The sequence below is a fragment of the Haliea alexandrii genome, assembly GCF_003719295.1.
GTDB classification, from domain to species: Bacteria; Pseudomonadota; Gammaproteobacteria; order Pseudomonadales; family Halieaceae; genus Haliea; species Haliea alexandrii.
Genome location: NZ_RFLW01000003.1, coordinates 169,927 through 285,269, shown reverse-complemented (window position 1 = coordinate 285,269; position 115,343 = coordinate 169,927). Strand labels below are relative to the sequence as shown.

Genomic DNA, 115,343 nt, shown 5'->3' with positions numbered 1-115,343 from the left:
ATCCGCGACCTGCACGTGTTGATGGCGGGGATTCTGTTTTACCCATTGCAGTCGCGGGTGGCAGGTCGTCTGCTGGACTTTGCGCGCGACCACGGTAAACAGGTCGACAATGGCGTGCTGCTGGATATCAAGGTCAGCCAGAATGAATTTGCCCGCCTATCCCTGGGTTCCCGGCAGCGGGTCAATAAGATATTTCGTGATTGGACCGAGCGCGGTGTCGTGGTTAGTCATGAAGACCGTCTGCTGATTCCCAATATCGAAGACCTGCAACGGGAATTAAGCCTGTTCGAGTGACCAGTCACCTAAGTGACAGGGTACTTTCAAGGTCGCCTGCTAGTCTCTGCGCCTGATCGTTTTGTAACGTACACGGGTTCCAGTCTGCATGCCTTTGGAACCTGTCTTGATAAAAACAGGACTGGCAATGTTTGAACTGGATCCAGCGGCGAGTTACATGATGCCCGCGCATTTCGGCGCGCGGCCGTTTTCCCCCAGGGCTTCTGGCTGGTACAGAGACGTCACCAGTATGGTGGTATCTTTCGTGACCGATCGAGACAAATTGGCCAAATACCTCCCTGCGCCTTTTTCTGTGGCAGAGGATGCCGTGGTCACGATTACGTATGCCTGCAACCGCGAGGTAGACTGGCTCGCAGGGCATGGCTACAACCTGGTCGCGGTAAGCGCAGCGGCTGAGTTCGAGGGCGATGATGACACGCTGTCGGGCGACTATACCCTGGTCATGTGGGAGAACCTCGCTGATCCCATCCTCACGGGCAGGGAGTTACAGGGAATACCCAAAGTCTTCGCCGACATTCAGGATCACAGTGTCATTGCCGGGGCGTGGCACACCAACGCCAGTCACTTTGGCCACAAGTTTCTTGATATCGATATTGCACACTTGCGCGAACCTACTGCAGCTGAGATTGCCGCCAATGAAGAGGTAACCCGGGGCAGGGATAACCCCATGGCCTGGCGCTTTTTTCCCGGCGTCGGTGGCTTCAACGAGGGCACGAACGAGTTCACCACGTTTCCGTCTGAAAACGTGATCAAGGAAGCCTGGGTGGGAGAAGGTGCTGCGAAATGGCAACAGCTGTCCTGGGAGCAAAACCCCACCCAGTACCATATAGTCAACGCGCTGGCCGACCTGCCGGTAGTCGCCTGGCGTCCGGCACTGGTGGTGCGCGGCAGTACAAACCTGATTGTCCCCGACAGGTTGCCGCGAGTGATCCGCTAATGCCGCTCAATGAGATCAAACGCGTCTGTTACGTTGGAGCCGGGACCATGGGTTGCTATAACGCCTTGGCCGCGGCCATCTGCGGCTATGAGGTCGCCTTGTATGATGTGGATGAGGCGACGCTGGATCAGGTAGCGCAGCGGCAAAGTGAATTTGCAGCGATGTTCGTAGGCGGGGGATATTGTGCCCAGGAGGACATAGCCCCGGCGTTGGCGCGCGTGCGTATTTGCGCGGACCTGGGCGACGCGACTGCAGCTGCCGACCTGGTCAGCGAATCGGTTTATGAGCGACTGGACGTGAAGCGCGCCATCCACCGGCGGCTGGATGAAGTCTGCCCCCCCGGGACCATTCTCACCACCAATTCCTCCGTATTACTGGTTTCCCAGATTGAGGACGTGGTTTCACGGGGTGACCGCTTTGCCGCGCTGCACTCCCATTTGGGGTCGCCTTTGGTGGATGTTGTACCTGGGCCGAGGACAGATGCAGCGGTTATCGACTTGTTGCGGCGTTACGTCCTCAGTATCAACGGGGTTCCCCTGGTACTGCAAAAAGAATATCCCGGTTACGTGCTGAATGCGCTGTTGGGGCCCGCTTTGAGCACCGCACAGGCGCTGATGCTGGACGGTGCTGCTGGTATTGAGGATGTTGACCGTACCTGGATGATTGACCGGAATGCGGCCATGGGTCCCTTCGGAATGATTGATCTCTTTGGGCTGGGCGTCATTTTGGACAGCTGGGAAGATGCGGGAAGGAAGCACCATTTGCCCGCACTTCGGGAACGCGCCATTCAGTTCCTGAGAAGCTATACAGAGAAGGGGAAGCTGGGTATGAAGGCGGGTGAGGGCTTTTACCAGTACCCGCAACCGGCCTATCAGCACCCGGACTTTTTACACTCTGCTAATCCCGGTAGCCCGTCCGAAGTGGTTTCCGGCGCTTTAAATGTGGCCCTGATTGGCAATGCTGTCCTGATCGCGATGGCCGGGGTAGCGCAGCCCGGGGAGATAGATCGGGCATGGAAGGTAGGTACTTATCTTGATGCAGGCCCATTTGAGATACTCGCCAAACTGGGGCACGAGTCGTTCCAGGCCGCGGTGGAACAAGAGGTGGGCGCATCGCGCATAGACCGCCGGAAGGCCGCGCTTGTCCTGACCTATTTGAACGCTGAAGAAATAGGTGAATGAGCTCTCAACCGGGTAAAAACGATGCGTTGCGCTCGCGCATCGGCAAGGCAGCGGAAATTCCTCTGCGTGTTCGCCTCTACTATGGCGTAGGTCAGCTCTCGGACGGGATTAAACAATCCGCCTTCAGCACATTTCTTTTCTTTTACTACAACCAGGTGCTGGGTCTGCCGGGGAGCCTGGCCGGCCTGGCCGCATTGCTGGCGCTGATGGTCGACGCCATCACAGATCCGATGGTGGGGCAGGTATCCGACCGCTTCCGCTCGCGCTGGGGCAGGCGGCACCCTTTCATGCTCGCCGGCGCGATACCCTTTGGCCTGGCCATGGCGATGCTGTTCAATCCGCCGGGTGCGCTGGGAGAGATGGGGCTGTTCAGCTGGATGTTGGGCGGCGCCATCGCGGTGAGGCTTATGTTGACGCTGTTCTTCGTTCCCCACCTGTCCCTGGGGGCTGAACTGGCCACGGACTATCATGGGCGCACTTCGTTGATCGGTTACCGCGTGTTTTTTACCTACGCCGGTATTCTGGTAACCAGCGTTATTGGCTTTGCGGTTTTTTTTCCCCCCTCTGAGAGCTTCGCAAACGGTATGCTCAACCCTGCCAGCTATCCAGCCTTCGGCCTGTTTTGCGGAGTACTGGGTACGGTAGCGATGCTTTTGTCAGTCTTTGGGACGCGTAAATCGATTCCTTATCTGAGCAAGCCGGTAACAATGGCATCAGACCGCACGCCACTGCTGGCGCTGCTGGACGTATTCAGCACATTGAAACAGCATTCCTTTCGCATCCTGTTCGCCTCGGTGCTGATTTTCAGCACGCTCGCCGGCGTCACCCAGACACTGTTGGTGTATGTGGCGACTTATGTCTTCGAGTTCCAGCCCGAACACCTGGCGGGCCTGGCGAGTTCTGTGCTGGTAGGTATTATCTTTGCCTCGCTGGTGGCACAGTCGCTGTCGCGCCGGTTCGACAAGAAAAAGGCGTTGGCGATCTGTGCGATTACCGGGGGCGTCTTCGCCTTCTCGCCACAGATTCTCTACTTTGGCGGCTTGCTTCCGCTGATGAGCACGACCACCAAGTTCCTGTTGATTTTTGTCGTCAATGGCGTCTCACAGGTGTTTTTCATCGCTTATATCATTCTCCTGGACTCCATGCTTTCAGACAGTATCGACGAGCATGAGCTGGACAGCGGCAAGCGCGAAGAAGGGCTGTTTTTTGCCGCACGCTCGTTTGCCACCAAGGCCAGCTACGGGCTGGGCAGTTTCTTTGCCGGCGTGGGCCTGGACATTATTCGCTTCCCTCGCAGTGCCACGCCAGACACGGTGTCACAGGAGGCTGTACTCAGCCTTGCGGTATTCTCTGGCCCGGTGATGCTGATACTCTTTGTCGCCACGGTGCTGGTTTCCAATCGTTACCCGATGACCGGGCGGCGTCATCAGGAGATTATGGCGGGCATTGCCGCGGGTAAGAGCGGCTAAGCCAGGCTGTCTTGCAACTTTTTGTATGGGTTGTTGTGTGCAGGCGATTTTGGCGCGGTTGCAGACCTTCAGCGATATGTTCGCACCCGTCGGGCGTCAAGATAAAGAAAAGGGCAGGTTGAGTGCTGTGCGAAAAAAACTGTTAAAACTATTGGCCGGGCTTGTCTTGCTCGCTGCTGCGGTTGTCGCGGCCGGGGCCTGGTGGTTGTTCTCTTCTCCTGCATACCAAGGGCCTGAACCTGAGGGGCGTCTGGAACACGGGTCGCTGGAGCACCGGGGCAAGGTGCGGACGTGGCAAACGTATGCGCCATCTTCCCTGGCGGGTCAGCCGCCGGTGCTTTTCGTTTTGCATGGGTCCATGGGCAGTGCCACCCAGATGCGCAAAGCCAGCTATCGCGCGTTTGAACTGCTGGCTGACCGTGAGGGTCTGGTGATTGTCTATGCAGATGGTTATGAGAACCACTGGAATGATTGCCGGGGCGGCGCCTCATACAGCGCTAACCTTGAAAATATTGATGACGTGGGTTTCTTCCGCGCCCTGGTCGCGGTGCTCGAAGAGCGCTACAACGCCGACCCGCGCCATGTCTACGCGACAGGGCTCTCCAACGGCGGGCATATGGCCTTCCGTCTCGCGCTGGAGGCGCCTGATTTGATTGCTGGCATTGCGCCCATCGCGGCCAATCTGCCTGTGCCGGACAACATGGACTGTGAGCCGTCTGGCAAGGCGGTCGCGACACTGATCATCAATGGCACAGAGGACCCCGTCAATCCGTATGCAGGAGGCCTGGTTGATGTGTTCGGCGAGACCAGTCGCGGGCATGTCCTGTCGAGTTTTGATACCGCGCGCTACTGGGCGGCATTAGCGGGCTACAGTGGGGCCGCACAGCAGCAGGCCTGGGATGACCGGGCGCCGGATGACGGCACCACCATCACCAGCGCCAAGTGGTCCTCACCTACTGGTGTGTCGGTCGGGCTAATCACCGTGAAAGGGGGAGGCCACTCGGTGCCGAACGAAAAATACCGGTTGCCACGAATACTGGGTAGAACCAGCCACGAGTTCACAACCGCAGAGGTCATCTGGGCGTTTTTCTCCGGCGACACCGACCTGCGGTAAAAGGGCGACCTCGTCCGGACAGGATGACCGACTCAATTACGCTCTACAATCGCTCCACCTGGGGAGCAAATCAAGAGATTCACGAATCTGCCACCCCCTGTCACCTGTGTGACAGTGCGCTGTTTCTTTTTGCGTTTACATTGACTGTATCCGAAGTGCCACATCGCCAGATTGCGCTTAAGTATAAATAAGTGATTGGCGATGAAATGCGTAAACACCGGCAAGTACATACCCGCGATAGCTATCCAGGAAGCCTTTGGTCCTCCACTTGTTGACGGCTATACGCGCAAGGGATGTCCGCGCTAATAAATAATCAGTATGAGGGGTTCTCATGAGTTTTAACCGCAAGAAAATATTGGTACGAGCATTGGCGGCCGCAGGGGTGGGTTTGACCGCGTCTACCGCCAGTGCGCAAATGGTGCTGGAAGAAATAGTCGTCGTGGCCAACCGAGTGGAATCCAACCTCATGGAAACCGCCACAGCGGTCACCGCGTTTGATGCCGAAATGCGCGATCAGTTGGGCATCGAGAATGCCCAGGATATTGCGGTGCGCACACCCTCTCTCACCGTCGCCCCCAGCCGTATCAGCATCCGTGGAGTCGGGCGCGCAACCGTTGCATTGGGATCTGACCCGGGTGTCGGGCTCTATTGGGATGGCGTGTACAACACGGAAAGTGATGTGTTCAGCTACTCGAACTTCCTCGATATCGACCGTATTGAAGTGCTGCGCGGCCCACAGGGCACGCTCTACGGGCGCAACTCCATCGGCGGCGCAATCAACTTTATCAGCAAACAGCCGACGCAAGCGTGGGAAGGTAAAGTCGTTGCGGAACTCGGCAATTACGACTCCTATATTCTCCAGGGTATTGTTAGCGGGCCTGTCACCGACAAGTTATCCGTGCTCGCCGCTCTGTCGCAAATTGAACGCAAAGAGGGGTTTCAGGAGGATGTAGACAGTGGTCGGGATTACGATCTGGCGGAGAGTACCTACGGCACTATCGCGTTCAACCACGACACCACTGAGGGCTGGAGTAACTCTTTAAAGGTCTTTACTCGCGATGGCAGTACCACGCCAGAAAACCCCTATGTGCTTGATGCGTTCTCGACTGACTTTATTCAGCCTGTAAACGATGTGGACACCGGAGCCCAGTTGAACTTTGGCGGCTTTTTTCCGGGCGAAAGTTTTGTTAACACCCTGCAGGGGATGGCGCGGGACAACCCCGCCCTGCGAGATGATAAGGATGTTTCAATCGATCGTAAGCCCTTCGTTGATAATGAGCGTGATACCGCTATTTTCATCAGCGACTACGATGCTGACAGTTTCGCGCTGAAGTACACCTTCGGTTATTCCAAATTCGAATACGCGTCTGATTACGACGCAGACCTGATCCGTGCCCAGGATTCCGGTCTCGACTGGAGTCAGTTGTTTCTGACGCCCGGCCTACCCATATCTGCGCTCACGGGTTACACATTGACACCCGCCGATACCACTCGCCCGTTTTCCCAGGACGCGAGGTTCACCTCCCATGAACTGCAGTTCATTAGCGATCTTGGTGGCGCTATAAACTTTATTGGTGGCCTCTATTACTACGAAAGTGAAGAAGATCAGGCACTTGCGTTTATCGAGCATAACCAGGAGTTGCGGGAGACCTATGCAGTGCTGGCAAACTTTGTAGGTGGCGGGCCGGTGCCGGTCGATGTGGAGAATGGCTACCTGTTTAACGGTGCCGCCACCGTCGATACCACCTCCTACGCGGCTTATGGCCAGGTGAACTGGGATCTCACCCAGGACACGGTGCTGACCGTGGGGCTGCGCTATACCTACGATGAAAAAGATGCCAGTGACAATTATTTCGTGCAATGGGTAGGAGACCCGGACGATCCAACGGTTTATCGGGATATCAAGGATGACTGGAACAAAGTGACTTGGCGCATTGGGCTGGACCACTTCTTCAATGACGATCACTTTGTCTATGGATTTGCCGCAACGGGGTATCGTTCAGGTGGATTTAACCTGATGACTCCCACTGGTGGTGACGAGGTCGGTTCTGTAGACCCCGAGGATCTGCTGTCCTTTGAAATTGGCTACAAGGGTAGCTTTTGGGATCAGCGCCTGAACCTGACAACCGCTGCTTACTTCTACGACTACAGCGATCTGCAGGTACTCAAGTCGGATATCATCGAAGGCGTCCCTCTTACTGTTTATGAAAACGCTGAAGAAGCCGAGGCATGGGGGCTAGAGGCGGAACTGATTGCGCTTCTCACTGAGGGCCTGACCTTCAGTATGGCAGCGTCTTATAACGACACTGAGTACAAGGATTTCGAGTCGGTAGACAACAACGCCTGCAGCCTCGGTCCACTCAGGGAGGGTAACGGTCTGGACCCGCTGTGCACCGGCACACAGGACCTTTCTGGCAACAGCTTCCCTTTGGCACCGGAAACCAGTTTCTCTGCCAACCTGATTTATAACTGGGAAATGCTGTCACTGGACTGGACGGCTACCACCAGCTACATGTTTACCGACGAGCAATACACCTCGGTGTTTAACAACGATGATTATGATCTGCTCGACAGTTACGATCGCTGGGACGCGCGACTCACTGCCGGTTCAACTGACCTGACCTGGGAAGTCACGGCCTATGTCAAAAATATCGGCGACGACCGCGAAGTCTTCTTTAAAGAGCGCCCTAGCACCATCAATGACACCACTGCTTACAGCCTGACAGCGCCGCGTACCTATGGGCTCAGGTTGACTTACAACTTCTAGACGCGTGGAAGACACCAGGGCACTGCCATGAGAGCACGCGCGGGATACTACCTGCTCAGCATGCTGGTGTTAGCAAGCAGTGGGCTTTCGCTGATCACTTTCGCCGGGGAGACTGCAGGGGTTGATCGTGAGGCTGTAGTAATCTGGAGCCAGGGCGTCCGCCTGGCTGGAGATATTTACAAGCCTGGCAATATGGCAGCAGATCAGAAGCTGCCCGGCATCCTGCTGGTTCCGGGCTGGGGTGGCAGTAAAGCGAATGTGGGGAAGAATTATGCCGTCCATTTCGCAGCAGCCGGGTTTATTGTGCTGGCCTTTGATTTCAAAAGTTGGGGCGAAAGTGACGGGCCCTTGATGGCTTCCGCGAAGTTGGCCCCTGCCGAAGAAGCGGTTGAAGGCGAGGTGAGAGCCGTTCACATACGCAAGGTAGTGAACCCTTTCTCAATGTCGGCAGACGTGCGCGCAGCGCTGCATTACCTTGGTGGTGAACCACAGGTTGTGCCCGACAGTCTGGGTTTATTTGGGACGTCCATGGGTGGGGCATTGGCATTGGTCACCGCCACAAGTGACGATCGTATCAAGGCCTATGTCAACCAAATGGGGCCGGTCAACTATGCCTATAACCTGAGGGACTTACCCTCTGGGCTGATGAGGCTGGCCGAAACCAGGGCCGCGCGAGGCGATATTCCGCCTTACCCGCGGCCAGAAGGAAATAGCGATGCAAAACTCAAAGGCTACCCTGATTGGGTTGCGCTAAAGCACTTTAATCCGCTGGCCAGCCTTGATCGACTCACTGCACCCACCCTGATCATAGAAGCCGAGGGAGAGACACTCTACGACCCGGCCTATAACGGAGAGCAGATGTACAATGCCATTAAAGACCGTCTGCCTTCGCGTTATATCACCTTTCCCGGCGGGCATTATGATATGTACACAGGTGACAACCTGAGTTCCGCACGCAAGGAAGCCATGAATTGGTTTATCCAACACCTGCTTTAATCTGATTTTTACAAGCAAGCAGGTTCAATAAATCGGCACTATTGAAAGTCAAAGAGTGTTGTTTGACGGTAAAAACCAGGGTGCTTTGCCTTACAAAGCAAATACCACTATAGAACAGCTATTCATTTCACAAGGTGAAGGTTACGTGGCCCTGTTTAATCACTTTAGTCGCTCAGCAATGCGGGGAGACCTGCTCTGGTTGATGGCGCTCGTAGGCAGTGTTTGCTGAGGCCATCGCTGCCTTGTGCCAACATGGTGGTTCCGCCTTGGGTCCCCATGGTGCGGAACGAACCAGATTGGGGCAGTAGCTTGAGTAATGCCACGTCCAAGGCGTGCAGTAAAACTGCTGTTGGAGATCAGATCTGCTGGGTGTGTTCCTGCGTGCGTCTCTTCCTTGCGTCTTCGCAGTCCTAATCGGTTGCTGTCGGAAAGCAGAGTCAGCGCAACACTACCAATATTGTGGTCAGCGAGAGGGGGCGTGAATGATTTAATAGAATGACGATTGAGCGCTTCCCTGGAATTCGGATTGGACATTCTTGGGACCACCATGGGACCACCTTCACGCCTTTAGATGCCCTCAAATGCCAGGCACATTTTTTAACTCTCTGATTTAAAGGGCATTAGGAGGCATTGCGAGGCGGAAAATGGCATAGCTCAGGGTTCGAATCCCTCGTACCCAAAGGGTTTAGCAGAACATCCAGAGGAATATATTCAAGAAATTTCTGAGCATGGTATTTTTCATGGTATTGTCGATTTACAGGAAAATAAGCCTTTGATAGTAAGAGAGAAAAAAGTCTTATTTATAATCGAGTGGGAGTGACGGGCACTGTTGCGCATCGACATTTGGTCGGGGCGCGGCGCGCAGTCTGGCAGAGTATGTGGAGGGTCGGGGATTCTTCAGTCATGCGCGCGCACAGCCTGCTCTAGCATTTCGCGACCGCCATCCGAGGATCAGCCCGCCGATCAGGATTGGACCCGTGCCAATGGCCATCCAGAGAAGCATGCGCTCAACGGCCATGATAAACATAAGGCTGTCGATATTGCCCGTCTTCCAGAAGACCCATTCCCCAGCCATTCGGGTTGCCAGACTGTCGCTCCCAGTCGAGAGGATAACGATTCCGTTGCCATTGGCTGGGTCGAAACGAGCGACTGTGTTGATGGCAGGGCCGTTATTGCCGTCATGGCCTATGATGTATCCCGCCTCATTGTTGGGAGCATAGAGCATCAATCCCAATCCCCAGATATCGGCACCCATCTGTGAGGCATGAGGCGTCCGCATCAGCTGAAGTGCGTCGTCTGACAAGACAGATTGCCCATCCTCCTCCATCTGCGCGGTAATGAAGGTGGAAAGATCCTCTGCTGATGTGAACAGCGATGTGGCCGCAAGCGCGGTATACCACCGAAAAGGTTCGGTCTGTCCTGCCAGGTCATAATTTTCAGCGAGCCCATTCTCTATGGCCATTTTATGATCGAAGGTCGTTTGCTCCATGCCGAGCGGCTCGAAGATGCGCGTTGTCATGAAGTCGTTAAACGGCATGCCAGAAACGTCTTCAATTAATAGTTGGAGAAGCGTATAGCCCCCTCCGGAATAGCTCCATCCGGATCCTGGTTCGCCTCCAAGTTTCACGATTCCAGTGTTTCCGGACGAAGCGTCAAGGGCCCGGGTTAGGGATGCTTCCAGAGTCTGAACATCCTCAGGCTTGTCAAAGCCATCGTAGCCAAGACCATCATCCAGTCCGGCAGTGTGGCTCAGAAGGTTGCGTACAGTGATGGCAGAGTTGTCGAATTCGCTCGGCGGCAACTGCCAGCGTTTGAGGTAGTTTGAGACAGGTAAGTCGAGGCTGATCTGCCCGTCCTCTACGAGCACCATAACGCCCCAGCTCGTGAGCCACTTTCCGAGGGACGCGACTTGAAAGACTGAGGACTTATCAACGGGCGCGCCGGAAGACATGAAGTAGCTTGCAGCCACCTCATTCTCCTCAATCAGGATCATTGCGAAATTACCAATGTGAGTTTGCGCCACCGTACGTTCTACGGCATCGAGAAAGGATGTAGCTGAGGCCTTCCCTACAATAGGTGATTTGAACCAACCCTCGCTGGCGGCAAGAAATATCGACGCGTTCCAGACGATGAGCGTGATGAGTGTCGTGAAAAACAGAATGAGAAATTTAGCCACTGGAAATATCCTTCTGGTCAGGCGCCGCGTAGACAGATAGAGACATCTCGCAGGGCGCGTCGCGCAAAGGGAGCAGTGCCTGATAGGCAGCACTGGCATGCCAGGCTATTGCGGCATCCGGGTCTGTAAATGCGAATATGGCCGTGATACTGCTACCGGGCGTGCCCGTGAGCGTGGCTTTTAGTTTGCCTTTCTGGACCAGTGTGCCGCCATAGGGCGCGAAGGTTGGTGCGGCTTGAGCGCCGTAGACGGCAAATTTCTCAGCATCTTTGATGGAGCCGCTTGCAATCAAGTAAGTAGACATTTCATTTCCTTTTCTAATGTGTGAAGTTTCGATGTGCGAACGGCGATGGGTATCAAACCTGACCAGTTTTGATGAGCATGACGGCTGTAATGATGTAAATGCCGGCTGTCAGGATACTCCCGACCGATCGGACGTGGTTGAGCCTGGTCCAAACGCGGCCGTATTCCACCCAGTAGGCCGCCGCCTCAGCGGAAGTGTGAGCAAGGCCTTCGAGCTTGTTATTCATTGGTACGTTGCCGAACATCGTCATAAGAAAAACGGTTGGAAGGTAAACAAGTGGCGCAAGGATAATCATGATGAGCGCTGTGCCGTTGAAAACGGTCATGGCGTAAATGGCGAACAGGACGGATAGGGCCGGGATTAACAGAATTCCGGCAACGAACTGGCTTTTGAGAGCTGTTCTGTTGATATTCTGCATCGCCTCAATGCCGCCTGCGTGTGCTGTTCTCAGCAATCCGGACATGACGAATTCGGAGAAGGCTGAAAATACACCTCCAATCACAGCGCTCCAAAGCGCCAGAAAAAGGCAGAAGTAGAGTGTCCATTCATAGTTCATGATTTCTTTTCCAGACCGCTAATCCGGTCAGCAACAGTGTGGCTGTGACAGCACAGAGAGCGCAAAATTGCTTGCGAGTCATACGATCACCCCTCTTCCCGATACGCGCATTGGCCGGGACACTTGGGATCGTCGTTGCAGCAAGATCAAAAGCCCCACAGACGCCATAGATAATTCAAGCACCGTGGCGCCGAGCAACGAGGCGGACGGTATGCCGTCCAAGACGATGCTGACCAGACGTGCGACACCAAATGTGCCGAAGACGAGCAAGCTGAGTTGTGCTGCCTGGGCACGTCTCGCTTGTCGGAACGCGCCCATCAGGACAAGAATGCCACTTCCTGCCAGCAGAGCGCCCGGTGCCCGAATTTCCGAAAGTAGATTCGGATGACTACCTAGCGCAACTCCATTCGCCGCGTGGAATGCAGTTGGCGCGAACAAGATCGCTGTGCCAATCGCAAACAATAGTAGCCCTGCGATAACAAAGTAGACTCGGAATATTGTCTTCTTCATGCAAGCTTCCTCGCGGGATCAGTTTCCCATACGCCCCGTTCGGCGATTCGATTTGCGAAGGCAGAGAAGTCGGCCGGCTCGCGTCCCAATGCACGTTGCACACCATCGGCGAGGTAGGCATTGCGACCATCAAGTACGGTGTCGAACAAGTAGTTTAGTAGCCACGCGATTTCGCCGGGTGCAGCCGACTGGGCAATAGCGTTGGCGAATGACTCGCTGGGTATCTGGACAAAAGCTACGGGACGCTTCGCCGCGAAAGAAATTTCACTCGCGAGGTCCGTAAAGGTCATCAGCCGTGGTCCGGTTACCTCATAGATTTCATGCGTATGGCCCTCTTCGGTTAGTGCGGCGACTGCGACATCGGCTATGTCGTTGATATCAATGAACGGCTCCGGAATGTCTGCTGCGGGAAGCGTGATGGCGCCATCGAGGACCATGCCAGTGAACTCTCCTTCTGAGAAGTTCTGCATGAACCAGCTTGCACGCACGATCGTCCACTCAAGATCGGTTTCCTGAACAATGCGTTCACACGCCTGGGCTTCTTCTTCGCCACGGCCGGACAACAATACAAAGCGTTTCACGCCCGTCGCTATGGCTTGGCTTACAAACTCGCGAATCGTGTCTGTCGCCCCGGGTACGGCAAGATCGGGGGCGTAACTCAGGTAGACGCTGGCAACATTGTCGAGTGCAGCTTTCCACGTACTGGTGTCGCTCCAATCGAATGGAGTCGAAGCAGCACGTGATCCGATACGCACAGGTATACCTTTATTGCGTAGTTGGTCAGCGACGCGCCGTCCGGTTTTCCCGGTTCCTCCGAGAACTAGGATTTCTTTGTGCATGAGAATCTCCTGGTGGTTGTTGGTGGCCGCGATAGCGGGTTTGGATCTCGGCAGAAACTGTAGCTGGGGGCGCGCCACGTGCCCATTCGAGAAACGATCAAAGTCATACGAAATCGTCTAGAATTGCTGAATGGACAATCTTGGTGGACTCTTGGATGCACCGCGCGCTCGGGGTGCCTTCGCGCTACGCACGGTTATGAGCGAACCGTGGTCTATGCGTATTCTCGCGGAATCGCCGCTAACGCTGATCGCTGGTATCTCCGGACGCTGTTGGGTGATTCCGGACGAAGGCGATCCGATTCAGGTTCATCCCGGCGACATCGTGGTTACACGTTCGCCGGACCATTACAACGTAGCGGATTCACCGACGACATCACCAACGATTCTGATCCATCCTGGCCAGAATTGTTGTGATCTGGATGGCAACTCGATGCTCGAGTCGATGACCCAAGGCACGCGCACTTGGGGCAACAGCGCGCAAGGAAAAACGGTATTTTTGGTTGGTGCTTACGAGCACCTCAGTGACATCAGCGACCGATTGTTGCGCGCGCTGCCGCCAGTGATCTACGTGCCGGTGGATGATTGGGATTCTCCTTTGGTGCCTATGTTGTGTGATGAGGTAGTGAAGGATGAGCCGGGACAGGCCGCAGTGCTGGACCGGCTACTCGACCTGCTCGTCACGGCAGTACTTAAAGCATGGTTCGCAAAAAATGAAGCTAACCGGCCGGAATGGTGGCGTTTTCAGGGCGACCGAGTCGTGGAGCGTGCTTTGCGTCTCATGCACGATTATCCCGCTCGGCAATGGACCATGGCAGCGCTCGCCGCAGAGACAGGTGCATCTCGCGCATCACTGGCTCGAAAATTCAGCGATCTGGTTGGGGAGCCGCCCATGACCTTTCTGAAGAATTGGCGCATGGCGTTGGCGGCGGACTTACTGTGCTTGCCCAATGAATCTGTTGGCACTGTTGCGGAGAAGGTGGGCTACTCTTCCGCCTACGCATTCAGCGCGGCATTTAAACGTGTTCGGGGAATTAGTCCGCAGGCGCACCGTAGGCAAAGTGCGTTCTAAGCGCCACGAGTACTGCGCCAGGCAAGTTCAACCAGGCTCGGCACTGACTGACTCTGAAGCCAGGAATTCACTCTGAGCCCTCTGTTCAAAGGGCCTGAAAGCAGCACTCGTTTTTTCGGGATAATACGGGGCCACCCAATACCGCCGACAGCGCTGAGTAGGCTCCCTTTCACTGATGTGCATTGAAGTCTCATGCTATTTCAGTTCTGTCATGCGTCCACTGTTACGAAGTCGCTTAGTATCAACCTGATTGTTTCACTTTCCCTACGCGTCAAAGCGCGCTTTTCCCGCGCGCATTGCGGGAAACGCCGCGCAGACGTTTAAGCAAAGTCCCGCCAGGCTGGGTTTGCTGCGGAAGGTTGCTCATATCGCTGCTTGTAATTCCGGAATGGCCAGATCCCACAGCGTTGCCGAAGGCGTGGTCGTGCTCGTGATAGGAGTTGCCACAGGCAAAAACCGTTGGTCTCCCAGCAAAGTATTTATTTTTCCGCATATGCTGGCAGAGCAAGGTATCGGGTTGGCGGATCTCAGTACAGAAGTTCTGGCATTATTCTTAGCTATTGCTGTGTTGTATCAGAGAGCCCGACAACCCAACTATCGTTTTGGAATATTGTATACCTCAGGGCACCACCAAGACTTCATGTGGCAAACTTATTTATGAAACCCCGCTTCCCAAAATTCCACCGAAGCACAGATTTTATTCGGAACAAAAGGTGGTTGGGCAGATCGCGCGATTAAATCGAGCTGATATTTACGCCTGAGACTTACCGGCCCGCCAGGATACGTTCTTCGCGTGCCGTGTAAAACAAGACGGCGTATGCCGAGCAGCGTCGTCACGTGCTGCAGAAGTGGGCGAACATGAATGATGCCTGTACCTATACGACAATTATGCTGACAGAGGGGGCACAGGCGATGTGCCTTTGCATCGGGTGCATTATGGCAGTGGCATGGTGGTCATCAGTATTGTGGGGGCGAAGTGACAGAGGCGCGATAGGAGCCGGCAGTTCGACCTGTCCACTGCTTAAAGCTGCGGTAAAACGACCGCGGCTCGGTATACCCTAATTTTCCAGCGATGTTCTCCAGTGAAAGGAGGGTATTTCTTAAATAATACAGAGCCAATTCCAGGCGCAGTTCGTTAAGGATTACCTTGTAGTGAGAACCCTCGTCCTGCAATTTTCGCTGCAGCGTCCTGCCACTCATGCCGAGTTTATCAGCTATCAGAGTGCTGGAAGGTGTACTGTCCTTCAACATTAATCGAAGCATGTCCTTGACTTGCTCCGTTACCGTTTTGTTGCAGTCCATGTCCACCACCATTTGTGCGGCATGGTCCAGAAGCGTCTTCAAGAGCTTTTCATTCGCCTGTGGTAGCGGTCGATCCAGCATATCGCGACGGACCAGGATTCCGCTGGCTTGTTGGTTGAATAGAACCTCGCAATTAAATATGTCAGCGTATTCTGCTAGCAGGGCGGGGTCGTCAGGCGGTGCGTGTTCCAGCCAAATACAATCGGCGAATGAAGCCTCCACATGTAAAAAATTGCGGGCGTACTGGTACCAAGACGCTATAACCGTCTCGACTTCGTGTCGACGCGCCATTTTGTCTGTAAATTGGCAAGTCCAACTCAGTAGAACATGATCCGGTAGGTTGAGAGTAGAAGACACACCCATGTCGCCCACTATTTTTTCGTAAATGGGTATTTTGACGATAACCTCGGCCAGGTTGGCGCAACTCATCGTGATATAGCCCAGTACACTGTAAGAGGCGGGCTCTACATAGCGTGCAGCATGCAGGCCCAGACAGGCATCGCCGCTGGCTTGTGCCAATAAAATTACCAGCCGTTGCATCGCGCTGCTGGAAATGCTGCGGTTATTGTCCTTAAGTATCGCACTGTCAACCCCGACCATCTCAAGCAGGGGTAAATAATCAACACCCTGCGCTTGCGCGCAATACAGGTATTGTTTTAAAGCTGGCACAGATGCCTGACCCGGTACTTCCACGGTAGCGTGTTTCCCTAACATGTTCTCATTGGCAGAAAGTGAGACTCCGGTGTCGCTTTCGGACAGTGCAGCCTTATTTCCAGCCTTTAGTATAAACCAGGCCGACGTTGAGTCACATAACGGTGGGTGCGGTTGCACTGTAAGTGGGATGTCCCTGAATCGCCAAGCGCCAGCGTTATTCCGACCTGGTGCCTTGAAAAATACAATAAATAGTCTCATGAGGACCCCATAATGAAGAGTGACAAGAAGCCCAATTCAGCTCATACGATTCTAGCTATCGCGGTGGCTATAACGTCACCAATCGCAAGCGCACAACCTATGCTTGAGGAGGTGCTGGTCACTGCCACAAAGCGTCCCTCGGGCCTGCAGGATGTCCCTGTCGCTTTATCTGTCATGAGTGGTGAAAAGATCACCGAGCAGGGCTTAGACTCGCTTGAAGACCTGGCTATTTTTATGCCCAATGTACACATCGCCGAAGCGGGAGGTGGTGACCAGCTCTTCATCAGAGGCATCGGTTCGGGCGTAAACTATGGCTTTGAGCAGTCGGTGGGCACCTTTATTGATGGCGTCTACTTTGGTCGTGGGCAGGCTTCCCGTTCCACTTTTCTTGATGTTGCCAGAGTTGAGATTCTTAAAGGACCGCAGAGTGCCCTGTTTGGCAAGAATACGATAGCGGGAGCGATTAATATAACGACGGCGGCGCCGGGAGACGAATTCGAAGGATTGATTGAGGCAGGTCTAGAGCCGGAATTTGGCCACTGGAATATAACAACGATGTTGTCTGGCCCGGTCACTGACACATTGGGCGCGCGTTTCGTCATCAAGCGTGATGAAACCGATGGCTATATGGATAATACCCTGCTCGGCCAGGATGAAGTCCAGGGTAAGGATACCGTGGCGCGCCTTGTACTACGTTGGACACCTTCCGATGACCTTGATGTTCGCTTCAAATACGAGATAGGTGAGTCCGAGCGCGTCGGACGGCAGAATATGATTTCTATCGCCTCTGATACGGCCATTTCCCTGTATCAGACCGCAGACCCAAACTTCTCACCCGCGTTTTCATATAACAAGTCCATGGCAAATGTCGGCGACATTCGGTCGGATACCGATGTTCATGACAGTGAGTGGGCTATAGCGGCATTGACCATTGATTGGATGTTGGGCGAGCACACCCTGAACTCGATTACCGGCTATGTCGACTACAGTTTTGATAACTACCTTGATGTAGATTACGGGCCCCTTGCATTCCTGGGCCGTGGACGAGATGAGGCTCACGAGCAGTTCTCACAGGAATTTTTACTTTCTTCGCCAACCGGCGGAGCATTGGAATACCTGGCCGGTTTGTATTATCAGCAGGAAGATCTTCAACACGACAGTTTTACTGACGCGATACTGTCCGCGGCCGGTATTGGCAACGGGAACCTGGATGCCACTGGTGTGGGGTCATTCCAGCAGGATGCAGAGACCTGGTCAACCTTCGTTCAGCTGACCTGGAATGCGAGTGACAATATCCGGGTTATTGGTGGGCTGCGCTACAGTGATGACCAGAAGGAATTTGAGAAAGCGCTTTATGCGAGTGATCCCTTTACGTCAGAGAGAAACCAGCAATTGGCGGGGATTTATGACCAGATACTCAATTTCCAGACAGATCATGAATTTAATTCCAGTGGCGCGGTCGTCTGTAAAACCCTTGCCTATGTGTGTTCTGAGTTTCCGGACTTCACGAACAAACGTGATGAAACCCATTGGACCGGTGACTTTACAGTGCAATGGGACATAACAGATCAGCTCATGAGTTATGTGAAAATCGGCAATGGCTATAAGGCTGGCGGCTTTGACGAGAATAACGTGCGCGGACGAGTCGATCAGGCTGCGTTTGAAGACGAGCGTGTCGAGGGTGTAGAAGTCGGTGCCAAGATGGATCTCTGGGATGGTCGTGCCCGGATGAATATGGCGGCCTTCTCCAGTCAATTTGAAGATGTTCAGGTTAGTACATTTGATGGTAACTCAGGGTTCACTGTGGGTAATGCCGCCAAGGCAGAAACCAGGGGCGTAGAGATAGACGGTACTATTGCGGTCACAGACGCGTTGACGTTGAGTGGGGGTCTTGCCTATCTGAAAGCCGATTACAAGTCGTTTGAAGATGCCGCCTGTAGCGAAGCACAGGTAGTCGACTGGATAGCCGACGGTGGCACTCGGCCTACCTGCACCCAGGATTTGTCCGGGGCGCCATTGCAATTCGCCCCGGAATGGTCTGCCAACCTGGCGGCGGTATATTACGTAAGGGTGACTGATACTCTGGAGATGAAGTTTGGCTTGGACGCCATGTATTCAGATGAATATGTTGTCGCCAACGACCAGGATGACAAACTCAACCAGGATGCCTACTGGAAGTTTAATGCGCGTATCCAGCTCGCTAATATCGGCGATACCTGGAGCCTTGCCCTGGTAGGTAAGAATCTCACCGATGAGAAGACGACGGTTTGGGGTAACGATGTACCGTTAGCGGCGCAGGGATTTTCCGGAACCTACTTCCAGCACATAGATGCACCCCGGAGCTTCCTGTTGCAGGCCAGATACAATTTCTAGCGCGATAAAAAACAGTCGTGGAAAGTCTGGCGAATTCGTATAGAGGCTCATCGCAGGCGCTAGCAGGTGCATGAGCCGATACGGCATGATTTCTCTTAATGCTGACTAATTGACCCAGTGAGCATTAGCTCCTTTACGGAAACGATTATGACAACGCGACGATGGAATAGCTGGGGAAACGAGGGCAGTGAATACACCTCGGAATTGACAGATAATTTGAGGCAAGTCCTGGAAAACCTGGTGGGTCCCGGCAACCCACTGCCGGAATCGACGTTGGAAGATGTACTGGCAAGAGTGCCCCCATCTCGCATGCCTGCGCACTCCCTGATAGATACATCCGCAGAATCCCGGTTGCGTCATGCCCGAGGTCAAAGCCTGCCGGACTGGTTGGCCGTGCGCAGTGGAGAGATCGGCGAGTTTCCAGATGGTGTTGCGACCCCTGAAACTTCTGCTGCGGTGGCGCAGTTGCTGCGGTTCGCAATCGAGCAGGGCATAACCGTTATTCCCTACGGAGGCGGTACGTCTGTTGCGGGTCATATCAACCCTGAATCAGGAGTTCGCCCGGTATTAACGCTGAGTCTTGCACGCCTGGATACACTGATTGCGCTGGATGAGGATAGCCAACTGGCGACTTTCGGCGCCGGTACCCCGGGCCCCAAAATAGAAGCACAGTTGCAGGCCAGGGGTTACACGCTTGGCCACTACCCACAGTCCTGGGAACTGTCAACGGTGGGTGGTTGGGTTGCCAGCCGCTCCAGTGGTCAGCAATCACTGCACTACGGGCGTATTGAGCAAATGTTCGCTGGCTGCAAAATGGAGTCCCCGGCAGGCACACTTGATGTTCCTACCATTCCTGCCTCCTCAGCAGGCCCAGACCTGCGTGAGATGGTGATGGGGTCAGAGGGCCGCATGGGCGTTATCACAGAAGTGGTTGTTCGTGTTACTCCGCTACCAGAGCATGAAAGCTTCCACGTGATCTTTTTTCCTGACTGGGATAGTGGCATGGCTGCAGCGAAACAATTGGTGCAGCAGAAGGTGCCTCTTTCTATGGTGCGTCTGAGCAATGCACTGGAGACTATCAGTTTATTGCACATGGGTAGTGACTCAGAGGCAGTCGCGGCGCTCGAAGAATCCTTGCTTGTTCAAGGCGTTGGCGACCTTAAAGTGATGATGACGGTGGGTATCACCGGTACCCATCGTCAGTGCCAGAGCTCACGGGATCAACTTGATGACTGTTGCTCGGCACTGGGCGGTGTCTATGCCGCGCCCGAACTGGGGCAACGCTGGCAGCATGGCCGGTTTCGCGCGCCATACCTGCGTGAACCGCTGGGAATGGCTGGTTATGCCGTAGATACCATGGAAACGGCGGTGGACTGGGTGCGCTTGCCCCGGATGATGTACGGTGTTGAGAAGGCAATCCGTGAAGCCCTCGAGAGCGAGGGTGTTGCTGTTCATGTGTATTCTCACTTGTCCCATGTGTATGGTCAGGGCTCCAGTGTTTACACCACCTATATATTTCCCTATGGCCCCAGCTATGTGGAAACCATGGCACGTTGGCGCAAGCTGAAAGCGGCCGGGGCAGAGCAGATTGTTGCCTGCGGTGGCACCATAAGTCATCAACATGGCGTGGGGGCTGATCACCGCAATTATTTAGCGGCTGAGAAGGGTGTGCTGGGCATCGCCGCAATTCGAAGCCTGTGTGACCTGTTCGATCCAGATGAGCATATGAATCCGGGTAAGCTGCTTCCAGAGAGCAGGTGCTGACCTATGGCGCTTGGTGATTTTTCATTTCCCGATCGTCAGACCGTGCTCGGGCAGCTCCGCGACGGTGATGCTCCGCCATGGGACCTGATTGTTGTGGGGGGTGGTATTACCGGGGCCGGAGTTTTGCGAGAAGCGGCGCGACGTGGATACCGTGCCCTGCTGCTTGAACAGCAGGATTATAGCTGGGGCACTTCGAGCCGCTCCTCAAAGATGGTACACGGGGGCTTACGCTATCTGGCATCGGGAGACTACAAGCTGACCAGAGACTCCCTGAGGGAGCGGGAGAGGCTCTTGCGTGAGGCCCCCGGACTGGTTGACCGCATGGGTTACTACTTTACTGTGCGCAAAAAAACCTTCCCCAATCGTTTGGTGATGTCACTCGTTCTGGCGGTTTATGATTGGATCGCGGGTGTGCGTGATCACCGTGCGTGTAATAACGATGAACTGGTGGAAAACTATCCGGGTTTGTCCTGCAGTGATCTCAAAGGTGCCTGTTATTACACCGATGCAGTTACAGATGATTCACGCCTTGTTTTACGCGTGCTGCAGGAAGCATTTCTGGCGGGTGGGAAGGCACTGAATTACTTGCCGGTGAAGCAGCTGCTGAAGGAAGGCGGCGACGTTAGAGGCGTGCTGGTTGAAGACCCGGCTAGTGGCGCAATACTTCCCATCAGGGCCTCCGTTGTTATTAATGCAACGGGCGCCTGGGCTGACAATCTGCGTAATGAGGTGAATCCGGAGAAACGAATACGGCCGCTACGTGGAAGCCATCTGGTTATTCCGCAATCCCGTTTACACGTGTCGCAAGCACTTGCTCTACTACATCCACAGGACAAGCGTGCTGTGTTTATCTTTCCCTGGGAGGGAACCACTGTTATCGGTACTACCGACCTCGATCACACGGGCGACCCGAACACAGAGGCAAGTATTACAGAACAGGAAGTACACTATCTGTTGTCGATGGTAGACCATCAATTTCCCGATGCACAGATTGGTCTGGCCGATATTATTTCGACATGGTCAGGGGTTCGCCCGGTGATTGGTGCCGAGCATGCAACGGATCCCTCGAAGGAACGACGGGATCACGCAGTCTGGTGTGATAGTGGGCTGGTGAGTGTGAGTGGAGGTAAACTTACGACATTCCGGCTTATAGCTCTCGATGCTCTCAAAGCCGCCGCCGCGCGATTGCCGGTGGTAGAAGAGTGCTTGCAAGAGCAGATTTTTACCCCACCTGATAGATTGGCCTGCGAGCTTATGCCTTCAGATCCTGAATGGGGTCAGCGGTTGCTCGGTCGTTACGGCTCTCTTGCGACGATACTACTCGCGATAGCTCCGGCCGCCGAGCACAGGCGAATAGTCGGTACCGATTTTTGCATGGCGGAATGTCGCTGGGCCTTACAACGTGAGTCTGTTCTTCATCTAGACGATTTATTGCTTCGACGCACCCGTCTGGGTCAACTGTTACCGGCGGGCGGCGAAGCGCTGTTTGAGCAGCTCAGGTTACTCTTTGCAGAAGAGCGTGGGTGGAATGATCTGCAGTGGCAGGTTGAGCTGGATCGCTATAAACATATTTGGCAGTTATATTACAGTCTCCCGGCGCAGTTGATCGCTGCCGTCGAGCGTTAGTCTTATGGCTGATCCGGAGCTTCAGTATTTTCTCGCGATTGATAACGGGACCCAAAGTGTCCGGGCAATGTTGTTTGATCAATTCGGTGAATTACACGCCAAGTCCCAGATTGATATTGAGCCCTACCAGTCCCCAAAGGTGGGTTGGGCTGAGCAGCAGGCCAGTTACTATTGGCAGGTGCTTTGCCGCGCCTGTGAACGACTCTGGTGCGAAACGGATATACCCCGGGCCGCTATCAAGGCGGTATCGGTTACCACGCAAAGAGCGACGGTGGTGCCGCTAGACCAGCACGGTCAGCCTGTCCGTCCGGCCATTACCTGGCTTGACCAGCGCCGGGTGGATACCCGTCCCAGCCTGAGGTGGTGGGAGTCACTGGCAGTTCGGGTTACGGGAGACAGGGATACCATTGACGAATTTCATGCGCGGGCACAAGCCAACTGGATCGCACAGAACGAACCTGACCTATGGAGTAAAACAGATAAGCTCCTGCTGCTGTCCGGTTATCATATCTATCGATTGACCGGTAAATTCAAGGATGCCATTGCCAGCCAGGTCGGGTATGTACCCTTCGACTTCAAGCAATTGCAATGGGCGGCTGCAAATAACTGGCAGTGGCGCGCCCTGCCTGTAACGCTCGGTATGCTGCCTGAGCTGGTTCCCGCGGGCGGTATACTGGGCCACATCTCGGGTGTGGCTTCAGAGGAGACCGGCATCCCCCAGGGGCTGCCGCTGGTGGCGTCCGGTTCTGACAAGGCGTGTGAGTTACTCGGTTCAGGCTGCGTGAACACCACTATTGGTAGCTTGAGCTATGGTACAACAGCCACGTTCAATCTTTTTAGCGAACGCTATGTTGAGGGTCTGCCGCCTTATCCTCCTTATCCCGGTGTGATTCCGGGAACCTACAATATTGAGGTCGCAGTTCCACGTGGCTATTGGATGGTGAGTTGGTTCAGAAGAGAGTTCGGCTTGCTGGAGGAGCAGCTTGCAGCAGTTCAGGGTCTGGCGCCCGAGGTATTGTTTGATGACTTGTTATCCTTGGTGCCCCCAGGGTCAATGGGGTTGACACTGCAGCCTTATTGGTCCGGTGGACCCGGTGCGACTGGCCCGGAAGCCAAGGGGGCTATCGTCGGCTTCGGTGACATACACACCCGGGCGCATATTTATCGAGCGTTGATAGAGGGGCTTACCTATGCGTTGCGTGAAGGAATGGAAACCGTTGTAAAACGAGCCGGTGCACAGTTGACGACCCTGCGTGTATCCGGCGGTGGTTCCCAAAGTGACCAGATTATGCAAATGACCGCTGATATCTTTGGATTGCCTGTCGAGCGGTCCCATACTTTTGAAACGTCTGGTCTCGGCGCGGCGATGGCCGCAGCATTAGGGGCGGGAGTTTATCCGGATTTCAGGTCAGCGACCGCTGCAATGGTTCACCCTGGCAAGCGCTTCATGCCCATACCTGCTCACCAGAAGCTGTATGACCAGCTCTTTCGGGAGGTATATCAGAAGATTTACCCCAGCTTGCGGCCACGCTACAGGGCAATTCAGGAAATAACCGGCTATCCGCAATGACCCAGCATATGCATGCGGGTCAGCCAGCAAACTACCCGGATGCCGTTACCGGCGGCACGAGTTGGGTGGCTATGTTAGTTCAATGATATGGGACCAGAAGCGGTAATGAAGAGACGATCCAGGCTATATAATGTGCTCATTCCGGTTGTATGCGCCGTGCTGCATGCTAGCCCTTTGTTTGCTGTGGACAGCGCGCAGCCACAGCAGGTGTTCTGGGGGGATACTCATCTGCACACGAGTCTTTCCGGTGATGCGATCGCTTTTGGCCTGTTGCGTACCCCCGCTGATGCTTACGATCTGGCACTGGGTAAGGAGATTGCTGCAGGTAACGGCAAAACCATAAAACTAATGCGGCCGCTGGATTTTCTGGTAATTGCTGACCACGCGGAGGGTTATGGCATGGTCACGGCGATTATGGCGGGCAACATGGCCCTGCTTGCCGACACTACCGTGCAACGATGGGCAAGGTTGATCGCTGAGGGCGAGAATGTGCGCGCGGGGAGAGAGATGATCGCGGCCCAGGCAAACGGTAGAGTGCCTGATGTCGTGTTTGAACAAGGCCCCGCCATCGCTCGCAGTACCTGGCTCGACGCGTTGCGTACCGCTGAAGCCTATAACGAACCGGGAACATTCTCGGCGATGCTGGGTTTCGAATGGTCATCCCTGGTTCGTGGCAATAATCTTCACCGGGTGGTCATATTTCGCGACGACAGTAAAACAGTGGAGAATATTGTTCCTCTTGACAGTAATGTCAGTGGTATGAACCCCGAGAAGCTCTGGGCCTGGATGGGTGATTATGAGAATAAAACCGGGGGGAGGGTTCTCGCTATCCCCCATAATCCCAACCTCTCAAATGGAATGATGTTTCCACTGCTTGACTGGGACGGCGCGCCGCTGACTGCGGCACATGCCGCAGCGCGATCGCGCTGGGAGCCACTGCTGGAAGTCTCACAGATTAAGGGAGATAGCGAGGCTCATCCGCTTTTGTCGCGCAATGACGAGTTTGCGGATTTCGACACATGGGATAACGGCAATCTCGACGGCTCACAAGCCAAGACAGCGTCGATGCTGGCAGGTGAATATGCTCGGGAAGCGTTGAAAAGTGGACTGGGTATTGAACAGTTAACGGGCGTTAATCCATACAAATTCGGGATGGTGGGTGCCACCGATTCGCACACCTCGGTAACGGCGTCGGAGGAGTCGAACTTCTGGGGTAAATTCGTGAATACTGAGCCGCGCGAAGGGCGCTGGAAGAAGCATCGCAAGGCGACACTGCAGGACGGCTGGGAATACGCCGCCGCTGGATTAACTGCGGTTTGGGCCAGCGAAAACACCAGGGCGTCGTTATTTGACGCGATGAATCGGCGCGAGGCCTATGCCACTACAGGGTCGCGTATTGTGCTCAGGGTATTTGCAGGCTGGGATTTCACCAGCCACGATCTTGAGGCCTTTGATAGTGTCCAGCGCGGTTATGCCGGGGGTGTACCCATGGGGGGCGATCTGTCGGCGGCACCCAAGGGTAAAGCCCCGGCCTTAATGGTGATGGCGCAGAAGGACCCGCTGGGCGGGAATCTCGATCGGGTACAGGTCATAAAGGGTTGGCTGGACACAGATAATCAAACCCATGAAAGGGTCTACGATGTTGTCTGGAGTGGTGCACGGGTGCCCGATAAGCGTGGCAAATTACCGTCCGTTGGCAACACGGTTAACGTTGCCGAAGCTACCTGGGTTAACAGTATTGGTGAGTCGCAATTAAGTGCACTCTGGCACGACCCTGATTTTGATCCTGACCAGAGCGCCTTCTACTATGTGCGTATACTGGAGATACCGACTCCGAGGTGGACAGCCTATGATGCCAAACGCTTTGCTCAGAAAATGGACGAAGACGTGCCAATGACTCTGCAGGAGCGGGCCTATAGCTCACCCATTTGGTACAGCCCGGGGCGGGAATAACAGGCCCTGCGCCCATTTCAGAAGCTTTCGGCGCAGCCGGATAAAATAGCCTCTGCAGTACATTAGGCGTCACATCACGATGAATCTTCCGATAGCCATACACACAGCACAGACTCGATACAGAACTGCGTGATCAGGCCAGATAGCCGCTTGTCCTCACAACGCCTGGCAGTAACCGGAATTTGGCGCATAGGCTGAATACATTCGAAGAGGCGTTATTATGGATTCCAGCGCAATGGGTTCACAGGGCAGCAGCACTGCTCTTTTTCGTCTTCGGACTCGTTGCGATGGGTCACTGACCCAGCGAACCGTGTAATAATCGCCCGTATCCGTTTGCCGCTGTGCCATGTCGCTGAAGCCATCAAGTGCTTTCTGCCCCGAATCCTTACCCATGGACCGGCAGCCAGTGGCGTGACGTGGAGAGAGAAGTCATGATCGACCGGTTGCCAATCACTTCCGTATGCGTCCTGCTCGCGCTCGTGGGCTGGTCTGCGACCGTCCCTGCCGAGTCTGTCACCTATGCCGACCTGGCGCCAATTTTCAACACCCGCTGCACCCTTTGCCATGCGGGCCCCAGTGCGCCACTGGGCCTTGCTTTGGATAGCTATGCCAATGTTATCAAGGGCAGCACGAAAGGCCCTGTAGTGCGCCGGGGAGATCCGGCGGTAAGTGAGCTGATCCGTCGCCTGAAAGGGAGCAGCCAGCCGCGCATGCCGATGACGGGGCCGCCTTTCCTCAGTGATGAGGAGATAGCGAAGTTCGATGCATGGATCCAGGCCGGGATGCCGGAGGGCGGTGTCTCGGTAGCCGCAGCGGAGCCTGCGCCAACTGCGCTGCCCCGCGCCGACGGCCCGGTGATCTACACGCATGTCGCTCCGATCCTCGCCCGCCATTGCGCGAAATGTCACAGCGACAAGGGACTGATGGGCGCGCCACCGGAGGGGTATCGGCTCACTTCCCTGGAGCACACGCTGTCGTCGGTCGATCGTGCGCGGGTGGTACCGGGTAATGCCGCGGCCAGCGAGCTGGTGCGACGGATCCGCGGGGATGCGAGGCCACGCATGCCTTTCGACGGGCCGCCTTACCTGAGCGACGATGAGATTGATCTGATCGTGCGCTGGGTTGATGAGGGCGCTCGCGACGCACAGGGCAATCCATCGCCGTTGCCAGTGGGTGCGACGTTGCGCGTGCACGGCCGGCTCAGCGGTCGTTGGGCGGTGGACGGTCTCCAGCTGCAGCCGGCTGCGCGCCTGCGGGTCGACAAGTCCCCGGTTTCCGGCGACTACGTTGAAGTGCGCGGTCGGGTATTGAGCGACGGTACTGTCGAGGCCGAGCGCATTCGGCGCCGCTAGCGGTTGCATCAGTTGTCCACTGCGTGCATATGGCGTGGACTGAAAACCGTGAGAGCCAGCCTCCAGGAGTTGAATGCTGGTATCGGCTTCGGTTGTCGGACTTATTTGGCAAGGTTGGCGAACGGTTGATGCTATTGCTCGCCGGTGATACCAAGAAGTGTCAGGCCGCCAACATCCCTGCTGGACATCAGAGCTTGTGCTACCGTTCGTATTGTTCTTCCTGAGTGTGTTGTGGCGCACTGCCATTTCCTGATAGCGCCTCGATAATACGGCAATTGCGGATGACGCCCTCTCCTTTGCAGCAGGCGCTCAGGCGCTGCAGTTCTGCTTCCAGAGCGCCTAACTGCGCCAGTCGCTCTCGCACTTCGCTGAGATGCTGCGCGACCTGGATATCCACATTGGCGCACGGCGCATCTTGGCGATCCGCGATCTCGAGCAACTTTTTCACGCTGTCCAGACTGAAGCCCAAACACCTGCTGCGACGAATGAACAGTAACCGATCCAGGTGAGCGTCACTGTACAGCCGATATCCCCCGCGCGTGCGAGGCGGGCTGGGCATCAGGCCCTCGCGCTCGTAGTAGCGGATCGTCACTGTTTTGGTGTCTGATGCCTGAGCCAATTTACCAACGGTGTATGCCAGGTTACTCACTACGGGTTTATCTCCTGAACAGCCTTGACCTTATAGTAAGTATAAGGTGTAGGGTGCCGAGGTATGAATCAATACCGCAACTATAAAGTCGTCAATCCGGGGTCCTCACGAGCCGGGCAAGGCAGCCTACGGATTCTTGTAACGCTCTTGCTCGGCATGATGGCGTTACCTTCTGCAGCCCGCAGCCAGGCGAATGAACACGCGCATGAGCACCATACTGGAGAGTTGGAGGAAGTCATCGTTCAGGCGACGCGTTCAAGGCGCCGTGTGCAGGACGAACCGATCCGCGTCGAGGTGCTATCGCAGGAAGAAATCGAGGAAAAGCTGCTCATGCGGCCGGGCAACATCTCGATGATGCTAAACGAAACGGGAGGCCTGCGAGTGCAGGTGACTTCGCCAGCCCTCGGGTCTGCCAACGTCCGGATTCACGGCATGCGCGGACGCTACACCCAGTTGCTGGCTGACGGTTTGCCGCTGTATGGAGGTCAGGCGTCCTCCCTGGGTTTGCTCCAGGTACCGCCCAGCGACCTCGGTCAGGTCGAGATCATCAAGGGGGCTTCGTCGGCCTTGTATGGCGGCCAGGCGTTGGGCGGCGTGATCAACCTGGTGTCGAAGCGACCGGGACCGGACGCGGAGGGTGAGATGATCCTGAACGCCACCACACGTGACGCACAGGACCTTTCCGCCTACGGGGCCACACCGCTCTCATCCAACTGGAGCGCATCGCTGCTGTCGAACTATAACCGCCAATCGACACAGGATCTTGATGACGACGACTGGATCGATATGCCGGGCTACGAGCGCATCGCTATTCGTCCCCGACTATTCTATGACGGGCCAGATGGCTCGAGCGCCTATCTAACCCTCGGTGCCATGGCAGAGGATCGGCGGGGCGGCACGGAAGGCGGAGGGGTGGTGCCCGACGGGCAACCCTTCCCGCAGAACCAGGACACGCGGCGCTTTGATGTGGGCATTGTGCTCGAACGTCCCGTTTCGAATTGGGGGGTAGCTCAGCTGCGCTCATCTGCGACGCGACAATCCCACGACCACCGCTTCGGCGATTTGCTCGAGGAAGACCAGCACGAAACGATGTTGATCGAGGCCTCTATAGCGGGCGAGGCAACGACCACCTCCTGGGTTGGTGGCCTCGCCTATCAGGCAGACGATTACGAGTCCGCTACGTTCCCTGTGTTCAACTACCACTATGAGGCGCCGGCGCTCTTCGCGCAGCTGGACCACGATCTGGCGGAGGATATCAGCTTTGCCGCGAGTGCCCGCTGGGATGAACACAGCGAGTACGGAGGCCAGTTCAGTCCACGGCTTTCAATGCTCTATCGGCCCGGGCCCTGGACAGTCCGCGCGTCCTGGGGCCGCGGTTTCTATGCGCCGACGCCCTTCGTCGAGGAGACCGAGGCTGCCGGGCTTTCACGGCTCGAGCCCTTGAAAGGTATGGATGTCGAGAGCGCAGAGACCCTGTCACTCGACTTTGGTCATACAGTGGGCGCGTTTGAGAGCGGGCTGACTTTGTTCGCTTCAGACATTGACGAAGCGGTGCGCTTGCAAACTGCGGCCTCGGACCGAGTGCGGCTCATTAATCAGGAGGGTGTCACCCGCACGCGCGGCGTCGAAGCGTTGCTGCGTTGGCGTCAGACACCGTATGTCGTTACAGCCAGCTATCTTTATCTCGATGCCAGCGAAGCGACGGACGATGCGTCCGGTCGGCGGAGTGTTCCACTGACGCCTCGCCATTCATGGGGGGTGGTAGCGATGTGGGAGGACCACGACCGTGGTCGCATCGGCCTTGAGCTGTACTACACAGGTGAGCAGGCACTGGAGAATAATCCGTATCGGAACACCAGTGATTCTTATCTTCACATCGGCCTCCTCGGCGAGATCGTACTGGGTCGCTTCAGTCTCTTTCTAAATCTCGAGAATCTGCTGGATGTTCGTCAGACTCGGGAGGACTCGCTGGTTTTGCCCAACCGAGCTCCGGATGGCCGCTGGACTGTGGACGCTTGGGCGCCACTTGAAGGGTTTATTGCCAACGCCGGCGTTCGCATGAAATTCGGGCGTTGAGTCGTAAATTTCGTCGCCAGGAGGTTCGGTAGACGAGTTCGAGAGAGCTTGTTGAGTATCGTTTGCGCTTGGTAATTCGCATGGTTATACCAATCAGCTTATGGAATAAGCGATTGCAACCATGAACTGCTGTTCCCAGCGCGGGGGTAAGTCACGGCTAAATTTTTTGCCAGAGAAAGCCATGATATCCTGAAGACATTCTGCATACTGGGGAGTTGGATCTTGCTTGATTGTGAAATATTGGAACCCAATGGGCCGGCGGACGCCTCGGTAATTTGGCTGCATGGTTTAGGGGCGAGCGGCCACGATTTTGTGCCGGTCGTTCCACATCTGGGATTGCCCAAGGGTCATTGTGTGCGTTTCATTTTTCCCCATGCCCCTGAGATCCCCATCACTATTAATAGCGGTAGGGTGATGCCGGCGTGGTACGACATACTTGCCATGTCGATTGAGCGAGAGATTGACCTGGAGCAAATAGAATCGTCCTCAGCCTCCGTTCGGGAACTGATCCTGCGTGAATTGGAAGCCGGTATAGCGAGTGAGCGGATCGTGATTGCCGGGTTCAGTCAGGGAGGTGCGGTTGCCTACCATACGGCGTTGTCCTACCCAAAGCCCCTGGCAGGCTTGTTGGCGCTTTCTACCTATTTCGCTACCGCCAGGGAAGTGAGCCTGTCGGACGCAAACAAGGCGCTGCCTATCGATATTTTTCATGGCACTCAAGATCCCATGGTTCCGGAAACAATGGGCCATACTGCGAGCCAGATACTACAAAGCATGGGCTTTGCGCCAAAGTACCGCACGTACCCCATGCAACACGAAGTGTGCATGGAGGAAATTGAGGAAATTGGGCGTAGCCTCAGGAAATGGTTGAAGCTGGATTAAAGCAGCGTCGAGGTGGCTTTGAAAGGATAAAGCATTGACTTGCGTGCGTGCTTTGAGCCTTTTCTTTATCGACTCAAGGCCAGCTGGTTGCCATTGATCGATACCGCCTTTTCGCATAAATCATCACGCATCGCTCGATCCATGACATCTTGCTCTTCATTGACGGCTACCACGCGTTGTCGAGTTGGGGTATCGCAAATCGCTACCAACCGCGATGGCGTTCCCTGTTCATAAAGAACGGTGTAACTCGCTATTTTTGCATTGCCTACATAACTCTCCAGTACCTCCAAAGGCGGATTCTCTTGAGCGACCTGTTTGGTCACATCGTCAAAGATGAATCCTGACTCCGGTGGAAGAGTGGAAAATATTCCAAACCCCTGTTTTGTCAGCATTCCTGATACGGCACTGATCAAGCCGTGAGACTTGGTTTTCGTGCGTAGCAGCTCCACGAGCCGACACGTAGTTTGCAAAACGTAGTTGTTCAGTGGGCCGCCGGCGAATGGCATGCCGCCCGTGAAGGTGTATTCCTGTGTAGACGCAACTTGCAAAGCGGTAGCGTAAGACTGGACCGCAATCGGGAAACAACTATACAGGTCGATATAGTCCAAATCCGCGGCGTTCATGCTTGCCACTTCAAGTGTGCGTTGCGCTGCGATATCAGCGCCAATCGATCGTGATAGGTCAGCGTTTTGGGAGACACAATTCATGTGGTTGGATTCGACAATGGCTCTGGGGAATATCCACTGTGAGCGCGGTATGTTCAGGGCTTCGGCTTTTTCAACTGAGCAAAAAATAAGGGCTGACGATTGGTCAACGTTCCAGGACGTGTTGTGCTTCTTGGTGTACGGAAAGGCAAGCATGCTATTTTTCCCCGACGGGTTGCGAATCTCATCTGCGGTCACCGCCTCTTGCTTCCATGCATGTGGATTCTTCATCGCAATATCGGCGAAATGACTATACAGCTTGCCGAGGTAATCCCTGTGTTCTTCAACGTTCTGATGTAAAGCGTGTCTCCGTGCAATCTCCAGTATCGCGTAGTAGCCAACGGGCATTCCCAGACCGGCATTGCTTTCAGCCTTTAGCCACATGTCTGCCTTTGGTTTCAATAGCTCATCTGGCGCCTCGTTTTCCTGCACAGTATCGTCCAGCTCCAAGCCATTGATTTCACCCATCAAGCCGCGGTACCGAGCCTCCCCACCCGTGACAACCACCACCTCCGCTTCCTTGTTGGCGATGCGCTTTGCCGCTTCACCCAAGAGTGTTGTCTGTAATACGCCAACCTCTGCCAGCAGTGTTGTGCTCTTGTGTGCGCCCACTGCGCGAGCAATCAGTCGCGCGGGATCACTGTAGCTCCACAACCCGTGGGGAACCATGATGGTGTCGCATTCCTCGAGTAGCTTGTTGGTCCCTGCATCTTCCGCAGCCGCATTGACAGAGGCAATCATGAGTTCAATGGCATTGGCCGCTAATGTGGGATCTGATTCTTTTTGGTTTCTAATACCGATACCAACAATAACAGGTGTAGATTTTGGCAGGTCTTTCATCCTAAATTCCTTGCAGTGTTGTTGGTGAGTGACGATCACTTTCAAGAGAAACCAGCCTTTTTTGCACATCAAGAATGGCGCTGTCGGCATAGCCGGTAAAAGATTCAGCCGCCCAGGCTCTGATGAGCGTCCAAAGATGGTATCTGTAGGTTAGATCGTACCTCTCCAAATCAATCAGCTTTGTTGCCCATAATTCGAGCAGCATTGCTTCGGCATATAGCATTTGCTCCGCCAACAGTTCTATGTTGACCGTTGATCGGAGGTAGCCTTGATCTCGAAAAAGACGGATTCCTTTCGCAATGAACTTGAACTGACCGCTAGCAGAGGGCGTATGGCGGTATGATCGACCGCTCGCGATATTGCTATACAGGATGGCCGTGAGTGCCGCGCGGTACCTTTTTTCATCGCTCTGCAGGAACAGCTTACTCTTCTCGACGAATTCGTCGAAATACCGTTTTGGATCCTCGGCGTTATCGATGGCTTGAAGCTGGTCTTTCAAACTGCTGAACAGTGCGCCTGACATTTCATCGAGAATCTCAGGCAGTGATCCCACCAGGTTATAGAGTGTCTTGACGCTAACTTCCGCTCTCTCGCTAACCCGAGATACTGTCAGGCCAGCTATGCCCTCATCGTCCACGATCTCGACAACTGCATCGAGGATACGTTGCTTGCGTCTTGTTTTGCCTCTTTCGTGCAAGTTCATTGTCTACCCTCTGAGAGCGTAAAATTCTACGCGCTAACAAATATAATGCCAATAGATAATAAAAATACAAATAGATTGTAAAAAAGAGGTCCGCGTGTATTATTTGTGCAGACAAGGCCGTTTCACTGGTCGAGCGCATCCGTGTGGTGTCTCTGCAGCGGGATCGGTGCTGTGTACACGACGTGGTTTGAGGAGTTTTATGTGAGCAGAGTGCACCCTTTGGATTATGACATTGACGAAGTACGCGACAACTGGATCAATCGCCTGATCAGCACCAGCCAGGGTCGCTACCCCGTAGAACTCGACCCCATACGCAGACATTGCCATATGGTTGGAGATCGCAATCCCGCTTTTCTGGATCCCGCTATTGCAAAGAGAGGCCCCTACGGCGCGGTGATTGTGCCGCCTTCAATGCTGCTGACCTACTTTGCTTCCAACGGCCCCTGGCCTCCCGAGCAGGGTGATGTCGAGATGACTGAGGGGGGGGTAACATTCGGGGTTCCGGTGCCCGGTGATCGCGGCATGAACATGGAGGTGCAGTGGGACTTCCTGGAACCTGTTCGCGTTGGCGATACTCTGCGCCTTGAGTTACGAATAGCGGATGTCATTGTGAAGCCCATAAAATACGATCCCTATGCGGTCTGGATTACTACGGAAACGTCGTTTTTCAATCAAGATGATGCAGTGGTTGCGAGGTGGCGAAATACGTTGTTGATTCATCGTTCGCCGGCGCAAATAGCGGAAGACGATGAGCGGAAAGCGAGCTGAGAAAGGGGGAGAGAAGCAATGAGCGACACAGACTTTGTAGCGGAAAGATACTGGGATGACGTGCAGGTCGGAGATTGTCTGCCTGAAATTACTCTCGCTCTCGATAGCACTGCGATGGTCCTTCAGGTGAGCGGTTCCCAGGACTGGAGCCGGATACACCACGATATTGACTACGCCAAGGACAGTGGCATTCCCAATATTTTCTATAACACGGGGTGGACGACAGCCTTACTCGGGAGGTTGATGACTGACTGGATTGGGCCTTCCGGCTGGGTCGAGAACATGGGGTTTCAGATGCGCGGCATGAACCCTCAGGGTTCTGAGGTGACGGCCAGCGGAAAGGTGGTTGAAAAGAGATTCGAAGACGGCAGGGCGCTTGTCGATCTCGAGATCAATCTTGTAAACAGCGAGTATGGGCCGACCACACCCGGCAAAGCAACCATCAGGCTGCCTCGAAAATGATAGACATAGATCCGATTCATGCGGCGCAAACCTATGAATTCGCGGGGCAGGATGTGCCTTCGTTACTTAGGCAGCGTGCTGCAAATCAAGCGGAACGTCCGGCACTGATATGGGAGCCCAAGAGCGGCATTGAAGCGGTCTGGACTTATCGGCAGCTGGATGAAGAGTCCGACGAAATTGCGGCGGGCTTGTGCGCCAGGGGTGTGCAGAAGGGCGATAGGGTTCTGATTCACGCTGACAATTGTCCTGAAACGATACTCGTTTTCTATGCCTGCGCAAAAATAGGCGCGGTTAGTGTAGTAACAAATACACGTTGCGTTGCTGCTGATATTCGGTATTTCGCTGAGCATACCAACGCGGTGCTCGCCATTACGCAGCCAAAATACGCTCCACTGGTGCTATCCAACGCGCAAACATGCCGGTCAGTCTTTGTTACCAGCACAGATTCTGGTGTGACACCCGAACTCGATCGCATTCCTGATGCCTGTGAATCGTTCGAGGCGCTTTATGGCGACGCTTCCATGGCGCCAGCGCGAGATCCCGAGCCGATGTTGCCGGTCGGAATTATGTACACATCAGGAACGACCAGCAGGCCCAAGGCTGTTGTGCACACGCATGCCAATGCACTTTGGGCAGGCAGGATGAGCACCGCTTCGATGGACTATCGCAGTAGCGACAAGTTCCTGGCGTTTCTTCCATTGTTCCACGTTAACGCGATGGGCTGGGGCGTTTGGGGCTCTCTGGGGGTTGGCGCCGCGTTGGTGCTGCAGCCGAAATTCTCGTCGAGTCGTTTCTGGGAGGTTATTCAGAAACACCAGGTCACCCATTGTTCTGTCGTCTCTTTTGTGTTCAAGGCCATTGCGGCGTATCCGGTGCCAGAGCAACACAGTCTGCGCGTACTGGCCATGGGCGTAATTGTGCCGGAAATTGGCGAATGGCTGAAAGTCAGGCCCTATGCATGTTGGGGTATGACCGAAATGGTAAGCAACGCAACCCGATCCTGTGAATTTCAAGAATATCCCAGAAACTCTATCGGCAAACCTGTGCCAGGCTACAATCTGGCGATAGTCAACCCTGAGACGGGCGAGCTTTGTGGAGAGGGAGAAACAGGAGAGCTATGGGTCCACGGCACACGAGGCGTGACGATCTTTCTGGAATACTTCGACAACGAAGAAGCTAACGAGAAAGCCTTCACGAAAAACGGCTGGTTCAAAACAGGCGACTGGGTGCGTTTGGGGCCCGAAGGCAACTTTTTCTTTTGCGATCGTGACAAAGACGTCCTGAAAGTCGGCGGAGAAAATGTTTCTGCTTTGGAGGTGGAAAATTGCGTTCGAGAGGTGCCGGGTGTGTCAGATGTGGCTGTGGTTGCCAAGCATCATTCGATGCTGGATATGGTATCCGTCGCATTCATAGAGGCAAGTGTGGATTCGGAAGCACAACAAGAAGAATTGAAATCCAGGATTCTTGAGCACTGTAAAGAGAAGTTGGCAGATTTCAAGGCACCGCGCGCGGTCTACCTTATCGATGCTTTACCGAGAGGAACAATGGACAAGGTCACGAAAACCGAGCTTCGACAAATGGCAGAGAGTATGCCCTCTATAGATTAGATGCACTGACGGAGAACCCGGATAAACATGCAGATTTCGCTGCACATAACTCTGCCGGGAGATGTTGTTAGCGGCCGTTCTTTCCTCGCAGAATCGTTATATTTCCATCACTCGTTCTCCTGAGGGCGAGCCGTCTTCCCAAAGGGAATGGGCATCCGCATCCACCTGTTAGTCTTCTCGTGGTGCGATGGCGGGTTTGCAAAGGGTGCAGTTGGCGTCACGTTCTCCGCCACCCGATTCCACATAACGCAGCTTGTGCGTGGCCGAACCGCGGTTGCTTGATACCTGATAGCGTCGCAGGGGATTCACCGCGATCGCCTGAACCACGGCGCCGCGTCCCGTGTGGTGGCTTCCTTCGATGACGTCCCGTTCAAGTTCTTCAAGATAATCGAACTGCAGCCCTGCTAGTTCTTGTTCCAGGGCTGCCTTACTCATCATCAGTTCCGCAACGGGCGGGCCTCCAGTGCCGTAGTCCAGTTGCTTTGCTGTGTAAGCCTCGAGCAGAAAAATGCCACCGCGCTTCAGTGCTTTAGTTACATTGCGGTGCAGGCTTTCGCGAAGCTGGCGTGGTACATGGCAGAAAAAGGAAACTATTCCATCCCATTGGTTAGTGCCAAGATCAAAATGTTCCAGGTCGGCGTGGATGCAGTGAATGTGCACGCCGTGTTTAGTAGCCAATCTTTTCGCCTTTTCAAGGCCAACATCGGACTGGTCCACAGCGGTGACCTCGTAGCCCTGCCGGGCGAGGAACACTGCATTCCGGCCCTCGCCCTCAGCGAGGCATAATACTTTGCCTTTGGGGATTATCTGAAAATTTGCCGCCAGGAAGGTGTTAGGCTCCTCACCGTAAATATAGTCTTGGGTGTTGTATCGCTCGTTCCACATGGTGGCCTACCTACTTATGCTCAAACGGTGACTTCAGTCTAGCGCAGTGCAACATCGGCAGCACCCGTTTACCGGCTTTGAGCTATAGGACATTGATGCGTACGTTGTGGTTTATGAGGTTTATCACTCAGTGCGATGCAAGCGAATTACAAGTTGCCAGATTCAAGGCTGAATTATAGCAATCAACAGTTTGTCCCCTACTACGCTGACGTAAGCGTGGGCGTGGCAGTTTGGTGCCTTGCCCCATGGAGGCAATGACCTCTTCGCCACGGGCGAAGCGGTAGGCATCTGCTGGTGTCAGCCTGGCGCTTAAAGCGCGCGCAGTCATGGAGAGCGAGGTGTGTAGATGTGGATCCTCAAAAAAAGGGAATGTTTGGAAATTGCGGCCAACGTAAGGTGAGTAACCGGACTGGTGGCTGAAGACATTGTCGACCGTCTTCCTTTCGGGGCCCCCAAACACAGAGTGCCAGACGAATCAGCGGCGTAGGCTATGGGAGAGGCAAGGCATGCAACCATTCCCTGCGAAAGTGATAAAAGTGCGCTTTATGCGTTATCCTCTGGGTGAAACGTTCGGAAATACTGGTTTAGTCTTTACTGCTGGTTCAGGCTGCATTAGCAAGTGACTTTGACTTCATCATAGGCACGGGGCGCGATGCTTCAATAGGCAGGATTACCAAGAATAGCCTTGAACGGGTGAGTTGACTAAAAAGACGCCAGGTAGGTCTACAACGCTTGTCAATATTTGTGTTGTCAGGGCCAGACACAAACGCGCTGTGTGACGAGCTGGGTTTATAGCGTCAAATAAATGATCCTGCTTTTTAGCCACGAAGACAGTCAGAGCCTGTAAAATCAAAAACAGGAGGGATATGCGAGTGAACTCAGAGAAAGAAAAAAAACGTCTTGGCGATTTGCTCTTGTATCGGATTATGGACACTGCTTCGGAAAAAGCGTTTGATAGCTTAACGGAGGTAGCCGCAACGATCTGCGAGGCGCCTATCAGTCTGATTAGTTTGGTGGATGACTCTCGTCAATGGTTCAAGTCTCGAGTCGGGCTCACGGCAACTGAAACGCCGCGTGAGCAGGCTTTTTGCGCTCATGCCTTCGATAGGAGCGATTTACTGATCGTTGAGGATGCGACCAAAGATGAACGTTTTCAGGATAACCCGCTTGTAGTCAACAACCCGGGTATTCGCTTTTATGCTGGAGCGCCACTGGAGATGTCAACGGGCTCCACGCTTGGTACGCTGTGCGTCATTGATCGTGTCCCACGCACGCTGACCGATGCGCAGCGTTGTGCTCTCGCGGTGTTGCGTGATGCTGTGGTGGCACAACTGGAAGTTCGTCGTTTTCGATTGGAGATGGAATCAGTGCAGTCTCTATTACCCATTTGTGCCTGGTGTCGAAAGGTGAGGGTAGGAGCATCTGAATCGACGCAACCTGAAAGCTGGGTGCCGCTTCACGATTTTGTGGCGGATGCAGCACCAGTCACCCACAGCATTTGCCCCTCATGTTGCCAACACGAGTCATTGAGCTGACGGGTTTTTGCTACAGTCAAGAGTGTGGCGAAGTTGAGGCCTGAAAACCGGCTTACATGCTCGCTGACCGCGACGCTACTGTGGTCTGGAGGATTTGAGGCGGGCCAGATCAGGCTTCAAGTCGCACAACGACGTCGCTCGAAATCAGCCCTTCGTCCGCAAAATTGCGGAGCCGCTTTAGCAGATACTCCGAAATGACCACGCCTTCCCGGACGACCAGCACGCTATCGGTATTATATATGTCCTGCGCGAGTGTATAGCCTTCCTCCAGCGAACGGAGACTGACTTTCACTATGGTCTTGTCAATTCCATCCGGACCTGCAAACTTTTCAAGTGCTGCAAGTACGCCTTTATCAAAAAAGCGTATTCTTTCTCGGAGTGTCTCCCAAACTCTATCCGTCGCATAACCTAATGTAACAAGATTCTCATACTCATTGATAACTCGAAGCACTCTCGCGCCGAAGGGAATAGCATCGCCAGCTATGCGATGTTCGTCAGGATCTCCGGAACCATCATAATTCTTGTATTGAAGCGCTATCGCCTCGGCTACGGGCTCGAGCCGGGGTATTTGGTTCACAAGCCTCGCCCCAACGTTTACCTGGCTTCGTACATGCCCCATATCACTTTCAGAAAGGGCAATGCCCTGCGTGACCCGGTTAATCACTTCCTGAGGCATGGATAACATGCCAATATTCCCAAGTAGGGCCGCGGTTTCGGTGGGCCATCTATCGCTCACGCCGAGCTCTTCGCAGATCTGGGCTGCCATTCTATGTCGCTCCGCCGCCCGACCAAAGACCACCGGATTGGCCATCCCCAGAATGTCCACCAGCATTCCAACGCTCCCACGCATAGTCTGTTCCAGAAGAAGCTCTTCAGCTTTCTTGATTTGAAACTTCTGGATTGCCTGCTGCATTACACGCTTCAATTCCACGAGCGTGATAGGTTTGGTGAGAATCCTGAACACATCTCCTTCATTGACCGCTGCGATTGTGGTGTCTTTGCTTGCAAAGCCTGTTAGCAAGATGCGGACCGAATTCGGCGCAAGCTGCTTCACCTGTTTCAGGAAGGAGATTCCGTCCAGTCCGGGCATTCTCAGGTCAGTGATAACGACAGAAAAAGTATTGTCGCGACTGAGTAACTCCAGTGCTGCCGCCGCGCTGGACGACGTGAAGACCTCGTGCTCAGATGCAAACACATTCCGATGGAACGCGAGTATGCTTTCCTCGTCGTCTACAAAGAGTAGCTTTCCTTTCATGGTATCCGCATCCTGAATATTTTATTTCCAAATCATGTTTGGCGGTGGGTCTTTTCTTGCCTACGTGTGACAGGCGGCTTCAGCGGGGTGAAGAACATGGCGCAATTTTCGCTCCAGCTCACGACGACCGTACGGCTTTGCCAGTACGTGAAACGCCGATGTAGAAGGACCGGGGGAGTTGTGTCCGGCGCCAAGATATCCAGACGTCAAAAGCACCTTGATCGTCGGTTTCTGGCGCAGCGCAATTTCAGCAAGTCGGTCGCCCTGAATCCCGCCGGGGAGTATCAGATCCGTGAATAGCAGGTCAATATCAGATCGCATGGCAAGCGCCTCAAGAGCCTCGTTCACTGATTTCGCGGTATGCACGCTGTATCCCATCGAGGAGATAACGCTTACGGCGTGCGTCCTGACGAGATCGTCATCCTCGACAACCAGAATATGTTCATGAGAGGCGGAAACGGGTAGCGTGGTTTCCTGAATTGACTTCTGCGCGGTATAGGTTTTCGGCGCGATGGGCAGATACAGGTTTACTGTTGTGCCTCTTCCTTTTTGCGAGAGGATACGAATGTGACCACCTGACTGCTTGATGAATCCATACACCATGCTCAGGCCGAGCCCGCTGCCCCGCTTGGCACCTTTGGTTGTGAAGAATGGTTCTAAGGCTCGGTTGCGCACGTATTCAGACATACCACTTCCAGTGTCCTTAATCGAAATTTTGACGAAGGTGTATGGGGCAACGTCGTTTTGAGTGTGTCGTTTAGTTGCTTTGATAACGATATTTGATGTCTCTACGGTTATGGTGCCGTCACCGCAGATAGCATCTCTCGCGTTGATGACAAGATTTAGTAGCGACGCTTCCAACTGTGCTGTATCCGCGTAGGCTAGTTGAAGATCGCCGCCCTCAACGACCTTGAATTCGATATTTTCCTGAATTGAACGACGCAGGAGCATGGCAAAGTCAGCGATCAAAGCGTTCACGTCAACAGGCTGTGGCTCTAGAGGCTGTTTGCGAGAAAAGGCCAGCAGCCGCTTAATCATCTCGTTACCACTGTGTGCGGCAGTGACGATCATGTTCGCCAGTGAGTGCAGCCCATTGCTATCCTGTTCTTGCAATTTTTCTACCAGAAGCTCAGCGTTCCCCAGAATTACTGTCAGGAGATTGTTGAAGTCGTGGGCGACTCCACCGGTAAGCTGACCAACGGCCTCCAGTTTTTGTGAGCGGTGTAGGTGAGCCGCGAGTTCGTTGCGATCGGTGACGTCCATCATGCTATTCAACACACGTATCGGTTCCGCATCGTGCCCACGGACAGCGTAGCCCCGATCAACGATAGATACGCAAACGCCTTCTGCTTCTACCAATCGGTACTCGCATTCCCAAATCGATTCATTACCGGCTAGAAATGCCTTCAGGCTGGATTGAACTCTCTGTCGGTCTACGGGGTGAATGATGTTTGTCCAGTCATTGAGGCGGCTTGTGCCGCCGCTATCGAGGGACATCAGGCGCTCTCCTTTCGCGTTCCACCGGATAGTGTCCGATGCGATGTCCCAGTCACGCACCATGTCCTGCGTTGCCGAGGCGAGAAATTGAAAGCGCTCTTCGCTTTTGCGAAGCCGTTCCTCTGCCTCCTTGCGTTGCGTTATGTCACGCTGCACCGATACGAAATGCGAGTATCTTCCGCTCTCGCCGGTGAGAGGTACTATGTCCAGCTCAAACCAGAGTGGATCGCCGGATTTCGTATAGTTGATGATCTCGCTGCGTATCGGCGTGAATGTTTCCAGGGCTCGTCTGATTCGATCGAGTTCTTTCCGGTCTGATAGTGCGCCCTGTAAAATTCTGGGAGTCTTGCCCAGTACCTCTTCTCGCTTGTAGCCGGTGATGCGGACGAAGGCCTCGTTTACATAGACAATTCTTGGTCCCGCTGGCGCTTCAATTGTATTACAGTCAGTAATAAGCAACACGTCATTTATGCGTGATGCTGCGGCCTCGAGCAGCCGCAGGTTTTGCGTGCTCGCATGCGCTTGCGTCGTGTCGCGGAAGTATATGGCGAACCCACCCAGAATCTTATGAGCCTCTCCGCTGACCCAAATTGAAAGCGGCTCGAGGTATTCCTCAAATTCAATGGAGGAGCCGTCTTCTCTGCAGGCTTTTAGGTTGTTCAGGAGCCGACAAACCGGGTTTAACGGGATGACCTCCGCCAGTTGTTTGCCAGCGAAGGGCGACTCTGTATTTCCGATGAGCCGAATGAAATCCTGGTTTACAAATGTGACTTGCAGGCTGGGGTTGGTTATGAGGAAGGACGTGTTCATGCTGTCGACAATGCTTTTCAGTCGGCCGTCCAGCCAGCTCACATCGTCCTCGTCTTCAAATCTCGTACAGCTACTTACCCTGTCGTATTTCGACTGTGGCAAAAAATCGGTGGCTGGTGAGTGACTCTCGAGCCGACTCAAAGGCGCGATGTCAAAGAAGTTCGGGTTCCCGAATGTTGACAAACTTCGCGTGGCACGCGCATTACTATGGTCCTCGACGTCCTTGCGGGGTTCATGCATGTCACGACTAGCTCGTTCAGCTATCCATGCTAATATCTCGTTTTCGGCCATGGGCTTGGCAATGTGGAACCCTTGTGCGACGTCGCAGCCGATGGCAGTCACGAACGCCAGTGTCGCCGCGTCTTCGATTCCCTCCGCTGTTGTCTGCATGCCCAGACTTTTTCCTAGCTCAACGATGGAGCGTACGGCAGTCCTTGATTCCCGGGAACGCATCGAATTATTCACGAAGGAGCGGTCGATCTTGATCTCCGAGAAGGGTAATCTGACAAGCTGTGCCAACGAAGAGTACCCCGTACCGAAATCATCGATCGACAGCAGGAAGCCCCTCATGCGCAATCGTGTCAACAGCTCAAGGGAAATTGTCGGCTCATCCATGGCACTTGTTTCCGTGAGTTCCAGAACCACACGAGAGGTAGGAACCTTTGCTTTGGCGCAATAGTGGAAGAGGGTCTCAGAAAAGTTAGCGTTGCGCAGGCTCCTCGCGGATATATTTACGGAGATGTGGACGTCGTCGCCACACTGATCCCATACGGCAGCGTTATCCGCGTACCACGAGAGAGCGGTGGAGAAGACATAATGCGTCAGGGGCTCCATGAGTTCGGAGTCTTCCACAAAGGGTAGGAAGCGATCGGGCCCTAAAAGTCCCAGGCTCGGATGATTCCAGCGGACAAGCGTCTCGAAGCCTCTGATATCTCTTGACCTACAATCGATTTTTGGCTGGTAATGAAGAACCAGCTGTCCACTGTGGATGGCTGTTTCGATATCTCGAAGACTCACTGTATCTGCTTGATGTGTTTGTTTCGTAGTTCGAGTCTGATATTGGTGATCCGATACCTCAAGTAGATAACGAAGGCTTGTGATGTCATAGGGTTTTGCGAGCTCGCCGGCAAGCTGCAAGCCCTGCTCCTCAGCTGCCAGCGAAGCAGCGTGTACGACCCGGTCGTTGGCGCCGCTTGCGATAATTATTCTGGCTTTGCAGTGCAGATTTGCGAGCTTGCGGATGACCTCCAGGCCATCCATGTCAGGCATGAACAAGTCTATCGCGATGTAGTCTGGCGATTCCGATTCCAGGGTGTGAAAAAACCTCGTCGTGTCCGTAAAGACGCGTGCCACCATTCCGTTAGATTCGACCAGGCGAGCGAGAGTTTGTCCAACGAGTTGGTCATCGTCGAGCACATAGAACGATTCAGGTACATGTCCCGTGCTGTTGTCCTTTAATCCATTGTTCCGTGAATCTTGCTTCGTACTACTCGGGTTAGACAACCTAGTCACCTTTGGTAGTTATATGGGCCCACTGAGGAACGGTCGATTCGGCAGGCTCGTTTGCTTGCTGAAAACGGGGAGAGTTTGACGCCCTGTGTCTTTGTTAACCGTCGATCAATCTGGCTGGCGGCCGCGAGATTACTGCGGGTGTCAGACAATCGCGCTTCTGATGTGTCGCCGCGAGTGAGCTATGATTCGGAAAAGATGTAGCGCTGCCGGCTTTGATTTGTCTCGCAAAGAGAGGCTGGTGAGAACGCTGTTCCTGGGAAATATCGCTTCCAGACCTAAACGCGACCACCGTGGCGCAGTGGAGTGTCCGTTATATGTACGAAAAAGTTCACGAAGTTTGCTCCTGTTGACGCCATGTCTAGCTTTGAGCGGTCATGATTCCATAGAGGGCGCGGACCTAACTTCCCTAGAGTAGGCCGGGTTGTCTTTGCTCGCTATCAGGGATTCCCTGAAATAGACTACTCAATGGTGTTGAAGATTAGCAACTGCTTGTCAGCTATCGATCAGTTCCGTCTGGAGGCAGTACCGGGTCAGTTCCGCAACAGAGTAAAGTTCGAGTTTATCCATAATGTGCTTTCTGTGTGATTCGATTGTCTTGACGCTCAGGTGTAGTTGCGTTGCGATTTCCCGTGTGGAGCGTCCCAGGCCAATGAGCCGCAGAACCTGCTCTTCGCGGATGCTGAGTGCGGCTCGTGCATCTTGAGGTGAGAGCTTGGCTTTGAGTCGTCTGCAAGTGAATGCCTTACCCGAGAGAACAGTCTGAATAGCGTCTCCGAGTTCATCCACGGCCGCTTCCTTGAGTAGATAGCCAAGCGCGCCCGCTTCGAAAGCTTGCCTTACGAAGTGGGTCTGCGAGTGCATGGACACGACAACGACCGCCGGTTTGGGTGTCATACGTTGTGTTTCCTTGATCGCGATTAAACCGTGTTTCTTGGGTAGTTGAAGGTCAAGTACCAGTACATCCGGCTTGGTACGTCGTGTTTCGGCAATAGCGGCATCCCCGTCTGCGGCCTCGGCAACCACGTTGAAACCGTTGATTGAGCTAAGATAGGCCACAATTGCGCTACGTAGCATCTCGTGGTCCTCGGCAACCACAATGGTGATATCTTTCATGTGAGGGCCTCTTTTACTATTGGAATTTCCATTATGACCTCCGTGCCGCCTTCGTTCGGGGTACGTACCTCCAGCGAGCCTCCAAGGTCTTCAAGGGTGTATCCGCAACTATACAGCCCGTATCCCGGAGCTTTTCCGCGATGATGGAACGGGTCGACTTTGATCCCACGTCCGTCGTCCCGGATTTTTATCCGCAAAGCGTTCATTCCGTGCGCGATGGATAGTTTTACCCTCGATGCCTCTGCGTGCTTGACGACATTGACGAGTAATTCCCTTGTGCAACGAAACAGGCTGGAGGCGCGAGACTTGTCAAGTTCCGGCGATTGATCACACTCGAATGTGGTGTCGATCTGATGGTCCGACATCAAGTCAGAGAGTAGTTGTTGCAGCGCCGCCTGAAAGTCACCACCCTCGTGCACGGATGACGCGACGTTTGCAGTTATCGACCGGGAAATCCTTATGGCTTCATCCAGAATTTCCTTCAGTTCAATGAGCATGCGATCGTCTGATTGCTCAACCTCCATACGCGCCCCCAGAAGGTCAAGTTTGATTCGTGCGAGTGCAAGCGTTTGCCCGAGGCTATCGTGAACCAGCCTGGCGGTAGCGGCGCGGAACTCGTCCTCTTTCCGATTCTGGCGTACCGCAAGCTCTCTGATCTGCCTCCGCCCCCGCTCGATTTCGTTAATGCGGGAATTTCTGTCATCGGCAGTCGCACCGATAATGATGCTTGTGGCGGTGTTGATCAAAAGGTACAGGCAAAGGCCAACTGAAAACTCATGCGATGAGGCGGCGAAAATTTGCGCAGTTTCATTTACAACCCCTGCGCTGGCAAACGCCGCCACTACAATGTTGCACGTTGCTGCACCGATAGACCCAAATCTAGCTGCCGACCAGAACAATCCAGGCGTTACCAGATAGATGCTGGCCGGATGTGTTGAGAGTTCGAAGAGAAATACAGCAGAGGAAACGCCTACGATGATTAACGCCAAGGTAATGGCTTCCGCTTTTTTCCTCGTAAGCGAGACTCGTCCCGACAAGAAAAGCCACGCTGAAACAGCGGCAGGCGTCACGATGATTGTACCGGAGGCCTGTACAAGAGCCGACTCCGCCCAGCCTGACGTTAGTGGGTCAATCGTGCTGGAAAGACTCACAAGAGCCGGTGGAATTGCAAAAATCGACGGTAACAATGCCCCCGCTATAAGTACAAAGTAGGTGGTGCGTGTTAGAGCTGTTTGCGTGTGTGAGCAAAGATATCGAAGCAACACGGCACCACAAAGACCCTCAAGTGTTTTTGACAGGGCGAAGACGAGCGCTGCTGCGATTGGTGCGCCGTATACCATCAGATCCATTAGTAGCTGAATGAAAAAGATCGAAGGTACGATCGCCAACCATTCACGCCTGGAGGTAAGCAAGAGACCGGCCCAGTAAATCCCCGCCGCGAGGTACATGAAGGGGAGGTCGTTTCGTGATGCGTACAATCCGAGCACAACTAGCGCAGCGATAGCGTAACAGGCCGCGGTTACTGCAACAAAATGCCAGCGAATTTTATGTTGTTCGATTTGAGCGGGAAGCCAGTCACGGACACAAGGTATATCTCCCGACAATTCGAACAGAGCATCGGGCGTCACTCTCGCCATAACGTTTCTCCGTGTGGATATACGTAATGGGTTACTTGTGTGATTATCAGTGTAGAGGTTCGATGCCGTGAAGTCACGGTCGACTTTTGACCTGGTGTGGTTTGGTTGTCAATGAAACTCCATGCTTCAGGCCGACATGTTCGTCTACTGATTTTCAGTCGTTTAAGCACCCACTACTGCATTGCGGGGGTGCGCTGTACAGTGACATTTGTGATTCTGCGAGCTTCTCCGTCTTCTCCGCCGCAAGATGGTGGGCGTGGGGAAAATCTTCCTCGATGGTACAGCGTCCCCACTCCCTGTTGTCGAAGTCGACAGAAGCGGTGAGTACCGAGGTCGCGCCATGGAATGAGGCCGCGACTCAGCCATCGTGGTAGAGCGCGCGGTGGCCCCTGGTTCCAAAGTATTGAGTCTGGCGTGTGCCCGGTGCCTCGATTGGGGTTTGTTGCCTCCAGAAGCGTCGGTGCGATATCAACCACATGGCGGAATTGCGGGCGGGTACCGCTTGTGTGCGGACTTCGCGCGTGCCAGCTGACGATCATGCCGTTGCCTGTGCCACCAAAGTGAGAGGGTGCACGCTTCATTCACTGGAAGGGCAAAGCCCCTCCCAGGCCCCACGCACAGGATAGTGATTTTCGTGGACGGGCCTGCCGATCTCATGCCCGGACTGGGCAAGCAAGCCCACGAAAACGTTCTGTCGCCGGGCTTAGAGCCGTCTGGCATCTGTGCTGACCGTGTCCCAGGCCTCGATCGCCTTCGGTCGCGGTGTCAGGCCGGTGTTTTCGGGCGGAAGGCCAAGGTTTCCCCGTCTGGCGTGTTGTGTCACTGACCAAACGCAGCAGTGGAATACCCGTGATCTTTCATAAATTGCGCGATGGTTCCCGACGAGCAGGGCCAGACGCTGTTGTAGCCGGGATATCCGGTGGACAGTTCGCTGATAGTGCCGAAGCCGCTCTGGTAGTGGTTGCGCACCGCCAGTAGCGCCGCGCGCGTGGGCGTCGGGATCGGCCCGCCGTAGGTGCCGGGTTGGCCAAAGCCAAGATCGTCGAGGAGAATGACCTCGACATTGGGTGCGCCAGCGGGCGGCGTGACCGTCTGTGGGTAGTCCCGGGTTGAACGCTCGAGTCTTGGCGTTTTTTCTACGCCGCACACCGACCGTCTGCCACTATGCACCGGCGTTTTTCGGTTGAGCGTGACTTGAGCATGAGCGCGGGCTCCTAGCGCGTTCGAAGCCTGTTCGGAACAACAGTTGCGTGCACGACCCACCTATTGCGCTGGCGCTGCCCAGTCTTATGGCTGTTGTGCAGGTGGCAGCGTTCAGCCGTTCGCCGCACACAGGGCCTCCCCTTTGATGATCTTTGCCATATCCTGAATTTGCGGATGGTCGAAATTCTGTTCTTTGTAAGCGATGTAATGTTGTGACGAAAAACTGTGGGCCCCCATCTTCAATGGTCTCAACAAATGTCGTTCCACCCAGGGCTCTGCCGCGTGACACGGCAGAAAACCTATATACCTGCCTGACAGGATCATCATGAGTTGTGCTTCGGTGCGAGATACCTGTGCACTTGCCCTTGGGTGGCCCACCCGATAAATATCGTCAAGCTTGCGATATCCCCTCACGCTGAAACGCGCTGCATCCAGCATCTTGCGCGTGATTTTGTCCTGCTCAACGCCAAACAGCTCATTTCCCTTTCCACAGTACAGGGCATGCAGTTCCTGGTGTATGGGCGTGTAGAGGATCTGGTCCAGTTTTGACGTGAACGGGCCGACTGCCAGGTCCATGCGGTCGTCTGCTATGGCGGCGGCCAGCTCTTCAGGGGTACCCAGCTCCAGGCTGATGAAAATATCACCGTGCGTAGCGGGGAATGCCTCTAGCGCCCGTTGCAGTCCAAGACACGCATTGGTTACCACCCCATCGATGATGCCCAGCCTCAAACGTTTTTGCGGAAGCGATTGTTGCCCCATGGTTTCGTTGAACGCCTCAATATCTGCGAACAGTTTTTTGGCGGCGCTGTAGGTTTTGCTACCGAAAGGGGTCAATCGGAAGCCCTTGCGGCCACGATCGCACAGGCGGTTGCCCAGTCGTTGCTCCAGTGTTGATAGATGCGTGCTGAGCGTTGGCTGTGAAATATTCAGTTCAGCCTGTGCCTCGGTGAAGCTGCCCGCTTCCACCAGAGTGGCGAAGATCCGAAGCAACCGCAAATCCATGTTATCCATTCGTCGCATCGCTACTCACCATTACATTGAAAAAAACGAATGTAACACTTCATTATTCGTTATTCATCTCCCCATCTACTCAGTGTTCAATTGATCCTTCCCCTGTAAATACAGGAATCCTACCTTGATCGTTGACTTTTAGGCAGGCAAATATGAGTACAGGTATTACTACTCGTGCGGCGGACAGCATTGGCACAGCACACGAGGCGGCTACCACCGGGATTGATGAGATCAACAGTGACCTTATGGCGTGTGCGCAGCTACCGCTGACCCGGGCGAAAACGCTGCCTCAAGCGGCCTACACGAGCGAAGAGTATTTCCAGTTCGAGCGCGCAAATACACTGGCCACTGGGTGGATGTGCGTCGCGCATGTCTCGCAAATCAAAGCGCCCGGCAGCTATGTGGCGCTCGATCTGTTGTCAGAGCCATTGATGGTCGTGCGCCAATCCGATATGAGCATTCGTGTTCTGTCCCGGATCTGCCCTCACCGGGCGGCTGACATCATGCACGAGTGCTTCGAAAACCCACGCGAAGGCACAACAAAGCGGTTCAGTTGCCCCTACCACGCGTGGTCATTTGAACTTGATGGCAAGTTGCGGGCGGCGCCGGAGATGCAGGCCTCAGACAATTTCAGCATCAGTGACTGGGGGTTGTCGCCTTTCCGCTCAGAGGTTTGGGAGGGGTTTGTCTTCGTGAACCTCAATGGCAGCGCCCCTGCGCTAGCCGAACAGTATGCCGAATTGCAGGAGGTGATAGGCCCCTGGAACGTAGCCGAGCTTGAAGTGGCTATCAAACTGGACTGGGAGTGCGAGTTCAACTGGAAAGTCATGATCGAGAACTGGATGGAGTCCTATCACCACATGGGGGCTCACCACGACACATTGCAGCGAACGATGCCCGCTCGCACAACCTGGACCGAGGCGGAGAAACCCGGGTTTATCCACTGCCACTTGCCGTTTAACCCGAAGGCCGTGCAGGAAGTGCAGGATGAATTGGCGTCTGGCGCAGAACCCAGGGGCTTTAAACTGATTCCCAACCTGAGCGTTGACCAGCAACTGGAGTGGGGGCTCTTTCTGGGGTTTCCGTGCTTCCTGTTTCTGACTATGCGGGACCGCGTGCTCTGGTACCGTCTCTTCCCCATCAGTGCCAACCGCTGTCGTGTGGAAACCATGACGCTCATCACTAAAGAAAACTTCGCGCACGATAACATCGACGAGCTTCTCTCCAGCGAAACCAGAATGCTCTCGGATTTCCACTCGCAGGATATGCAGGTAAATACGGCGGTCCAGCGTGGCCTGGCGTCCAGCAAGTCAGTACGTGGGAGGCTTTGTGTTTTAGAAGAACCGGTGTGGCTGATTCAGCGCTACCTGGCGGCACGGGTTCAGGGTGTGTATCCCACACGCGCGGCCTTGAAGGGAGTGGAGCGGAGTCAACAAGAGTCTGCTCAATGCTGACCTATGCGCACAGATGTGCTGTGGTTACAGGCGCGGCGAGTGGCATAGGCAAGGCCATTGCAACCGAGTTCGTGGCCGCAGGCATCAGTGTCGTCGGCATTGATCTGCAGGGCGCAACGAACGCTGGCTTTCCGATGGTGCAGGCAGACCTGGCGGATGAGGCGGCCATAGTGTCTGCAATCGAGCAAGCGAAAAGTCAGCTTGGCGGAATTAATCTGCTGGTGAATTCGGCGGGTATTGAGATCGATGAAGCGCTCAGCGAGTTGAAAGCCGACAGCCTGGACCGTATGTATCAGGTTAATGTGCGCGGACTTCTGCTGATGAGCCGGGAGGTTGTGAAATCATTGACAGATGATGCTGGTGACGATGCCCTGAGAGTCATCAATGTCGCCTCAGAGCTGGGCTTCCTCGGGCGCGCCGGCGCCGCTGCGTACAGTGGCACCAAGGGCGCGGTCATTGCTATTACGCGTTCGTTGGCACGAGAGCTCGGCAGCCGCGCGCGGGTGAATGCTGTTGCCCCGGGGCCGATTGACACGCCACTGATCAACTTTTCCGCAATGACGGCGGCCCAACAGGCGCTCGAATGCGAAAACCCGTTGGGCCGAATAGGGCAAGCAGCGGAAGTTGCAGGCGTTGCCTGCTTTCTGGCCAGCTCCGGTGCCAGCTTCGTAACCGGGCAGTGTTATGGCGTTGATGGCGGCGCCGCAATGCGCTGATGACGCAACGTATGCCACAAGAGAGAATCCCTGCATGACAATAGAAACCAATCTGATGGCAGAGCTCACCTGGGTCGAGTACCAGGCCAGTATTCAGCGCGAAAATCCGTTCGTTTTACTGCCGGTGGGCGCCCTGGAGCAACACGGTCCACACTTGCCCATGGGGACAGACCACCTGGTACCCCTCGCAATCTCCAAAGCCATTGCTGACCGAATTCGTGCTATCGTCGCTCCGCCTTTCAACTACGGCTACAAGTCGCAGCCACGAATGGGCGGAGGTAACCATTTCTGTGGCACAACCAGTCTCGAAGGCCACACGTTGTCATTGTTATTACGCGATGTATTGCTGGAGTTTGTTCGCCATGGTGTCAAGCGTATTGCAGTGATTGATGGTCACTATGAGAACATGATGTTTCTTACTGAGGGGATAGACCTCGCATTGACGGAGGCTCGCCGCGACGGCATTACCGATGTCAGGGTTGTACGTCTGGAATATTGGGACTTCACCTCCGAGGAAACACTGAAGAAAGTGTTTCCGGGTGGGTTTCCTGGTTACGCGCTTGAACATGCGGCTGTTATGGAGACCTCCATGAGCCTGCACCTTCACCCCCACCTGGTAAGACTCGACAAGATCCCGAATGATCCACCAGCGGATTTCCCGGCGTTTGACGTATTCCCCTACAACCTGACCCAGATTCCTCCCTCCGGGGTTCTCTCGCAAGCCAAAGGCGCGAGTGCCGAGAAGGGTAAGCTGTTGTTCGATGAGTATGTGGAGAAGATCAGCGCGGCATTACAGTCAGAGATGGAGCGCCCGTGATGAGGATGCCGCAATCAGAAGAGGGGCGGGTTCCCCGCTTCAACGACCCCGGTGTCACGAAAAGCTACCTCGGTGTGTGGAAGCGCAAGGTCTGGATAGACAGCGAAGGCAACAGGGACGAGGTGACGAATCGATACTGGTTGCAGACCGGCGACTGGCACGCGGACTTGAGCATTGGGCAAGGGCGACCGGATTTTACAGGGATCGACAGTGTCACGGCCTGCAGCGTGAGCCAGTTAAAGTGGCTGGGCCTTCATCAGCAGGGTTTCTGTGGTATTACCCGGCTGAATGAGGATCTGTGTCAATGGGATCGACAACATGATTCCTCACTTCGAAACACGCCTGACATTGGAAGAATGCGATTCGAGGGTGATATCGTGCATGAAAGGGGCGTGCTGGACCCGCTCTACGAATGTTGGGAACGACTGCCCGGAAGCGAGCAGGGGAGCAGTTTCGTCCTGCAAGGCGTTGACGCCGTGCGCGGCATCGCGACCGTGTTGTTGGTTCAGGGCAGTTATTTCATGTATTTGCGTGAACGTCAGACAGCGCCAATCCGACTGTTGGCTATTCACCGACGTCTCTGCGCGGGGGTGGCTAACCGGGACGATTTGGAACGCTTTGTCGATTTCGAGCTGTCATTAGGTTGCATCCAGGCTGTGGGCTGGAGCATTTCGCATTCCACTTTACCCTGGCGCGAGAACACACTTTTCAAACCTGCGGCACCGACCGCCCACTGAGTTGGCCAGACACGCAACCTGGTTTATGAAAAGCGCCTGAAACAAGGAGGCGAGACCAGCCGTGATACAACGTTTACTGGCCTCGCCTGCCGATCAAGCTACGGCATGACCAGCAAGTCACACTCCAGCTCGTCAAGAACTTTCTCGGCTGCGTTGTTGTTTAACATCGCCGACAGGCCCGAGCGCGCCGACGTGCCCATTACCACCATTCCCGCATTGATTTCGCGGGCGGTTTTGATAATGGCATCGTGTGGCTCATCCATCACGATATGCACTCGCTCAGCTGGCACGTCGCAAGCGCGGATCAATGAGCCCCGGTCCGGCCGGTTCGCGAGGTCTTTGTAGGCGCTGATGTAATGAACTTCGGTGTCAGTCTGCTCGAAGAACTCGCGGCACATGTCCAGTATTTTCTGGTTCAGCGTGCGATAGGCGTCCTGATCGCCGCGAGTATCCAGGGCGGCGAGGATGATATCGGCTTGATTGCTGCCATCGCCCTTGACCAGCAGAACCGGGCAACTGCACTCACGTATGAGCGTCCAGTCCGAGGTCCGCTTCAGGCGGCGCTGAGCGGTAGAGTGCCGGTGGGAGGACTTCACCACGCCATCCACCTTGTGCCGCTCGGCGGCATTGACGACGGCGCGATACCAGTCCTTGTCCCACTCCACCTCAATGGCAACGGGTATTCCCTTCTCACGCAGGGGGGCAACGGCTGCCGTCAACACCTGCTGCTGTCCGGCGATGCGCTTTTCGATTTCGGCGTCCTGACCGTCACCGCGCGGCAGATCGCCGTGAATGCAACAGTAAACTCGCAGCTCCGTGTCCGTATTCTCAGCGATCGCGACCATGCGCGACAGGGCAGGCTGTTGTTCCTGGGTGGGGTCGTATACGACAAGATAGTGAGTGGTGCTCATCCAAAACCTCGCTTTCTCCGATAGGGTGTGTTCGGGCCATGATCCCCACGCTCGGGGCTTTCATCCATGCTTTGTGACCATTTTACGGTGCTTTTTCTCCCACCTCGGTTGGAGCGTTTGTGGGCCGACATAGTGTGCACTCGCAAAGCCTCCCTGTTGTCGCACAGGCAGAGACACCTGTCATCAATATACCCCAAAAAAATGTCGTTTTGGCGACATAGGTCAATTGAAACAGGCATTGACTGTGTTCAGATGCGCGCACCTCGGGCCTGGCCCTTTCGTACACGGTATTCGAGTCTGGAACCATGATGGAACTGAGTCATTTACGCAGTCGACTTGCCGGGGCGCGTGCCCGGTGGGCTATGGCATGCAACTGCGGGAGCCGAGTGTTGGCGATCAGCCTGTTGGCCCTCGTCCTGTCCCCGAGTAGCACCTTTGCCAGTGTGGCCCAGGCCGATAGCGTGGTGTTTACACGGCACCCCGTAGGCTACCTGGCTCTGGCGATTTTCACGGTGGCCTACCTTTTTGTGTTGTTCGAAGAGAAGCTCCACTTGCGCAAGTGTAAGCCGGTGCTGCTCGCTGCGGGTCTCATCTGGTTCCTCGTAGCCGGTTTTGCGGCGCTTCAGGGCGATACGGAAAGCGCCAATGCCGCTCTGGAGCACAACCTGCTGGAATACTCCGAACTACTGCTGTTCCTGCTGGTGGCAATGACCTACATCAACGCGATGGAGGAGCGCCAACTGTTCGATGCCCTGCGAAGCTTTCTGGTCAGCAAGGGCTTCAGTTACCTGAGTCTTTTCTGGATTACGGGCGTGTTGGCGTTCTTCATATCGCCCGTTGCAGACAATCTCACCACGGCCTTGTTGATGTGTGCCGTTCTGCTGAAGGTGGGGGAAAAAAGCCCGCGGTTCATCAGCCTGGGGTGTATTAACATTGTCATTGCGGCCAACGCGGGTGGCGCCTTTTCGCCTTTTGGCGACATTACCACACTCATGGTGTGGCAAAAGGGCATGATTGAGTTCACCGAGTTCTTCAGGCTGTTCATTCCGTCCGCCGTCAATTTCCTGGTGCCGGCCGTGATTATGAGCTTCGCCATTCCCCGTGAACCGCCGCAAGACGCCATGGAACCTGTGATCATGAAGCGCGGCGCCCGGCGTACCGTAGCCTTGTTTCTACTGACCATCACAACCGCAGTGCTGGGCCACAATTTTCTGCACCTGCCGGCAGTGGTCGGCATGATGATGGGGCTCGCCTATTTACAGCTGCTGGGATACTACCTGCGTCTCAGCTTCAAGCGCGGTGTTGCCAAAGAGCGGCGGTGGGCTGAAGCCCAGCAGAACACCCGTTTGCTGGACAGGCTCGACAACGCAGTGCCGTTTGACGTGTTCAACCCGATGGCGCGAACCGAGTGGGACACGCTCTTGTTTTTCTACGGTGTAGTACTTTGCGTTGGCGGCCTCGGCTATATCGGCTATTTGTCCGAAGTCTCTCAGGTTCTCTACACAGATTGGAGCACCACCGGCGCCAACGTTGCGGTCGGTGTTATTTCGGCCGTTGTCGATAATATTCCAGTCATGTTTGCGGTACTCTCCATGGAGCCTGACATGTCTCACGGGCAGTGGCTGCTGGTGACGCTCACGGCAGGGGTCGGCGGCTCGATGCTGTCGGTTGGCTCTGCTGCGGGTGTCGCGCTGATGGGTCAGGCCCGAGGATACTACACGCTTATGTCGCACTTGCGCTGGACGCCCGTCATTGCCTGTGGCTACGTGGCCTCGATTGTCACGCATATGTGGTTGAATGCGGTGTTGTTCTAGCAATCTTTTCTGGTGGTTCGCGCAGGTTTCTTGACGCCACACAGGTGACGAAGTGTTGCCTCGGATGAAGGTTCTGTTCTAGTCTATCCGCTTGGATAAACACAATAAGCTAACGCAACCGAGCGCGCTAATGTCTCCTGCATCGTCCACACTGTCTTTCGGCACACGCGTGAGCTACGCCGTCGGCGACCTCGGCCTGAACGTCTATTGGCAGGGCGTGGGTCTATTCCTGTTCTTTTTCTACACCGATATCCTGGGCATACCGGCGTGGTGGGCAGGCGTTACCATATTGATCGCGTCGCTCTGGGACGCGATCACCGACGTACTCATCGCGGGACTCGCCGACCGAACCCAGACCTCCATGGGTCGTTACCGCCCTTACTTGCTGCTAACGCCGCCTTTCCTTGCCCTGGCTTTCTGCGCGATGTTCTACGTGCCTTCGACGCTCTCCGCGGGACCCTTGATTGCCTATGCACTGGCTACGCATCTGATTTTCCGAACGCTCTATACGCTCTACGCGATACCGTATTCGTCACTGTCGGTGCGGGTTGCGCTGGACAGTGCATCGCGGTCCCGGCTGGCAGGTACACGCATGCAGGCAGCCGCCATTGGTGGGCTCACAACGGCTATGGCAACGCCGAGTATCGTCGCCCGTTTTACAGAGTGGTCTGGCGATCCCGGGCAGGGCTGGCTGTTGGCAGCTGTTTTGATGGCGGTGGCGGCGACAACGGCAATGTGGGTGTGTTTTGCGGGCACTCGCGAGCAAGCTATCGCTGAGGCATCGCCTGTTCAGGGAGGTATCGCCGACGATTTTCGTACCGCAATCGCCATGCTGCGCCGTAACGGGCCGCTGGTACGCGTGTTTCTGTGCATTACGCTCGCCAGCCTCTGTTTGGCCATGCTGAGCAAGACGATTATTTACTGGTTCAAGTACGCGGTGGGTAATGAAGCCGCTGCGGGGCTTGCGCTGATAATCGGTCCCTCTATTCTTATCCTGTGCGCGCCACTTTGGGCCTGGTACTCGGTGCGCCGGTCAAAACGTCAGGCGTGGATGCTGGGGGCGGGTATTACCTTGTTCGGTTGCCTGCTGTTCTTTGCCTTGCCCATGCAGAACACGCTTGCCGTTTACGCTTCTCTTGCATTTATCGGGCTCGGTACCTCCTCGTTTGCGGTGATGTTCTGGTCAATGCTGCCCGACACAGTGGAATATGACCGCTGGATAAGCGGCGAGAATCACGAAGCAAAGGTATTCGGTTTTGCCAGCTTTGCGCAAAAATCAGCGCTGGGTCTGAACGCGTTCATTCTGGGCGTATTACTGGATGGCGTGGGCTTCGTACCCAATGTGGCGCAAAGTGAGGGCACTTTACTGGGCCTGAAGAGTATTATGTCGCTTATTCCCGCTCTGGGGGCGCTCTTAACCCTGGTGGTACTCTTTCGTTACCCTCTGGATGCTGCCGAGCACACAAGAATCAAAGACCAGCTGCGTGTACGCGACCAACTCCCGCAACGCTAGAGCGAGTGCACTGATTCAGCGTATCATGACAGCCGCAACCCCGGCGCCGCCGCGAACATCTGCAGCGGCAATCGCTGATATCTACTGACTCAATCGGAAACGTTTATGCCCGCCGTTTTGGACTCTCAAACAGGTTCTCAGAAAGACCGCCTTCTCGCGGCTGCTCTTGAGGTGTTTTCGCGCGAGGGTTTCAAGGGAGCCAACGTGCGTGACATAGCCGAACTGGCTGGCTGTAACCACGCGGTCATTCGTTATCACTTTGAATCCAAGGACAACCTCTGGAAAGAAGCCGTCCGCTTTCTCTTCGACCGTATGGCACGGAAGATGGCTTTCGACGATGCATCGCGTGAAAAGCTGATGGCGGGCGACAGGGAAATGTACATTGCCTGGCTGCGGCGCTACATCCGCTATTGCGCAGAGCACCCGGACCACGCCCGGATCATGGTGCAAACCTCTATCCAGGATGGAGAGCAGCTGTGCTGGGCGACGGAGCATTTCATCAAAAAGCAGCACGAGTCTGTGGACGTGATGACCCAGGCGCTCGTGAAAAACGGCGTGCTACCCAAGCACAACCCTGTTTTCCTGCTCTATATTGTTTCAGCAGCGTGCCAGGCCCTGTTCACGCTGGCGCCTGAGGCGCGTGAAATTTACGGTATCACCATCGATGATGAGACCGTGGAAGCCTACTGCGAGACGGTGTTGGATATTCTGTTGTCGCGTTAGGACGACCTGCGCGAGCAGGCCGCCCTGTTCCCCTCTTTCTAGAAGCTATACTGCACGGTCGCCCCTACGGTGCGTTCAGACTCCAATGTGCGAAACTGTGCATAGCCGCCGGTATCAAAGGGCATGCCGGTAATCGCCTCCGGGAATTCCTCCTCCAATAGGTTTCTGACGAAAAGACTCAGGGACAAGTCACCCTCCATCAGACTCGTGCCCAGTTGTGCATCCACCAGAATACGATCATCAATAATCGTGTTGGGGTCGTTGGTGATACTTGACTGTACTTCGTCCCGATACTGCGCACCCAGCTGTATAAAGCTCGCGTGCGATGCCACCGTGAAGTCGTACCGCGCCAGGGCGTTCACCACCCATTCAGGTGCGTTGGCCAGTGGCTGTCCTGCCAGGTCCTGTACTGAACGTCCGTCGACTGTGACGCAACCCTCTGCCGCCGTCTGCAAGGTGTAGCAGGGCGCCAGCGGGAAATCATCAAACTCCGCCTTGGTATAGGCAACGGCTGACGACAAGGTGAGTGCATTGAATGGCACCCAGGTCAGTTCAGCTTCGAAGCCATAGCTTTCCGCCTCGCCCGCGTTGGCAACGGTAAATACCGACAGACCCGATTCATCCGGAATCAGTGTCTGGGCCTGGAAGTCGTCAATTTGCGTGTAGAACGCGGTAACGTTGGTTGTGAGGCGGCCATCGGGTGAGCGGTGTCGCAGTCCCAATTCAAACTGTGCGGGAATCTCTGCATCGACTGTCGGCAGCTGATTACCTGCGATGGGGTTGATCGTCAGCCCCTGTACAATCCCCGCAGATTTGTAGCCTCGGGTGAGTGTTGCAAAGAGGTTGGTCTCGTTGTCCACAAGATACTGAAGCCCGAGTCGCCACACCACGGCCGTGTCGTCTTCACTTGCAGACTCAAGGCCTGCAGACACGTTCTGACCGGCAAAAGGTCCCACGGCACCCGGGGTAACGGTCTTCAGCTGATCACCTTCTACCTCTGAATAGAGGACCCTTGTCCCGGCGATCAGTGAGAGCTTGTCAGTCAGCGCGTATTCACCCTGGCCGAAGATCGCCATGTTGGTCTCGTCGAAGGACGATGCAAAGTCGGTGCCCAAGCGTAAACCCGCGGGCAGGGCGCCCAGGAGATCCAGGCCAGCGGTGCCAAATTGCGTGTTTGTCTGGGACATCTCCTGGGAGAAGAAATACGCACCGAGCGTGTAGGTCAGCGGGCTATTCCTGGGTGAAACAAGCCGAAACTCCTGGCTGAACTGCTCTTGCTGGAGTGACCCGGAGTTGATTTCTAGAAATGGTTGGGGAATAAGGTCAGCGTCGTTGCTGTCATCGGAATCCCACTCGCGATAGGCAGTGAGCGATACCAGGTCGAACTCGCCCAAGGCGCGAGTGTACTCGGCGCTCGCCCCCCAGGATTCCATTTCGCTGCTGAAAACCCCTTCAGAACCGATATCCAGATTGTTGGGCCCGGGTACGATGCCCAGAGACTCACTGACAGGGCCCGAAACGGGTACGCCAACGCCCAACAGGCCGGTGCCGGGGCCACCCTGCGAGGTGGCGCGGTAGGTGAGCGCGCCCGATGCCTCGTCGCGGCGCTGAAAGTCAGCGCTGAGTAACAGCTCGCCCGCATCGCCCCAGTCAAAACGCAGTTTACCGCGCACGCCCATTTCATCGCGCTCGTTCAATTCGCTTTGCGGCGCATCAACGAACACGTTATCGACGTAACCATCGCGTTTGTTCGAGTAGGTAGAGATGCGGCCGGAGACGCTGTCGGAGAGTGGTCCCGACACAGCAGCGTACAGGTTGATCTCATCGAAGGAACCGTAGGAAGCGCGCACGGTGCCTTCAAACTCATCCGTGGGTCCCTTGGTCACCAAGGAAATGACGCCTGCCGATGCGTTTTTACCGAACAGTGTTCCCTGCGGGCCGCGCAAAACCTCCACGCGTTCTATGTCCGCAAAGTCGAAAATGCCCGCACCTTCACGCCCCAGAATGACACCGTCAATGGCCACGGCGGTGCTGGCTTCGATGCCGATGTTAAACAGCCCGGTGCCGATGCCACGAATGGATGTCGCCGATTGCCTGGCATTAAGCCCCGCGTTAAAGGTGATGCCGGGCAATACGTACTGCAGCTGATCAAAACTGTCGATCTGCCGAATCTGCATGTCATCGCCGCTCACAGCGGTGATTGAAATGGGCACGTCTTGCAAGTCCTGCTCTACACGCTGCGCGGTCACGGTAACCACTTCGAGTACGCCAGAAGATGTACCGGTTTGTGCGAACGCCATGGGCCCAAGTACGGCCTGGACCGCAACGACGAGTAGCGCCGGAGTAAAGGACAGGGGTGGCCTGAGTATATGCATTATTTTGACCTCACTGGTTTAGGCTGTGATTTACAGCACTGGGTATGCTGGCGCTTGTCCAGCGATCGATATCCGTATGGATAGTATTGCCCGAAAAAAAGGGCGTGTTTTCGTTGTCGCTACGGTACGTCAAAGCTCAAGCTCACAGCTGATCAAGGTATCCGGGTCACTCGATTGACCAACTTCGATAGCGTAGCGACCTGCCTCGAAGCGCCAGCTGCCAGGCTTTTCGTCCCAGTAGTCGAGCGATTCGCGGCGGATACTCAGGTGCACGGTCTGTTGCTCGTTGGCTGCGAGCTCCACACGCTGGAAGGCTTTGAGTAGGCGCGGCCAGCGTTTGACAACAGCGTTGGGTGGGCTTATGTAGACCTGCACAACCGATGCCCCGGCCACCTGCCCCGTATTGCGAACCGACACCTGCACCGTAATATCGCCGCGTGAGTCCGTCCGCGCCTTGAGCGCTCGATACTCGAACTGCGTGTAAGACAAACCAAAGCCGAAGGGGAAGCGTGGCTGCAGGTTCTGCGCTTGAAATTTGCCGTAGCCGTGCCAGAGGTCATATTCCATCACTGCGGCCTCTCGATCAAAGAACGGGTAATCCTCGGCCTTTCGGGCGACGGTAAACGGCAGGTGACCGGAGGGGTTTACATCACCCGCAATGATCTGCGCAAGTGCCTTGCCACCCTCCATACCGGCGTAAAATACGTGCAAGAGTCCTGCTGCGTCATCTATCCAATCGTCGACCAGTACTGCGGAACCTGCCTGTATCACCACGAGCACATTGTTGTGTCGAGCGGTGCAAGCTTTGATCAGTGCGATTTGCGCGGCGGGAAGACCGAGATCAATGCGGTCTCCACCTCGCGCACTCTGTGTATGCTGGGGCTTTGTATCTTCCTGGGTATCGGCATCGCCGGCTGCCTCTGCTCGCGCATCCAGTTCATCAGCACTCGGTGCCTCTTGCCCCAGGTTGATGTCACCCGGAATATATTCACCTTCTTCATCGGCCGTATAGCCGGCAACGATCAACACCAGATCGACATCGCCGATGTTGTGTACCGCCGTATCGAGGTTGGACTCGCTACCCGCAAAGTGTACGTTGGATTCACCAAAACGCTCCTGCAAGCCTGCAAGCGGAGTAACAACGTAGGGTGCGCGCACGCGCGAGGAACCCTTGTCGCCCGTATTTTTGACTACAGCGAGTTGCCCCAACACGGCAATTTTACGGATGGCTTGTAGCGGCAGGAGTGTGTGCGTGTTCTTCAACAGCACCGCCGACTTTTGTGCAGCCTCCAACGCCAATTGTCGGTGCGCCTCACAGGCCACCAGTGATAGTGGATAGTGATCCCGGGGGTCTTCTGCTTGCTGGTTTGTCCACAACACACGCATGATGCGAGCGCAGGCCTGATCGATCACCCGCGGCGAGATATGACCATCGTTGACCGCGTCAACCAGTTTTTGTCCGAAATGCACCGGCTCGGGATTCTCTATATCCAGCCCGGCCTCCGCACCGTAGGGTTGGTAGACACCCATGATCCAGTCCGAGTGTACGACACCCTTGAAGCCCCAATCCTTGCGCAGGATATCGGTCAGTAACTCACGGTTTTGGCCGCAGTATTCGCCATTGAGCTTGTTGTAGGCGCTCATGACCGTTTGGCAGCCGGCATCAATAATACGTTTGAAATGCGGCAGATAGAGTTCGTGCAGCACGCGCTGTGAGACGCGCACATCAACATAGAAGCGCGAATTTTCAATGGAGTTGAGCGCAAAATGCTTTACGGTCGCGGCGACGTTGTGCACCTGCAAGCCGGCCGCCAGCGCGGCACCCATCTCGCCCAGGTGATGGCTGTCTTCTCCGTAGGTTTCCTGTGCGCGGCCCCAGGCAGGATGACGCAAGAGGTTGACACAGACCGCCCCGGAGAGATTACAGTCCTGTGCTCTGAGCTCCAGCGACATCGCTTCACCGATGCGGTACTCCAGATCGGTATCGAAGCTTGCACCCCGGGCCATCGCTACCGGGAAGCAGGTTGATTCACCCCGGGCGACACCGCGTGGGCCGTCAGAAAAACCGAAAAAGGGCAGCTCCAGGCGCTCGCAGCCGCCACCGGCGCGATACGGTCTTGCGCCCCACACCCGGTCGTCCTCAACAAAGGCGGCAAAAAAACCATGCCCGCTCATCATGGCGACCTTTTCTTCGAGGCTGGCATCGCTGAGCGCGGCCTCGATCTGCGCCTCTACCCGTGCCGCAAGGCTATTGTTCTGTGATTGATGCTGGGAGCTCACGGTGCGTCCTGCTTTTCAGCTGGCCTGGGGTAGGGCGTTACCTGTTGTGGCAGCCCCTCGAGCTCCCTACGCAGCGCGGCAAGTTCCCTGTGCATCATGGCAACGGTATCAGGCTGATCTTCGGCCACGTCATAAAGCTCCTGTCCGTGTGTGTCGAGGTCAAATAGCATAGCCGCACCAAATTGCTCGAAGGGCACGAGGAACGACATGTAGTAGCCGCGTACAACGTAGCGCCAGCGTTCTGTGCGTATGGCCGCTATTTCGTTGTTGATGAAAAACGCCAGTGACTGGTGTGGCGAGATGTTGCCACCCTGCAGCACCGGGACAATATTTTTCCCGTCGATTGTCCGGCTATCCGGCAGTTCTGCACCCGCCAAAGCGGCCAGTGTGGGAAGGAGATCAATGTTCATAGTCATGGCTGAACTTACGACATTGGCCGGCAGTGTGCCGGGTAGTGCAGCGATGAACGGGACACGAAAGGCGCCGTCATAACCGTCGCCTTTGCGTCCGCGGCGGCCACTGTCACCCTGGAACCAGGGGCCGTTGTCACTGGTGAATACGATAAGCGTGTTGTCGGTGACACCAGCTGCGGCAACAGCCGCGCGAATTTGTCCCAGGCTCCAGTCGATTTCCTCTATGGTGTCGCCGTAACGTCCCGCCTTTGACTGCCCCTTGAACGATTCGCTCGCAAAAAGTGGTATATGCGGGAACGTGTGGGCCAAATATACAAAGAACGGTTTTTCTTGCGCGGTCTGCCGGGCTATGAAATCGGTGACGGCTTCTGTGTAGACCCGGGTGAGCTGTGTTTGATCAGCGTCGGCCTGTATCACGGTCCTATCCCGGAGCAGCGGGAAGGGCTGCATATCGTTCGAGTAGGGCACACCCAGATAATGGTCAAAGCCATGCTCGAGGGGGTGTGCTTCCGGTACGGTACCGAGGTGCCATTTACCGATCATCGCCGTCGCGTACCCCGCGTCACGCAAGATTTCGGCAATGGTGATCTCGGCCTTGGGAATACCATACTCGGACCAGGGTTGAATGACCCCCTGGGCAAGCCCCACCCGCGCCGGGTATCGGCCGGTTAACAGGCCTGCCCTCGAAGGCGTGCAGACACTGGCGCTGGCGTGGAAGTCCGTCAGCATAACGCCGTCATTGGCCAGCGCGTCCAACTGGGGGGTGGCAATGAACTGTGAGCCACCTCGGCTCCAGTCCGCAGCGCCCATATCGTCCGCAAGAATAACAATGATATTGGGCGGCGCCTCATTAGCCGCAACCTGCGCTGCAATGCCCAGCACACAGAGTGCTGTGAGTCTTCGACAGATGTGTAGCATGAGTGCCTGAGAGCTCCTTACTGTCGTTTTCGCGGCTGTGCGAGCGGCACAGGCGGTGTTATGTGATTGACAGGACACCAATATATCCAATTGGATAACAAATTCAAGTGCAAAGCTCTACCCCGTGCGTAGAGACAATGTTGGCGCGGTCATTCCGGCCCTGTCGATACCGGACGTTTTTGATGCAGCTGTTTTGACGTAGCGCGGTAAAGAGACGTGTGAGGTTGAATGGTTTAAAACTCGACGGTGGCTATCATATCGTCGTGCATTAATCTGAGCGTCCAGAAGAATCAGCCGCGCCTGATAGGCGGCCGTCTGAGCTGGCTACACGATTCTTGCCATCTTTTTTTGCCTTATACAGCGCCTTGTCTGCGAGACCCACAAGCTCTGCTTCAGTAACGCCTCTATCAGCTTGCGCCGTACCTGCGCTGCAGGTTACGTGCAGTACCTCCCCGGACGCCAACGTAAAATCATGTTCGCCAAGGGTGGTGATGAAACGTTCAACGGCGAGAAGCCCCTGGGTCTCATCACACTCAGGCATGACGATGATGAACTCTTCGCCACCGAAGCGCCCAATGGTGTCGGAATCGCGACTCAAAGCATTCAACAGTGCGCCCACTCCGCGCAATACATCGTCACCTGCCAAATGGCCGTGGGTATCATTGACTGTCTTGAAGTCATCGATATCAATCATTGCCACGGTCAAGGGCATGTCATACCGCTGAGCGCGTTTCAACTCCTCCCGAAGTGTATCCAGTGCGTAGCTGCGGCGATACGTACCGGTCAAAGGGTCAGCAACCGCGAGTGCTTCCAGCTGAGCGGTACGTTCTTTTACCTTTTCTTCCAGTCTGATATTTGCCTCAAGTATGTCCTCTCGCGCTACCCGTAGTTCTTCATTGGCCGCGACGAGGCGTGCGCGGCTGGGAATGGTGATTGCAATGGGCAGCAAACGCCAGGCGACGATAGCGGTGAGAGCCGATACTACGCCAGTCGATATTTTGGCCAGACCTTCAATAAAGTAGTAACCATGCCAGATATTGATGAGTGAGATCAGGTGCGTTAAGCCACAGAGGAAAATGAAGGCGGCAAACATGAGGAATACGCGGTCGAAGGCCAGATCCTCGCGTTTTCTCACCAATTTGATCAGTATTGCCGGAATGGCGAAGTAGGCAAGCGTGGTGAGTGTGTCGCCCCCCACGTGAAGAAACAGCAGATCCCACCGCCAGAGCAGACAATGGCCGTGGGGCATCAGGCTGCCGTCAAGCACGCGTTGTAGCAATTCCATTTGACTACTCCCGGATCTGTTGTCAGACCGCAAGTGAGAGGGGTTTACGCTGCGCAGCTGAATCCACCTGGTATTCGGGCTACCTATCGCGCGTAATGCTTGCTTCTAAAGTAGCACGACACAGCGTAAGGGCCAGAACTGACTGCGATAAACGCTCTATCGAACTGATAGCATACGCGGCACAGCTACTGGCATACGCTTTGCACGCGACTCGTTCACGCCTCTTACGTAATTCTGCTAGCATACGCCGTTGGTCACTTGATGATTCATGGTGTGGATGAGCCATCGAATGACCGTCTTCCCTCCGAAAAAATACTGGGCGCCTCACCATGTCTGACAGCTTGCAGCAATTGCCCCACGTGTATTCATTCCATCACCGCGTGTTAACGGTGTCGGCACTTCTGCTGCTCGCTGCGTGCACGGATGGCAACGACGCAGTCTTCGAGCCGGGGCCCTATGCAGATGAGGCGCTGTGGCTCTGCAAGCCGGGTATTGCACAAGACCGTTGTCTGGAACTCGACCAGACAATCACGTATGTTTACGAGGATGGCAACAGGGCCGTGTTTCAACACGAACCCGTGGTCGATACCCCGTTTGATTGCTTCTACGTGTATCCTACGGTCGACTTGAGGGAAGAACCGGGCAATACGCTGGATCTCTCCGATGACACGCTCATGCTGCGCCCGCTCTACAACCAGGCGGCACGCTTCACCGAACTCTGTAATGTGTATGCACCGAAATACCGGCAAATGACCATTGGAAGCTATGGTGTAGAGAAGGCGTTTGACAGTGAGTATTTTGCGTTGGGGTATGCCGATATCGAGGAGGCGTTTGACCAGTACCTGCTGGAGAACCCGGCGCGCAACTTTGTGCTCATGGGGCATTCGCAGGGCTCCCATGTTCTGCTGCGCCTACTGGAAAATCGATTCGAAAACGATGCGGCGCTGCGCTCGCGGCTTATCTCCGCTCTCGTGGTGGGGCCGACCGGTGCGCTTGACGTGCCCGCAGGCGAACTTGTTGGCGGCACGTTCCAGAACCTTCCCCTGTGCAACCACGCCACAGACACAGCCTGCATCGTCGCCTTCGATAGCGTTGCGGCAGGAGGAGAGCGGCCGCTGCCATCGTCTCCCCGGCCTTGTGTGAATCCATCGGTTCTGGCGGGCGAGCCGGGTATTGCGGCAAATGCCATCTATAATGACGAAGAGGGCATTCCGTTCCCGGAAGGTGTGGAAACGAACTGGATTGGCTATCCAGGGCTATACAGCATGTCCTGCGAGGCCGACGGATTTCTGGGTGTCGACACCGCACCCGGGCGATCAACCCCGTTTACGCCCCAGCTGATACAGGCAGTTTTGGGGTCCAGCACCCTGCACCTGGCAGACTATACTTTTGCGATCGGTGACTTGCTGCGGCTGGTCGAGATACAGGCGGATCATCACTAAGCGCTTTATCACTGTGGCCTAGATGGGCTCATCGGGGACGTTAAAATAGCGCTGGTAGCGTGCAAAATAGCGGCGTTTGCGCGCAATGTCCTCACTATCGCCAACGCTATACTCGTGCCGCCCAAATTTCGCCTTGGGCTTGGCTTGCAGGTAATCCTGCATGGCATCGCCGGTTTCCGTGGTCAATTCAAACCCCAGTTGAGCATACACCTCTGCAAGTGCGTTGAGGGGCTGCTCAACCAGGGTGGCGTACAGTGAATTATGGCACTGGGATTTTGGGATAGTGTCGGATTCCAGCCAGTCGATGATCCGGTCCAGGTTCGCAGCCATGGCCCTGGGGTTCAGGAGCCCTTCGAAGGCGACCACGTCCAGCGGTTTGTCGCTGCGCATCCAGAAGAACGTGCCAGCCAGGTTGGTCACCGAGGCCTGCGCCTTCAGCGGGTCCCGATGCGTGAGGATGACATGCGCATCGGGAAACACCTGGAACAGCACGGGCAGGAAATTCAGATGCGAAGGAGCCTTGAGTAACCAGTGTTTGCGCGGATTGCGCCACTGCAGCAGTTGCAACAGCCTCTTGTAGGTGCGATAGGAATATTCCCAGTTCCCCTGGCCGTACAGGTAATTGATATAGCTGGGGATCTGAAAGAGAAAGGGAATGTATTCACTGACAAAGCTGCAGGCTTGCGCGATCACGCACTCATTGGGCAGTCGTGCGTCCATTTCGTGCATGGTGGCATAGGTTGGCGTTACGCGGTTGTACTGAGTCACCAGGTGCTGACAGCGCTCTATCCTCGGGTCAGTCTCGTAGGTTGCCGCCTCGGGGGGGGGATAGGGGAACATCATTTCCCAGTGCCGGGGCGAGCCGAACTGCGCGTCTTGGGCCATGAGCTCGAAAAGGATGGAGGTGCCAGAGCGCGGAGACCCCGCGATAATCACCGGTCGATCTATGACTTCGTCAGCAATTTCAGGGTGTTCGTTGAACGCTGCCTGAATGCCCAGCAGTGCTTGCAGCCAGATGAGTATGTCCGAGCGAGTCATCAGGCGCCCAAAGGGGTGTAACTCCGCCTCGGTGTTGAGTGACTGCAGGAGCACCTCGAATGGCTCGCGCCATTCATTACCGCCAAAGTCAGTAAAGCCGGTGACACGCTGTGCGGTGGCGACGAGTTCGTCGGCATCAAGCGGCACCAGGTGCTGAATATCCATGCCCGCGGCTTCGGCATTAAATTGCTGCAACCACGCCGGCCTTGCAGGTGGTGTCCAGTGCACGTCTTCGCCCAATATCTTACTCTCCGTTGATCCGTTCTGTTGATTGAGGTGATCAGGGCATGTATGCGCCGCCGCTTACACTGAGCATCTGTCCCGTGATGTAGCCGGCGCATTCGGAGGACAGGAACATGGCGCAGTTGGCGATGTCTTCGGGCCGACCCAGACGCGGTGTCGGCAAGCCGCTCATGTTGAACAGTGTGCCATCCTTCAGCGCCTTCTGCATTTCGTCGGGCTTGCCCATGATGTCAAAACCGAACTTGCGCCAAAAACTGCCTTCACCAATGTCATCTTCTGTCTCCGGGACGATCCAGCCCGGGCAGATATTGTTCACGCGAACACCCTTGGATGCCCACTCCCAGGCCAGCGTTTTGGTGAAGGAGTTGACGAAGCCCTTTACGCTGCCGTAATGCACTAATTGCGCGGCTGCTTCACCGAGCAGTGAGGAGTTCGACGAGATATTGACGATGGAGCCTGACTTGCGGCTCAACATGTCGTCCGCGACCGCCAGCGTGCAGTTCACCACGCCATCGATGTTGAGCCTGATCTCGAAACTTCTGCTCTCATCGCTGAGGTTGACGAACTCGGTGGGGCGCGAGGCACCGCCGGCGTTATTGACCAGAATATCCACCGGCCCGAACACCTCGTGGCAAAGGTTCACCATGGCATCTACCGAGGCGCGGTCTGTGACGTCGGTGCCAACCGCCAATACCCGGCCCTCGTAGCCGAGCTCTTGTGCTTTTGCAGCCAGTTTCTCACCACTCTTTACGTCGCGGGATGCACTGACGACATTGATTCCCGAGCGCGCAAACGCCAGTACCATGCCCTGGCCGATACCGCCGCTGCCGCCGGTAATGATTGCTGTTTTACCCTTGAGTCCCAGATCCATGTCTTCATTCCCTGTTCAGTTGCGGATGTGCGTGTGCGTCAGCGCGCGCAAGTTCAGAAACCAAAGCGGTTCAGCACACCGCGTCGACGCTCGGCGATCTGTTCTTTCCGCTCGGCCCTCGTCAGGCGTTTTCCCCCTTTGGGAAGATAGGTGTCCAGATCCTGCAGTTTCATTTGCGTTGCTGCTGGTACCGGGTAGTGATCAGCGCCAATCCAGCGTACGGTGACGTAACCTTCCTCGTGACCGGAAGGGTCAAGCCAGTTGGGGTGCCCTGTATCTTCGTGCGCAATCACCAGTATCAACTCACCGTCGTCCTCCATATGGGCATAGTGGCAGTTCGTGTTACTTAACCGGTTCCGGTAGTCCATGGTCTCCCACCAGTAATTGCCAAACTCTACGGCCCAATAGTCTGCCTCGGGTGGGCGGACGCGTACGACGATTGCCTCATCTCTGGGCAGGAACCAATAGCTAATCAGCGGTGCGCCGCCCGGCGTGAAATCGATCTTGTTGTCCTCCAGCTGCCCGTAGGACAGGAACGTATTCGGTTGCGTCTTCCATTTGTCAAGCATTCCCGCCCAATACGCGGTAGAACTGCGCACCCAATCCGCGGCACCGCCCAGGCCCCTGGCGACATCCGCGGCTGAAAGCATGGGGTCATGCTCCAGTTCGTTGATGCGATCGATGCGTGCCTTCATCGGCTCCTCATTCTCCCAATCGGCGAAGAATTGGCGGAAGGTGATGCGCCAGGCATTCGGTGTGGTTTGTATCCAGTTGCCGCGGTTACCGGGGTCGGGCTCCGGGCTCACGGTCACTTCGAAGTTACCTTCTTTGTCGACGAGGACATCACTATCGATAAGATTGCCGGTAACACCGCCGCCCCAAGGAGTGTTGCCATTTTCCAATACAGTGATGGCGAAGAACCTGGCGGTGCCTCGCTTACCCGTCACGCGGTAGGTATTTTTGCCGTTGATAGGCGCCCCCGAGTAATAGGCGTCGGTATTGTCACCACCCTGCTTACGAATGGGGTCGAAGTAGTGCATGATTTCCGGAAAGTCTGCATCACAGTTGTCCAGATTGAACTGCAGGCCAAGGGAGATATTGCGCGCCAGAAGGCGCAAACCCTTGGCGCGATCAATTTCACTGGCAGGCGTTGTGTCCCTGAAGACCAGGTCGGATGATTCCTTGAGTTTGTCGCAAAAGGCATCCCACGTTGCCTTCAGTTCTGCATCTTTCGGGTGATCTCCAAACATTGATTGCTACCTGCTACTGGATTGCGCTTCGGTTTTGCGTTTATAGTAGGACAAGTGTCCTATAAAAATCAATGCGGATTGCCTCGAGATTTCGCCCGGAGAAGATTTCATATGGTATCCAAACAGGCTCAGGAGCCCGGTGTGAATGGAAATGAGTGAACAGCTCCATCACGCTGTGGCGCGCGAGTACGCGCAGCATGCCTAAGCACGTTGATCATGGCGCCAGACGGTATGAGTTGAGTTCTATCGCTGCCGCTCTCATTGCCGAAGGTGGAATGGAAGCCGCAACCATTCGAGAAATCGCACATCGTAGTGGTTATTCAAAGGGCGTGGTTGAGCACTATTTCGAGAACAAGGATGAACTGATCAGTGGCGCGCTGGATTGCATTAACAGACGCTACGAGCAACGTGTTGACAGGGCAATTCGTGGACACAGTGGTATGGTCGCATTACGTCAGCGCATTGCCGCCACGCTACCCGTGACACCCGTCATTCGCAATGAGTGGAAGGTACGCCTGGTGTTCTGGAGTATGGCTGCGGTGCAGGGTACGTTGCGCGAACGCCAGGCACAGCGTTTCGAACGCGCGATTGAGTATTTTGCGGCGGATATCGCGTACGCCATGCAGACCGGCGAAGTCAGCGCAACGCTTGACGCAAGGCAACGCGGTTATGAAGTATTTACGGCCACTATCGGTATCGCCTCGCTGGCGCTCTATAACCCTTCTTATTACAACAAGGCGTTTCTTCTGGCAGAGATTGATCGGCTGATTGAACGCCTGAACCATCAGCTCCCCGAGGGATAAGGCAATGCAAACATTGGACTACAAAGGCAAGAGCGTGATCGTCACGGGAGCGGGCAGCGGTATCGGGCGTGCAAGCGCGCTGCGGTTTGGCGAACTGGGCGCGTCCGTCGTCGTCTGCGATATTGATTCGAGCGCAGCGCGGTCGACGGTCGAGACAATTCAGGCCGCACAGGGAATAGGTATCGAGTGTGTGGCAGACGTCACCGATCCCGTGCAGGTCGACGGCGTGGTCGCTCTGGCTTGTGATCGCTACGGTCGGCTGGATGTCATGTTCAATAACTGCGGCGGATCGTTCCCCATGCCAATGCTTGAGATCGATACTGCAGAATACCGGCGCCTAATGGCGCTGAACCTCGACTCCGTTTACTTTGGAACCATGGCGGCCCTGCGGGTCATGCTCCCACAGGGCTGTGGAGCCATTGTTTCCACAACCTCCGGGGCCGGTTTGGGCGCGGTTTCAGGCCTCGCCGTGTATGGCGCAGCGAAAGCGGGTGTAATCAGCCTTATGCGCAGTGTCGCGGCGGAGTACGGTAAGCAGGGTATTCGCGCAAATACGATTTCGCCTGGTGCGATGGATACACCGGGGATGCGCAGCTGGCTGGATACCAAACCCGGTGGGGTGGCGGGCTACAACGACGCCCAGCCACAGGGGCGCATGGGCAGGGCTGACGAAATTGCCGACGCGGCGGTTTTTCTCGCCTCCGACCTCGCCAGTTACATTAACGGCGTGGTGTTGCCGGTAGACGGCGCGGTCAGTGCGTTGCTGGCAAGCCCGCAGTAGTCGCCTGTGTGTTGCGCTGTGTGCGGTCGCTCGCCTTCAGCTGATCGATAATGCGCTGGTCTCTCGCATACACATCGCGGCGGAATACCACGTCATTTCCTACCGCGAATGCGGTGAAGTAAACGAGGTACACCGGTACGGGTTCTTTCAGGTAAGCGGTGACGGTCTCGCCGGATTCGAACAACCGGTCCATCTCGGGTAGGTAACGGCTCTCGTCGTGTTTCAGCACCCATTCGATCAGCTTGCGTGGCTCGGCTAAGCGGATGCAGCCGGAGGAGAATGTGCGCTCCGTCTTTTTAAACAGGGCTTTGTCTGGCGTGTCGTGTAAATACACACTGTGCTGATTGGGCAACATGAATTTCACTTTCCCCAGTGCATTCTTGTCGCCGGGGAGCTGGCGTAAGCTGAACTGTCCGGGTCGCACGTTTTGCCAGTCGACGTCACTCACCGGGACAAATGCTTCGCTGCCTGCCAGTCGCGCCTGGTATCCTGCGGCTGCCAGTGGTGCCGGATCCTGGCGTAACAGCGGCAGCTTGTCTTTCACGGCAATGCTGTAAGGCACATTCCAGTAAGGAAAAAACACCAGATACTGCATTTCCTCCGTGAAGATGGGGGTTTCGCGATACGGCCGGCCAACAATGATGTCCATGGCCAGTGCTTCGATATTGTTCTCAATGACGCGCATCTGAAATGCCGCGATATTTACTCGGATGTACGTGGATGGCGTGTGTTTTGGAAGCCATCGCCAGCGTTCGAGATTGGCATCCAGGCGCTCAATCCAGGAGAAACGCGTTGCATTAAGAACTTGCAGCGTGGCGGCGCCGACGATGCCATCGGCCTCCAGCCCCGCCGCGCGCTGGAAAGTGGCAACCGACTGTTGCAAGGACTCGTCAAACCTACCGGAGTGTGCGCCTGGCCCCAATAGCCGTGCCTGTAGCTGCTCCACGCGCGCCCCGGTCGCGCCGTGCTTGAGGGCAGGGCCCGGCTCTACGGGTTGGCTGTTGGTGTCTTCTGCCGCTGCGAGTGTGGCCCGCTTTTCCACCAGCGCCCAGTATTCAGGGGTTTGCGGCCACAGTGCGTGCAGCATGCTCTCGAGGTTGCCACCTTTTTCAAGCAGGGCGTGTAGCACGGTAACGGGATCAATGGACTCTCGTTCAAGGTACCACTCGTCATCCATTTCCTCGACGGCACCGCGATAGCGGTCCTGTACCTGTGACAGGAAGGCATCGGTAAGGAGCAGCTCCAGCATCGGCTCTGGTACCGTGCCTGAGGTGATATCCGCGTAGTGATAGCGATTGAGGGGGAGACCATGCTCGCTGGAGCGTGCAATTTCTTTCGCCAGATCGTTGCGGAGGGCGGCGAGCGGTCCGTCGGCGAACCAGAGGAATTGATAGTGGTGCGTGCCGTAGAGCGTGCCAATTTCCGTCATGTGTCGCAGTGGGCCTGGCTCACCGGCGCGGCTCGCTTCGCTCAGGCGTTCGACCTCCATGCGCAGGGCTTCAGTGTCCTGTGCAAATGCAGATGGTGCGCTGCTAACAATGCACAGAGTGAGCAACAGGACAGTGCTTGAAATGACGGGGAATCGTGTTCTCATCCGGTAACGTTACCACACTCCGATCCCGCGGCAGGCGCAAAGGACGCCAGGCAGGCGCGTAAGCTGTAGCGGCGTTTGGGCCTGCAGAGTGCGGTGTTCTCGGGCATTGCTCGCCGTTTAGCCCGCATGCCTCTGCACGACCCTGGTGTTGTTCGTGAGCCCTGATGCAGGGTAGAGCACAATCCCGTCACCGGCTTCAAGCCCACCCAACACCTCAGCGATGATGCCATTATTACGGCCGATAGTGACTGGCGTCAGTCGCGTTTTGCCATTGCTGACCTTGAATACGGCCCAGTCCGAACCGTTGCGGAACAGCGCACTCGCCGGTACGATCAGCGCGGCGTTGTTTTCCCAGATAATGATGCGTGCCTCCACACGGTAGCCGTGCCCGAGGGCTTGTCGCGCTTCAGTCGGGTCCGTGAAGCGAATGATGGTGTTGACACGTTGCTCTTCCACGCCGAGTGCGGAGAACTTGGTGAAACCCAGAGGATCGACACGGTCGACCACCCCGTTCAGCGTTGTTGGCCCACCCCAGTCCTCAAGGATGACGCGGTCTCCGGGTGATACTTTCACGGCATCTGTAGACAGCAATTCAACAACCACCTCAAGATCGTTCTCAATATTGCCTATTTCCAGAATGGCAGTGCCTGCCGGCAGGGTGGTTTCGCTTTCCTGCAACACGCGCAAGACACGGCCGGTTGCCGGCGCATACAGCGGAATTGTCTCTCGTGCTGTGACCACGGCGTTCTGCGGAGCGTCTTTGTCGTGGAAGCTGATGAGGCTTGCGCGCGCGTTGGCAAGTTGCGCCTCGCGCATTGCGATGGTGGCTTCAGCTGTGCCCAGCTGCGCCTCGGCGGTGCGCGCCTCGCGCACGGCGCGATCCAGGTCGGCTTCGCTCACCATGGCCTCGCCGCGTAAACGCCGAATGCGCTGCAGATCGGTCTTGGCGAGGTCGCTGTCGGCAACAGCCTTGTTCAATTCGGCGCGCGCAAGCCGCAATGCTGCCTCCGCTGCGGTGACTTCGGTCCGTGCCTGTTCTCGCGTGCGGATATTGAGTGAGTCGGGGTTACTCGGTAGCATTTGCGCGACGACGGTCTGGTTGTGAACGACCGCATCCCCCGGCAGTACTTCCACACGTTGCAGGCGGCCGGCCAGCGGCGTTGAGAGTATGTAGGCATCGTGCACTCGGGTGCGGCCTTCCTCATTGATCGTCACCCGCATGGTGCCTCGCGTGACTTCACCCATATCCACCATGGTGGGGCGTGGCCAGAAGGCAAATCCCAGCGCCAGAATTACCACGGTGGCTGTTGACAGGCTGATCACGGTTCTGGCGTGTTTTCTGGTCATGGGGCTACTCTCGTGCTTTGAGCGCGGATACGATATCGCTGCCATCAATGTCCCGTTTTACCAGCCAGCCCGAGAGGCTTGCTGCTGCTAGAACGGCAAGCGCCGCTGCGCCATAGCCGGCTGCGGGAACCTGTGCAGGGATCTGGTAGAGGTCGGTACTGAACCCGGCTGCGACGGCAAATGAGAGGTAGTAGCCGAGCACAGACCCTGCGGGCAGGGCAACCAAAGTGACCACCGCAAGTTCGCCCAAGAGCACGAAGGCGACTTCGCTGCGGGTGAATCCGATCACACTCAGGCTGGCCAGATCTCGCGCACGCTCTGCGTAGGCGATGCGCGCGGCGTTGTAGACGATACCAAAAGTGATGATGCCTGCAACGGCCAGCATGATATAGCGCATTGCACCTGCCCCCATATCCATCTGCTCCTGTAGCGCGTTTCTTGCATCCCGCTTGAGGCTGACACCCGCGACGGTGGGCATATCCTTGAGTGTGCGGTACACCGTACTCTGCTGCGCGCTGTCGATACGCAAATAGGCACCGGACATGCGGTTAGGTTCTCCGAGGGCACGGTTGAGTGAATCAAGATCCATATAAGCCGGCGCCCCGAGTAGCGTTTGTGCAATGCCGGCAACGGGCACCTCCAGTGTTGGTCGTCTGCTTTCGCGTACCGCAATGGTCAGCACGTCACCCACTCGGGCGTTGAGGATTCGGGCCAGAGGCTCTGCCAGGATTATACCGCCAGTCGGTAGGTGAATCGTGCCCATCGAGCGGTCTACGGCTCGATAGAGCCTCGAGTTGGGCGGCAAACCACTGATGGCGCCGAGGTGCCTGTTGCGACCGTAGCGCAATACCGCAGACACAGTGCGAATGGACTGTGCATCCATCACGCCCGGTATGTTGCGCAGGTTGCCCAGGCTAGTGGTGGACAGTGGCTCATTGAATGTGACGCTCAGATCGCTCTGGTCTACCACATTGAACGTCAGATCAATGGCTTCGTTGAAGCCGCTCATGATGCCTACCATGGCGACCGAGAGCCCCATACCCGCGGCGATACCGGCGATGGCGCCCGCCATGCGGCCAGGCTGGCGGGTCAGGCGCCGCACCACCATCCTGCTTGGCTGGTCAAGCGCGGATTGTATGGAGCGTGCCATTTTGCCGAGCTGTTTGTAGTGAGGCGGGGCGGGGGGCTGCATGGCCGAGGCGGGTGTCAGCCGGAAAACGCGGCGTAGCACCAGTAAACCGCCGGCAGAGGCCGCGCCCACGCTCACGGTGAAGCCAGTGATGAATGATCCGGGCTCAAGCTGAAAAATCAGAAAGGGAAACTTGAAATACAGCAGGTAGACGTCAACCAGTGCCCGGCCGGCCAAAATGCCCAGCAGACAACCCACAATCGCGCCGCCCGCAGCGATGGCCAGTATCAGTTTGAAATAGTGCAGTCCTGTTTCGAGGTTGGTGTAGCCAAACGCCTTTATCAGGCCGATTTGCCCTCGCTCGGCCTCTACCATGCGCGACACAACGATATAGAGCAGGAATGCAGCGACCGCGAGGAAAATCGGGGGCACTGCGGAGCCTGTCGCACGCAGCCCAGCGATTTCTTCGCTAATAAAACGATTGGATGTATGGTCCTCCAGGCCATAGGCGCCGAATCCGCCATAGGGATCAAGCAGACGATCCACAGCATTCAGGATTTCCTGGGGTTGACTGTCGCGCCCAATGGACAGCAGTGCCTCGTTAAAAGCCCCGTCCAGATCGTAGGCTGCAGCGAGGGATTGCGTGTTCATCCAGATCACAGCATAGCGGGCATCATCCGACATCAGCTCGCCGGGCGCGGTGGTGTACAAAAACTCCGGCGCTTGTGCCAGGCCCACGATACGCAGTGTGTGTCTTGCCCCATTCATCGTCACGTCAAGTACAGCCCCCGGCTGCAACCCGTGCGCTTCGGCGAAACCTTTAAGCAACATCACTTCATCAAGCCGCTCCCGGCTGGGCGCGCGCCCGGCGCTCAGGTAGAAGTCGTTGAGGCGTGGTGTGTGAAAATCCGGGGTGGAGACCGCCTGGGCCCGCAACGGGATATCCAGTCCGGGGAGGTTGATAAGCGCGTGACCCGTAATGCGCCCCTCTACGGTATTGACACCTGGGATGGCCGCCAATTCCGCCAGCAGGTGCTGGGGCGCACGTTTGACCGGAGCGAAGATGTCGGCCAGCCGGTAGCGTTCGTAGTAAGCACGGCGAGTCTCGTCCAGTGACGTTATCAACCCCGACATCATCACCAGCAACAGCACGCCCACAGCGATTACCGCGCCTATCGCCGTTGCCTGTCCCTTGATCCTCCAGAGATCCCTGAGCAGCTTGCGATCCAGCGGGCTCATGCGGGCGCTACCATTCTATGTCCTGCGGGTCACGTTTGTTTCTGTTGACGCGAACCTCCCGGATCCGGCCGTCCGCAAAATGGATAACCCGGTCGGCCATGTCAGCTGTGGCCGCGGCATGTGTGACAATCAATACGGTCGCCCCCAGTGTCTCATTGACGCTTTTCAGAACCTGGAGCACGGCGCGCCCAGTGGTACTGTCCAGGGCACCGGTGGGCTCATCGCAAAACAGCACAGTGGGTTGCTTTGCCACTGCGCGCGCGATTGCCACGCGCTGTTGCTCACCGCCGGAGAGCTGGCTCGGGAAACTGTCGCCGCGCTCGCCCAGGCCCACCAGTTCCAGGGCCCTGGCGGGGCTCATCGGGTCGGCAGCAATTTCGGTGACCAGCTCGATATTCTCGTAGGCCGTCAGGCTCGGCATCAGGTTATAAAACTGAAACACAAAACCCACGTGATCCCGACGGTAACGGGTTAGCTCCACGTCTGTCATTCCCGCGAGGTTCTGTTCCTGAAACAGAACGCTTCCCTGGCTGGCCCGATCAAGTCCACCGAGAATATTCAGTAGCGTAGACTTGCCGCTGCCGGAGGGTCCCAGCAATACGACCAGTTCGCCGGCCGGAATTTCTACATCAACGCCGCGCAGGGCGTGCACTTGCGCCGCTCCCTCCCCATAGACTTTTGTCAGCCCTCGGGTAGTGAAAGCCTTTAGCGGCTCTTTGTTCCCTGTTTGGCACATGGCGTTCGGTTCTGGGGTTTGGGAAAGCACGGTGGTTTGTTTGCTGGCCCATCAGAGGGCGTCGAGCACCATGTTAGCCCGAAAAATGTGAACGCACTAATGCCGTGCAAATAATTAACTGACAGTGGTACGTGAGTCGCCGGGTCAGCGCGTGCGATTGTCAATCTGCCTTTCCCGTTGCTGCTGTTGTACAAACTTCTGTTTGGATATCAGCGACGCGACAATGACGCCCAGCGTGACGATGGCAATCATGAGCGTGGAGAGCGCATTGATCTCCGGGCTGACGCCGAGGCGCACCGCGGAAAAAATCTTGATGGGGAGTGTGGTCGCGGATGGACCGGTAGTGAAGGATGCGATCACCAGGTCGTCCAGCGACAGAGTGAAGGCGAGTAGCCACCCCGAGATCACCGCAGGTGCGATAATCGGTAAGGTCACGAGACGGAAGGCGCTCCAGGGTGAGCAGCCCAGGTCCAGCGCGGCCTCTTCCAGTGAACGATCAAAAGTCACCAGGCGGGAGGAGACGACTACCGACACGTAGCACATGGAAAACGTGGTGTGGGCGAGCACAATCGTCAATACGCCGCGTTCCAGCCCGATACCGATAAACAGTAACAACAGCGACAAACCTGTGATCACCTCCGGCATCACCAAAGGCGCGTAAATCATGCCGGAGAACAGGGTTCTACCCGCAAAGCGTCCGCCCCGTACCAGTGCGTATGCCGCGAGGGTTCCGAGTACAGTGGCAAGGGTGGAAGATAAGGCGGCGACTTTGAAGGTTACCCACGCGGCATCCAGAAACGCCTGGTTGTTCAGCAGCTCTCCATACCACCGGGTGGAGAAGCCGGTCCACACGGTGACCAGGCGGCTCTCATTGAAGCTGTACACCACCAGTATGACCATGGGTAAGTACAGAAAGGCGAAGCCCAGAGTCAGTGAGGTGATGTTGAATCCGCTCAGGCGCATCAGTTCTCTGCTTCCTGCTGTTTCTGCTGGTTTTGCTGAAACAGCACAATCGGAATGATCAGGATCAGCACAAGCACCACAGCAACGGCGGAAGCCACTGGCCAGTCACGGTTATTGAAGAATTCCTCCCACAGCACTTTGCCGATCATCAAGGTGCCCGAGCCGCCCAACAGTGAGGGGATCACGAATTCTCCCAGCGTGGGAATGAATACCAGAAAGCAGCCGGCGATGATGCCATTGCGTGACAAGGGCACGGTGACCAGCCAGAACGCTTTGGCGCGGGAACAGCCAAGGTCCTCGGCGGCCTCTATCAGTGAATTGTCGAGTCGGTGCAGGGCGGCGTAAATGGGCAGAATCATGAACGGGATATAGGTGTAGACAATACCGATATACACGGCAATTTTCGTATTGAGGATAATCAACGGTTCGCTGATCACGCCCAGGCCCAACAGCAATTGGTTGAGATAGCCTTCCTGGCTGAGAATGCCCATCCAGGAATACACTCTGATCAGGAAACTGGTCCAGAAGGGCAGAATCACCAACATCATGAGGATGGCGCGCCATTGCTCTGGCGCGCGCGCCATGGCGTAGGCAATGGGATAGCCAATCAGCAGCGTGAGTAGAGTGGAAGTAGCGGCAATCTGCAGGCTGGAGAGATAGGCCTTCCAGTACAGGTCATCCGTAGTGAGAAACGTGAAATTCTCAAAGTCCAGTTGCGACAGGAAGGTACTTATCCCTTCGCTCCAGCTGAACTGGGGCAGGTAGGGTGGGCGGGCCATGGCCACGTCGGAGAGTGATATCTTGAGCACAATGGCAAAAGGCACGAGGAACAGGCCGAGGAGCCACAGGTAAGGGATGAGGGCGACAACGACTCTCTTCATCACGCTTCCAGTAAAACGCCGGCATTTGACGCCCAGGACAGCCAGACCTGGTCATCCCAGGTAAATCCCCGGTTCTCGATACGTCGTGTATTGGCGGCTTGCGCTTTCAGCATACGCCCCCCGGCCACCTCAACATGGTAGGTGCTGATATTACCCAGGTAGGCGATATCATGAACCCTGCCCTGAATGGTGTTCTCCGCCCCCGCAGGTGGCTCAGCTGAAATATGCATCTTCTCGGGCCGGATGGCCAAAAAGGCCTTCTGGGCGGTAGCGAAGGGCTGTTCCGACGACGCCACAAGCGGTGCAAAACTCTCGGCCCAGTGCAGCTTGTAACAGGTGGGGCCGCAGGGGTGCACGGCACCTTCGATGATGTTCACATCACCGATGAAGTCAGCGACGTAAACGCAATTGGGTGCCTCGTAAATCGCCGAAGGGGTCGCCACTTGAATCAGCTCGCCTTCGTCCATCACCGCAACGCGGCTCGCCACCGTCATGGCTTCCTCCTGGTCATGAGTGACGATGACGAAGGTTGTGCCGGTTTTTTCCTGGATATCCATCAGCTCGAACTGGGTGTCCTGGCGCAGCTTTTTGTCCAGCGCGCCCATGGGTTCATCAAGCAGTAGCAGTCTGGGCGCTTTCGCCAAACTTCTTGCCAGCGCCACACGCTGGCGCTGGCCACCCGAAATCTGGTGCGGTTTGCGCCGTGCGAAGCGCTCCAGCCGGGTGAGCTTGAGCATTTCTTCGACACGCGCGCGAAGTGCGTCCTTCGGCATTGCCGCGCGGCGCAGGCCGAAGGCAATGTTGTCCCACACGTTGAGGTGCGGAAACAGAGCGTAGGACTGGAACATCATATTCACGGCGCGCTTGTTGGGAGGGACGGGCACAATATCCTGCCCCGCCAGTTCTATCTGCCCAGAGCTGGGATCCTCAAACCCCGCGAGCATGCGCATCATGGTGGTCTTGCCGCAGCCGGAAGGGCCCAGCAGCGCAAAAAACTCGTGCTCGTAAATGTCGAGCGTCAGGTTGCGTACGGCCGTGAAATCGCCGAATTGCTTGGTAACGTTGCTGAACCGGATCAGAGGTTTCGCGGTTGGATCGTCCCAGGGTGCAAAAACGGTTTGTGGCACGGTGCCCTCGTCAGCGAATGGCAGAAGCCGGCGCGTTGCTACGTGCCGGCGTGCATGGCCTGATCAAGTGCCCGACTTGACCCGGGTCCACAGGCGCGTGACCGTCCGCTGTACCTTGGCAGGGTAGGGCGTCGTGATGTAGAGGTTCTCCAGCGTCTCGGCATCGGGGTATATAGCGGTATCGTCTATCACGTCGGGCACGAGGAACGCCTGGCTGGCAAGATTGCCATTGGCATAGAACACGTAGTTGGAGGCCTGCGCCATGTTCTCTGCGTCCATGATGAAGTTGAGGAATGTGTGCGCGCCCTCCGGGTTGGGGGCGTCCACGGGAATCGCCATCTGGTCGAACCACATCAGGGCGCCTTCGCTGGGGGCGTGATAGACGATCTCTACGCCGGCATCAGCTTCTGCGGCACGGTCGCGAGCCTGGAGAATGTCGCCAGACCAGCCAAAGGCAACGCATATGTCGCCATTGGCGAGTGCATTGATATATTCGGAACTGTGGAACTTCTGCACATGGGGCCGAACCGCCATCAGCAGTGGTTCGACCTTGGCGATCACTTCCGGGTCATGGCTGTCCGGGTCTTCGCCAATATAGGCGAGCGCAGCGGGAATCACCTCGGCGGGCGCATCCAGAAAGTGCACGCCACAGGAGGCGAGTCGCGCCATGTTTTCCGGCTTGAAAATGAGATCCAGCGAGTTGATGGGGGTGTCCTCACCGAGTACCTCTGCAACTCTTTTGACATTCACGCCCAAGCCTGTGGTTCCCCACATGTAATTCACAGAGTATTCGTTACCGGGGTCGTAGCGTGCCGTGCGCTTTTCGATAACGTCCCACAGGTTCGCTCTGTTGGTCAGTTTTGTCGGGTCCAGTTTCTGGAAGGCGCCCACGGCAATCTGGCGTTGCAGAAATGTACCCGACGGAACGACCACGTCGTACCCCGATCCGCCGGCCAACATTTTGGTTTCCAGTACTTCGTTCGAGTCGAAGACATCGTAAATGAGTTTCAGCCCGGTCTCTTCCTCGAACTTGGCCAGGAGCTCCTCGTCAATGTAGTCGGACCAGTTGTAAACACGAACCTCGTCAGCTGCTGTGACTGCTGTCGCAAGGGCGAACAGGCAGGCGGCGCCCAGTGTCTTGCCTTTCATGTTTGATGCTCCGGAAGGTGGGGTTGTTCGAGTATCTACCGGTCTTTGCAATTTGATCAAGTGTTTCCGGCGTTCCAGAGTTTGTTTTATTTCTGCTTCACGCCATTGCTGGCCACACGAGGAAACACACGCGTTGGGTCACGCACCATGCTTGTGCACCTGTCATTGCGCGCCGCACGAATTTGATGCGCTGAATCAGTGCCGATCGAGAGCAGGCTGCGGGTGAAAACTAGGTAGAGCGGGGTAAACCTCTGCATTTTCAGTGCTTCTGGCGCAATTTCAGTAGATTGGCATAAAACTCGCAATGTATTTTCCACGGATCGGGCTTCGCAGGCTGTTGTCCGACTACCGCGAGTTCCGGGACGACCCGGACGGCCCACCCGCCGCTGACCGTGTCTGGACGACCAGATGACTTTTGTGGACAGGCGAGGTTGTCTCTATGTCGGTGACACCGAACACCCATCAAGCATTTCAGTCGCTACCGGTTGTGAACATCGCGGGCTTGAGTTCTGCCAGCGCAAACAGCCGCATGCAAGCAGCACAGGAACTCGGCATGGCCGCGCGCGCTGCCGGCTTTCTGTACATAACGGGCCACGGAATCGCCCCTGAAATAATTCAGCGTTTCCGCCAGCGAGCGGCCGAGTTCTTCGCCCAGAGCCGGGCCGTCAAGATGGCGAGTTATATCGGACAGTCCCGCAATCACAGTGGTTATGTACCGGAAGGAGAGGAACAGCTTTACGGCACGGCGGTGCCCGATCGCAAGGAAGCCTACGACCTCAACTTCGACATGCTCGAACCCCGTTACGAACGCCCGATGTTGGGACCAAACCAGTGGCCAGACATGCCCGGGTTCAAGTCCGACGTGCAGGCGTATTACAACGTTGCTTTCGAGCTGGGCAATCGCCTTTTCCGCGGATTTGCTCTGGCACTTGGACTGCCGGAAGACCGCTTCACCCGCCTGGTGACGCGGCCCCCGACGCAACTGCGCCTCATTCACTATCCCCATGATCCACGCCCCGACTCTGCAGCGGCTGGTATCGGTGCTCATACAGACTATGAGTGTTTCACTATTCTACTGCCCACGGCGCCGGGTCTGGAAGTCATGAACGGGGCGGGGCAATGGATCGACGTGCCGCTGCTTGAGAATGCATTTGTCATCAATATCGGAGACATGCTGGAGATACTCAGCAACGGCGCGTTTGTCGCCACAGCACACCGGGTGCGTAAAGTGGCTGAAGAGCGCTATGCGTTCCCCATGTTCTGCAACGTCGATTATGATGTGGAGATCAAGCCCCTGCCGGAGCTGGTGCATGCAGGGAGCCCCCCGCGTTACGCGCCGCAAATTTGCGGTGAACACCTGTTTGCACAAACCGCACAGACCTTTGACTACCTGAAGCGGCGTCTTGAGACCGGTGAGCTTGTGTTACCCAAGGGTAGCCTCGGCCTGTCCAGCTTTGGTCCCAAAGTGCCAGCGCAATCATGACGCTGGCAGAGTTGCTTGAAAAATACCCGCGGGAACCCGCCGGCGGCGTACCGGACTGGATGTTGGGCTGCTTCCGCCGACGCTGCATCAGCTTTGCCAACGGACAGTCGGACGAGCAAACCATTGTGTACTGGTTTCAGAGTCGGAACTTCACCATCGACTTGCGTCTGCCGCGGTTGGAAGATCAAGTGCGTGCCGCACCTTTAAATGAGTACAACGAGCTCGAAATCGTTGGCCGAGCAGGCTACGAGGGCTGGCTGGCATCCTGTGCATGGAGCGGTGAAGCGATGGTGTGGCACCCTGGAGACTCATTGCAGGTGACTGATCGTTGGCCCGAACCCGCTCAGTTGAAAAGAATCGGCAACTGCATGATCGAGTTTGCTCCCAGCGGCGCCTATGTTGAAGACTGGCGGCTGCAGCCGTCGGCACCCGGGCCACTTTTGGGTTTGCAGCTGTTGCAGGAATACGACGAGAATAGTGGCCAGTGGTCACCGCGTGGCGGCGGATTGATCATTTGCGGCGACCATGCGGCACAGGTGTTGGGTCGGTCAGCCGGTGTTACCGCAGGCGCGGCAACGTTGCAGGAGCTGGCGGCAAATGCGGTGGGTGATACGAAGACGCTGCGCGCACTACTCGATTTCGAGACCTCGGTTGCTGCCGGTTCTGTCGCCGATGGCTACACGGTGGTTCACAGCACAATCCCCGAGCGCAGAGGGCAGCCACTTCTGGAACCCGGAGAGTTTTCCTGGGTGCAGGGCAGTGACGAGCTTGAGCATGAGTTTTACCACAATGGACGGCGGTGCCTGCGACGTTACGCGGTTGATGTGATTGAATCACAGCGCAGCTTTTCCATCAAAACCCCTGCAAATCAGGCATCCGAGAATTGGTTTGCGCGCGAGTCAGCCACCCTCCGGCGCTATGCGGAGGTTCTCGTATGACCGGCTACAGCACACGCGCCGGGGGTTTTTTGCCATTGGCGTTGGCAGCCTACAGGCCCCCTGAGTGCTGGAGAGGCACCCAGGCGATGCTGGTGCCGGCAGGACCGGAGTGGGTGACGCTGGACTATGCCGCGGTTATGGCCAGCCGACGTCACATACAGCATCTTTTTGGCCCCGCAGACAGCTGGCCGGCAGAAACCATGCGCCTGGAAGAGGATCGTGCCGACCTTATCTGGCATGAGCAAGAATTTTTGGCGCAACGTTCGTTTGCTTATCACCTCCTCACCCACGATTACAGCGACTGCCTGGGCTGCCTGTATCTGTATCCGACGGCGAGCCAGGATCACGATGCAGAAGCCTACCTCTGGACACACGCAACCCTGCCTGCAGATGAGGCCTCCCGGATTGAGGATGAGGTGGTTGCCTGGGTAGCCCGGGACTGGCCGTTCCGTGCGGTGGCGTGGCCCGGGAGGTTTATCGCGTTTGATGCCTGGGCAGAGGCCGGCATACCCAATTACTACGCGAGCACCCGCATGGTGGCATTTCCGTCTGCCAGCGGCGCTTGATTTTTGTTGTACACATCCCCTCCAGGAGATCGACCATGAAACGAATCTATCGCTCAATCGCTGTACCGCTGTTAACGGCCACGCTCTGCCTCACGGCAGGATGGGCACAAGCCGAGGAGCGACGCACACAGTTTTCCCTCGCGTGGTCGATCTACGTAGGGTTCATGCCCTGGGCCTATATGGACGAGGCCGGCATCATGGACAAGTGGGCAAAGAAGTACGGTATTGAAGTGGATCTCGTGCAGATCAATGACTATATCGAGGCCATCAACATGTACACGGTAGGTGAGTTCGACGGCGCAACCATGACCAACATGGACATGCTGACAATCCCTTCTGCTTCCGGCATTGATACCACGGCGTTGATTACGGGCGATTTTTCCAACGGCAATGATGCGGTTGTGCTTAAGGGGCGCGACAGCATGCAGGACATCAAGGGTATGGAGGTTTATTTACTGGAACTCTCCGTATCCCACTACGCCCTTGCTCGCGCTCTGGAGATGGCTGGTCTCAGCGAGCGCGACGTCACGCTGATCAACACATCGGACGCCGATATCGCCACCACGTTCAAGAACAGCGAGGTGCAGGCTGTTACTCTCTGGAACCCGCAGCTACACATGGCCATGCAGGAACCCAATGCGGTAAAGGTGTTTGATTCCAGCCAGATTCCCGGTGAGATCCTTGACGTCATGGGTGTCAATTCGGAAACACTGAAGAAATACCCTGAACTCGGTAAGGCCGTCACCGGCGCCTGGTTCGAGACCGTGGCGATCATGCTGGGTGATACACCCCAAGCAATCGCCGCGAAAACCTATATGGGCGAGAATTCGGGCACGGACCTTGAAGGGTATGAGATGCAGTTGGCCGCCACCCACATGTTCAAGACACCGCAGGACAAGCTGGACTACCTGACCACGACGCGCGTGCGTGAGACCATGGACTTCGTGACGCAGTTCACCTTCAAGCACGGTTTGCTGGGTGCGGGCGCGGCGTCCCCCGATGTAATTGGCATTGAATTGCCGGACGGTTCTATCTGGGGCAACGAGGCTAATGTGAAGATGCGTTTTGACCACCAGTTTGTACGCATGGCGGCGGAGGATACGCTGTAGAGTCGTACGCACCAGTGCCGGCTAGACGGTCGGCACTGGTTCCTCGCTGCGCGATCCCTCCAGCATGGCGGCTACCAGCACCATGACGCCACCAACGATTTCAAACAACTGTAGTTGTGTTTGCATGATGATTGCAGTGGATGCCACCGCGACCACGAGCTCGGCAACGATGATAATGGAAGATCGCCCGGCATCCATTTGAGTGACGCCCCACTGCGTCCCGATGGTAATCAGCGTCAGCCAGAGGCCGCCATAGACTACCGCCCAGAGCGCTGCCTGAGGTAATGGCAGGCTGGCCGCGGACACAACAAACAGGGAAGAAATGCCGATCATGGCGGTACAGCCGATGAACATGGCGGCGACCTTGCTCATCACCGGTATGTCCTGGGTGAAGCGAAACAGGATGTTGGTGGCGGCAAGCCCCATGCCGGAGCCCAGCGCGAGCAGGTCGATCCAGGTGACGCCGCTCCATGAGGTATGCGCGACATCCAGTATGATGAATGCGCCGGACAAACACAGCACAACGGCGAGCAGGCGCACGGCATCCACTCGCTCACCGAGGAACAGACGTCCGCCCAGAACACTCCACACCGGTAACAAATAGAAGAGAATCATCACGCGGATAACGTCGCCGTGATAGATGGCCGTCTGGAAAGAGGCATTGGCAAAGCCGCCGGCCAGTGCAACCAGTGCCATCAGTTGCAACTTGTGTTGCCATTGACGGCGTTGCCGATAGAGCCATGGCAGCAACAGCAGGGCACCTGCACCGAATGCGATGAACACCAGGTGCAAGCCGTCCAGGCCCTGGTCGCTGAGTGCCTTGATTGGCAGCCAGGTCAGGCCCCACCCAGCTGAGCTGAAGAAAAGTACCAGTGCGGCAAATCGCGTATTCATGCAGAGATCGTTACCCAAGTCATGGGAAAGAAGCAGGTCTGAGCGTTCAACGGAACAATTTCGTCCACAGAGCCTGCAAGGGGGTGATCGTCGCTACCAGCACGGCGCCGGCAAGCAGGCCGAAGCAACCGTCAGCCAGGGTGCCTGCAAGCACCTGAGCAGCACCGGTAAAGCCCTCTGTGTACGCCATGATGGCGGCGTGCACCGGCGGCAGCCCGTGCGTGAGAATGCCGCCGCCAACCAGGAACATGGCGATGGTGCCGAGTACCGAGAGTGTGCGCATCAGGTGAGGTGCGAGCCAGAGAATGCCGAGGCCGGCTTTTTGCGCCAGCGCGCTCTCGCGTCCACTTAAATACAGGCCGCCGTCATCCAGTTTGACGATGCCGGCTACAAGCCCGTATACACCAACCGTTATCATGATGGCGACGACAGAGAGCACCAGGAATTGCATGCCGATGGCCTCGGCAGCGACCGTTCCCAGGGTAATCGCAATGATTTCTGCGGACAGAATGAAGTCGGTGCGAATCGCGCCTTTGATCTTCTTTTGTTCAACCGCGCGCAAGTCAACCTGCGGATCTTTCAGGGCGGCGCGCAGGGCTTGCGCGTGCGCCTCTTGCTCATTGCGGTGCAGAAAGCGGTGCGCAATTTTTTCAAAGCCCTCTAAACAGAGGAATGCACCGCCGAGCATCAGTAGCGGCGTAATCAGCCACGGCGCGAAATAGCTGATTGCCACTGCGGCAGGCACGAGAATGGTCTTGTTGAGCAGTGATCCCTTGGCCACGGCCCACACCACGGGCAATTCACGTGCGGGGCGAACACCGGCCACCTGTTGCGCATTCAGCGCGAGGTCGTCTCCCAGCACCCCGGCGGTCTTTTTGGTCGCCGTTTTGGTCATCAGGGAAACATCGTCCAGGATCGTGGCGATGTCATCGATCAGCGCGAGCAGGCTGCTTCCGGCCATGGTGCACGGCCTCCACGGCCCAACGATAAGAACAGGTGTCCAGTCTAGCGGAAATCGCTACCGGCAGAAATGTACCAGTGCTGTGAAAGTGGCCGGCCTAGGGATTCCCGGAGAGGATTTCACGCCCTTTGAGCCAGACCCTGAGCTCTGCCTCTGGCATCGGGCGTGCATATAAATACCCTTGCACAATATCGCAGCCGAGCGCACGCAGCATCTCCAGTGTCGCTTCGTCTTCCACGCCTTCTGCAACCACATCGAGGCCGAAGAGATGACCAATATCAATAATGATCCGTACCAGGTTCTGATCCTGGGTATCTTCCAACAGGCGTATGACAAAGGAGCGGTCAATTTTGATTTCGGTCGCCGGAATTTCCTTGAAATACGATAGCGATGAAAAGCCGGTGCCGAAGTCGTCAATCGACAGCCCGAGGCCGAGCTCTCGCAGCTGTGCCAGGTTGTCGAACCCTGCTTCCTTGTCTTCGATCACGGCGCCCTCGGTGATTTCCACCGTGATCGTGGCAGGGTCCGCCCCCCAGATGGCGAGTGCACTCTGCATCATGTTGGGCAGGTCGGGGTTGCTGACGAGGTCCGCGGACAGGTTGATGGCCAGTGGAAGCGAAAAATCATTCCGCCACTCACGTTGGTAGCGCAGGGCGCGGTTCACCACCCAGCGGGTCAGTTCGTAGCTGCGCCCGGACGCATAGGCCAGCGCGACCAGCTCCTCCGGTGGTACGAAACCGTGGTCGGGAAGCTGCCAGCGGATCAGTGCCTCGGCGCCGAAGACCTTGCCGCTGCGCAGGTCTATCTTGGGCTGGAAATACAACTCAAAGGCGTTGTCGTAAAGCGCCTCTGCAAAGCGTTGCTCCAGGGGCATGCTTGTCTGGTTTGCGATGGGCTCCTGAATCGCTTCGTCAATTTGCAGCAACTTGCCCTGACGTGTCTGTGCCAGGCTGTTCTCGGCACGCGCCAGCATCGCGAGCGCACCTTGTGCTGTCGCTCGGGTAACTGCGAGGCCCAGGCGCAATTCTACCGGCAGGATGTCATCGTCGATATTGAGCGACTCCTCAAGCGTGCGCTGCACACGGTTCACCGCCAGGGCGATAAAGGCCGGGTTTGCAAGTCGGGGCAGCAGGAAGGCGTAGGTCTTGTTGGATATCCGGTAGACGTTGTCGGGCAGTTTGCTGAGGCCCTGCAACTGTGTGTAGGCCTCCAGCAGGAGATGGTCGCCAATGACATAGCCGTGGCGGTGGTTGATAACGCGCAGGTTGCTAAGGTCCACGAGCAGCAGCCCGGCGTTTTCCCCGTGCTCACCGGACAGCGCAATCGCCGCGTCCAATGCGGCGACGAACACGTGTCTCTCAACGACAGGTGGCGTAGATGTCACAACAGGCCCGCTAGAGGTGAATGCTGTTCATGTCGATGCCATACGCGCCAGGCTCCAGGCTGTTGACAATATCCAGGGGTTGCCCGCGGCTATCTTCGGTTTCATGCAGCAGGTCCACCATGCGTATGCTGTTCAGGGGTTGCTTGTCGGCATCCAGCACCACCATGATGCGCGGGCGCAAGCGGCGGGTGCGGTACTCAGCAACCACGACAGCCACTTCACCGGAGCTTAGCTCGATGAGTGTGCCGGCGGGATAGATGCCAACCGCCTGGATAAACTCTTCTACCAATTCCGCCTGGAAATCGATGTCCTTCACGTCGTACAGCATCTTGATAGCGGCGGAAGGGGACGTTGCGCGGGCGTAGCTGCGATGACTGGTGATCGCATCGTAGCAATCCACGATGCCTGCGATGCGGGCGAATATCGGAATGTCGTCGCCGGCAAGGCCTTGCGGGTAGCCGGAACCATTGTGGCGTTCATGATGATGCGCCACCATGGCCAACACGTCCGTATTCATGAGGCCGGTTTCGGCCATCATATCCACGCCATGGCGCACGTGCTCGCGCAGCGCGTTGAGCTCCTCATTATTGAGTACGTGGTCGCTGTGTAACAGCGCCGGGTCCACACGCAGTTTGCCAACGTCGAACAGCAGGCCCCCTATAGCCAGCGAGCGCAGGTCGGAGCGCGGCAGGCCCAACTGGCGACCCAGCGCTACGCCCCAGATGGACGCGCCGAGAGAGTGCTGGTAGGTGTACTTGTCCTGTTCTTTGAGACGGGCCAGCCAGATGCAGGCGTCCGGATTGCGCGAGATACTGTCGATCATCGGCTCAACGGAGCGCTTTACGCGCACCACATCGACTGCGGCACCATCACGCGCGTTCTGGAACACCTCCTCCAGCCCTTGTGAAAGCTGCTGTACGGCATCCTCCGCGCGCGGGTATTCCTCTGCCCACTCGGCGCTATCCGTGTAGTTGACCAGGCGCCGCGTGGGAAACATGGCCTCCCGCGAGAGGCGCGGCCGCTGCACGCGCCGTTTGCGCTGCAGGGCGTAGTCGATGTGTCGGCTTTTTTCGATGTCGACGAAGACGTACTGACAGTGGCGTCGCAGCCCTCGAATGTCCTCTTCCGAGGTGATGCGAAAGCCCTGCAGGATAAACGGGGTTTCCAGCCATGGCCGATCAAGGCCCGAGACGTACATGCCCGGCTTCAGGTCGGCAACCATTACTTTAACGACTTCTATCATTACGTTCGCAGATTAATCGGGTTGATTTTTATCCCAGTACGGCGCCGTCTACGTTGCTACGTGCACGATGCCGGAGGCTCCCCCTGGTTTAGCCTGCCATCCCTCCATGGTGGTGCAGTGGCTCATTTACCGGACCGATCATGGCGCGTGGGCGCGCTCGCTGCAAGTCGAATTCCATCGGCGAATTTTATTTTGATGACTTGCTACATCAACAGCAGTGTTGCGAGAAACAGCATCAGGCCATGCCGAGCACATCGCTAAAGGTGGTGAGAAAAATGCGGCTGGCCAAGGCCGGATCGGCCCCGAAGCGGCTCAGGGTCAACGAAAAACCCCCGCGGCAGGCGGGGGTCGAGGCGGCGCGAAGGATGCGCAGAAGGCGAGGGCGGGCACGCGGCCCGCCGGTTCAGGTATCAGGCAACGCGCTTGCGGAACTCCAGTTCCGGGAAGCCGGCGTCGACGGACTCACGCATCTTGTCGTAGTAGACGTTGGCACCACCGAAGTAGATCAGCACCCGCGGAGCCTTGTCCTCCAGGTTGGCGCCCATCATCCAGGAGTTGACCTTGTCGCCCTGGGCCATCAGGGTCTGCTCGTGGACTTCCGCGGTGTGCGCGGTCCAGGCATCCTCGGCGTCGGCACGGGGCTCAAAGACGTCGTAGCCGTCCTTCTCCATTTTCTCGATGCAGTCCTTGATCCAGATGGCGTTCTGCTCGATAGAGGTGGGCAGGTTGGCAAACGGCGCCTGGGGCCCGGTGACCACAAACATGTTGGGGAAGTCAGCGACGCACACGCCCATGATCGATTTTGATACCTTCTGCCACTTCTCACGCAGGGTCTGGCCGCTCTCGCCGCGGATGGGGAAGGCTTCCAGCGCACCGGTATAGGCCTTGAAGCCCGTGGCCAGCACAATGATGTCGAACTCGTGGTGACCCTGACTTGTCGTGATACCGGTTTCCGTGATTTCGACGATAGGTTCGCGCTCGGCAATATCGACCAGGTGCACGTTGTCGCGGCTGTAAGCTTCGAGGTAGCCATGGTCCAGCGGAGGGCGCTTGGCAAACAGCGGGTATTCGCCAGGTTTCGGCACCAGGATATCGGCAACTTCCGGGTCTTCTATGCGTTCCCGCATCTTCTTGATGATGAATTCGGAGGCCCACAGGTTGGCGTCTGCACTGCCCAGCAGGTCCTCGAAGGTTTCGAATACCCAGCGGAAGCTGCCGGTCCACTTTTCCTCGAATATCCGCTCACGCTCTTCTGCGGAGGTTTCCACGGCCAGGCGACCCTCTGCGGTGTCGAAAGCCATACCGAAAATGTGGTTGCGGCACTTGGCCACTATTTCATCGTAGTTGTCCTTGATCTCCTTCTCCCACTCCGGGGTCATCGGGCGTTGCATGGCCGGAAGAATGAAGTTGGGTGTGCGGTGGAACACGGTTACGCTCTTCGCGGTTTGCGCCATGACCGGGAGCATCTGCACCGTGGTAGCACCGGCGCCGATGATGCCCACGCGCTTACCGGCATAATCGAGCCCTTCAGGCCAGCGTGAAGAGTGGAAAAGCGGGCCCTTGAAGCTGTCCATACCCTTGATTTTTGGAATCACGGGTTCGGAAATCATGCCCATCCCGCTGATGAAGTACTTGCAGGTGAAAGTGTCTCCGCTGCCGGTGGTCACTTGCCAGAGGCCGCTGTCTTTCTGGTAGGCGGCTTCGACGATTTCGGTGTTGAGCTGGATGTTTGGCCACATGTCACACTTGTCCGCCACGAAGCGCATGTAATCGTGTGTTTCCTTCCAGTCGGGGTAGCGGCGCGTCCACGACCACTCCTGCAGTAGCTCCTTGGAAAACGTGAGACAGTAGTAATAGCTTTCGCTGTCGGTCATGGCGCCGGGATAGCGGTTCCAGGTCCAGGTGCCGCCAATGTCGGAGGCGCGATCAAAGACGCGAATGGAGAGGCCTGCCTCCCGCAGATAGTGAATCAGTGCGAGACCGGCAAAGCCGGCACCAACCGCAATGGCGTCGAAATCAGGTTGCTGCTGGGTGCTCATAGCTGTGTTCCTCATTTTATAAAAATAATAGCGCTCAATGTAGCCGGTTATTCCGCGCTGCCGCCAGTGCCCCGTCACGGTTAACAGTGGTTGGCCTGACGGGCGCGCCGCGGGCGTCAGTCTGCCCTGGCGCGCGCCGGATTAGTATACTTGCTAGATGCAAACAATCAAGTTGCCCGCGACATGTTATTGGCTGCCGTGAACACGGTCGCCGTGAACACGGAGATACTGTGAGAGGGGGCGTCGACTGCGAGAAGCGTCGCTGCGCCCTGGAAGGGTTGCGCTGTAGCCCTGCTCAGTGCTGGGCCGGTTCCTGTGCGGCAAGCAGCACGGTCCACGGGCGCCCCACCAGGCCAGACAGGTCAGTCAAGCCTGCCTCTGCCATGACGCGCGCCAGTCCGGCGCTGTCCAGCTGCACCACGGAACGGCCGCCGCCGGGAAACTCCAGCTGTACTGCACAAGCGGCCTCGCCGTCGTGGGTGGGCGTGAGTTGCACGGCGCGCACGCGGGCGAGCGTATCACTCACGCAGCGGGCGGGCCGGTAAAGACGATATCGGAACAGGTCAGCATGGCAGGCGCGGGTCGAAACACCAGATAGAGGTTCCAGCTTTGCAAATCGGCGACAGCCTCTTCCAGCGGGCGCTCGGGAAATTCGCGGCGCGCAATGCTCTGCAGGTCCTCGCCTTCACGGGGGTAGGTCCACGGTCTTACGGGTGTGATGGTTGTATGCATGTTTGCGCTCCTGGGGCGTTTCAAGCCGCAACCCGGCGGCGTCCGGCGACCAGCTGGCCGGGACGGGCCTGGGTGTAACCGCCCGCAGCCGCGTAGGTCGTGACGCCGTTGACAAAGACCTGCTCTACACCAATCGCGTGTCGCAGGTAGCGGTAGCCTTCTCCCGGCAGGTCCTCAACGGCGATTTCCGGACCGCGGTCAATGCGTTCGGGATCAAAGAGCACCAGGTCGGCAGCCAGCCCGGGGCGTATGCGTCCACGATCACTGAGCCCCCAATTGTCCGCGATCTGGCCGGTCAGCTTGTACACGGCCTGTGCCAGGGTCAGCGCGCCGGCTTCGCGCACGAAACGGCTGAACAGATACCCGGTGTCGCCGTAGGTGGCAAAGCGGGTGACGTGGGCGCCGCCATCGCCCGAGCCGATCTGTACCAGCGGGTCACTGATCGGCCCCGAGATGCGCGCAATATTGTCATGGCCCACGGAGACCGCGGTAAAGCGTGTTCGCAGCTGTTCCTCTACGGCGAGGTCGAGCATCAGCTCCACCGGGTCGCAACCGCGCTCCTCGGCGATATCCTTGAGGCGCCTGCCCTCCAGTGCCTTGTTGGCAGGCAGGTGGCAGCGGCTGACCAGAAAGTCCGGGAAATGCACCTCCATGGCGATCGGGTGCATGCCATTGTAGGCCTCATCTACCAGTTGTCGCCGTACATCGGGGTCCTGGAAGTCGCGCAGCGTTTCCCCGGCGGGTTTCAGGATGGTCGCCCACCACGTGGGGCGCGAGCTGAAAACCGAAGTGGGCACATCAAACTCGAAACTGACGTCAATCGGCCGGGTTTGCATTTGTGGTACCACCCGCGCGCCGTTTGCCACCTGCAAGCGCACCCGGTCCAGCGCCCGGGGTACCAGGTCGGGGGTGGCGTTGGAGTCGAACAGCGGCGAGAACGTTACGGTGATGCTGTGGCGCCGCGATAAATCGCCCAGAATGTCAATTCGGGTACATAACAAGTCCGGGTCCCAGAATTCCGGCACAACTTGCATGACGGCGCCATATTCACCGAGCACCGCGCACAGTGCATCCAGTTCTTCCGGTGCGGCCAGGCGGCAGGGTACCGGTCGATGTTCGTGGTCGATGTCCACCCAGCTTGTGCTGAGGCCGATGGCACCTGCGTCCAGGCATTGGCGCAACAGCTGCTGCATGCCTTCGATTTCCTCGGTGCTGGCGCAGCGTTCACGCGCCGCATCACCCATCACCCACAGGCGCAGCATGCTGTGGCCGGCCAGTGTGGCCACATTGATACCCAGGTTATCCCGAAAGGTGGCGAGGTACTCTGCGAAGGTCTCCCAGTTCCATTGCATGCCGGCGTCAAACGCGGCTGCGGGCATTTCCTCGATCTGGCGGAACACGGCGCCCACGAATGCGCGATGCTCGGCGCGCACCGGCGCCATGGTCAGCGAGCAGTTGCCGTTGATCACGGTAGTCACGCCATGTTCCAGGGACGGCGTGGCCAACCCGTCCCAGGTGATCTGTGCATCAAAATGGGTGTGAGAATCGATGAAGCCGGGGGCGAGGGCGCGGCCCTGCGCATCAATGACTGTGGCGGCGTCGCCGTCCAGTCGTGTGCCCACGGCCATGATCTTGCCGTCTTGCACGGCAACATCGCCGTGATATGCGGGGCTGCCGCTGCCGTCGCAGACGAGGGCGTTGGTTATTTTCAGCTGGTACATACAAGCGCCTCCTTGGGGACTGAAAACTGTAGGCTGCGCGCATCGCGGCGACCATATCAAATAGCCCAGACTACATGGACGATTGCCCTGATCTCGGTGATTGCACGATCCGGGCCGATGCGGGTTCCCCTCGCCTGCGGCGTGGGCGCGGGTTAGGATGAGTGTTGACAATGGCAGGAGGATCAAACCCCCGTGACGGATGATGCTGGTATCGCGCCCGACGCACTGGTGTCACTCGCCCGTGCCCTGGTGGCTGCCCTGCTGTCGGAGGATGCCGAGCTCGCTTTCGTCGAGGAAACGCGTCAGTTTGTTGATCAGCTGGGTGATACACTCACCCTGCCGGTAACGGAAATGATCAGCATAGACCAGCTGGATCAGTCGGCGCGCCGTGAGTTGCTGGACGCCACCCTGGCCGAGCTGGGCCTGACCCTTGATACTCTGGACTGGCAGGCCGAGCCGGTGCTTGCCCGTGATTTCCAGCATCGTATCTGGTCGCATCTCTACCAGCGTTTTCTCACCGCACACCAGGTTGTGAGCAGTCACATTGAGCTGCCGGCTACGCCCGCCCAGGAATACCCTCGCCCGCTGTTCAGCCCACCAGACTCCTGGCTACTGCTCTTCGCCGAGCGCGGCGCGTGTCGTCTGCTGCACGCCGGTGGGGATATTGTTCTCGGGAGTAGTGGCCCGGCCCTGTTGCTGTTGCCGCCGGAGTCCGACGTCGTGCTACAGCGCATTTCCGGCGCGGGCAGTTGCAGTGTGTTCAGCAGCGCGTTCTTTCCGCCGCAGCGCTGGATGCCGTGGTTGCTGGAGGCCGACAGTGTCTCGCCGCCGCAACCGCTGCAGGTTTCCGAGCCGCGTATCGCGGGTTATTTTGCGGAATCGTTTCGCCGCATTATCGATATTGCGCACGCGGGCGGCCGGCAGGGCAGGGCCTTGCACCTTAATCTGCTCGAGCACATGCTCCTGCTGCGCGAGGAACTGGTGCCCCGCGATGATACCACCCGCCTTGACCGTCGTGTCCTGGCGGCGCGGGATTTCCTGTTGGCCCACTATCAGGAAAAGACCACCGTGGAGCAGGTTGCCAGGGCAGCGGGTGCCGCGCCCTCTACACTCACGGCCCTGTTCAAAAGCCAGATGGGTGAGAACATCATGCGCTGGCGGGACCAGCTGCGGATGGGACGCGCGCGCGAACTGTTGCAGGGTACTGAATGGCCGATCAAGGTCATCGCCGCGGAAGTGGGGTATGACGACCCGATGTTCTTTTCGCGCCGTTTCAAGCAATTGACGGGATGGTCGCCATCTCAGCTGCGCGGGGGCAACAACCGCTGAATCTGTGCCGTAGTGCAGGAAATAGTGCAGCCTCTCCAGCTTATCCTCCATTCCACATCGCCGCACGCTGTTCTTCAATGGGGGCAATAACGACAACAGCAGCACCTTCAGGGAATTCGCATGACCGACGTACCGAGTTACACCGCCAATCAACGCCTGCTGGACCCGCGCCGGCTCGGCACCACAACCATGCTCAGCAGCACCTCCAAATACCTCAACCACCCGCGTCTGCGGCACTGGGTGGCGGTGGAGTCGCTGCGCCGTAACGGTCCGGATATGGATCATTACGGTGGGCCGCTGGAGATCATTGATATTTTCCGCGAGCTGGACGATGTCGACGAGATCAATCGCCTGTTCAAAGAGGCCCGGGCACGTGACAGTGTGCTCGATGCCTGGTTTGAAGCGCGCTTCCTCATCCCTCATGATTTGCAGGCACTCGCAGAGCTGCCCGAAGGCACGCTGGGCCGCGAGTATCAGAAAATGCTGGCCGAGCAGGGTCTGCAGGCTGACTTCCTGCCCTTCGAAAGCACGGCCACGGATTACGACTACTTCCACCGCCGTCACAGCCAGACCCACGATATAGAGCATCTGGTGATAGGCTACCGTTACGACCCGCTGGGAGAATTTGCCCTGATCGCCGCGCGCACAACCAACCTGCTCAAGGCACTGGGGCAGGAGCTGGGCGAGCACCTGTCGGTGGTCTCCACCCTGTTGGTGGCAACCGGCATGTCGCGTTTCGGCTGCCATTATCCGCACCTGCTGCCGTCATTGTACAAGGCGCTGGGGGAGGGCAATCGTATCGGGGAGGCATTGAACACACCCCTGTTCATGCCCCGCTATGAGGACATGTTCGAGTGGCCGCTCGAAGACGTACGCGAGCACTTCGGCGTGGTACACGGTCCCGAGTTCGAAGATACCATGTGGTCGCTGGGGGAGTACTTCGACGCCGCGTAGAGCACCGCGGCGGCGCTGCGCGCGGTGAACCACCGTGTGCAGTTTGTTGCGCGCCGCCGTTGTGCAATAATCCCGCGCCCTCCCTGCTGCGATAATAACGATGATGCGATCTCTTCTGCGGTTTCCGCTTGTGGTTTTTCCGTTCCTGCTGCCGACCCAGTCCGCCTGGGCGGCGGACATCAGCGCTGCCAACACCGCGTGGATGTTGACGGCCACGGCGCTGGTTCTGTTCATGACGCTCCCCGGGCTGTCGCTGTTCTACGGTGGCCTGGTGCGGGTGCGCAACGTGCTGTCTGTTTTGATGCAGTGCTTTGCGCTCACGGCCTTGATGTCGCTGCTCTGGTTCGTCGCCGGTTATTCACTGGCGTTTGGCTCATCCGGCGTGGAGCAGGGTCCATGGCTTGGCGACCTGGGGAACCTTTTCCTGGCCGGCGTATCCATCGGCGGGACCTCGGGTGATATCCCCGAGTCGCTTTTTGTCATGTTCCAGATGACCTTTGCGGTGATTACCCCCGCGTTGATCGTCGGCGCCTTTGCGGAACGCATACGGTTTTCTGCCATGCTGGTGTTCAGCGCCGCGTGGATGCTGCTGGTTTACGCGCCGGTTTGCCACTGGGTGTGGGGCGGCGGCTGGCTCGGTGCCATGGGATTGCAGGATTTCGCCGGTGGTACCGTGGTGCATATCACGGCGGCGGTGGCAGCGCTGGTTGCCGCGCTGATGTTGGGGCCGCGTCGTGGTTTTGGCAGTGTTGCCATGCCGCCGCACAACCTGACCATGACCGTGACCGGTGCAGGCATGCTCTGGGTAGGCTGGTTCGGCTTCAATGCCGGTTCCGCGGTGGCCGCCGACGGCAGCGCCGCCATGGCGATGCTGGTGACCCATTTGTCGGCCGCCTGTGGCTCACTGGCGTGGATGACCATGGAGTGGATCCGCCACGGCAAGCCTTCGGTGCTGGGCATCGTCACCGGTATGGTGGCGGGCCTCGGTACTATCACGCCGGCTTCGGGTTCGGTCGGCCCGGCCGCTGCGGTGGTCATCGGCCTCAGTGCCGGTGTCATTTGTTATTACGCAACTCTCACCCTGAAGAACCGGCTGAAAATTGACGACAGCCTCGACGTATTCCCCGTACACGGGGTGGGTGGCATTCTGGGTACGTTGCTGGCGGGTGTTTTCTGTTCGCCCAACCTCGGTATATTCAGCGGCAACGGTTTCTCCGAGGGCATCAGCTCCATTGGCGGCCAGTTGGCGGTGCAGGCCACCGGCGTTGTGGCAACGTTCGCCTACACGGCGATTGTGAGTTATATCCTGTTCAAGCTCGTGGACCGGGTTATTGGCCTGCGGGTTGACGCGGAGCAGGAGACCGTGGGCCTCGATCTGGTGTTGCATGACGAACGCGGCTACGATCTGTAGCTGAGCTCCAGCCCGACTGCGGTGCTTGTCGCAGTCGGGCTGGCGCAAGCATCAGGTCCTCTGCAGGGCGAGGTGTTGCAAGAGGAAGGCCGTTTCGTCGCGGGCAACCTCGCTGAACAGGGGTTCCACATACACGCCGAAGTGCCCGCAGTCGTAACTGGCAATCTCCGCATTGGGGGCCAGCGCCGCGGCCTCGCGAATGGTCGCAGGTGAGATGAACGCGTCGCGTGCCGCGATGGTGTAATGTATTGGGCAGCGAATGTTCCCCGCCTGCTTCCCCGGCTTGTAGCTTGCCAGTTGAAACACAAACCGCGCCGCCACACGGTTGCGCCAGCCTGAGTCCGCTGGCGTGATGCTGGCGATGCCGGCGGCGGCGCCGGGCGAGGTCATGGCGGCATCGTCGTCGGGGTCGCCGATGGCCTGAATGTAGTGCGGCGAGAGCCCGAAGGCGCCGCGCAGACTGTCCTTCAGCGCCGCGTAGAGTAGCCCGAGGGTTTTCTGCAGGGGCACTTTCTGCTGTGGCTTTTCGGCCCAGCAGAAGGGTATCTGTGCGACCACGGCAGCGATGCGGTGGTCGCGGGCGGCCACTGCCTGTACGTGGGCGCCGCCGAACGAGGTGCCCCACAGCCCGATTCTCTCCGGATCTATGCCCGGTTGCTGGCGCAGCGTGGCCACCGCCATATCCCAATCCTGTAACTGGTGTTTGACACTGAGCAGCTGCCGCGGCTCGCCGGCGCTGGCACCGAAATGGCGGTAGTCAAACAGCAATACCGCCATACCCGCCGCAGCGAAGGCCTCGGCGTAGGCGTCCAGGCGCTGGTCGCGCACGGCGGTAAAACCGTGCGCCATCACCACCCCGGGCACCGGGCCGGTCGTGTCGGGGCGATAGAACCAGGCAGCGCAGCTGTCGTCCCCGCTGTTGAATGTCAGGTCGCTGCGCGTGAAGGTGCTCATGCCGCGCGCGCCTTTTCCGCAGCGGCGCCCACCAGCGTCGCCGGCGGCTGGCCACTCTGACGCCGTTTCATGCCGGCCTCTATTTCCTTGTCCAGCCGTCCCACGTAATGATCAAAGTGCAGCTGAATAGTGTGCCGTGGGCTGGGGTAGTAGTCCCGCAGATAGAAGGCTTCATCCGCAGCAATCATGGCCTCCATCTCATTTTCGGAGGGCGGGGCGTAGTCACCTTTCAAATAGGGCACAACCCAGCGCGCCTGTTGCTCCGCAAAATTGACCAGGGTGGGTAGCGACTGCGCCAGGCCCATATAGATCAGGTTGGGTACCCCGGGTATCAGCATCCGCTTGAACAGGCGCGGTGGCTGGTTGTCCTCGCTGGCCGTGAACTGAGGCTGGTCAAAGAAGGGAAAGCTGATCTTGTAGCCGGTGCACCAGACGATCACGTCGAATTCATCGCTGCTGCCGTCAGTAAAGTGCACGGTGTTCCCTTCCAGGCGCTCAATGCCCGGGCGCGCATTGATGTCACCCGAGCCGGCACGCTGCAGGAATTCGCCCGAGACCGTGCCATGGGCTTCCCAGGGCTGGTAGGTGGGCTGTGGCAGGCCGTAGTCGCGGGGATTGCCAATCTGCTGCTTCACCACGCGGCTCATCAGCCAGTGCTGGATCTTGCGCGGCACCCAGGCCGGGAGCATGTTCTTGTCACCGGGCTTGCCGTTGATGTACTTGGGAAACACCCATACGCCGCGGCGCATGGAAATGTGCAGGGTGCTGGCCATGTAGCGCATCGACAACTCCGAGGCGATATCCATCGCCGAGTTCCCGGAGCCCACCACCAGTACGCGTTTATCGCGCATATCGATGGGGTCGAAGGGCGTGTTGTAGCTGTGGGCATGGATTTGCTCGCCGGCGAAGTGGCCGGGGTAGGCGGGTTCTGGCCAGCGCGGGTCCCAGTGATGGCCGTTGGCCACCAGCAGCACATCGTAGCGGCGGGTTTCACCGTCGCTGGTGGTTACCGACCAGTGGCCGTCGGCTTCGCGGTGTGCCCGCTCGACGCGCGTGTTGAAGGTGATGGTGTCACGCAGGCCGAAATGATCGGTGTAGTCGTTGAGGTAATCGAAAATCTCGCTGTGGTGCGGGTAGTCCGGCCAGTTTTCCGGCACCGGGTATTCCTGCATGCCCATGCGAAACTTGGAAGTATCGATATGCAGGCTCTGGTAGCAGGCCGACATACCGTTGGGATTGCGGTAGTACCAGTTGCCCCCGATATTGTCGGATGCCTCGAAGCAGTCGTAGGCTATTCCCCCTTCCTTGAGGCGCTTGATGGTGGTGATTCCGCTGGGGCCGGCGCCAATCACACAGCACAATGGGCCGCTGTTATCGGTGGGGCGAAAACCGTTGCTCATGCTACTTTCTCCGTAGGGTTGGCGACCGCGTGGGGCCGGCCGTATTGTCGGGTTGACTGCTGTCGAGCAGATGCTCCAGCGCCGGTTTGAAGTTGCCCAGCACCTGCGGCAGTGGGTTTTCTGCCAGTGCCTGCTGTAGCTGGGGCAAGGTGTCCGCCGGTTGGCTTGCCAGGAACTGATTGAGCAGTGCCTGGTGCCCCCCTGCGCGGGCTGCGGCCCTCAGGTAATTGCCGCTGACCGCGGCGCCCAGCGCCAGCTGGTTCACGCTGTAGTAGAGCTCGAGTGCCCTGCCGGGGGAAAACCCGCGCCGGCCAAGCACGGTTATCAGCTGTTCCAGGTAGCGCGCTTCTATGTCACCGAACACGCCACCCTGCATGATCTGGCTGATCAGCTCTGGCCAGTCGAGGGCGGTCTGGCAGGTGCTGAGGGCATGTTCGCGCAGAATGTCCTGCCAGGATTGGCCGCGGTCGATAATGGGTTGCAGTTGCCCCTTGCGCTCCGTTACCAGGCGCAACAGGTGTTCCCGTCCCTCCACGTAGCCATAGAGTGTTGCCACGCCAACCTTCAGGTGACGGGCAACCGTCGCCATGTCGAGGTTGCCGGGCGGTATGGCGCAGGCCGTGTCGACGATAGTCTCCAGCGTCAAGCTGCGCGGCCTTCCGCGGCGCGGTGTGCTGGCATTTCTGGGTGAGGCGTTCACACAGGGAATATTATCGAATTGGTTTCGGAAAAGAAATTGGCCGGCGCAGGCTGGCGGTTCAGTGTATTGGGCGAACCGGCCCTGTTTGCGCTTGCGTGGCGTTCCTGTGCTAGGGTTGGGTCCGTTGCCGACGAAAAGCGAGGTCAGGTTTTGCTCAACAGGCTGCAACGCGCGCTGGGTCTGCAGACCATCCCGGCGGTGTTCTTCACCTCCGCCGCTGTGGCCGCCCTGTTTGTGGCGTTGGCGATTCCCTTTGATGCAGAGGTGGGTCAGGGTTTTGGCGCCGTTACCGCCTGGGTGGCACGCCATTTGGGCTGGTTCTACATTCTGTCTGTGAGCATGCTGCTGGCGTTCCTCATTTTCCTCGCGGTCAGCCGCTACGGCACTATTCGACTGGGCAGTGATGACGCCTGCCCGGACTATTCCAATCTCACCTGGTTCACCATGCTCTTTGCCGCGGGTATTGGCACCATTCTCATGTTCTGGGGCGTAGCGGAGCCGGTATCGCATTTTTCCCAGCCGCCGTTTTCCGGTGTGGAGCCCGAAAGCGAGCGTGCAGCGCGGGATGCAATGACCGTGGCGATGTACCACTTCGGCCTGCATACCTGGACCATCTTCGCCCTGCCGGGGTTGGCGATTGGCTACTTCGCCTACCGGCATGATCTGCCGATGCGCGTCAGCAGCCTGTTCTACCCGCTGCTGGGAGAGCGCATCTATGGCCCCCTGGGTGCCGCCGTGGACGTTGTCGCGGTGCTGGGTACGCTGTTTGGTGTGGCGACCTCGCTGGGCCTGGGCACACTGCAGTTGAACAGTGGTCTCGCCTATCTGTTTGAGGTGCCCAAGACGGGGTGGGTGCAGGTCGCGATCGTTGCCTGTATTACCGGTGTTGCAGCCACTTCGGTGGCGCTGGGCCTGGACAAGGGCATACGGCGGCTTTCGCAGGCGAATATAGTGCTGTCAATTGCGCTGATCGTCTTTGTTGCCGTTGCCGGGCCGACCGTTTTTATTGCCGAGGGTATGGTGCAAACGCTGGGTGATTACCTGGATGCCTTGCCCTGGCTGGCATTCTGGACCCAGGCGTTTTCGGAGTCGGATTGGCAACGGCAGTGGACACTCTTTTATTGGGCCTGGACCATCTCCTGGGCGCCTTACGTGGGTATCTTCATCGCGCGTATTTCCCGTGGCCGTACCATCCGCGAATTTGTTGCGGGCGTGTTGCTGGCGCCCACGCTGTTCACGCTGGTGTGGTTTGGGGTATTTGGCCTGGCGGCAATCGATGTGGCCATGAGCGGCAAGGTGGAGCTGGCAGCACAGGTGCAGGATGATCCTTCGGTAGCGATCTTTGCTTTTCTCTCCGTGTTTCCGCTTGCAGAGTTTGCCTCGGCCCTGAGTGTGATCATTATCATTATTTTCTTCACCACTTCGTCGGATTCGGCGTCGCTGGTCATTGATCTGCTGACGCGTCGCGACGATCAACCGTCGCTGGTCCGCCAGCGGGTATTCTGGGCCCTGGCACAGGGTGGCATTGCCGTCACGCTGCTGCTTGCGGGAGGGCTGGAAGCTTTGCAGAACGTGATTACCGCACTGGGCCTGCCGTTCTGTGTGTTGTTGATTTTCATGGCGCTTTCACTACTGCGCGCGCTGCATGCGGATTACCGCGGCTACAGCGTGGGTGAACTGGTCTACGGAAGGGCCTATCCGCAGGTCGACGCAGCGCCGTCATCGCAGCAGGAGAAGGACGATGTACCGTAATATTCTATTGGCTATTGATGTGGAGGATGAGGAAGAGGCAGAGCGCGCGCTGCGCGAGGGGTGCCGGTTGCTGAGTGAGGGTGGCAGCCTGCATCTGGCCACGGTGTTCGATCCCGGTGGCGCCAGCTTTTTCCCCCACGTGGCGGCGGATGCCTCCGAAGATATTGAGCAGCGCGCCCGCGACAGCTTGAGTGCCCTGGCAGAAAAGCACCTGGCCTTCAACTCGGGTGCCACGTTGCACGTGTTGGCGGGTAGCCCCGGAGAAAAGCTGGTAGCCCTGGGCGCCAGTATCGAAGCCGATTTGATACTGCTGGTGTCGCGGGGAGCGGGTGCCCACTGGCCGTTGCGGCGGGCTACGGTGGAGTGCGTCGCGGTCAGCGCACCCTGTGCCGTGCTGGTCTTGCCGGCGCCGGTCAAGGAGCCCCAGGAGGGCGGTGAATCCTGAGCGTGCTTGCCTTTGGGGCTGGAGACCCGCTCACAGGGCGTTCATAATGCGCGGCTGGCAGCGTTGCAACGAGTGAATATATGGGAGTCGGCGGCAAACTGGATGCCCGGTTCGAGCAGGCGCTCGCGCTACATCAGGCGGGTGATTTGCCGGAGGCGCAGAAGCGCTACCGGCAGATTTTGCGTAAAAACCCCAGGCACGCGCACGCGGTTCATCTGTTGGGTGTGATTGAGCTCCAGTGCGGCCGAGCCGGAGAGGCGGTGCGGCAGATTGACCGGGCCATAGCCCTGAATGCAGCCAACCCGGCGTTTCATTCCAACCGGGCCAATGCCCTGCAGCAGCTCGGTGAGTGGGAGGCAGCGGTGTCCGGCTACGACGCGGCGCTCAAACTCAAGCCTGACTATGCCGAAGCCGTGTTCAATCGCGCCAGCGCGTTGCAGAAACTGGGTCAATACAGCGCAGCACTTGCCGGGTTCGAGCGTGCCGCCGGCATGGCCCCCCGCGATGCCGATATCGCCATCGGTCAGGCGGCTGTACTTCAGGCTCTCGGTCGCCACGCGGAGGCACTGGCCGCCGTGGAGCGTGCTCTGTTGCTGAATCCGGGGTCAGCCAGCGCCTGGTGTCATCGCGGCAATATATTGCATATTCTGGGCGAGCCTGAGGCCGCCGAGTCGAGTTTCGGGCGGGCGCTGGCGTTTCAGCCCGATTTGGCCGTGGCGCATGCCAATCGAGGTCACTTGCATCAGGAAACGGGCGATTTTTCCGCGGCCATCGACGACTACCAACGCGCGCTGGCCGCAGGCGCTGCGGGGTCCGAATTCGAGTATCTGCGCGGCGCCGTGTTGCAGGCGCGCCTCAGCCTCTGTGACTGGGATGGCATTGAGGAGGACATCCGGGAAGTGCTGCAGGATGTGGCAGACGGTCAGCTGGCGAGTGCGCCGTTTCCACTGCTCACGCTCACCGATGAGCCCGGCCTGCAATGCCGTCTCGCCAGCGCGTGGTGCGCGCAGCGCATACGCGCACGGCCCGCTGCGGAGTTCCTGCCGCCACCTGGCCCGGGCGAACGCATACGTCTCGGCTATTTCTCAGCGGATTTTCTCGCCCATGCCACGGCCTACTTGATTGCCGAGCTGTTTGAGGCGCACGATCGCCAGCGTTTTGAACTGATCGCGTTTTCCTACGGGCCGCCCGCGCAGGACGCCATGCGCAACCGCCTGGAGGCGGCGTTTGATCAGTTCCTGGATGTGCGAGAACTGGGGGACGAAGGGATTGCCCGCCGCGCCCGCGAGCTGGGCGTTGATGTGGCCATCGACCTCAAGGGCTACACCCGCGACCAGCGCGTGGATATTTTTGCCTGGCGGGCGGCGCCGGTGCAAGTGAGTTACCTTGGCTATCCGGGCACGCTGGGTTGCCCTCATATCGACTATCTTGTGGCGGATCCCGTGTTGATACCCCCCGCCCTGCGCGCGCATTACAGCGAACATATTGTCTTCATGCCCGACAGTTACCAGTGCAATGACAGCCAGCGTCCTGTGGCTGAGATAACACCGGCGCGCGAGGATTTGGGCTTGCCAGCGGATGCCCTGGTGTTTGCCGCCTTCAATAATCTCTTCAAGCTGACCCCTCAAGTGTTTCACGCCTGGGTAAGGATTCTCGAGGCCGTTCCCGGGAGTGTGCTCTGGTTGCTCGAAGGCCCCGCCGAGGCCAGGGTCAACCTGCAGCGTGAGGCGCAGCGCGCCGGGCTCGACCCGTCACGGCTGGTGTTTGCACCACGGGTGCCGCTGGCGGAACATCTGGCCCGGCACCGCGCTGCCGATCTGTTTCTCGATACATTTCCCTGCAACGCCCACACCACTGCCAGCGATGCCCTGTGGATGGGGCTCCCGCTGGTGACGTGCAGCGGGCACAGTTTTGCCAGCCGCGTGGCCGCCAGCCTCCTGCAGGCCGTGGGCCTGCCCGAGCTGATCACCACTGGTATGGACGAGTACACGGCCCTGGCCATAGCGCTGGCAGGCGATGCCCCGCGCCGCGATCGGCTGCGCACAACACTGGCTGACGCGCGCCACAATGCCGCCTTGTTCGACGCGGCGACCTGCGCGCGACATCTTGAACAGGCTTACACGCGCATGGTGGACCTGCGGCGCCGCGGCGCCCCGCCAGAGGACATGCACCTTGAGTCGTAAGAAAGCAAAGACAGCCCTGCCACCGGCACTGCAGGCCCGCTACCGCGAGGCAGTGTCGTTGCACCAGGCCGGCCAGGCTGCGCGCGCCAGTGCGCTCTACGCCGAGGTGCTCAAGGTCAGGCCGCGTCATTTCGACAGCCTGCACCTGCGTGGCGTAGCCGCACTGCAGCTGGGCGATACCGAGCGCGGCATCGGCTGGCTGGAAGCGGCTATTAACGTCGACGGACGTGTGGCGCCGGCGCACTTCAATCTGGGCAATGCGCGCCTCGGTGCGGGCCAGCTGGAGGCCGCCATCGACTGCTTTGACCGGGCCCTGGCGCTGAAGCCGGATTACGCGCAGGCCTGGATCAACCGCGGCAACGCATTACTCGACCTGCGCCGATTGCCGCAGGCGCTGGAGAGCTACGACCGCGCGCTGGCCTGCAAAGCGGATTATGTCGATGCCTGGTACAACCGCGGCAACGCACTGCTCGATCTCGGTCGCCCGGCAGATGCGCTGGCGAGCTATGACCGTGCGCTGGCTCTGGATGCGGGCCACAGCCAGGCCTGGTGCAATCGTGGCAAGGCGCTCGCTGACCGGCAGGCGTTGAGCGCCGCGGCGGAAAGTTATGCCCGTGCGCTGGCCCTGCGGCCCGGCTATCCTTTCCTGTTTGGCACCTGGTTGCACACCTGTATGAAAGTGTGCGACTGGTCCGCGTATGCCGAGAGCGCCGCGCGTCTGCAGCAGGGCATTGTGGCGGGTGACGCAGTGTCACCCCCCTTTCCCGTCCTGGCCGTGCTCGACTCACCCGCGCTGCAACAGCAGGCGGCGGCGTGTTACGCGCAGGCGCGCTACCCACACTCTGCCGCATTGGGTGAGTTTCCGGCGCCTGCTCCTGATGGGCGCATACGCGTGGGCTACTATTCCGCGGATTTTCGTGAACACGCCACCACGCACCTGTTGCTGGAGACGCTGGAGTCTCACGATGCGGCGCGTTTCGAGTGCTATGGCTTCGGGTTTGGCCCCGTCGCCACGGACGCCATGAGCGAGCGAATTACCGGGGCGTTCCACCGTTTCATTGATGTCAACGACATGACCGACCTGCAGGTGGCGGCGCTTTCGCGAGAGTGGGGCATTGATATCGCCGTGGACCTCAAGGGCTATACCCGCGACTCCCGTCCCGGGCTCTTCGCAGCGGGATGCGCGCCCGTGCAGGTCAACTACCTCGGTTACCCCGGTACCATGGCGTCGGGTTACCACGACTACATCCTCGCTGATACAACGGTTATTCCCCCGGCTCACCGTGCCTGGTATACCGAACAGGTTGTCTACCTCCCAGGCTGCTACCAGGCCAACGACTCCCGCCGTGCGCTGGTGGCTGATACGGTTGACCGCATGGCGCAGGGGCTGCCGCAGCACGCGTTTGTATTCTGCTGTTTTAACAACAACTACAAGATACTGCCGACCACGTTCGCCTGCTGGATGCGCATCTTGCGGGCGGTGGAGGGCAGCGTGTTGTGGTTGCTCGAGGACAACAGCGCGGCCTCTGCACAGCTGCGCGAGGCCGCGCGGGGGCATGGCGTGAACCCGGAGCGGCTGGTGTTCGCGCCGCGAACAGATCCCGCTGCACATCTGGCGCGCCACGGCGCTGCGGACCTGTTTCTCGATACCTGGCCCTGCAACGCACACACCACGGCCAGCGATGCGCTCTGGGCCGGACTGCCCCTGCTGACCTTGCAGGGTGAGTCATTCGCCGGGCGCGTTGCAGCCAGCTTGCTGCGCGCGCTGCAACTGCCGGAATTGATCGCCGCGTCCGTAGAGAGTTACGAACAGTGCGCTATTGCCATGGCCGGCAATCCCGCCGGCCTCGCCCGGTTGCGCGAGCGACTGGCCGATCAGAAGCGCCACAGCGCGCTGTTTGACGGGCGCGCCATGGCACGCAATCTGGAGGCAGCCTATGGCGCGATGTATGAACGCCACCGCGCCGGGCTTGCGCCAACGCCTCTGGCGGTAGACACCCAGGGGCACTGTGAGCCCGTAGCCGGGGGCGCTGATGTCGATGCATGAACACCTGCAATGGATGGAGCAGGCACTGGTACTGGCGGATCGCGCCGCGGAACAGGGCGAGGTGCCTGTGGGTGCGCTGGTTGTGCGCGATGGGCAAGTCCTCGGGCGTGGCTGGAACCGGGTGATTGGCGATGCTGATCCCACCGCCCACGCGGAAATTATTGCCCTGCGCGATGCGGCAAGCACCGAGGGCAATTACCGTCTGCCGGGCGCGACGCTTTACGTCACGCTGGAACCCTGCAGCATGTGTGCCGGTGCTCTGGTGCATGCGCGCATTGCGTTGCTGGTGTTTGCCGCCCGCGAGCCACGAGCTGGTGTTATCTGTAGCCAGTGTGCGCTGCTGGAGTCACCCTGGTACAACCATCGGGTGCGCTGGGAGGAGGGTGTGCTCGCCGAGGAGTCCAGCCGTCGTCTACAGGCGTTTTTCCGCGCCCGGCGCTCATAGCGCCAGAAAACGCTCCCCGCGCAACGCCGCCGGCAGGAAGTGCATCGGGTCCAGCGGCTGACCAGGCTGGTTGGCCGACATGTCTTTCCACTGCAGGATGCTGTAGTAGTGACGGATATTCTGCACGAAGCTCGCCGCTTCGCCGCCCCGGGCATAGCCGTAGCGCGTGGTGCGATAATGTTCGCGCTTCTGCAGCAGGGGCAGGGTCTCGAGCACATCACTCCACAGGTGGGGATCGCCGCCGCGTTGATCGGTGAGCACTCTCGCGTCCTCCAGGTGCGCGAGGCCGATATTGTAGGCGGCCAGGGCGAGCCAGGTGCGGTCGGGTTCGCTGATGTCTGCTGGCAGGCGTCGGCGGATATTTTTCAGGTAGCGCGCTCCGCCCCGCAGGCTCTGTAGCGGGTCCAGCCGGTCCTTCACGCCCATTTCCCGTGCGGTCGGGCGGGTGAGCATCATCATGCCGCGCACACCTGTCGGTGATGTGGCCTCCGGGTCCCAGTGGGACTCCTGGTAGGCGATCGCCGCCAGCAGGTGCCAGTCGAGCTTGTACTCTTCGGCCACTTGTCGAATCAGGTCGGCATAGGCGGGCAGCTTGCTGCGGATATTGCGTGCGAACACGTGTGACCCCACACGAGACAGCACGGTGTTGTGCCCGAAATGCTGCTCGCGCAGTTGCGCCAGGCGTCCATCCTCTTGTAGCTCGGCCAGAAAGGCATCGGCGCGGTCAATCAGGGCGTCGTAGTCATCACCCGGTGGGAAGTACCACACCATGTCCTGTTCGCTGCCAAGGTTGAAGGCGACATCCAGGCGCGAGTACAGGCTTTGCTGCATGCGAAACTCGTTGGAGTCGATGACCGCAATGTCTGCCGAGCCGCTGTCGACCCGTTCCAGCAGTTCCATGGTGTCGGCACCGCGCACGGCTTCCCAGCTCAGTTCGGGCCAGGCCGCCGACTGCAGGTCACGCAGGGTCTGTTCGTGGCTGCTGCCGGCGAGCACCACCAGGTGTAGCCCCTCGATATCGTCCAGACCGGAGGGCTTGCGCTTGCCTGTGCGGTAGACCACACGGGGCACCAGGTTGGCATAGGGCGTGGAGTGGTTGAACTCGGCGCTGCGCGCTCCGGTGAGGCTGAGGCCCGCGGCGGCGATATGCGCTTCGCGGCGCTGCAGGCGACGGAATATGCCGTTCAGGCTGTACGCAGTCTCCATCTGCAGGTTGACCCCGAGTGCTTCGGCGAACAACTGTGCCAGATCATGTTCGAATCCGGCCGCACCTCCCTTGTCAAGATAGAACGTGGTGGGGCTGTTGCGGCTGACCACGACCAGCTCGCCATCGGTAAGCACTTGTTGCAGCGCATCGCTGCGCGAACAGCCGGCGAGCAGGGCGAGGGCGACTAGGCCGATGAGCAACAGGAGTCGGTGCGGGGTCATGACGGGATTCTAGCGCCATGTGGACCGGGCGAATAGCGCCGGGAAGCTCTACAAAGCATAGACAGTGGTCGGATCGGGGGTCACGACAGGGCTTTATCACTCATTCAGGGTATTTGAAGCCTGCGGCTTCAGGGTAATCTAGGAGAAATTCGAAGAAGTCGGAGAAACGCCATGACCCTGCCCGCTACCCCACTGACCCACCGCCCGCCACTGCGTGCCCAGGATATCTACGACCGTGTCCTGGCGCTGGGAGATATGCTGCGCAAGAACGCGCCGCAGGCGCGCGAGCAACGGATGGTGCCGCAAGAGAATATCGACGCCCTGCGCGACGCGGGCTTCTTCCTCGCCCTGCAGCCGCGCAAATGGGGCGGCCACGAAGTGGACCCGCAGGACTTTTTTCGCATGCACCTGGCGATTGCCGAGAATTGCATGTCGACGGCCTGGGCGTCCGGCATTGTTGCAGTGCACGCGTTCCAGATCGCCCTGATGGATGAGCGTGCCCAGACCGATGTCTGGGGCGAGGACGTACATGTGCGCGCGTCGTCATCCTACGCTCCCATGGGCAAGGTCACCGCCGTGGAAGGGGGCTTCCGCTTCAGCGGTCGCTGGGGCTGGAGCAGTGGCAGCGACCACTGCACCTGGGCGCTGCTGGGTGGCATCGATCCGGAAGGGGGTTTCCGTACCTTCCTGGTGCCGCGTACCGATTATCGCATCGAAGACACCTGGCACGTGATGGGCCTGCAGGGCACAGGGTCCAAGGATATTGTGGTAGAGGATGTGTTCGTGCCCGAGTACCGCACACACAAGGCGGTAGATGGTTTCCTGGGCACCAACCCCGGTGTTACCGCCGACAGTGCGCCATTGTATCGCCTGCCCTGGGCCCAGCTGTTTGTGCGTGTGGTCTCCACACCGGCGATCGGCGCAGCCCGCGACGCGCTCGACCTGTACCGCCAGATGGTGGTGGGCAAGGCCAGCGGTGATGTGACCAAACTCGCCGCCGACACCGGCACGCAGGAACGGATTGCCGCCGCAATTACCAGCATCGACGAAATGGAGGCGATCCTGTTCCGCAACTTCGATCGCATGATGGCCCAGGTGACAGCCGGGGAGGAAGTGCCGGTGTTGGAACGCATCAAGTACCGGTATCAGGCATCGCTGGTTATCGAGCGTTGCATGGCCGTGATCGACAGCCTGTTTTCCTCGGCTGGCGGCAGCTCGGTGTTCCTCGGCAGTGAAATCCAGCAACGCTTCCTCGACATCCACACCGCACGGGCCCATGTGGCCAACAACCCCACGTCGTTCGGCCGCAATCTCGGTGCCGTACTGCTGGGCGCCGACAGCGCGGACTTCTTCGTCTAACGGGCGTCGTCACGGGCGCAGGGAGTGAATTTGCCCGCCGATTGGCGGTGACTCCCTGCAGGCTAATCCCGTACAATGGCGGGCTTTCAGAAAGCCTCTCCCGGAGCCCGCCCCAGCATGCTGATATTGCGTGGAACCTCGGCCCTGTCCCCTTTCCGCCGGGACAAGCTGACGCAGAAACTTGCCGCCATCGACCCTGCCATTCGCCTGCATGGCGGTGACTTTGTTCACTTCGCGCAGCTTGGCGATGAGCTTTCCCCTGAACGTGAAGCACTGCTGAAACAGCTGCTCGGTGAGGTGCCGGAAGCGTCCTCAGCGCCGCAACAGGGAGAGTTGCTGCTGGTGGTGCCACGTCCGGGGACCATTTCACCCTGGTCGAGCAAGGCCACGGACATTGCCCACAATTGCGGCTTAGCCGAGCTGCGCCGGCTGGAGCGCGGTGTTGCCTGGTACCTGACCCTGCCGGCGGGGTTGCCGGCGGCCAGCTACACGGCGGTGCAGGCAGTGCTGCACGACCGCATGACAGAAAGCGTGCTGCCCAGCCTGGAGGCGGCCAGCGCCCTGTTCCGCGAACAGTCGCCGGCCGCGTTGTCTACGGTGGATATCCTGCAGGGTGGCCGCGCAGCGCTGGAGACGGCCGATGCCAACCTCGGGCTCGCCCTCGCGGATGACGAAATCGACTACCTGGTACAGGCGTTTACCGGCCTCGGCCGCAACCCCAGTGATGTCGAGCTGATGATGTTTGCGCAGGCCAATTCCGAGCACTGCCGCCACAAGATCTTCAATGCCAGCTGGACGATTGACGGGGTAGAACAGGATCACTCGCTGTTCGGCATGATTCGCAATACCTATGCCTGCGGCGGTGAGGGTGTACTTTCCGCCTATTCAGACAACGCCGCGGTCGTGGCCGGCCATCACGCGGGGCGCTTCTACCCGGACCCGCAAACGGCGGAATACGGTTTTTCCCAGGAACCCGTGCACCTTCTGATGAAGGTGGAAACGCACAATCACCCCACAGCGATTGCCCCCTTCCCGGGCGCCGGCACCGGTGCCGGTGGCGAAATTCGCGACGAGGGCGCGGTGGGGCGCGGATCCAAGCCAAAGGTGGGGCTGACCGGCTTTTCCGTGTCCAACCTGCAAATCCCCGGGTATATCCAGCCCTGGGAGTCGGATTACGGCAAACCCACGCGTATCGTGTCAGCGCTGGACATCATGCTGGAGGGCCCCATCGGTGGCGCCGCCTTCAACAATGAATTCGGCCGCCCCAATCTCTGCGGCTACTTTCGCAGCTTCGAACTGGATGTGCCCGGGGTGTCCGGCATCGAGCGGCGCGGTTACCACAAGCCCATCATGATCGCGGGTGGCTACGGCAATATCCGGGAAGAGCATGTTCAGAAGGGTGACTTCGCCCCCGGAGCGCAACTGATTGTGCTCGGCGGCCCGGCCATGCTGATTGGCCTGGGTGGCGGCGCCGCTTCCTCCATGGCCAGCGGTGCCAGTGCAGAGGACCTCGACTTTGCTTCGGTACAGCGTCAGAACCCGGAAATGGAGCGCCGCTGTCAGGAAGTGATCGACCGTTGCTGGCAGCTGGGCGCGGAAAACCCGATCGCCTTTATCCACGATGTGGGAGCAGGTGGCTTGTCCAACGCGCTGCCCGAACTGGTTAAGGATGGTGGCCGCGGTGGCCGCTTTGCGCTACGCAATGTGCCCAACGATGAGCCCGGCATGGCGCCACTCGAGATCTGGAGTAACGAGTCACAGGAACGCTATGTGCTGGCGGTTGAGCCGGCACAGCTGCAGCGCTTTGAGGATATCTGCCGGCGCGAGCGCTGTCCCTATGCGGTGGTTGGTGAAGCCACGGCGGAGCAACACCTGACGCTGGAAGACAGCCATTTCGGCAATGCGCCGGTGGATCTGCCCATGTCAGTGCTCTTCGGCAAACCGCCGAAGATGCAGCGCGAGGTTACCCGGCACCCGGTTTCGCTGCCGCCCCTGACCCTGGATATGCCCGTGCGCGAAGCGGTGGAGCGCGTACTGCAACTGCCGGCAGTGGCGAGTAAACAGTTTCTCATTACCATTGGCGACCGCACCGTAACCGGTATGGTGGCGCGCGATCAGATGGTGGGCCCCTGGCAGGTGCCCGTGGCGGACTGCGCTGTGACAACGGTGTCCTATGACAGTGTGTTGGGCGAAGCCATGGCCATGGGCGAACGCAGCCCGCTGGCACTGGTGGACGGGCCGGCGTCAGGGCGCATGGCGATCGCGGAAGCCATCACCAACCTGTGTGCGGCGCCCGTGGCGGCACTGGCGGATATCCGTCTCTCCGCCAACTGGATGTGTGCCGCCGGTTACGGTCGTGAAGACGAAGTGCTGTTTGATACGGTGCGCGCCGTGGGTATGGAGCTATGCCCCGCACTGGGTATCACTATCCCGGTGGGCAAGGACTCGATGTCCATGCGCACCACCTGGCAGGCGGACGGCGAGCAGCGCGCGGTCACGGCGCCGGTATCACTGGTGGTGTCCGCTTTTGCGCCGGTCTCCGACGTGCGTCTTGCCCTGACCCCGGAATTATCCACCGACCCCGATGCCGAACTGTGGCTGCTGGACCTGGGCCGCGGCGCTGGCCGTCTCGGGGCTTCTGCGCTGGCACAGGTCTACGGCCAGGTGGGTGAGGATGTCCCGGACCTCGACCGGCCCGCGGACCTGGCAGCGTTTTTTGCGCTGGTGCAGGGGTTGCTGCAAGCCGGCAAACTGCTCGCCTATCACGATCGCTCTGACGGTGGTCTCCTCACCACGGTGCTGGAAATGGCCTTTGCGGGCCGCTGCGGCCTGGAGCTGGACCTGGCGTTCCTCGTCGGTACGCCGCTGCAGCAGTTGTTTGCCGAAGAGGCAGGCGCGGTGCTGCAGGTTGCGGCGCAGCACGTGCCGGCGCTGCGCGAGCAGGCGGCGGCGCTGGGCCTCGCGGATTGCCTGTTCCCGCTGGGGCGCGCGGTGCCGGGCGAGCGCGTGGTCATACGCTCTGCGGGGGATGTGGTGCTGGATGAGCCGCGCAGCCGCCTGCAGGCACTGTGGGCGCGCACCAGCTTCGAGATTGCCCGCTTGCGCGACAATCCCGCGTGCGCGGAAGAAGAATACCAGCGCGTGTTGGAGGAAGACCCGGGCCTGTCTGCCCGTGCCACCTTCGATCCCGCCGACGACATCGCGGCGCCCTACATCCATCGCGGGCTGCGGCCGCGCGTGGCGATTCTGCGCGAGCAGGGCGTCAACGGCCACGTCGAGATGGCGGCTGCCTTTCACCGGGCGGGTTTTACGCCGGTTGATGTTCACATGAGCGATCTTCTGGCGGGCAGGCGTGAGCTCGCTGCATTCAAGGGTCTGGCAGCCTGTGGCGGCTTCTCTTATGGCGATGTCCTGGGCGCCGGCGCTGGCTGGGCCAAGAGCATTCTCTTCAACAGCGCGTTGCGCGACCAGTTCGCCGCGTTCTTCGCGCGGGAAGACAGTTTTACCCTGGGTGTGTGCAACGGCTGCCAGATGGTTTCGGCGCTTGCGGAACTGATTCCCGGCGCAGGCCATTGGCCGCGTTTTGTGCGCAATCGCTCCGAGCAGTTCGAGGCGCGCCTGGCGCTGGTGCGGGTGGAAGAGAGCCCCTCGGTGTTGCTCGCTGGCATGGCGGGCTCGCACCTGCCCATCGCTGTGGCCCATGGCGAGGGGCGTGCCGAATTCGCCCGGGCCGAGGACGCGGCGCAGTGTGATGCCGGTGGTGGTATTGCCCTGCGCTACCTGGAGAACGACCTGTCCGTGGCGCAGCGCTACCCCGCCAACCCCAATGGTTCGCCGTTGGGTATTGCCGGCCTGGCCAGCCTCGACGGGCGCGCAACCATCATGATGCCGCACCCGGAGCGGGTGTACCGGAGTGTGCAGCACTCGTGGGCACCCGCAGGCTGGGGGGAAGACGCGCCCTGGCTGCGGTTGTTCCGCAACGCCCGCCACTGGGTCGGCTGACGCGGCCCCTTGTGACCCCCCTTTGATTCCTTATAATGACCGTCTTTCCATTCCCGGCACGGGTGCGCTTCGAGCGCAGCGGCCGAGGCCCGGTCTCCTTTTAGAGCCTGATTATGTTGAATAAGTATCCATTGTGGAAATATCTCCTGGTGCTGGCGGTGCTGGCGATCGGCTTGCTCTATGCCGCACCCAACCTGTACGCGCCGGACCCGGCCCTGCAGATCACGGGGGAGAGCAGCGCCCAGGTTATCGATGAGCGCACTCTCAGCCGCGTCACCGGCGCGCTGGAAGAGGCCGGCATTGAGCATTTCGGCGAAGTGATTGATCCGGGTGGCCGCAACGCGCTGGTGCGCCTCGGCGATGCCGAGCAGCAACTTATCGCGCAGGCGAGGGTGCAGCGCGCCCTGGGCGATGGCTTCATTGTGGCACTGAACCTGGCGCCGACCACGCCTGAATGGCTCAGCGACCTGGGCGGTCAGCCCATGAAGCTGGGTCTGGATTTGAGCGGCGGCGTGCACTTCAAGCTGGAGGTGGATGTGGATGCCGCGATGGAGCGCCGGCAGGAATTCTACGAAACCGCCATTCGCCGCGCACTGCGTGACGAGCGGATCCGGGGCATCGTCGGGCGTGAGGGAGACCTGTCGGTCACAGCGCGCCTGCGCAGTGAAGAAGACCGCGAGAGCGCTCGTACACTTATCGCTGATAATCACCCTGAACTGCTGCTGGAGCGTGGTGGGGAAGGCGAGAACTGGACCATTACCGCCTCCATGACAGAGCAGATGCGCACGGAAATCGCCAATTACGCGGTGTCGCAGAACCTGACCACGCTGCGCAACCGGGTCAACGAACTGGGGGTGTCGGAGCCGCTGGTACAGCGCCAGGGCCAAAGCCGAATCGTGGTGGAACTGCCCGGTATCCAGGACACCGCGGAAGCGAAGCGGATCCTGGGCACGGTGGCGAACCTTGAATTCCGCCTGGTGGCGAATCTGGATGCGCCGGAGTCGGAAAAGCAGCGCTTCGAGTACCGCAGCGAAGACCGCGCCGGCTCCTTTGAGTGGCTGGAGCGCGACATCATCATTACCGGTGAGCGCGTGGCAAACGC

At 57.7% G+C, this 115,343-nt stretch carries 90 protein-coding genes (2 of these 90 only partly in view); 45 read left to right on the top strand and 45 right to left on the bottom strand.

Features of this window, described 5'->3' with window-relative positions; genetic code table 11:
- The 7 genes from EGJ68_RS13665 to EGJ68_RS13635 all read left to right on the top strand — a co-directional run.
- A protein-coding gene (locus EGJ68_RS13665; protein WP_123035126.1) for a Crp/Fnr family transcriptional regulator crosses the window boundary here: on the top strand, positions 1-294 show its 3' portion. Its footprint begins 405 nt before the window's first position; only the last 294 of its 699 coding nucleotides appear in the window; its start codon lies off the left edge, out of view; the stop codon is at positions 292-294.
- Positions 295-421: 127 nt separating this feature from the next.
- Positions 422-1,231: an acetoacetate decarboxylase family protein gene (locus tag EGJ68_RS13660; protein WP_233248821.1), complete on the top strand. Its 810-nt coding sequence runs from the start codon at positions 422-424 to the stop codon at positions 1,229-1,231.
- Complete coding sequence (locus tag EGJ68_RS13655; protein WP_123035125.1) at positions 1,231-2,412, top strand: 3-hydroxyacyl-CoA dehydrogenase NAD-binding domain-containing protein; 1,182 nt, start codon at positions 1,231-1,233, stop codon at positions 2,410-2,412. The genes EGJ68_RS13660 and EGJ68_RS13655 overlap by 1 nt, the downstream gene beginning before the upstream one ends.
- Positions 2,409-3,881, top strand: coding sequence for an MFS transporter (locus EGJ68_RS13650; RefSeq protein ID WP_123035124.1), 1,473 nt, complete (start codon positions 2,409-2,411; stop codon positions 3,879-3,881). The genes EGJ68_RS13655 and EGJ68_RS13650 overlap by 4 nt, the downstream gene beginning before the upstream one ends.
- 127 nt (positions 3,882-4,008) lie before the next feature.
- On the top strand, positions 4,009-4,995 hold the full coding sequence (locus EGJ68_RS13645) for an alpha/beta hydrolase family esterase (protein ID WP_158283665.1): 987 nt from the start codon (positions 4,009-4,011) through the stop codon (positions 4,993-4,995).
- 331 nt (positions 4,996-5,326) lie between these two features.
- Positions 5,327-7,762, top strand: a complete 2,436-nt coding sequence (locus tag EGJ68_RS13640; protein ID WP_123035122.1) for a TonB-dependent receptor — start codon at positions 5,327-5,329, stop codon at positions 7,760-7,762.
- Between the two features lie 27 nt (positions 7,763-7,789).
- On the top strand, positions 7,790-8,758 hold the full coding sequence (locus EGJ68_RS13635) for an alpha/beta hydrolase (protein ID WP_123035121.1): 969 nt from the start codon (positions 7,790-7,792) through the stop codon (positions 8,756-8,758).
- Positions 8,759-9,659: 901 nt separating this feature from the next.
- Here EGJ68_RS13635 and EGJ68_RS13630 read toward each other — a convergent pair.
- From EGJ68_RS13630 to EGJ68_RS13610, 5 genes are all read right to left on the bottom strand, one after another.
- Positions 9,660-10,934, bottom strand: a complete 1,275-nt coding sequence (locus EGJ68_RS13630) for a serine hydrolase domain-containing protein (protein ID WP_233248820.1) — start codon at positions 10,932-10,934, stop codon at positions 9,660-9,662.
- A complete protein-coding gene (locus tag EGJ68_RS13625) occupies positions 10,927-11,238 on the bottom strand; it encodes a DUF1330 domain-containing protein (protein WP_123035119.1) in 312 nt (103 codons plus the stop codon). The genes EGJ68_RS13630 and EGJ68_RS13625 overlap by 8 nt, the downstream gene beginning before the upstream one ends.
- Before the next feature lie 52 nt (positions 11,239-11,290).
- Positions 11,291-11,794: an anthrone oxygenase family protein gene (locus tag EGJ68_RS13620; protein WP_123035118.1), complete on the bottom strand. Its 504-nt coding sequence runs from the start codon at positions 11,792-11,794 to the stop codon at positions 11,291-11,293.
- Positions 11,795-11,872: 78 nt separating this feature from the next.
- The gene (locus EGJ68_RS13615) at positions 11,873-12,304 is read right to left on the bottom strand and encodes a DUF4345 domain-containing protein (protein ID WP_123035117.1); all 432 of its coding nucleotides are present in this window, start codon (positions 12,302-12,304) and stop codon (positions 11,873-11,875) included.
- Complete coding sequence (locus EGJ68_RS13610) at positions 12,301-13,143, bottom strand: SDR family oxidoreductase (protein ID WP_123035116.1); 843 nt, start codon at positions 13,141-13,143, stop codon at positions 12,301-12,303. Before EGJ68_RS13610 ends, EGJ68_RS13615 begins: the two co-directional genes overlap by 4 nt.
- 130 nt (positions 13,144-13,273) lie before the next feature.
- Between EGJ68_RS13610 and EGJ68_RS13605 the strand changes: the two genes are divergently transcribed.
- The gene (locus EGJ68_RS13605) at positions 13,274-14,212 is read left to right on the top strand and encodes an AraC family transcriptional regulator (RefSeq protein WP_123035115.1); all 939 of its coding nucleotides are present in this window, start codon (positions 13,274-13,276) and stop codon (positions 14,210-14,212) included.
- A gap of 957 nt (positions 14,213-15,169) precedes the next feature.
- Here the strand turns inward: EGJ68_RS13605 and EGJ68_RS13600 are convergent.
- On the bottom strand, positions 15,170-16,207 hold the full coding sequence (locus EGJ68_RS13600) for an AraC family transcriptional regulator (protein WP_233248819.1): 1,038 nt from the start codon (positions 16,205-16,207) through the stop codon (positions 15,170-15,172).
- Positions 16,208-16,438: 231 nt separating this feature from the next.
- Between EGJ68_RS13600 and EGJ68_RS13595 the strand changes: the two genes are divergently transcribed.
- The 6 genes from EGJ68_RS13595 (at position 16,439) to EGJ68_RS13565 (ending at position 27,064) form a co-directional block, all read left to right on the top strand.
- On the top strand, positions 16,439-18,799 hold the full coding sequence (locus EGJ68_RS13595) for a TonB-dependent receptor (RefSeq protein ID WP_123035113.1): 2,361 nt from the start codon (positions 16,439-16,441) through the stop codon (positions 18,797-18,799).
- A 147-nt stretch (positions 18,800-18,946) separates the two neighbouring features.
- Positions 18,947-20,563, top strand: a complete 1,617-nt coding sequence (locus EGJ68_RS13590) for an FAD-binding oxidoreductase (RefSeq protein ID WP_123035112.1) — start codon at positions 18,947-18,949, stop codon at positions 20,561-20,563.
- Between the two features lie 3 nt (positions 20,564-20,566).
- Positions 20,567-22,189 (top strand): glycerol-3-phosphate dehydrogenase/oxidase, encoded by a 1,623-nt coding sequence (locus EGJ68_RS13585; protein ID WP_123035111.1) that lies wholly within the window; start codon positions 20,567-20,569, stop codon positions 22,187-22,189.
- 4 nt (positions 22,190-22,193) lie between these two features.
- Entirely contained in the window at positions 22,194-23,759 is a 1,566-nt protein-coding gene (locus EGJ68_RS13580) for an FGGY-family carbohydrate kinase (RefSeq protein ID WP_123035110.1), read from the top strand.
- A gap of 132 nt (positions 23,760-23,891) precedes the next feature.
- Positions 23,892-25,712 carry a DUF3604 domain-containing protein gene (locus EGJ68_RS13575; RefSeq protein ID WP_233248818.1) on the top strand — a complete coding sequence of 607 codons (1,821 nt, stop codon included), beginning with the start codon at positions 23,892-23,894 and terminating at the stop codon, positions 25,710-25,712.
- 431 nt (positions 25,713-26,143) lie between these two features.
- Positions 26,144-27,064, top strand: a complete 921-nt coding sequence (locus tag EGJ68_RS13565) for a c-type cytochrome domain-containing protein (RefSeq protein WP_123035108.1) — start codon at positions 26,144-26,146, stop codon at positions 27,062-27,064.
- A 199-nt stretch (positions 27,065-27,263) separates the two neighbouring features.
- Here the strand turns inward: EGJ68_RS13565 and EGJ68_RS13560 are convergent, their stop codons facing one another.
- Positions 27,264-27,713: a MerR family transcriptional regulator gene (locus tag EGJ68_RS13560; protein WP_123035107.1), complete on the bottom strand. Its 450-nt coding sequence runs from the start codon at positions 27,711-27,713 to the stop codon at positions 27,264-27,266.
- 267 nt (positions 27,714-27,980) lie between these two features.
- Here EGJ68_RS13560 and EGJ68_RS13555 point away from each other — a divergent pair, with 267 nt between their 5' ends.
- Positions 27,981-29,789: a TonB-dependent receptor plug domain-containing protein gene (locus EGJ68_RS13555; RefSeq protein ID WP_199228050.1), complete on the top strand. Its 1,809-nt coding sequence runs from the start codon at positions 27,981-27,983 to the stop codon at positions 29,787-29,789.
- Between the two features lie 222 nt (positions 29,790-30,011).
- Positions 30,012-30,671, top strand: coding sequence for an alpha/beta hydrolase (locus tag EGJ68_RS13550; protein ID WP_123035105.1), 660 nt, complete (start codon positions 30,012-30,014; stop codon positions 30,669-30,671).
- A gap of 65 nt (positions 30,672-30,736) precedes the next feature.
- On the opposite strand, the gene EGJ68_RS13545 is transcribed toward EGJ68_RS13550, so the two are convergent.
- Together EGJ68_RS13545 and EGJ68_RS13540 are read right to left on the bottom strand one after the other, a co-directional pair.
- Positions 30,737-32,215, bottom strand: a complete 1,479-nt coding sequence (locus tag EGJ68_RS13545; RefSeq protein ID WP_123035104.1) for a hypothetical protein — start codon at positions 32,213-32,215, stop codon at positions 30,737-30,739.
- A 1-nt stretch (position 32,216) separates the two neighbouring features.
- Positions 32,217-32,918, bottom strand: a complete 702-nt coding sequence (locus EGJ68_RS13540; RefSeq protein ID WP_123035103.1) for a TetR/AcrR family transcriptional regulator — start codon at positions 32,916-32,918, stop codon at positions 32,217-32,219.
- Between the two features lie 201 nt (positions 32,919-33,119).
- Here EGJ68_RS13540 and EGJ68_RS13535 point away from each other — a divergent pair, with 201 nt between their 5' ends.
- The 3 genes from EGJ68_RS13535 to EGJ68_RS13525 are packed head-to-tail and all read left to right on the top strand — an operon-like array spanning position 33,120 to position 35,755.
- Positions 33,120-33,686, top strand: coding sequence for a MaoC family dehydratase (locus EGJ68_RS13535; RefSeq protein ID WP_158283664.1), 567 nt, complete (start codon positions 33,120-33,122; stop codon positions 33,684-33,686).
- 18 nt (positions 33,687-33,704) lie between these two features.
- Positions 33,705-34,148, top strand: coding sequence for a hotdog family protein (locus EGJ68_RS13530; protein WP_123035101.1), 444 nt, complete (start codon positions 33,705-33,707; stop codon positions 34,146-34,148).
- Positions 34,145-35,755: a class I adenylate-forming enzyme family protein gene (locus EGJ68_RS13525; RefSeq protein WP_123035100.1), complete on the top strand. Its 1,611-nt coding sequence runs from the start codon at positions 34,145-34,147 to the stop codon at positions 35,753-35,755. The genes EGJ68_RS13530 and EGJ68_RS13525 overlap by 4 nt, the downstream gene beginning before the upstream one ends.
- Before the next feature lie 168 nt (positions 35,756-35,923).
- Here the strand turns inward: EGJ68_RS13525 and EGJ68_RS13520 are convergent, their stop codons facing one another.
- Both EGJ68_RS13520 and EGJ68_RS18520 read right to left on the bottom strand, forming a co-directional pair.
- Positions 35,924-36,640: a class I SAM-dependent methyltransferase gene (locus EGJ68_RS13520; RefSeq protein ID WP_123035099.1), complete on the bottom strand. Its 717-nt coding sequence runs from the start codon at positions 36,638-36,640 to the stop codon at positions 35,924-35,926.
- 127 nt (positions 36,641-36,767) lie between these two features.
- Positions 36,768-37,100 (bottom strand): DUF3604 domain-containing protein, encoded by a 333-nt coding sequence (locus tag EGJ68_RS18520; protein WP_123035098.1) that lies wholly within the window; start codon positions 37,098-37,100, stop codon positions 36,768-36,770.
- Between the two features lie 412 nt (positions 37,101-37,512).
- Here EGJ68_RS18520 and EGJ68_RS13510 point away from each other — a divergent pair, with 412 nt between their 5' ends.
- A complete protein-coding gene (locus EGJ68_RS13510; protein ID WP_199228049.1) occupies positions 37,513-38,175 on the top strand; it encodes a GAF domain-containing protein in 663 nt (220 codons plus the stop codon).
- Between the two features lie 109 nt (positions 38,176-38,284).
- On the opposite strand, the gene EGJ68_RS13505 is transcribed toward EGJ68_RS13510, so the two are convergent.
- From EGJ68_RS13505 to EGJ68_RS13480, 6 genes are all read right to left on the bottom strand, one after another.
- Positions 38,285-39,430, bottom strand: a complete 1,146-nt coding sequence (locus tag EGJ68_RS13505) for an HD domain-containing phosphohydrolase (protein WP_123035096.1) — start codon at positions 39,428-39,430, stop codon at positions 38,285-38,287.
- Positions 39,431-39,490: 60 nt separating this feature from the next.
- Entirely contained in the window at positions 39,491-43,153 is a 3,663-nt protein-coding gene (locus tag EGJ68_RS13500; RefSeq protein ID WP_158283663.1) for an EAL domain-containing protein, read from the bottom strand.
- Positions 43,154-43,741: 588 nt separating this feature from the next.
- Positions 43,742-44,362 (bottom strand): response regulator, encoded by a 621-nt coding sequence (locus EGJ68_RS13495; protein WP_123035094.1) that lies wholly within the window; start codon positions 44,360-44,362, stop codon positions 43,742-43,744.
- Positions 44,359-45,999, bottom strand: a complete 1,641-nt coding sequence (locus tag EGJ68_RS13490) for a sensor histidine kinase (RefSeq protein WP_123035093.1) — start codon at positions 45,997-45,999, stop codon at positions 44,359-44,361. The genes EGJ68_RS13495 and EGJ68_RS13490 overlap by 4 nt, the downstream gene beginning before the upstream one ends.
- Positions 46,000-46,818: 819 nt before the next feature.
- Positions 46,819-47,169: an alkaline phosphatase family protein gene (locus EGJ68_RS13485; protein ID WP_158283662.1), complete on the bottom strand. Its 351-nt coding sequence runs from the start codon at positions 47,167-47,169 to the stop codon at positions 46,819-46,821.
- 144 nt (positions 47,170-47,313) lie between these two features.
- Positions 47,314-48,213, bottom strand: coding sequence for a LysR family transcriptional regulator (locus tag EGJ68_RS13480; protein WP_158283661.1), 900 nt, complete (start codon positions 48,211-48,213; stop codon positions 47,314-47,316).
- 152 nt (positions 48,214-48,365) lie between these two features.
- Between EGJ68_RS13480 and EGJ68_RS13475 the strand changes: the two genes are divergently transcribed.
- Genes EGJ68_RS13475 through EGJ68_RS13460 form a run of 4 tightly spaced genes read left to right on the top strand, consistent with a single transcriptional unit; the run spans position 48,366 to position 51,937 of the window.
- A complete protein-coding gene (locus EGJ68_RS13475) occupies positions 48,366-49,667 on the top strand; it encodes an aromatic ring-hydroxylating oxygenase subunit alpha (protein WP_123035090.1) in 1,302 nt (433 codons plus the stop codon).
- The gene (locus tag EGJ68_RS13470; RefSeq protein WP_123035089.1) at positions 49,661-50,383 is read left to right on the top strand and encodes an SDR family NAD(P)-dependent oxidoreductase; all 723 of its coding nucleotides are present in this window, start codon (positions 49,661-49,663) and stop codon (positions 50,381-50,383) included. The genes EGJ68_RS13475 and EGJ68_RS13470 overlap by 7 nt, the downstream gene beginning before the upstream one ends.
- Before the next feature lie 34 nt (positions 50,384-50,417).
- Complete coding sequence (locus tag EGJ68_RS13465) at positions 50,418-51,200, top strand: creatininase (RefSeq protein ID WP_123035088.1); 783 nt, start codon at positions 50,418-50,420, stop codon at positions 51,198-51,200.
- Entirely contained in the window at positions 51,200-51,937 is a 738-nt protein-coding gene (locus EGJ68_RS13460) for a hypothetical protein (protein WP_123035087.1), read from the top strand. The genes EGJ68_RS13465 and EGJ68_RS13460 overlap by 1 nt, the downstream gene beginning before the upstream one ends.
- A gap of 98 nt (positions 51,938-52,035) precedes the next feature.
- Here the strand turns inward: EGJ68_RS13460 and EGJ68_RS13455 are convergent, their stop codons facing one another.
- Positions 52,036-52,848 carry a universal stress protein gene (locus EGJ68_RS13455; RefSeq protein ID WP_123035086.1) on the bottom strand — a complete coding sequence of 271 codons (813 nt, stop codon included), beginning with the start codon at positions 52,846-52,848 and terminating at the stop codon, positions 52,036-52,038.
- Positions 52,849-53,234: 386 nt separating this feature from the next.
- Between EGJ68_RS13455 and nhaD the strand changes: the two genes are divergently transcribed.
- The 3 genes from nhaD to EGJ68_RS13440 all read left to right on the top strand — a co-directional run bounded on the left by nhaD (position 53,235) and on the right by EGJ68_RS13440 (position 56,898).
- The gene (gene nhaD, locus EGJ68_RS13450; protein WP_233248817.1) at positions 53,235-54,662 is read left to right on the top strand and encodes a sodium:proton antiporter NhaD; all 1,428 of its coding nucleotides are present in this window, start codon (positions 53,235-53,237) and stop codon (positions 54,660-54,662) included.
- Between the two features lie 130 nt (positions 54,663-54,792).
- Positions 54,793-56,175, top strand: a complete 1,383-nt coding sequence (locus EGJ68_RS13445) for an MFS transporter (protein WP_123035084.1) — start codon at positions 54,793-54,795, stop codon at positions 56,173-56,175.
- A 105-nt stretch (positions 56,176-56,280) separates the two neighbouring features.
- On the top strand, positions 56,281-56,898 hold the full coding sequence (locus EGJ68_RS13440; protein WP_123035083.1) for a TetR/AcrR family transcriptional regulator: 618 nt from the start codon (positions 56,281-56,283) through the stop codon (positions 56,896-56,898).
- Between the two features lie 38 nt (positions 56,899-56,936).
- Here EGJ68_RS13440 and EGJ68_RS13435 read toward each other — a convergent pair whose 3' ends face one another.
- From EGJ68_RS13435 to EGJ68_RS13420, 4 genes are all read right to left on the bottom strand, one after another.
- On the bottom strand, positions 56,937-59,273 hold the full coding sequence (locus EGJ68_RS13435; protein ID WP_123035082.1) for a TonB-dependent receptor: 2,337 nt from the start codon (positions 59,271-59,273) through the stop codon (positions 56,937-56,939).
- A gap of 129 nt (positions 59,274-59,402) precedes the next feature.
- Positions 59,403-61,553 (bottom strand): beta-glucosidase family protein, encoded by a 2,151-nt coding sequence (locus EGJ68_RS13430; protein WP_123035081.1) that lies wholly within the window; start codon positions 61,551-61,553, stop codon positions 59,403-59,405.
- Positions 61,550-62,884, bottom strand: coding sequence for a sulfatase family protein (locus tag EGJ68_RS13425; protein WP_123035080.1), 1,335 nt, complete (start codon positions 62,882-62,884; stop codon positions 61,550-61,552). The genes EGJ68_RS13430 and EGJ68_RS13425 overlap by 4 nt, the downstream gene beginning before the upstream one ends.
- A gap of 268 nt (positions 62,885-63,152) precedes the next feature.
- Positions 63,153-64,169, bottom strand: coding sequence for a GGDEF domain-containing protein (locus EGJ68_RS13420; protein ID WP_123035079.1), 1,017 nt, complete (start codon positions 64,167-64,169; stop codon positions 63,153-63,155).
- Positions 64,170-64,498: 329 nt separating this feature from the next.
- Between EGJ68_RS13420 and EGJ68_RS13415 the strand changes: the two genes are divergently transcribed.
- Positions 64,499-65,611 carry a DUF3089 domain-containing protein gene (locus EGJ68_RS13415; protein ID WP_123035078.1) on the top strand — a complete coding sequence of 371 codons (1,113 nt, stop codon included), beginning with the start codon at positions 64,499-64,501 and terminating at the stop codon, positions 65,609-65,611.
- Between the two features lie 18 nt (positions 65,612-65,629).
- Here the strand turns inward: EGJ68_RS13415 and EGJ68_RS13410 are convergent, their stop codons facing one another.
- From EGJ68_RS13410 to EGJ68_RS13400, 3 genes are read right to left on the bottom strand one after another with little or no spacing between them, the layout of a single operon-like run.
- The gene (locus EGJ68_RS13410; protein ID WP_233248815.1) at positions 65,630-66,889 is read right to left on the bottom strand and encodes a sulfotransferase family protein; all 1,260 of its coding nucleotides are present in this window, start codon (positions 66,887-66,889) and stop codon (positions 65,630-65,632) included.
- A 40-nt stretch (positions 66,890-66,929) separates the two neighbouring features.
- A complete protein-coding gene (locus tag EGJ68_RS13405; RefSeq protein WP_123035076.1) occupies positions 66,930-67,763 on the bottom strand; it encodes an SDR family NAD(P)-dependent oxidoreductase in 834 nt (277 codons plus the stop codon).
- Positions 67,764-67,816: 53 nt separating this feature from the next.
- Positions 67,817-69,013: a DUF1214 domain-containing protein gene (locus EGJ68_RS13400; protein ID WP_123035075.1), complete on the bottom strand. Its 1,197-nt coding sequence runs from the start codon at positions 69,011-69,013 to the stop codon at positions 67,817-67,819.
- 155 nt (positions 69,014-69,168) lie between these two features.
- Here EGJ68_RS13400 and EGJ68_RS13395 point away from each other — a divergent pair, with 155 nt between their 5' ends.
- Complete coding sequence (locus EGJ68_RS13395; protein WP_123035074.1) at positions 69,169-69,816, top strand: TetR/AcrR family transcriptional regulator; 648 nt, start codon at positions 69,169-69,171, stop codon at positions 69,814-69,816.
- Between the two features lie 4 nt (positions 69,817-69,820).
- The gene (locus EGJ68_RS13390; protein ID WP_123035073.1) at positions 69,821-70,597 is read left to right on the top strand and encodes an SDR family NAD(P)-dependent oxidoreductase; all 777 of its coding nucleotides are present in this window, start codon (positions 69,821-69,823) and stop codon (positions 70,595-70,597) included.
- Here the strand turns inward: EGJ68_RS13390 and EGJ68_RS13385 are convergent.
- The 8 genes from EGJ68_RS13385 to EGJ68_RS13350 form a co-directional block, all read right to left on the bottom strand.
- Complete coding sequence (locus EGJ68_RS13385; protein WP_158283660.1) at positions 70,569-72,086, bottom strand: L,D-transpeptidase family protein; 1,518 nt, start codon at positions 72,084-72,086, stop codon at positions 70,569-70,571. The genes EGJ68_RS13390 and EGJ68_RS13385 overlap by 29 nt on opposite strands.
- 222 nt (positions 72,087-72,308) lie before the next feature.
- A complete protein-coding gene (locus tag EGJ68_RS13380) occupies positions 72,309-73,538 on the bottom strand; it encodes an efflux RND transporter periplasmic adaptor subunit (RefSeq protein ID WP_123035071.1) in 1,230 nt (409 codons plus the stop codon).
- A 4-nt stretch (positions 73,539-73,542) separates the two neighbouring features.
- The gene (locus tag EGJ68_RS13375) at positions 73,543-75,906 is read right to left on the bottom strand and encodes an ABC transporter permease (protein WP_123035070.1); all 2,364 of its coding nucleotides are present in this window, start codon (positions 75,904-75,906) and stop codon (positions 73,543-73,545) included.
- A gap of 7 nt (positions 75,907-75,913) precedes the next feature.
- On the bottom strand, positions 75,914-76,558 hold the full coding sequence (locus EGJ68_RS13370) for an ABC transporter ATP-binding protein (RefSeq protein ID WP_199228047.1): 645 nt from the start codon (positions 76,556-76,558) through the stop codon (positions 75,914-75,916).
- A 228-nt stretch (positions 76,559-76,786) separates the two neighbouring features.
- Positions 76,787-77,605 carry an ABC transporter permease gene (locus tag EGJ68_RS13365; RefSeq protein WP_199228046.1) on the bottom strand — a complete coding sequence of 273 codons (819 nt, stop codon included), beginning with the start codon at positions 77,603-77,605 and terminating at the stop codon, positions 76,787-76,789.
- Complete coding sequence (locus EGJ68_RS13360; protein ID WP_123035067.1) at positions 77,605-78,486, bottom strand: ABC transporter permease subunit; 882 nt, start codon at positions 78,484-78,486, stop codon at positions 77,605-77,607. Before EGJ68_RS13360 ends, EGJ68_RS13365 begins: the two co-directional genes overlap by 1 nt.
- On the bottom strand, positions 78,486-79,613 hold the full coding sequence (locus EGJ68_RS13355) for an ABC transporter ATP-binding protein (protein ID WP_123035066.1): 1,128 nt from the start codon (positions 79,611-79,613) through the stop codon (positions 78,486-78,488). Before EGJ68_RS13355 ends, EGJ68_RS13360 begins: the two co-directional genes overlap by 1 nt.
- 63 nt (positions 79,614-79,676) lie before the next feature.
- Entirely contained in the window at positions 79,677-80,762 is a 1,086-nt protein-coding gene (locus tag EGJ68_RS13350) for a polyamine ABC transporter substrate-binding protein (RefSeq protein ID WP_123035065.1), read from the bottom strand.
- Positions 80,763-81,201: 439 nt separating this feature from the next.
- Here EGJ68_RS13350 and EGJ68_RS13345 point away from each other — a divergent pair, with 439 nt between their 5' ends.
- From EGJ68_RS13345 to EGJ68_RS13330, 4 genes are read left to right on the top strand one after another with little or no spacing between them, the layout of a single operon-like run.
- Positions 81,202-82,245 carry an isopenicillin N synthase family dioxygenase gene (locus EGJ68_RS13345; protein WP_123035064.1) on the top strand — a complete coding sequence of 348 codons (1,044 nt, stop codon included), beginning with the start codon at positions 81,202-81,204 and terminating at the stop codon, positions 82,243-82,245.
- Positions 82,242-83,183 carry a hypothetical protein gene (locus EGJ68_RS13340; RefSeq protein ID WP_123035063.1) on the top strand — a complete coding sequence of 314 codons (942 nt, stop codon included), beginning with the start codon at positions 82,242-82,244 and terminating at the stop codon, positions 83,181-83,183. The genes EGJ68_RS13345 and EGJ68_RS13340 overlap by 4 nt, the downstream gene beginning before the upstream one ends.
- Complete coding sequence (locus tag EGJ68_RS13335; protein ID WP_158283659.1) at positions 83,180-83,749, top strand: N-acetyltransferase; 570 nt, start codon at positions 83,180-83,182, stop codon at positions 83,747-83,749. The genes EGJ68_RS13340 and EGJ68_RS13335 overlap by 4 nt, the downstream gene beginning before the upstream one ends.
- Before the next feature lie 35 nt (positions 83,750-83,784).
- Positions 83,785-84,858, top strand: coding sequence for a putative urea ABC transporter substrate-binding protein (locus EGJ68_RS13330; protein ID WP_123035061.1), 1,074 nt, complete (start codon positions 83,785-83,787; stop codon positions 84,856-84,858).
- Positions 84,859-84,879: 21 nt separating this feature from the next.
- Here EGJ68_RS13330 and EGJ68_RS13325 read toward each other — a convergent pair whose 3' ends face one another.
- From EGJ68_RS13325 to EGJ68_RS13285, 8 genes are all read right to left on the bottom strand, one after another.
- Positions 84,880-85,752 (bottom strand): DMT family transporter, encoded by an 873-nt coding sequence (locus tag EGJ68_RS13325; RefSeq protein ID WP_123035060.1) that lies wholly within the window; start codon positions 85,750-85,752, stop codon positions 84,880-84,882.
- 46 nt (positions 85,753-85,798) lie between these two features.
- Complete coding sequence (locus EGJ68_RS13320) at positions 85,799-86,713, bottom strand: DUF808 domain-containing protein (protein WP_123035059.1); 915 nt, start codon at positions 86,711-86,713, stop codon at positions 85,799-85,801.
- Positions 86,714-86,810: 97 nt separating this feature from the next.
- Positions 86,811-88,064, bottom strand: a complete 1,254-nt coding sequence (locus EGJ68_RS13315) for a putative bifunctional diguanylate cyclase/phosphodiesterase (protein WP_158283658.1) — start codon at positions 88,062-88,064, stop codon at positions 86,811-86,813.
- 43 nt (positions 88,065-88,107) lie between these two features.
- Positions 88,108-89,340 carry an HD-GYP domain-containing protein gene (locus EGJ68_RS13310; protein WP_233248813.1) on the bottom strand — a complete coding sequence of 411 codons (1,233 nt, stop codon included), beginning with the start codon at positions 89,338-89,340 and terminating at the stop codon, positions 88,108-88,110.
- A 410-nt stretch (positions 89,341-89,750) separates the two neighbouring features.
- The gene (locus tag EGJ68_RS13300; protein ID WP_123035056.1) at positions 89,751-91,379 is read right to left on the bottom strand and encodes a flavin-containing monooxygenase; all 1,629 of its coding nucleotides are present in this window, start codon (positions 91,377-91,379) and stop codon (positions 89,751-89,753) included.
- A gap of 295 nt (positions 91,380-91,674) precedes the next feature.
- Positions 91,675-91,905: a hypothetical protein gene (locus EGJ68_RS13295; protein WP_123035055.1), complete on the bottom strand. Its 231-nt coding sequence runs from the start codon at positions 91,903-91,905 to the stop codon at positions 91,675-91,677.
- Positions 91,902-92,111: a hypothetical protein gene (locus tag EGJ68_RS13290; RefSeq protein ID WP_123035054.1), complete on the bottom strand. Its 210-nt coding sequence runs from the start codon at positions 92,109-92,111 to the stop codon at positions 91,902-91,904. The genes EGJ68_RS13295 and EGJ68_RS13290 overlap by 4 nt, the downstream gene beginning before the upstream one ends.
- A 20-nt stretch (positions 92,112-92,131) precedes the next feature.
- Complete coding sequence (locus EGJ68_RS13285) at positions 92,132-93,832, bottom strand: N-acyl-D-amino-acid deacylase family protein (protein ID WP_123035053.1); 1,701 nt, start codon at positions 93,830-93,832, stop codon at positions 92,132-92,134.
- A 192-nt stretch (positions 93,833-94,024) separates the two neighbouring features.
- On the opposite strand from EGJ68_RS13285, the gene EGJ68_RS13280 reads away from it, so the two are divergent.
- From EGJ68_RS13280 to EGJ68_RS13270, 3 genes are all read left to right on the top strand, one after another.
- On the top strand, positions 94,025-95,161 hold the full coding sequence (locus EGJ68_RS13280; protein WP_123035052.1) for a helix-turn-helix domain-containing protein: 1,137 nt from the start codon (positions 94,025-94,027) through the stop codon (positions 95,159-95,161).
- Between the two features lie 120 nt (positions 95,162-95,281).
- Positions 95,282-96,115: a Coq4 family protein gene (locus EGJ68_RS13275; RefSeq protein ID WP_123035051.1), complete on the top strand. Its 834-nt coding sequence runs from the start codon at positions 95,282-95,284 to the stop codon at positions 96,113-96,115.
- A gap of 103 nt (positions 96,116-96,218) precedes the next feature.
- Positions 96,219-97,526 carry an ammonium transporter gene (locus tag EGJ68_RS13270; RefSeq protein WP_123035333.1) on the top strand — a complete coding sequence of 436 codons (1,308 nt, stop codon included), beginning with the start codon at positions 96,219-96,221 and terminating at the stop codon, positions 97,524-97,526.
- Between the two features lie 51 nt (positions 97,527-97,577).
- On the opposite strand, the gene EGJ68_RS13265 is transcribed toward EGJ68_RS13270, so the two are convergent.
- The 3 genes from EGJ68_RS13265 to EGJ68_RS13255 are packed head-to-tail and all read right to left on the bottom strand — an operon-like array spanning position 97,578 to position 100,526.
- A complete protein-coding gene (locus EGJ68_RS13265; protein WP_123035050.1) occupies positions 97,578-98,480 on the bottom strand; it encodes an alpha/beta hydrolase in 903 nt (300 codons plus the stop codon).
- Positions 98,477-99,880: a flavin-containing monooxygenase gene (locus EGJ68_RS13260; protein WP_123035049.1), complete on the bottom strand. Its 1,404-nt coding sequence runs from the start codon at positions 99,878-99,880 to the stop codon at positions 98,477-98,479. The genes EGJ68_RS13265 and EGJ68_RS13260 overlap by 4 nt, the downstream gene beginning before the upstream one ends.
- 1 nt (position 99,881) lies before the next feature.
- Positions 99,882-100,526 carry a TetR/AcrR family transcriptional regulator C-terminal domain-containing protein gene (locus EGJ68_RS13255; RefSeq protein WP_123035048.1) on the bottom strand — a complete coding sequence of 215 codons (645 nt, stop codon included), beginning with the start codon at positions 100,524-100,526 and terminating at the stop codon, positions 99,882-99,884.
- A gap of 204 nt (positions 100,527-100,730) precedes the next feature.
- Between EGJ68_RS13255 and EGJ68_RS13250 the strand changes: the two genes are divergently transcribed.
- The 5 genes from EGJ68_RS13250 (at position 100,731) to tadA (ending at position 107,452) form a co-directional block, all read left to right on the top strand.
- Positions 100,731-102,332 carry a BCCT family transporter gene (locus EGJ68_RS13250; RefSeq protein WP_123035332.1) on the top strand — a complete coding sequence of 534 codons (1,602 nt, stop codon included), beginning with the start codon at positions 100,731-100,733 and terminating at the stop codon, positions 102,330-102,332.
- Positions 102,322-102,777, top strand: coding sequence for a universal stress protein (locus EGJ68_RS13245; protein ID WP_123035047.1), 456 nt, complete (start codon positions 102,322-102,324; stop codon positions 102,775-102,777). The genes EGJ68_RS13250 and EGJ68_RS13245 overlap by 11 nt, the downstream gene beginning before the upstream one ends.
- An 80-nt stretch (positions 102,778-102,857) precedes the next feature.
- Positions 102,858-104,960, top strand: a complete 2,103-nt coding sequence (locus tag EGJ68_RS13240; protein ID WP_123035046.1) for an O-linked N-acetylglucosamine transferase family protein — start codon at positions 102,858-102,860, stop codon at positions 104,958-104,960.
- Positions 104,950-107,007, top strand: coding sequence for an O-linked N-acetylglucosamine transferase, SPINDLY family protein (locus EGJ68_RS13235; RefSeq protein WP_158283657.1), 2,058 nt, complete (start codon positions 104,950-104,952; stop codon positions 107,005-107,007). The genes EGJ68_RS13240 and EGJ68_RS13235 overlap by 11 nt, the downstream gene beginning before the upstream one ends.
- The gene (tadA, locus tag EGJ68_RS13230) at positions 106,994-107,452 is read left to right on the top strand and encodes a tRNA adenosine(34) deaminase TadA (RefSeq protein WP_199228045.1); all 459 of its coding nucleotides are present in this window, start codon (positions 106,994-106,996) and stop codon (positions 107,450-107,452) included. The genes EGJ68_RS13235 and tadA overlap by 14 nt, the downstream gene beginning before the upstream one ends.
- Here the strand turns inward: tadA and mltF are convergent.
- A complete protein-coding gene (mltF, locus tag EGJ68_RS13225) occupies positions 107,447-108,880 on the bottom strand; it encodes a membrane-bound lytic murein transglycosylase MltF (RefSeq protein WP_123035043.1) in 1,434 nt (477 codons plus the stop codon). The two genes, tadA and mltF, sit on opposite strands and share 6 nt — an antisense overlap.
- A 171-nt stretch (positions 108,881-109,051) precedes the next feature.
- Between mltF and EGJ68_RS13220 the strand changes: the two genes are divergently transcribed.
- The 3 genes from EGJ68_RS13220 to secD all read left to right on the top strand — a co-directional run.
- Positions 109,052-110,239: an acyl-CoA dehydrogenase family protein gene (locus tag EGJ68_RS13220; RefSeq protein ID WP_123035042.1), complete on the top strand. Its 1,188-nt coding sequence runs from the start codon at positions 109,052-109,054 to the stop codon at positions 110,237-110,239.
- A gap of 117 nt (positions 110,240-110,356) precedes the next feature.
- On the top strand, positions 110,357-114,241 hold the full coding sequence (gene purL / locus EGJ68_RS13215; protein ID WP_123035041.1) for a phosphoribosylformylglycinamidine synthase: 3,885 nt from the start codon (positions 110,357-110,359) through the stop codon (positions 114,239-114,241).
- 113 nt (positions 114,242-114,354) lie between these two features.
- Positions 114,355-115,343: the 5' portion of a protein translocase subunit SecD gene (gene secD / locus EGJ68_RS13210; protein WP_123035040.1), read on the top strand. It continues 886 nt past the right edge of the window; the window shows 989 of its 1,875 coding nt (coding positions 1-989); it begins with the start codon at positions 114,355-114,357; its stop codon lies beyond the right edge, outside the window.

What these genes read in the sequence shown, in the direction of transcription:
- EGJ68_RS13470 (WP_123035089.1), top strand. Translation starts at nt 49,661, where the DNA reads ATGCTGACCTATGCGCACAGATGTGCTGTGGTTACAGGCGCGGCGAGT.
- tadA (WP_199228045.1), top strand. Translation starts at nt 106,994, where the DNA reads ATGTCGATGCATGAACACCTGCAATGGATGGAGCAGGCACTGGTACTG.
- EGJ68_RS13400 (WP_123035075.1), bottom strand. Translation starts at nt 69,013, where the DNA reads ATGTTTGGAGATCACCCGAAAGATGCAGAACTGAAGGCAACGTGGGAT.
- EGJ68_RS13545 (WP_123035104.1), bottom strand. Translation starts at nt 32,215, where the DNA reads ATGAAAGACCTGCCAAAATCTACACCTGTTATTGTTGGTATCGGTATT.
- EGJ68_RS13565 (WP_123035108.1), top strand. Translation starts at nt 26,144, where the DNA reads ATGATCGACCGGTTGCCAATCACTTCCGTATGCGTCCTGCTCGCGCTC.
- EGJ68_RS13585 (WP_123035111.1), top strand. Translation starts at nt 20,567, where the DNA reads ATGGCGCTTGGTGATTTTTCATTTCCCGATCGTCAGACCGTGCTCGGG.
- EGJ68_RS13445 (WP_123035084.1), top strand. Translation starts at nt 54,793, where the DNA reads ATGTCTCCTGCATCGTCCACACTGTCTTTCGGCACACGCGTGAGCTAC.
- EGJ68_RS13320 (WP_123035059.1), bottom strand. Translation starts at nt 86,713, where the DNA reads ATGGCCGGAAGCAGCCTGCTCGCGCTGATCGATGACATCGCCACGATC.
- EGJ68_RS13340 (WP_123035063.1), top strand. Translation starts at nt 82,242, where the DNA reads ATGACGCTGGCAGAGTTGCTTGAAAAATACCCGCGGGAACCCGCCGGC.
- EGJ68_RS13220 (WP_123035042.1), top strand. Translation starts at nt 109,052, where the DNA reads ATGACCCTGCCCGCTACCCCACTGACCCACCGCCCGCCACTGCGTGCC.
- EGJ68_RS13260 (WP_123035049.1), bottom strand. Translation starts at nt 99,880, where the DNA reads ATGAGCAACGGTTTTCGCCCCACCGATAACAGCGGCCCATTGTGCTGT.
- EGJ68_RS13625 (WP_123035119.1), bottom strand. Translation starts at nt 11,238, where the DNA reads ATGTCTACTTACTTGATTGCAAGCGGCTCCATCAAAGATGCTGAGAAA.
- EGJ68_RS13520 (WP_123035099.1), bottom strand. Translation starts at nt 36,640, where the DNA reads ATGTGGAACGAGCGATACAACACCCAAGACTATATTTACGGTGAGGAG.
- EGJ68_RS13480 (WP_158283661.1), bottom strand. Translation starts at nt 48,213, where the DNA reads ATGGATAACATGGATTTGCGGTTGCTTCGGATCTTCGCCACTCTGGTG.
- EGJ68_RS13380 (WP_123035071.1), bottom strand. Translation starts at nt 73,538, where the DNA reads ATGACCAGAAAACACGCCAGAACCGTGATCAGCCTGTCAACAGCCACC.
- EGJ68_RS13345 (WP_123035064.1), top strand. Translation starts at nt 81,202, where the DNA reads ATGTCGGTGACACCGAACACCCATCAAGCATTTCAGTCGCTACCGGTT.
- EGJ68_RS13455 (WP_123035086.1), bottom strand. Translation starts at nt 52,848, where the DNA reads ATGAGCACCACTCACTATCTTGTCGTATACGACCCCACCCAGGAACAA.
- EGJ68_RS13240 (WP_123035046.1), top strand. Translation starts at nt 102,858, where the DNA reads ATGGGAGTCGGCGGCAAACTGGATGCCCGGTTCGAGCAGGCGCTCGCG.
- EGJ68_RS13465 (WP_123035088.1), top strand. Translation starts at nt 50,418, where the DNA reads ATGACAATAGAAACCAATCTGATGGCAGAGCTCACCTGGGTCGAGTAC.
- EGJ68_RS13245 (WP_123035047.1), top strand. Translation starts at nt 102,322, where the DNA reads ATGTACCGTAATATTCTATTGGCTATTGATGTGGAGGATGAGGAAGAG.
- EGJ68_RS13270 (WP_123035333.1), top strand. Translation starts at nt 96,219, where the DNA reads ATGCGATCTCTTCTGCGGTTTCCGCTTGTGGTTTTTCCGTTCCTGCTG.
- EGJ68_RS13660 (WP_233248821.1), top strand. Translation starts at nt 422, where the DNA reads ATGTTTGAACTGGATCCAGCGGCGAGTTACATGATGCCCGCGCATTTC.
- EGJ68_RS13595 (WP_123035113.1), top strand. Translation starts at nt 16,439, where the DNA reads ATGAAGAGTGACAAGAAGCCCAATTCAGCTCATACGATTCTAGCTATC.
- EGJ68_RS13310 (WP_233248813.1), bottom strand. Translation starts at nt 89,340, where the DNA reads ATGATAGAAGTCGTTAAAGTAATGGTTGCCGACCTGAAGCCGGGCATG.
- EGJ68_RS13605 (WP_123035115.1), top strand. Translation starts at nt 13,274, where the DNA reads ATGGACAATCTTGGTGGACTCTTGGATGCACCGCGCGCTCGGGGTGCC.
- EGJ68_RS13635 (WP_123035121.1), top strand. Translation starts at nt 7,790, where the DNA reads ATGAGAGCACGCGCGGGATACTACCTGCTCAGCATGCTGGTGTTAGCA.
- EGJ68_RS13435 (WP_123035082.1), bottom strand. Translation starts at nt 59,273, where the DNA reads ATGCATATACTCAGGCCACCCCTGTCCTTTACTCCGGCGCTACTCGTC.
- EGJ68_RS13580 (WP_123035110.1), top strand. Translation starts at nt 22,194, where the DNA reads ATGGCTGATCCGGAGCTTCAGTATTTTCTCGCGATTGATAACGGGACC.
- mltF (WP_123035043.1), bottom strand. Translation starts at nt 108,880, where the DNA reads ATGACCCCGCACCGACTCCTGTTGCTCATCGGCCTAGTCGCCCTCGCC.
- EGJ68_RS13490 (WP_123035093.1), bottom strand. Translation starts at nt 45,999, where the DNA reads ATGGCGAGAGTGACGCCCGATGCTCTGTTCGAATTGTCGGGAGATATA.
- EGJ68_RS13275 (WP_123035051.1), top strand. Translation starts at nt 95,282, where the DNA reads ATGACCGACGTACCGAGTTACACCGCCAATCAACGCCTGCTGGACCCG.
- EGJ68_RS13655 (WP_123035125.1), top strand. Translation starts at nt 1,231, where the DNA reads ATGCCGCTCAATGAGATCAAACGCGTCTGTTACGTTGGAGCCGGGACC.
- EGJ68_RS13325 (WP_123035060.1), bottom strand. Translation starts at nt 85,752, where the DNA reads ATGAATACGCGATTTGCCGCACTGGTACTTTTCTTCAGCTCAGCTGGG.
- EGJ68_RS13265 (WP_123035050.1), bottom strand. Translation starts at nt 98,480, where the DNA reads ATGAGCACCTTCACGCGCAGCGACCTGACATTCAACAGCGGGGACGAC.
- EGJ68_RS13385 (WP_158283660.1), bottom strand. Translation starts at nt 72,086, where the DNA reads ATGGAGGTCGAACGCCTGAGCGAAGCGAGCCGCGCCGGTGAGCCAGGC.
- EGJ68_RS13420 (WP_123035079.1), bottom strand. Translation starts at nt 64,169, where the DNA reads ATGGAATTGCTACAACGCGTGCTTGACGGCAGCCTGATGCCCCACGGC.
- EGJ68_RS13375 (WP_123035070.1), bottom strand. Translation starts at nt 75,906, where the DNA reads ATGAGCCCGCTGGATCGCAAGCTGCTCAGGGATCTCTGGAGGATCAAG.
- EGJ68_RS13365 (WP_199228046.1), bottom strand. Translation starts at nt 77,605, where the DNA reads ATGCGCCTGAGCGGATTCAACATCACCTCACTGACTCTGGGCTTCGCC.
- EGJ68_RS13530 (WP_123035101.1), top strand. Translation starts at nt 33,705, where the DNA reads ATGAGCGACACAGACTTTGTAGCGGAAAGATACTGGGATGACGTGCAG.
- EGJ68_RS13525 (WP_123035100.1), top strand. Translation starts at nt 34,145, where the DNA reads ATGATAGACATAGATCCGATTCATGCGGCGCAAACCTATGAATTCGCG.
- EGJ68_RS13335 (WP_158283659.1), top strand. Translation starts at nt 83,180, where the DNA reads ATGACCGGCTACAGCACACGCGCCGGGGGTTTTTTGCCATTGGCGTTG.
- EGJ68_RS13350 (WP_123035065.1), bottom strand. Translation starts at nt 80,762, where the DNA reads ATGAAAGGCAAGACACTGGGCGCCGCCTGCCTGTTCGCCCTTGCGACA.
- EGJ68_RS13440 (WP_123035083.1), top strand. Translation starts at nt 56,281, where the DNA reads ATGCCCGCCGTTTTGGACTCTCAAACAGGTTCTCAGAAAGACCGCCTT.
- EGJ68_RS13390 (WP_123035073.1), top strand. Translation starts at nt 69,821, where the DNA reads ATGCAAACATTGGACTACAAAGGCAAGAGCGTGATCGTCACGGGAGCG.
- EGJ68_RS13415 (WP_123035078.1), top strand. Translation starts at nt 64,499, where the DNA reads ATGTCTGACAGCTTGCAGCAATTGCCCCACGTGTATTCATTCCATCAC.
- EGJ68_RS13620 (WP_123035118.1), bottom strand. Translation starts at nt 11,794, where the DNA reads ATGAACTATGAATGGACACTCTACTTCTGCCTTTTTCTGGCGCTTTGG.
- EGJ68_RS13460 (WP_123035087.1), top strand. Translation starts at nt 51,200, where the DNA reads ATGAGGATGCCGCAATCAGAAGAGGGGCGGGTTCCCCGCTTCAACGAC.
- EGJ68_RS13640 (WP_123035122.1), top strand. Translation starts at nt 5,327, where the DNA reads ATGAGTTTTAACCGCAAGAAAATATTGGTACGAGCATTGGCGGCCGCA.
- EGJ68_RS13300 (WP_123035056.1), bottom strand. Translation starts at nt 91,379, where the DNA reads ATGAGCACCCAGCAGCAACCTGATTTCGACGCCATTGCGGTTGGTGCC.
- EGJ68_RS13540 (WP_123035103.1), bottom strand. Translation starts at nt 32,918, where the DNA reads ATGAACTTGCACGAAAGAGGCAAAACAAGACGCAAGCAACGTATCCTC.
- EGJ68_RS13505 (WP_123035096.1), bottom strand. Translation starts at nt 39,430, where the DNA reads ATGAAAGGAAAGCTACTCTTTGTAGACGACGAGGAAAGCATACTCGCG.
- EGJ68_RS13495 (WP_123035094.1), bottom strand. Translation starts at nt 44,362, where the DNA reads ATGAAAGATATCACCATTGTGGTTGCCGAGGACCACGAGATGCTACGT.
- EGJ68_RS13615 (WP_123035117.1), bottom strand. Translation starts at nt 12,304, where the DNA reads ATGAAGAAGACAATATTCCGAGTCTACTTTGTTATCGCAGGGCTACTA.
- EGJ68_RS13360 (WP_123035067.1), bottom strand. Translation starts at nt 78,486, where the DNA reads ATGAAGAGAGTCGTTGTCGCCCTCATCCCTTACCTGTGGCTCCTCGGC.
- EGJ68_RS13290 (WP_123035054.1), bottom strand. Translation starts at nt 92,111, where the DNA reads ATGCATACAACCATCACACCCGTAAGACCGTGGACCTACCCCCGTGAA.
- EGJ68_RS13330 (WP_123035061.1), top strand. Translation starts at nt 83,785, where the DNA reads ATGAAACGAATCTATCGCTCAATCGCTGTACCGCTGTTAACGGCCACG.
- EGJ68_RS13610 (WP_123035116.1), bottom strand. Translation starts at nt 13,143, where the DNA reads ATGCACAAAGAAATCCTAGTTCTCGGAGGAACCGGGAAAACCGGACGG.
- purL (WP_123035041.1), top strand. Translation starts at nt 110,357, where the DNA reads ATGCTGATATTGCGTGGAACCTCGGCCCTGTCCCCTTTCCGCCGGGAC.
- EGJ68_RS13285 (WP_123035053.1), bottom strand. Translation starts at nt 93,832, where the DNA reads ATGTACCAGCTGAAAATAACCAACGCCCTCGTCTGCGACGGCAGCGGC.
- EGJ68_RS13590 (WP_123035112.1), top strand. Translation starts at nt 18,947, where the DNA reads ATGACAACGCGACGATGGAATAGCTGGGGAAACGAGGGCAGTGAATAC.
- EGJ68_RS13475 (WP_123035090.1), top strand. Translation starts at nt 48,366, where the DNA reads ATGAGTACAGGTATTACTACTCGTGCGGCGGACAGCATTGGCACAGCA.
- EGJ68_RS13650 (WP_123035124.1), top strand. Translation starts at nt 2,409, where the DNA reads ATGAGCTCTCAACCGGGTAAAAACGATGCGTTGCGCTCGCGCATCGGC.
- EGJ68_RS13425 (WP_123035080.1), bottom strand. Translation starts at nt 62,884, where the DNA reads ATGCTACACATCTGTCGAAGACTCACAGCACTCTGTGTGCTGGGCATT.
- EGJ68_RS13405 (WP_123035076.1), bottom strand. Translation starts at nt 67,763, where the DNA reads ATGGATCTGGGACTCAAGGGTAAAACAGCAATCATTACCGGCGGCAGC.